110 protein-coding genes (2 of these 110 running past the window's edge) are annotated in these 115343 nt (G+C 62.1%); 60 read left to right on the forward strand and 50 right to left on the reverse strand.

Features of this window, described 5'->3' with window-relative positions; translation table 11 throughout:
- On the forward strand, window positions 1–646 hold the 3' portion of the coding sequence (locus KY459_00470) for a hypothetical protein (protein ID MBW3563181.1). 392 nt of this gene lie to the left of the window's left edge; the window shows 646 of its 1038 coding nt (coding positions 393–1038); its start codon lies off the left edge, out of view; the stop codon is at window positions 644–646.
- Between the two features lie 54 nt (window positions 647–700).
- On the opposite strand, the gene KY459_00475 is transcribed toward KY459_00470, so the two are convergent.
- On the reverse strand, window positions 701–1492 hold the full coding sequence (locus KY459_00475) for an AraC family transcriptional regulator (protein ID MBW3563182.1): 792 nt from the start codon (window positions 1490–1492) through the stop codon (window positions 701–703).
- Between the two features lie 162 nt (window positions 1493–1654).
- Between KY459_00475 and KY459_00480 the strand changes: the two genes are divergently transcribed.
- Complete coding sequence (locus KY459_00480) at window positions 1655–2074, forward strand: hypothetical protein (GenBank protein ID MBW3563183.1); 420 nt, start codon at window positions 1655–1657, stop codon at window positions 2072–2074.
- Window positions 2075–2091: 17 nt separating this feature from the next.
- On the opposite strand, the gene KY459_00485 is transcribed toward KY459_00480, so the two are convergent.
- From KY459_00485 to KY459_00520, 8 genes are all read right to left on the reverse strand, one after another.
- Window positions 2092–4260: a VWA domain-containing protein gene (locus KY459_00485; protein ID MBW3563184.1), complete on the reverse strand. Its 2169-nt coding sequence runs from the start codon at window positions 4258–4260 to the stop codon at window positions 2092–2094.
- A gap of 81 nt (window positions 4261–4341) precedes the next feature.
- Window positions 4342–5019, reverse strand: a complete 678-nt coding sequence (locus KY459_00490) for an arylesterase (protein MBW3563185.1) — start codon at window positions 5017–5019, stop codon at window positions 4342–4344.
- Entirely contained in the window at window positions 5016–6329 is a 1314-nt protein-coding gene (locus KY459_00495) for a glycoside hydrolase (protein MBW3563186.1), read from the reverse strand. Before KY459_00495 ends, KY459_00490 begins: the two co-directional genes overlap by 4 nt.
- A 49-nt stretch (window positions 6330–6378) precedes the next feature.
- Window positions 6379–7686 (reverse strand): guanine deaminase, encoded by a 1308-nt coding sequence (gene guaD / locus KY459_00500; protein MBW3563187.1) that lies wholly within the window; start codon window positions 7684–7686, stop codon window positions 6379–6381.
- Window positions 7683–8633 (reverse strand): ribonuclease H-like domain-containing protein, encoded by a 951-nt coding sequence (locus KY459_00505; protein MBW3563188.1) that lies wholly within the window; start codon window positions 8631–8633, stop codon window positions 7683–7685. The genes guaD and KY459_00505 overlap by 4 nt, the downstream gene beginning before the upstream one ends.
- Window positions 8634–8635: 2 nt before the next feature.
- Complete coding sequence (locus KY459_00510) at window positions 8636–9253, reverse strand: hypothetical protein (protein ID MBW3563189.1); 618 nt, start codon at window positions 9251–9253, stop codon at window positions 8636–8638.
- Window positions 9225–9671, reverse strand: a complete 447-nt coding sequence (gene dut / locus KY459_00515) for a dUTP diphosphatase (protein ID MBW3563190.1) — start codon at window positions 9669–9671, stop codon at window positions 9225–9227. The genes KY459_00510 and dut overlap by 29 nt, the downstream gene beginning before the upstream one ends.
- The gene (locus KY459_00520; protein MBW3563191.1) at window positions 9668–13060 is read right to left on the reverse strand and encodes a M36 family metallopeptidase; all 3393 of its coding nucleotides are present in this window, start codon (window positions 13058–13060) and stop codon (window positions 9668–9670) included. Before KY459_00520 ends, dut begins: the two co-directional genes overlap by 4 nt.
- Window positions 13061–13134: 74 nt before the next feature.
- Between KY459_00520 and KY459_00525 the strand changes: the two genes are divergently transcribed.
- Both KY459_00525 and KY459_00530 read left to right on the forward strand, forming a co-directional pair.
- Window positions 13135–13740, forward strand: a complete 606-nt coding sequence (locus KY459_00525; protein MBW3563192.1) for a YigZ family protein — start codon at window positions 13135–13137, stop codon at window positions 13738–13740.
- A 37-nt stretch (window positions 13741–13777) separates the two neighbouring features.
- Window positions 13778–15409 carry a M20/M25/M40 family metallo-hydrolase gene (locus KY459_00530; protein MBW3563193.1) on the forward strand — a complete coding sequence of 544 codons (1632 nt, stop codon included), beginning with the start codon at window positions 13778–13780 and terminating at the stop codon, window positions 15407–15409.
- 176 nt (window positions 15410–15585) lie between these two features.
- Here the strand turns inward: KY459_00530 and KY459_00535 are convergent, their stop codons facing one another.
- Window positions 15586–16485, reverse strand: a complete 900-nt coding sequence (locus KY459_00535) for a phosphatase PAP2 family protein (protein MBW3563194.1) — start codon at window positions 16483–16485, stop codon at window positions 15586–15588.
- A 33-nt stretch (window positions 16486–16518) separates the two neighbouring features.
- Window positions 16519–17970, reverse strand: a complete 1452-nt coding sequence (locus tag KY459_00540; GenBank protein MBW3563195.1) for a glycosyltransferase — start codon at window positions 17968–17970, stop codon at window positions 16519–16521.
- Between the two features lie 6 nt (window positions 17971–17976).
- Here KY459_00540 and KY459_00545 point away from each other — a divergent pair, with 6 nt between their 5' ends.
- Window positions 17977–19302: a DUF2029 domain-containing protein gene (locus KY459_00545; protein MBW3563196.1), complete on the forward strand. Its 1326-nt coding sequence runs from the start codon at window positions 17977–17979 to the stop codon at window positions 19300–19302.
- 345 nt (window positions 19303–19647) lie between these two features.
- On the forward strand, window positions 19648–20412 hold the full coding sequence (locus KY459_00550; protein MBW3563197.1) for a hypothetical protein: 765 nt from the start codon (window positions 19648–19650) through the stop codon (window positions 20410–20412).
- 44 nt (window positions 20413–20456) lie between these two features.
- Here the strand turns inward: KY459_00550 and KY459_00555 are convergent, their stop codons facing one another.
- Window positions 20457–21779, reverse strand: coding sequence for an NAD(P)/FAD-dependent oxidoreductase (locus KY459_00555; GenBank protein ID MBW3563198.1), 1323 nt, complete (start codon window positions 21777–21779; stop codon window positions 20457–20459).
- Window positions 21780–21935: 156 nt separating this feature from the next.
- Here KY459_00555 and KY459_00560 point away from each other — a divergent pair, with 156 nt between their 5' ends.
- Window positions 21936–22700, forward strand: coding sequence for a phosphatase PAP2 family protein (locus tag KY459_00560; protein MBW3563199.1), 765 nt, complete (start codon window positions 21936–21938; stop codon window positions 22698–22700).
- A gap of 64 nt (window positions 22701–22764) precedes the next feature.
- Entirely contained in the window at window positions 22765–23136 is a 372-nt protein-coding gene (locus KY459_00565) for a sensory rhodopsin transducer (protein MBW3563200.1), read from the forward strand.
- Window positions 23137–23255: 119 nt separating this feature from the next.
- On the opposite strand, the gene KY459_00570 is transcribed toward KY459_00565, so the two are convergent.
- Window positions 23256–23462 carry a dodecin family protein gene (locus KY459_00570; GenBank protein ID MBW3563201.1) on the reverse strand — a complete coding sequence of 69 codons (207 nt, stop codon included), beginning with the start codon at window positions 23460–23462 and terminating at the stop codon, window positions 23256–23258.
- A 152-nt stretch (window positions 23463–23614) separates the two neighbouring features.
- Here KY459_00570 and KY459_00575 point away from each other — a divergent pair, with 152 nt between their 5' ends.
- The 8 genes from KY459_00575 to KY459_00610 all read left to right on the forward strand — a co-directional run bounded on the left by KY459_00575 (window position 23615) and on the right by KY459_00610 (window position 29733).
- Entirely contained in the window at window positions 23615–24244 is a 630-nt protein-coding gene (locus KY459_00575; GenBank protein MBW3563202.1) for an outer membrane beta-barrel protein, read from the forward strand.
- A 44-nt stretch (window positions 24245–24288) separates the two neighbouring features.
- Window positions 24289–24888 carry a hypothetical protein gene (locus KY459_00580; protein ID MBW3563203.1) on the forward strand — a complete coding sequence of 200 codons (600 nt, stop codon included), beginning with the start codon at window positions 24289–24291 and terminating at the stop codon, window positions 24886–24888.
- Window positions 24888–25811 (forward strand): non-homologous end-joining DNA ligase, encoded by a 924-nt coding sequence (gene ligD, locus KY459_00585; GenBank protein MBW3563204.1) that lies wholly within the window; start codon window positions 24888–24890, stop codon window positions 25809–25811. Before KY459_00580 ends, ligD begins: the two co-directional genes overlap by 1 nt.
- Window positions 25812–25875: 64 nt before the next feature.
- Window positions 25876–26217, forward strand: coding sequence for a hypothetical protein (locus tag KY459_00590; protein ID MBW3563205.1), 342 nt, complete (start codon window positions 25876–25878; stop codon window positions 26215–26217).
- A gap of 56 nt (window positions 26218–26273) precedes the next feature.
- Window positions 26274–27239: a hypothetical protein gene (locus tag KY459_00595; GenBank protein MBW3563206.1), complete on the forward strand. Its 966-nt coding sequence runs from the start codon at window positions 26274–26276 to the stop codon at window positions 27237–27239.
- Between the two features lies 1 nt (window position 27240).
- Complete coding sequence (locus KY459_00600) at window positions 27241–28017, forward strand: hypothetical protein (GenBank protein ID MBW3563207.1); 777 nt, start codon at window positions 27241–27243, stop codon at window positions 28015–28017.
- A 49-nt stretch (window positions 28018–28066) separates the two neighbouring features.
- On the forward strand, window positions 28067–29086 hold the full coding sequence (locus tag KY459_00605; protein ID MBW3563208.1) for an ATP-dependent DNA ligase: 1020 nt from the start codon (window positions 28067–28069) through the stop codon (window positions 29084–29086).
- A 95-nt stretch (window positions 29087–29181) separates the two neighbouring features.
- Entirely contained in the window at window positions 29182–29733 is a 552-nt protein-coding gene (locus tag KY459_00610; GenBank protein ID MBW3563209.1) for a DUF4199 family protein, read from the forward strand.
- On the opposite strand, the gene KY459_00615 is transcribed toward KY459_00610, so the two are convergent.
- Window positions 29704–30597, reverse strand: a complete 894-nt coding sequence (locus tag KY459_00615; GenBank protein MBW3563210.1) for a hypothetical protein — start codon at window positions 30595–30597, stop codon at window positions 29704–29706. The genes KY459_00610 and KY459_00615 overlap by 30 nt on opposite strands.
- A 54-nt stretch (window positions 30598–30651) precedes the next feature.
- Between KY459_00615 and KY459_00620 the strand changes: the two genes are divergently transcribed.
- Both KY459_00620 and KY459_00625 read left to right on the forward strand, forming a co-directional pair.
- Window positions 30652–31602: a pirin family protein gene (locus KY459_00620; protein ID MBW3563211.1), complete on the forward strand. Its 951-nt coding sequence runs from the start codon at window positions 30652–30654 to the stop codon at window positions 31600–31602.
- Window positions 31603–31631: 29 nt separating this feature from the next.
- The gene (locus KY459_00625) at window positions 31632–33824 is read left to right on the forward strand and encodes a carboxypeptidase-like regulatory domain-containing protein (GenBank protein ID MBW3563212.1); all 2193 of its coding nucleotides are present in this window, start codon (window positions 31632–31634) and stop codon (window positions 33822–33824) included.
- A gap of 23 nt (window positions 33825–33847) precedes the next feature.
- Here KY459_00625 and KY459_00630 read toward each other — a convergent pair whose 3' ends face one another.
- Window positions 33848–35020: a bifunctional alpha/beta hydrolase/OsmC family protein gene (locus tag KY459_00630; GenBank protein ID MBW3563213.1), complete on the reverse strand. Its 1173-nt coding sequence runs from the start codon at window positions 35018–35020 to the stop codon at window positions 33848–33850.
- Window positions 35021–35290: 270 nt separating this feature from the next.
- Here KY459_00630 and KY459_00635 point away from each other — a divergent pair, with 270 nt between their 5' ends.
- Window positions 35291–36256 carry a phytanoyl-CoA dioxygenase family protein gene (locus tag KY459_00635; GenBank protein MBW3563214.1) on the forward strand — a complete coding sequence of 322 codons (966 nt, stop codon included), beginning with the start codon at window positions 35291–35293 and terminating at the stop codon, window positions 36254–36256.
- Here the strand turns inward: KY459_00635 and KY459_00640 are convergent, their stop codons facing one another.
- Entirely contained in the window at window positions 36257–36922 is a 666-nt protein-coding gene (locus tag KY459_00640) for a 2-dehydro-3-deoxyphosphogluconate aldolase (protein MBW3563215.1), read from the reverse strand.
- A gap of 140 nt (window positions 36923–37062) precedes the next feature.
- Between KY459_00640 and KY459_00645 the strand changes: the two genes are divergently transcribed.
- The 6 genes from KY459_00645 (at window position 37063) to KY459_00670 (ending at window position 43945) form a co-directional block, all read left to right on the forward strand.
- The gene (locus KY459_00645; GenBank protein ID MBW3563216.1) at window positions 37063–40167 is read left to right on the forward strand and encodes a hypothetical protein; all 3105 of its coding nucleotides are present in this window, start codon (window positions 37063–37065) and stop codon (window positions 40165–40167) included.
- Entirely contained in the window at window positions 40164–40805 is a 642-nt protein-coding gene (locus KY459_00650; GenBank protein ID MBW3563217.1) for a hypothetical protein, read from the forward strand. Before KY459_00645 ends, KY459_00650 begins: the two co-directional genes overlap by 4 nt.
- A 565-nt stretch (window positions 40806–41370) precedes the next feature.
- Window positions 41371–42003 carry a 6-carboxytetrahydropterin synthase gene (locus tag KY459_00655; GenBank protein MBW3563218.1) on the forward strand — a complete coding sequence of 211 codons (633 nt, stop codon included), beginning with the start codon at window positions 41371–41373 and terminating at the stop codon, window positions 42001–42003.
- A 340-nt stretch (window positions 42004–42343) separates the two neighbouring features.
- A complete protein-coding gene (locus KY459_00660) occupies window positions 42344–43120 on the forward strand; it encodes a sigma-70 family RNA polymerase sigma factor (GenBank protein MBW3563219.1) in 777 nt (258 codons plus the stop codon).
- Window positions 43121–43166: 46 nt separating this feature from the next.
- Window positions 43167–43403, forward strand: coding sequence for a zf-HC2 domain-containing protein (locus tag KY459_00665; protein MBW3563220.1), 237 nt, complete (start codon window positions 43167–43169; stop codon window positions 43401–43403).
- Window positions 43400–43945, forward strand: a complete 546-nt coding sequence (locus KY459_00670; GenBank protein ID MBW3563221.1) for a non-canonical purine NTP pyrophosphatase — start codon at window positions 43400–43402, stop codon at window positions 43943–43945. Before KY459_00665 ends, KY459_00670 begins: the two co-directional genes overlap by 4 nt.
- Here the strand turns inward: KY459_00670 and KY459_00675 are convergent.
- Window positions 43927–44718, reverse strand: coding sequence for a lysophospholipase (locus KY459_00675; protein MBW3563222.1), 792 nt, complete (start codon window positions 44716–44718; stop codon window positions 43927–43929). The genes KY459_00670 and KY459_00675 overlap by 19 nt on opposite strands.
- Before the next feature lie 325 nt (window positions 44719–45043).
- Between KY459_00675 and KY459_00680 the strand changes: the two genes are divergently transcribed.
- Window positions 45044–45283, forward strand: a complete 240-nt coding sequence (locus KY459_00680) for a hypothetical protein (protein MBW3563223.1) — start codon at window positions 45044–45046, stop codon at window positions 45281–45283.
- Between the two features lie 59 nt (window positions 45284–45342).
- Here KY459_00680 and xerC read toward each other — a convergent pair whose 3' ends face one another.
- Complete coding sequence (gene xerC, locus KY459_00685; protein ID MBW3563224.1) at window positions 45343–46293, reverse strand: tyrosine recombinase XerC; 951 nt, start codon at window positions 46291–46293, stop codon at window positions 45343–45345.
- A gap of 95 nt (window positions 46294–46388) precedes the next feature.
- Here xerC and gcvT point away from each other — a divergent pair, with 95 nt between their 5' ends.
- The 11 genes from gcvT to rfbD all read left to right on the forward strand — a co-directional run bounded on the left by gcvT (window position 46389) and on the right by rfbD (window position 58449).
- Window positions 46389–47495 (forward strand): glycine cleavage system aminomethyltransferase GcvT, encoded by a 1107-nt coding sequence (gcvT, locus tag KY459_00690; protein ID MBW3563225.1) that lies wholly within the window; start codon window positions 46389–46391, stop codon window positions 47493–47495.
- Between the two features lie 10 nt (window positions 47496–47505).
- The gene (gene gcvH, locus KY459_00695; protein ID MBW3563226.1) at window positions 47506–47880 is read left to right on the forward strand and encodes a glycine cleavage system protein GcvH; all 375 of its coding nucleotides are present in this window, start codon (window positions 47506–47508) and stop codon (window positions 47878–47880) included.
- 103 nt (window positions 47881–47983) lie between these two features.
- The gene (gcvPA, locus tag KY459_00700) at window positions 47984–49348 is read left to right on the forward strand and encodes an aminomethyl-transferring glycine dehydrogenase subunit GcvPA (GenBank protein MBW3563227.1); all 1365 of its coding nucleotides are present in this window, start codon (window positions 47984–47986) and stop codon (window positions 49346–49348) included.
- Window positions 49349–49386: 38 nt separating this feature from the next.
- Window positions 49387–50880 (forward strand): aminomethyl-transferring glycine dehydrogenase subunit GcvPB, encoded by a 1494-nt coding sequence (gcvPB, locus tag KY459_00705; GenBank protein ID MBW3563228.1) that lies wholly within the window; start codon window positions 49387–49389, stop codon window positions 50878–50880.
- A 32-nt stretch (window positions 50881–50912) separates the two neighbouring features.
- Window positions 50913–51230, forward strand: coding sequence for a hypothetical protein (locus KY459_00710; GenBank protein ID MBW3563229.1), 318 nt, complete (start codon window positions 50913–50915; stop codon window positions 51228–51230).
- Window positions 51231–51334: 104 nt separating this feature from the next.
- Window positions 51335–52192, forward strand: coding sequence for a 3-hydroxybutyryl-CoA dehydrogenase (locus tag KY459_00715; protein ID MBW3563230.1), 858 nt, complete (start codon window positions 51335–51337; stop codon window positions 52190–52192).
- A gap of 51 nt (window positions 52193–52243) precedes the next feature.
- Entirely contained in the window at window positions 52244–54106 is a 1863-nt protein-coding gene (locus tag KY459_00720; GenBank protein MBW3563231.1) for a tetratricopeptide repeat protein, read from the forward strand.
- Between the two features lie 265 nt (window positions 54107–54371).
- The gene (locus KY459_00725; protein ID MBW3563232.1) at window positions 54372–56603 is read left to right on the forward strand and encodes a UvrD-helicase domain-containing protein; all 2232 of its coding nucleotides are present in this window, start codon (window positions 54372–54374) and stop codon (window positions 56601–56603) included.
- Window positions 56604–56633: 30 nt separating this feature from the next.
- A complete protein-coding gene (locus tag KY459_00730) occupies window positions 56634–56798 on the forward strand; it encodes a twin-arginine translocase TatA/TatE family subunit (GenBank protein ID MBW3563233.1) in 165 nt (54 codons plus the stop codon).
- A 23-nt stretch (window positions 56799–56821) separates the two neighbouring features.
- On the forward strand, window positions 56822–57559 hold the full coding sequence (locus KY459_00735; GenBank protein MBW3563234.1) for a hypothetical protein: 738 nt from the start codon (window positions 56822–56824) through the stop codon (window positions 57557–57559).
- A complete protein-coding gene (gene rfbD, locus KY459_00740) occupies window positions 57556–58449 on the forward strand; it encodes a dTDP-4-dehydrorhamnose reductase (GenBank protein MBW3563235.1) in 894 nt (297 codons plus the stop codon). Before KY459_00735 ends, rfbD begins: the two co-directional genes overlap by 4 nt.
- A 54-nt stretch (window positions 58450–58503) precedes the next feature.
- Here rfbD and KY459_00745 read toward each other — a convergent pair whose 3' ends face one another.
- From KY459_00745 to KY459_00770, 6 genes are all read right to left on the reverse strand, one after another.
- Window positions 58504–58950, reverse strand: a complete 447-nt coding sequence (locus KY459_00745) for an Hsp20/alpha crystallin family protein (protein ID MBW3563236.1) — start codon at window positions 58948–58950, stop codon at window positions 58504–58506.
- A 94-nt stretch (window positions 58951–59044) separates the two neighbouring features.
- Window positions 59045–59713 carry a class I SAM-dependent methyltransferase gene (locus KY459_00750; protein ID MBW3563237.1) on the reverse strand — a complete coding sequence of 223 codons (669 nt, stop codon included), beginning with the start codon at window positions 59711–59713 and terminating at the stop codon, window positions 59045–59047.
- A 64-nt stretch (window positions 59714–59777) separates the two neighbouring features.
- Window positions 59778–60830, reverse strand: a complete 1053-nt coding sequence (locus KY459_00755; protein ID MBW3563238.1) for a glutathione synthase — start codon at window positions 60828–60830, stop codon at window positions 59778–59780.
- Entirely contained in the window at window positions 60827–62689 is a 1863-nt protein-coding gene (locus KY459_00760; protein MBW3563239.1) for a DUF1704 domain-containing protein, read from the reverse strand. The genes KY459_00755 and KY459_00760 overlap by 4 nt, the downstream gene beginning before the upstream one ends.
- Complete coding sequence (locus tag KY459_00765) at window positions 62686–63459, reverse strand: N-formylglutamate amidohydrolase (GenBank protein ID MBW3563240.1); 774 nt, start codon at window positions 63457–63459, stop codon at window positions 62686–62688. The genes KY459_00760 and KY459_00765 overlap by 4 nt, the downstream gene beginning before the upstream one ends.
- Before the next feature lie 57 nt (window positions 63460–63516).
- Window positions 63517–65712, reverse strand: coding sequence for a hypothetical protein (locus KY459_00770; protein MBW3563241.1), 2196 nt, complete (start codon window positions 65710–65712; stop codon window positions 63517–63519).
- Window positions 65713–65869: 157 nt separating this feature from the next.
- Here KY459_00770 and gndA point away from each other — a divergent pair, with 157 nt between their 5' ends.
- Window positions 65870–67306 carry an NADP-dependent phosphogluconate dehydrogenase gene (gndA, locus tag KY459_00775; GenBank protein MBW3563242.1) on the forward strand — a complete coding sequence of 479 codons (1437 nt, stop codon included), beginning with the start codon at window positions 65870–65872 and terminating at the stop codon, window positions 67304–67306.
- A gap of 4 nt (window positions 67307–67310) precedes the next feature.
- Here gndA and KY459_00780 read toward each other — a convergent pair whose 3' ends face one another.
- From KY459_00780 to KY459_00790, 3 genes are read right to left on the reverse strand one after another with little or no spacing between them, the layout of a single operon-like run.
- Complete coding sequence (locus tag KY459_00780) at window positions 67311–68213, reverse strand: hypothetical protein (protein ID MBW3563243.1); 903 nt, start codon at window positions 68211–68213, stop codon at window positions 67311–67313.
- Window positions 68214–68229: 16 nt separating this feature from the next.
- Window positions 68230–68706 (reverse strand): hypothetical protein, encoded by a 477-nt coding sequence (locus tag KY459_00785; protein ID MBW3563244.1) that lies wholly within the window; start codon window positions 68704–68706, stop codon window positions 68230–68232.
- Window positions 68703–69299: a sigma-70 family RNA polymerase sigma factor gene (locus KY459_00790; GenBank protein MBW3563245.1), complete on the reverse strand. Its 597-nt coding sequence runs from the start codon at window positions 69297–69299 to the stop codon at window positions 68703–68705. Before KY459_00790 ends, KY459_00785 begins: the two co-directional genes overlap by 4 nt.
- A gap of 29 nt (window positions 69300–69328) precedes the next feature.
- Here KY459_00790 and KY459_00795 point away from each other — a divergent pair, with 29 nt between their 5' ends.
- Genes KY459_00795 through KY459_00805 form a run of 3 tightly spaced genes read left to right on the forward strand, consistent with a single transcriptional unit; the run spans window position 69329 to window position 71373 of the window.
- Window positions 69329–70072, forward strand: coding sequence for an ABC transporter ATP-binding protein (locus tag KY459_00795; protein MBW3563246.1), 744 nt, complete (start codon window positions 69329–69331; stop codon window positions 70070–70072).
- Complete coding sequence (prmC, locus tag KY459_00800; protein MBW3563247.1) at window positions 70069–70914, forward strand: peptide chain release factor N(5)-glutamine methyltransferase; 846 nt, start codon at window positions 70069–70071, stop codon at window positions 70912–70914. The genes KY459_00795 and prmC overlap by 4 nt, the downstream gene beginning before the upstream one ends.
- Window positions 70915–70959: 45 nt before the next feature.
- Window positions 70960–71373, forward strand: a complete 414-nt coding sequence (locus KY459_00805) for a DedA family protein (protein MBW3563248.1) — start codon at window positions 70960–70962, stop codon at window positions 71371–71373.
- Here KY459_00805 and KY459_00810 read toward each other — a convergent pair.
- Entirely contained in the window at window positions 71337–72827 is a 1491-nt protein-coding gene (locus KY459_00810; GenBank protein ID MBW3563249.1) for a hypothetical protein, read from the reverse strand. The genes KY459_00805 and KY459_00810 overlap by 37 nt on opposite strands.
- 73 nt (window positions 72828–72900) lie before the next feature.
- Entirely contained in the window at window positions 72901–74385 is a 1485-nt protein-coding gene (locus KY459_00815; GenBank protein ID MBW3563250.1) for a hypothetical protein, read from the reverse strand.
- 309 nt (window positions 74386–74694) lie between these two features.
- On the opposite strand from KY459_00815, the gene KY459_00820 reads away from it, so the two are divergent.
- Window positions 74695–75294 (forward strand): HNH endonuclease, encoded by a 600-nt coding sequence (locus KY459_00820; protein ID MBW3563251.1) that lies wholly within the window; start codon window positions 74695–74697, stop codon window positions 75292–75294.
- A 300-nt stretch (window positions 75295–75594) separates the two neighbouring features.
- Here the strand turns inward: KY459_00820 and KY459_00825 are convergent, their stop codons facing one another.
- Window positions 75595–76230, reverse strand: a complete 636-nt coding sequence (locus tag KY459_00825; GenBank protein MBW3563252.1) for an SDR family oxidoreductase — start codon at window positions 76228–76230, stop codon at window positions 75595–75597.
- 122 nt (window positions 76231–76352) lie between these two features.
- Here KY459_00825 and ffh point away from each other — a divergent pair, with 122 nt between their 5' ends.
- From ffh to KY459_00870, 9 genes are all read left to right on the forward strand, one after another.
- Entirely contained in the window at window positions 76353–77696 is a 1344-nt protein-coding gene (gene ffh / locus KY459_00830; protein MBW3563253.1) for a signal recognition particle protein, read from the forward strand.
- Window positions 77697–77788: 92 nt separating this feature from the next.
- Window positions 77789–78034, forward strand: coding sequence for a 30S ribosomal protein S16 (rpsP, locus tag KY459_00835; GenBank protein MBW3563254.1), 246 nt, complete (start codon window positions 77789–77791; stop codon window positions 78032–78034).
- On the forward strand, window positions 78031–78261 hold the full coding sequence (locus KY459_00840) for a KH domain-containing protein (protein ID MBW3563255.1): 231 nt from the start codon (window positions 78031–78033) through the stop codon (window positions 78259–78261). The genes rpsP and KY459_00840 overlap by 4 nt, the downstream gene beginning before the upstream one ends.
- Window positions 78262–78283: 22 nt before the next feature.
- Window positions 78284–79645 (forward strand): tRNA (guanosine(37)-N1)-methyltransferase TrmD, encoded by a 1362-nt coding sequence (gene trmD / locus KY459_00845; protein MBW3563256.1) that lies wholly within the window; start codon window positions 78284–78286, stop codon window positions 79643–79645.
- Window positions 79646–79660: 15 nt separating this feature from the next.
- On the forward strand, window positions 79661–80011 hold the full coding sequence (gene rplS, locus KY459_00850) for a 50S ribosomal protein L19 (protein MBW3563257.1): 351 nt from the start codon (window positions 79661–79663) through the stop codon (window positions 80009–80011).
- Between the two features lie 49 nt (window positions 80012–80060).
- Entirely contained in the window at window positions 80061–80666 is a 606-nt protein-coding gene (locus KY459_00855; GenBank protein MBW3563258.1) for a ribonuclease HII, read from the forward strand.
- A gap of 12 nt (window positions 80667–80678) precedes the next feature.
- Window positions 80679–83567 (forward strand): tetratricopeptide repeat protein, encoded by a 2889-nt coding sequence (locus KY459_00860; GenBank protein MBW3563259.1) that lies wholly within the window; start codon window positions 80679–80681, stop codon window positions 83565–83567.
- Window positions 83568–83579: 12 nt separating this feature from the next.
- Window positions 83580–84386 (forward strand): sulfite exporter TauE/SafE family protein, encoded by an 807-nt coding sequence (locus KY459_00865; protein ID MBW3563260.1) that lies wholly within the window; start codon window positions 83580–83582, stop codon window positions 84384–84386.
- Window positions 84383–84706, forward strand: a complete 324-nt coding sequence (locus KY459_00870) for a hypothetical protein (GenBank protein MBW3563261.1) — start codon at window positions 84383–84385, stop codon at window positions 84704–84706. Before KY459_00865 ends, KY459_00870 begins: the two co-directional genes overlap by 4 nt.
- Here the strand turns inward: KY459_00870 and thiL are convergent.
- The 4 genes from thiL to KY459_00890 are packed head-to-tail and all read right to left on the reverse strand — an operon-like array spanning window position 84680 to window position 89060.
- Complete coding sequence (thiL, locus tag KY459_00875; GenBank protein MBW3563262.1) at window positions 84680–85723, reverse strand: thiamine-phosphate kinase; 1044 nt, start codon at window positions 85721–85723, stop codon at window positions 84680–84682. The two genes, KY459_00870 and thiL, sit on opposite strands and share 27 nt — an antisense overlap.
- Entirely contained in the window at window positions 85720–86709 is a 990-nt protein-coding gene (locus KY459_00880) for a carbamate kinase (protein MBW3563263.1), read from the reverse strand. The genes thiL and KY459_00880 overlap by 4 nt, the downstream gene beginning before the upstream one ends.
- Window positions 86706–87950 (reverse strand): arginine deiminase, encoded by a 1245-nt coding sequence (locus KY459_00885; GenBank protein ID MBW3563264.1) that lies wholly within the window; start codon window positions 87948–87950, stop codon window positions 86706–86708. Before KY459_00885 ends, KY459_00880 begins: the two co-directional genes overlap by 4 nt.
- 18 nt (window positions 87951–87968) lie before the next feature.
- Complete coding sequence (locus KY459_00890; GenBank protein ID MBW3563265.1) at window positions 87969–89060, reverse strand: glycosyltransferase; 1092 nt, start codon at window positions 89058–89060, stop codon at window positions 87969–87971.
- Window positions 89061–89125: 65 nt separating this feature from the next.
- Between KY459_00890 and KY459_00895 the strand changes: the two genes are divergently transcribed.
- Genes KY459_00895 through KY459_00915 form a run of 5 tightly spaced genes read left to right on the forward strand, consistent with a single transcriptional unit; the run spans window position 89126 to window position 93788 of the window.
- Window positions 89126–89389 (forward strand): hypothetical protein, encoded by a 264-nt coding sequence (locus KY459_00895; GenBank protein MBW3563266.1) that lies wholly within the window; start codon window positions 89126–89128, stop codon window positions 89387–89389.
- A 57-nt stretch (window positions 89390–89446) separates the two neighbouring features.
- Complete coding sequence (locus tag KY459_00900) at window positions 89447–90616, forward strand: O-antigen ligase family protein (protein MBW3563267.1); 1170 nt, start codon at window positions 89447–89449, stop codon at window positions 90614–90616.
- 45 nt (window positions 90617–90661) lie between these two features.
- Window positions 90662–91240, forward strand: a complete 579-nt coding sequence (locus KY459_00905; GenBank protein ID MBW3563268.1) for an RNA polymerase sigma factor — start codon at window positions 90662–90664, stop codon at window positions 91238–91240.
- Window positions 91219–92208, forward strand: coding sequence for a HEAT repeat domain-containing protein (locus KY459_00910; GenBank protein MBW3563269.1), 990 nt, complete (start codon window positions 91219–91221; stop codon window positions 92206–92208). Before KY459_00905 ends, KY459_00910 begins: the two co-directional genes overlap by 22 nt.
- Window positions 92208–93788 carry a DUF4097 domain-containing protein gene (locus KY459_00915; protein MBW3563270.1) on the forward strand — a complete coding sequence of 527 codons (1581 nt, stop codon included), beginning with the start codon at window positions 92208–92210 and terminating at the stop codon, window positions 93786–93788. Before KY459_00910 ends, KY459_00915 begins: the two co-directional genes overlap by 1 nt.
- Before the next feature lie 9 nt (window positions 93789–93797).
- On the opposite strand, the gene KY459_00920 is transcribed toward KY459_00915, so the two are convergent.
- Entirely contained in the window at window positions 93798–94403 is a 606-nt protein-coding gene (locus KY459_00920) for a hypothetical protein (GenBank protein ID MBW3563271.1), read from the reverse strand.
- A gap of 283 nt (window positions 94404–94686) precedes the next feature.
- On the opposite strand from KY459_00920, the gene KY459_00925 reads away from it, so the two are divergent.
- Complete coding sequence (locus KY459_00925; protein ID MBW3563272.1) at window positions 94687–95145, forward strand: hypothetical protein; 459 nt, start codon at window positions 94687–94689, stop codon at window positions 95143–95145.
- Here KY459_00925 and KY459_00930 read toward each other — a convergent pair.
- Both KY459_00930 and KY459_00935 read right to left on the reverse strand, forming a co-directional pair.
- Window positions 95121–97025, reverse strand: coding sequence for a hypothetical protein (locus KY459_00930; protein ID MBW3563273.1), 1905 nt, complete (start codon window positions 97023–97025; stop codon window positions 95121–95123). The genes KY459_00925 and KY459_00930 overlap by 25 nt on opposite strands.
- 100 nt (window positions 97026–97125) lie before the next feature.
- Window positions 97126–98532, reverse strand: coding sequence for a hypothetical protein (locus tag KY459_00935; protein MBW3563274.1), 1407 nt, complete (start codon window positions 98530–98532; stop codon window positions 97126–97128).
- Between the two features lie 110 nt (window positions 98533–98642).
- Between KY459_00935 and KY459_00940 the strand changes: the two genes are divergently transcribed.
- Entirely contained in the window at window positions 98643–99227 is a 585-nt protein-coding gene (locus KY459_00940; GenBank protein MBW3563275.1) for a hypothetical protein, read from the forward strand.
- A gap of 7 nt (window positions 99228–99234) precedes the next feature.
- Here the strand turns inward: KY459_00940 and KY459_00945 are convergent, their stop codons facing one another.
- Window positions 99235–99564, reverse strand: coding sequence for a zinc ribbon domain-containing protein (locus KY459_00945; protein MBW3563276.1), 330 nt, complete (start codon window positions 99562–99564; stop codon window positions 99235–99237).
- 132 nt (window positions 99565–99696) lie between these two features.
- Here KY459_00945 and KY459_00950 point away from each other — a divergent pair, with 132 nt between their 5' ends.
- On the forward strand, window positions 99697–101286 hold the full coding sequence (locus KY459_00950) for a hypothetical protein (GenBank protein MBW3563277.1): 1590 nt from the start codon (window positions 99697–99699) through the stop codon (window positions 101284–101286).
- 14 nt (window positions 101287–101300) lie between these two features.
- On the opposite strand, the gene KY459_00955 is transcribed toward KY459_00950, so the two are convergent.
- The 8 genes from KY459_00955 to KY459_00990 all read right to left on the reverse strand — a co-directional run bounded on the left by KY459_00955 (window position 101301) and on the right by KY459_00990 (window position 111081).
- Complete coding sequence (locus KY459_00955; protein MBW3563278.1) at window positions 101301–101771, reverse strand: DUF4442 domain-containing protein; 471 nt, start codon at window positions 101769–101771, stop codon at window positions 101301–101303.
- A complete protein-coding gene (locus KY459_00960; protein MBW3563279.1) occupies window positions 101768–103192 on the reverse strand; it encodes an IgA Peptidase M64 in 1425 nt (474 codons plus the stop codon). Before KY459_00960 ends, KY459_00955 begins: the two co-directional genes overlap by 4 nt.
- A 281-nt stretch (window positions 103193–103473) precedes the next feature.
- On the reverse strand, window positions 103474–104016 hold the full coding sequence (gene sufT / locus KY459_00965) for a putative Fe-S cluster assembly protein SufT (protein ID MBW3563280.1): 543 nt from the start codon (window positions 104014–104016) through the stop codon (window positions 103474–103476).
- A gap of 264 nt (window positions 104017–104280) precedes the next feature.
- Window positions 104281–104760 (reverse strand): GatB/YqeY domain-containing protein, encoded by a 480-nt coding sequence (locus KY459_00970; protein MBW3563281.1) that lies wholly within the window; start codon window positions 104758–104760, stop codon window positions 104281–104283.
- A gap of 32 nt (window positions 104761–104792) precedes the next feature.
- Window positions 104793–107708 carry an FAD-binding oxidoreductase gene (locus KY459_00975; GenBank protein ID MBW3563282.1) on the reverse strand — a complete coding sequence of 972 codons (2916 nt, stop codon included), beginning with the start codon at window positions 107706–107708 and terminating at the stop codon, window positions 104793–104795.
- A 58-nt stretch (window positions 107709–107766) separates the two neighbouring features.
- A complete protein-coding gene (locus KY459_00980; GenBank protein ID MBW3563283.1) occupies window positions 107767–108213 on the reverse strand; it encodes a DNA-binding protein in 447 nt (148 codons plus the stop codon).
- Window positions 108214–108235: 22 nt separating this feature from the next.
- Window positions 108236–109330 carry a mandelate racemase gene (locus tag KY459_00985; protein MBW3563284.1) on the reverse strand — a complete coding sequence of 365 codons (1095 nt, stop codon included), beginning with the start codon at window positions 109328–109330 and terminating at the stop codon, window positions 108236–108238.
- The gene (locus KY459_00990) at window positions 109327–111081 is read right to left on the reverse strand and encodes a pyruvate oxidase (protein ID MBW3563285.1); all 1755 of its coding nucleotides are present in this window, start codon (window positions 111079–111081) and stop codon (window positions 109327–109329) included. The genes KY459_00985 and KY459_00990 overlap by 4 nt, the downstream gene beginning before the upstream one ends.
- Before the next feature lie 226 nt (window positions 111082–111307).
- Between KY459_00990 and KY459_00995 the strand changes: the two genes are divergently transcribed.
- The gene (locus KY459_00995; GenBank protein ID MBW3563286.1) at window positions 111308–112378 is read left to right on the forward strand and encodes a sodium:calcium antiporter; all 1071 of its coding nucleotides are present in this window, start codon (window positions 111308–111310) and stop codon (window positions 112376–112378) included.
- On the opposite strand, the gene KY459_01000 is transcribed toward KY459_00995, so the two are convergent.
- The 4 genes in view from KY459_01000 to ctaD are tightly spaced (each overlapping or abutting the next) and all read right to left on the reverse strand, a layout consistent with a single transcriptional unit that may run on beyond the window.
- Window positions 112325–113620 (reverse strand): c-type cytochrome, encoded by a 1296-nt coding sequence (locus KY459_01000; GenBank protein MBW3563287.1) that lies wholly within the window; start codon window positions 113618–113620, stop codon window positions 112325–112327. The genes KY459_00995 and KY459_01000 overlap by 54 nt on opposite strands.
- On the reverse strand, window positions 113617–114171 hold the full coding sequence (locus tag KY459_01005) for a cytochrome c oxidase assembly protein (GenBank protein ID MBW3563288.1): 555 nt from the start codon (window positions 114169–114171) through the stop codon (window positions 113617–113619). The genes KY459_01000 and KY459_01005 overlap by 4 nt, the downstream gene beginning before the upstream one ends.
- A complete protein-coding gene (locus KY459_01010) occupies window positions 114168–114551 on the reverse strand; it encodes a hypothetical protein (protein ID MBW3563289.1) in 384 nt (127 codons plus the stop codon). The genes KY459_01005 and KY459_01010 overlap by 4 nt, the downstream gene beginning before the upstream one ends.
- Window positions 114548–115343: the 3' end of a cytochrome c oxidase subunit I gene (gene ctaD, locus KY459_01015; protein MBW3563290.1), read on the reverse strand. Its footprint extends 1751 nt past the window's final position; the window shows 796 of its 2547 coding nt (coding positions 1752–2547); the start codon falls outside the window, past its right edge; the stop codon is at window positions 114548–114550. The genes KY459_01010 and ctaD overlap by 4 nt, the downstream gene beginning before the upstream one ends.

Below are 115343 nucleotides of genomic sequence, written 5' to 3' on the forward strand. Positions count from 1 at the left end.
CGGCGTCTCGGGAGCACGCGCGACCCTCATTTCGGCAATCATTCCTTTCTTCGTCGGAGGCGTGGCGCTGATCGCGTTCATCTCCATCGCGTTCGGCGGAACCGCGTTCAGCTCTCCTCCATTGTTCTATCTGCCCGGGGTGTACTTTTTCTTCGAGTCTCTTGTGCGCGCGGGAGTGGCAATCGCGATGTCCCGGCCGATGGGATCGCTCCCGGTCGTGATCGTCTGGGAGATGGTCGCGGCCCTACGGGGAAAGCGGCCCGTCAGAGCGCCCGAGCCGCGATGGAAAATGGAGATCGACGAAGCGACCATCGATCGCGATGCTTACATTCAGAGAGAGCCCTTTCTCGCCTTGCTCTCCCCGAGAGAACAGCTCGCGCTTGCCGATCGTTACGGATTCGACTGGCAGGCGAAGGGAAGATCGAGCGCACTCTTCCTGCTCGTGTTTGCGGTGTTCGTCATCGTGGTGACCCTCGTACGACTCATGTCGAAGGCCATGGTTTTCAGCGACGTGGTGACGCTGATGGTGATGGGATATCTGATCTGGGAGCAGCTCGTTCGATTTCAGCGGCTTGCCGCGGGACATCCCGCAGGAAGCGTGTTCGGATTCCTGGTTCGTCTCTTTTCGCGCCGCTTGGTGCGCTGAAAGCGACGATTCAACGCTGTAATGAGCTCTTCATGCACTCTATGGGACAACTCATCAACACTGAGTGCGGCGGCGAAGTTCGCCCGGAGTGACTTTCGAGGCGGCGCGGAGTGCTCGCGTGAGATGAGCCTGATCGAAGAAGCCGCAGTCGTGTGCGATTTTCGCGATCGGCTCGTTCGTCTCGAGGAGAAGACGCTCGGCTTCGAGCAGACGCCGCCTTCGAATCTCTTCGCCGACCGATCGTCCGACCCACCTCCGGAACCCGGCGCTCAGGGTGGAGCGCCCCACTCCGGCCTGATCGGCGACTGTCTCCAGGCTGATTCGGCGGGCGTACGAGCGATCGATGAAAGCAACCGCCTCGGAAATCCATGGCGGAGGATCGTTCCGATGACCGAACCGGGAGAGCTTGATCGAAAGGAGGATCGCCAGCGATTCCAGTGCCGGGTGGAAACCGGGCTCGCCGTACTTCAGCTCGGCTTCGAGCTCGAAGCGAAGACTTCGAAGCCACAATGCCGGGAAGGGTGAGGGCTCGATCCGGGAGAGCTCGGGAAACCGCCCGGGAGCGAACGAAACGAGCAGTGCCAGCACTTCAACGTCAGACCGAAACTCGTTCTCGTGAGGGAGCGAGGGCGGTCGGAAAAGACTCGATCCGGGTCCAAGGCGGATGTCACGGCCATACCATCGCTCCACATAGTGCCCTTCGAGTATGAAGCACACCTGAGCCGAATCGTGCGCGTGCTCCGAAAGCCGGAGACCGCGAGGCATCGACACTTCGCCGACGCCGAGATCGTTGAGATCGTGCCATCGCAGCGTCGTTCCGAAACTATGATCTCCGGTCTGTTCCATCCTGCTGGAAGCGTCAACTGAATTCGTCGTTCACAACTTTCCCTCCGCCGTGAGAAGGAGGACTTTCCCGGCCGATCGTACAAAGGGCTCCGACGCCCGTCCAATCAACCGTCTGGTGTGGCGCCTATACTGGATGTGATCCTCCGGTCAGGAGAGGCGAAGATGAAAAACCGGATTGTTAATTTTCTCGTCGGAGTGGGTGCGATGCTGGGTGGCTATCACGTGATCGTCGCGCTGACGATTCTCGGGTTCAACGGATGGCTCGAGGGTCGGAACCTCTACGGCGGAGGCGGAGCGCTTCTCCTGAAGGGGACTCTCGTGGCGGTGGTCGCGGGTCTCGCGGGAGGTATGGCGGCGGGGCTGATCGGCTGGCGGTGGCCGGTGGTCGCGGCGTCGCTCGTTCTCCTGCCGCTCGCTCTCGACACGACCTACGTGCTGTTCATCGCGGAACGAAGCAGTCCTCTCTGGTTTGAAGCGATGGGGAGTCTCGCCCTGATGCTCTTCACCGTCGGAGGCGGGGTGATCATCGGACTTCTGAAGTCGCGCCTCGGCAGGGAAGAGAAGGCTCTCAGTCCGGCGTAACCTCGATTTTTCCGCGCTCAGTCGGATTCAGGGGTGACGTAGATACCCGAGGGAGCACGGACGGGACGGCCCTGCTCGGTGATCTCGATCGCCCGCCAGGAAGGAAGAGCCGGATTCGGCGAATAGACGACGAGGGCCTGCTTGCGGAGATCGTCGGCGATCTGTTCGAGAATTTCGGGGAGGTTGTCGAGCGAGTTGAGCCGGAACGATTTCGCGCCCGTGGCCCGGCTGAAATCGAGAAGTTTCTGCTGGGTCATCGAGCCGGACTCGGACGAACGTGCCCGCTCGCCGGAGTCGGAAAATGCGAGCACGTACACCGGGGCGCCGCTGCGGCGCGCGACTTCCTCGACGACGTCGAGGCCGAAGACGCTTCCGTTGTCGATCCCGTCGCTGAGGACGACGAGCGCCCGGCGGGAGCCCGTCGAGCGGACGGCGAGGAGTGCTCCGATCATCGCGTCGTGAAGGACGGTCGCACCACCCGAACTGAGCGAGAGAATCGTCCGCTCGATTCTACCCCGGTCGGAAACGGGCCACAGAACGCGAGAGCTCGACCGGAACGGCACGACCATGACGCGATCGCGCGAATCGAGATTCTTCTCCACGAACTGCAGCGCCGCTTCCTGAACGTCGAGGATGTGTTCGTTCATGCTCGCCGATGCATCGAGAAGCAGTGCGATCAGAAGCGGCGAGTCGTGAGAGGGGACGATCCGGTTGACAGGCCGAGTCTCGCCGTTTTCGCGTAGTGTGATGGCCGATGGGTCGGTCCGCTCGAGGTAGGCGGGTACCTCGACGAGATGCCGACCGGCCTGCAGCGGCCGATCCGCATAGTTGACGATCCGCACGTCCTCGGTGATGGTACCGTCGGTGAGGCGGAGCTCTGCTCGGAGATAGCCTTGTTCTCCTTGTGGAATCGTGAGCGTCGTGCGAAACGGAGGGGAGTCGAAGCGGGCGACCGGCCGGCCGTTCCATTCGACCGTCACCCGTTCGATTTCCTGCCCGGCCCCGGCGCGTACCATGACATCCACGTCGACCGGGCCCGAGAGTGTCGTCTCGACGGGAGAAACGATTCTGATCCACGGCGAATCGTTCCGATCGTTGACGACTACGACATCCCGCTGGATCACATCTCCTTTCCTGTTGGAAGAAACGATCTCGAGCACGTGCCGGTCGGGCACTTCCCCGAAATCGACCGATGCGGTGAAAGGGGGCGACGTAGCGGTACCGACGAGCTTTCCGTCCAGCGAGTACTCGACCCGCGCCGTTTGCGGGTGAGGTTGTTCGGGTGCGATTGCGTGACGTCCGAAAACGATCCCGTCGGGATCTTCGAGGCCGGCGATTGCAGAGGGAAGATTGCGGGATCTCCGTAGTGCTTCTTCCGCTCGGGAAGTTTCGGCCGGCCTACGAGCGAACCGGAGTGCCCGCTCGAACGAGACGGCAGCCCCCGCGGGCTCCTCTCCGAGAAGCATCTCTCCGATCGCCATCAACGTCTCGTACCGGACGGCGTCGGATGCACCCTCGCGAGCGAGATATTCGAGCCGCCTGAGCGATCCGTCGAGACCGGTGGCTTCCGATGCGAGCACGTGAAGATGAACCTCTGCAAGCTGGCTGGTTTCCGCCGGCGCGTCCTCTCGGATCGATTCGAGAAGCTCGATCCCCCGGTCGCGATCTCCGAGTGTGATCAGCGCAAGCGCCATCTCGAGCTCCGATCGCTGGGAGTCCGCCGGCGCGCGAGCATGCATCTCCAGCAGGTGCGGGGTCGCATCGATCACGCGATTCAGAATATCGGCGAGGCGGGCGCCGTCCGGAATCCCGTGCCATCGATGAACGAGCCGGCCCCCCGGGTCATGAACCGTGATGTGCGGAATGTCGCGGTCATCAAAGATCGTCGTCGTGAAAACCATGTGGCGCAGACGTCTCCCGATCGACGGATGCAGGGCTGTCTTCGCAAAACGCTCACAGCGGTCGGCCCCACGTGCGCCCGCGCAATCCGCCGGGCGATGAAAGACGACGATCGGCTTTGCAGTTCTCGTCGCTGCTGCGATGAGCTCTTCACCGATGTGAATGTCCTGCGCTGCCTGAGCCGAGGCCGACGGCGTGACGGCGAGGAGCATGACGATCAGAGGGATTTCGGAAAACCGCCGCAGCGACGAAAAGGTCGCGGGACGCGCGTGATTGAATCGGCTCACGAATACCTGAACAGGAAGAGTGGCCCCAGCGTTTCGTCGTGGCTGAAATGTGACCAGCGCATGCGCGCGACTGCGCGAATCTCAGGAGGAGACTCGTGCGACGAGCTTCCCGAATGGCCCTTCGATACGCTCGGCCATGACCGAGTATCCGGCGGCGTTCGGATGAATCTCGTCGCTCTTGAGCGAAGGGTTGCTGAGTATTCCGTCGAGCAGATCAGGGACGAACAGGCAGCCTTCGTCATCGGCAATCCGTTCGTACATCGCTCCATAGTTCGCGCTGATGCTCGGAAACTGGAAGCCGAGCAGGACGACCGCGGCACCCCGTTCCTGAATTCTGCGGATGATCGTTCGGAGGTTCTCTTCAGTCGTCGCGATCGGTACACTCCGCAGATAGTCGTTGCCGCCGAGGCCGATGATGACGATTCCGGGGTCCTGCGAGAGAACATCCTCTTCGATCCGCGCGAGCGCCGACTCGGTCGTATCGCCGCTGACGCCGGCGTTGATGATGGGGACTCCGGTGATTGCGGACAGCTTCGTCGGATAGTCGCCGCCCGGTCCGGCGCCGTAACCGGCCGTCAGCGAATCTCCGAAAGCGATGATGGACGTCCCCGACGTATCGAGATTTCGCACGCCGGAAAGCGAAGACGGCCAGAGGAGGAACGCGATGACCAGGACCGCAGCAATCGACGCGATCGCAACGGGTCGTCTGTACCACGGCGTCTCCGTCGGACGTACAGGTCGTGATCGAACCGCGCTCATCGGTTCTCGGCGACGATTACGCTCCGGTCGATGCGTTGATTCGCGCGGACGGAGGCTTCTGAATCCTCTGAAAGATCGGTCGCTCCATTCTTCAGGCGGGCCCGAAAGATCTCGACGGCGGGCTCGCCCCCGGGCACGGTGAGTGCGAGCCAGAGAAATCCATCGGCGACAGTCGCCCGGGGGAATCCGGATGTACGGCCTGCGTCGGTCGACCGGATGACGCGAGAGGGCCCCGGCGCGCCGCGGCTCGTCACGGACCGGGCCATGATCGCTGCGCCTTTTCCGTTTTCCTCGAGCCAGGTCACGACGGCCTCGTCGTCGGAGATCATTTCGACGTCGACGCGACCGAGGGGGCTTCTCTCGTCCACGCGGATCGGATCTCCGAACGTGCGGCCTCCGTCGGCCGAGAACGCAACGTTCACGCGCGGATCGCCATCCGCCTCGGTGTACCATGCAACTGCGAGCGCGTTCTCGCTGGCCGAGACCTGCGGACCGTTGACCGGGCACGCGTTGATGGTCCATCCGTCGTCGAAGAAGATCGCTTCGCTGACGGAGCCGCCACGTTCCACTCGGGCCACGGCGATGTCGCGAACCTCCTCGTCGGAGCGGTCTCGCCAGGCGATCACGCTCGTGTCCCCGGTGATCGCCATTCCCGTAGTGCAGCATTCACACGTTCGCTCGTCGATGACTCTGGATTCGCGGACGGTTCCGTCGGGATCGACTCTTGCCCAGCGGATCGTCATGTCCCCTCCACCGTGACCGTGGCCTCCGCTTCCCATCTCGCGACCGTCGAGCCAGGTGACGGCGATGCCACCGTCCGGATGAGGAGACATCGACGCGAAGCCGTGCTCGGTGGGGGTGCCGTCATCATGTAGGACGAATGGTTCGGACCAGGTTTCGCCCCCATCTCCGGAGACTGACATCGTCACATCGTAGGCGTAGGTGGCTGGTGCCGACTTCTGCAGCCAGTGAGCGTAGAGGGTGCCGGAATCGTCGGCGATGAGGGATGGGAAGTCTGCCCAGTTCACGAAGAGGTCGGAGCGTTCGACGATCGTGATGGGATCGCTCCATCCGGTGGCGGAACCGTACCGCGCGAAGCGCACTCTGGCCGAGTCCTCGGAGCGTTCGATCCAGCTGAGAAGAGCCTGTCCGTCTGAAGAGGAGAAGTTCGGCGCCATTGAGCCCGGCCCGGCCGGGGAGGCGACCGGTTCGAATGAGATCTCCGTGGGCGGGAGAGTTGCGGAAAGAGACTGCTCCGAGTTGCAGGCAAGGGAGCCGGCCAGAACGAGAAGGACAGCGAAGATTCTCACGGGAGGAGTTTATCAGGCTCGATGTGTCGCCCGGATGGACAACCCCTTACTACCTCGTGGCGCAATGGACGCGTCGACCTCGAACATAGGCGGCGGCGACGGTTCGATCGTCGCCGGCGAAGATGCATCCGGCGAGGAGGTCCTCGATCGATTCGGCGTTCCGGGTGCGCATTGCGAGAAGGTCGGTGGCTTCGAGATCGAGTGCGATGAAATCGGCTTCCTTCCCTGGCTCGAGGCTTCCGGTGACGTCGTCGAGATCGAGGAGCCGGGCGCCGTCGAGAGTTGCGAAGCGCCAAAGTCGCGCAGGATCGAGCGACCTCCCGCGAACCTGCTGGACCTTGTAGGTGTCGGCCATCGCCGCGAGCATCGACGGAGTCGTTCCGGCTCCGACGTCGGTACCGAGGCCGATCCGGATGCCGGCGGACTCGATTCTGTCGAGAGGGAAGAGGCCGCTACCGAGGTAGAGATTGGAGTTCGGACAGTGAGAGATTCCGGCGCCTCGAGTTGCGATCGTGCGAAGCTCGGAGTCGTTGAGATGGATGCCGTGAGCCAGCACGGTTCTTTTTCGAAGAAGTCCGAAACGGTCGTAGACGTGGGTGTAGTCGATTTCGTCGGGGAAGAGCTCTCGGACGAGATCGAGCTCGGGAAGGCTCTCGGAGATGTGAGTCTGAATCCAGCAGTCGGGAAACTCTCGAGCGAGCGTGCCGGCCGCTTCGAGCAGATCCGGAGTGGAGGTGGGGCCGAAGCGGGGAGTGATGGCGTAACCGATGAGTCCTTCTGCCGCGCCGTGCCATTCTTCGAGCACCGCTCGGCTTCGCGCTATCGATTCTGATGGGGTTTCGAGAAGGGAGTCGGGAGCATTCCGGTCCATCATCGTCTTGCCGATGATTGCCCGGATGCCGGAGTCTGCTGCGGCGCGGAAGAAACGGTGCGTTGCCGCTTCGTGCACGGACGAAAAGAGCATGGCCGTAGTCGTACCGTGGCTCAGGAGAATCGGGAACAGCAGGCGCGCGATCTCCGATGCGTACTCGGGATCGGAGAACTTCGCTTCGGTCGGGAAGGTATGTCGTTCCAGCCATTCGAGGAGGTGGCCTCCGTAGGAACCGATCATCTCGATCTGCGGAGCGTGAAGGTGCGTGTCTATGAAGCCGGGCGAGATGAGGTACCGGGAGGGGAGGTGGTGCACTGGTGCGCCGGTCTCGCTGTCCGGACCATCGCCCCAGGGACCGACCGAGGAGATGCGACCCTGATCGACGGCAATCCGGCCATCCTCGAGCGAGAGGTGAGTGCCGTCGGAAAGGGGGGTGTAGATCCGGCCTCGTATCTGATAGGAGCCGGAGGACGGGAAATGGTTCACGGAGTCTCGACGCTCTCGAGATCGTCCTCTTCGGAGTCGTTCTCCCGGACGAGCTTCTCGAAGGCGTGGGCCTGCTGGCGGCGATCCGCGTCATCAGGCTTTGGAGTGGTATCCGCCTGCGGTTCATCAATCGAGGACGAGAGCTGGGCGGATGACTCCTCGACACCGCGCATGAACTCACTCTCGTCGGGTAGTTCGCTCTGCGTGCGTGAGGCGCGTGCAGTCCGGGCCTCGGCGATTTTCTCCGCGCGGGAGAAATCGTCGTTCCAGCAGAGAATTGTCGGTGCGAGCTTCAGGTAGAGCTCGCCCGTGGCCCGTACGTCCTCGAGGCAGTAGTCTGCGATTTCGCGGTGCATCCCACTGCGGTACATCGTTTCCACCGAGCGTCCGTCCATTCCTTCGGTTTTCGAGCTGTCGACACCGAAAGTCTTGCAGGCGAGGTCGAGATTGAACCGCATCTGCCTCGAGTAGACCGTTCCCATGAAGTTGAGCGCTTCGCGAAGGTCGCAGTTGGGGTGATAGCTGTAGCGTCGGCCGATCAGATCCCGACGTGGAATCACTCCGTTGACGGCGGAGCGAATCATCAGGAAGGGGCCGTCGAACTGGCGGCCGTTGAAGGTGATGAATCGATCCACCGGGGCGAAGAACTCCCAGAACTTTTCGAGGATCTGCTTCTCGGTTCCGGTGATGTAGGTGCGGTCGTCCTCTTTCCACATCTGAATCTCGCGACGTCCGGGCATTTCGATCAGTGCCGCGCGCCGACCGTCGTCGACGTTGAGGACGCCGATGACGGCAATCCGACCCGTGAATGGAGAGAGAGCTCCTCTTCGCTTTTCTTCTTCCGCCTCGGCTTCACCCATTCCCTTGATCAGGTATTCGCGAACGTACGTATCGTGCTCTTCCCAGGGGATACCGACCGTTTCGATGTCGATCACGAGCCGCTTCATGGTCAATTCTCGGCGTCCGTGATGCTGTCGCGTCTGGCTCCGCGGTTTTTCCGGTACTTCTCGAGCCGCTTGTTGAGGTTGTGAAGATCGTAGGTCATTCGCATGACGGTGCGACGCAGCTTGTACTTGATGCGGCGGAAGCTCGAAAAGTCGTCGTTCCGGAGCGTCGGGAGAAAGCCGTGCAGTTCGCGCATTCGCGTGCGGAGCTTCTCGATGTCCTTGTCGCGGATGTTGAGCATCACCTCTTCGCCGTCGATGAACAGAGGCTCTACACCGCTGATCAGATCATCGAACCAGCGCCAGACCTCGACGACATTGACGCGACGACCGCGGTCCACGATTCGTGTCTCCAGCAGATCCTGCTTGAAGTATCCGAAGAGTCTCTCGTCGGAGACCTGCTTGAACTCGTCTTCGGTCAGATTGCGGTTGTTCCACGCGCCGAAGTGAAGCAGGTCGTTGCGTACGGCACGAAAATGCCGGATGACTTCGGCGAGCTCGTCGCGGTCCAGATCCGCCAGCGAAACCGCCTCGGTCGTCTCCTCGACCGTCATTGCGGACGGAGCAGCGCCCTGTTCGATCGTCGCAGTCTCTTCAGTCGGTTCCTGTACTTCCGAATCCACCGTCACCTCTCAGTGTATCGTCCAGCTCGGCGACGAGCCGGATCTCGAGTCGGGCAAGCTCTGCGAAAACGAGCTGGGCGATGCGATCGCCCCGCCGAATCGTGAAATCCGAATCGCCGTGGTTGATGAGTATCACCTTGATCTCTCCGCGGTAATCGGAGTCGATTGTACCGGGAGCGTTGAGAACGGTAACCCCGTGGCTCACAGCGAGACCGCTCCTGGGACGAACCTGACCTTCGAACCCGGCGGGTAGCGCGATCGCTATTCCTGTGGGAACGAGCGCCCGGGCGCCCGATGAAAGTACGAGCGGTTCGTCAATCGCCGCCCGAAGGTCGTAACCTGAGGCGAGCTCGGATCCTTTCGCCGGATGCGGGAGGTCATTCGCGAAACTCCTCACCGAAACGGTCGCTGCGGTCATGGTGTGTCTCTCCCGGTGATCGGCATGAAGACGGGATCGCCGCTCAGGTTGTCGACCACGGATGCCCACCCGACCACCGAACCGTCTCCCGAAACCTTGGTCAGAACCACGTAACCTCCCGGAGTCGTCCTGCAACCCATCGAAGGGAGTGAGACCTGTCTCTGCTCGCGGGGAGCCAGGCCGAACCGGGCGGTGCAGAGCATCGCCCCTCTCTCTCCGAAGACGGTGACGTCGAACACCGCGAATCCGTCACCGATCTCGACGAGCCCCACGTTCGTCCGGAAATGGTCGCTCTGTTCCACGCCGATCGCCACGCCCGACTGGCCGAGCTCGGTGATCCCATCCCCGGTTGCGACGCTTGCGACATTCTGTCCGAAGCTGCCGTTTCCACGGTCATTCCACGTTCTGCTCGAGACGATTGCGCTTCCGGGTGTGATCTCGAGGTGGCCGCCGCCGGACGCCCCGAACCAGCTTTCCACCACGTCCATGACGAACGCCGACGAGTACGGACCGAGAGTCCCCTCCACCCTTCCGGATACGGCCCCCGAGACTCCCCGATACCGAATCGACAGCTCGAGCGGCTCGTCGAGAGGATTCGAAAGATAGAGATCGCTTCGCCACTTGGAGCCGCCGGCCCCGTCGAGATGTGCCACGACCGGAATGATCTTCGAGTCCGTCGCCTCCGCTCGCGCTGCGGGGAGGTAGATCGGATCGCCCGTCCGGTTGTCGATGATCGAAGCGTACGCGGCCAGACTTCCCTCCCCGGACTCGTATCGAAGCCGCGCCATTCCTGCTTCGTATTCGTTTGCCAGCCCGCGGGTCGACACCTGACGATGCTCCCATGGACGAAATGACAGCGACATCGTTCCGAGCAGGTCGCCATCGGCTCCGACGACCTCGAGCGTCATCGTCACTGGCTGCCCCGACGTTTCAGTGAAGCCGACGTTGGACCGGAACTCGAGCGTCTCGCGCAGACCCGGGATGAACAGAACGGGATCGGCGCTGCCGAGGGTCGGTGCCCGATAGGTCGGGATCGATTGGCCGAACGTTCCGAGGGGCGAATCGTTGTAGGTTCGACTGGTCGCCGTGAGCACGTTCTGCGGACCCCGAATGTCGAGAGAACAGGCTCCCTCGAATCCGAAAATCGTCTTTGCCACGTCGCGAAGAGTGAGCGTCTGAGCCGGCTCGATGAACAGGCGTGTGATCATCGCAGATTCATCCCCGTTCGTGCCGGCCGGGGTGAGGATGAGGAAGATGTGCTGAGGAGAGTTGGTGAGATTCCTCAGCGTCAGATCGGTGATCCAATGAGTCGAGTTCGCGCCCGGACTGTGACCCGCGGCGGGAATCAGCGCGATTCGCGGACCGCTTTCCCGCCTCGAGACGGGGGCCTGGCCCTGGTGGGTAGCGAATGCGAGATTCCATCCGTGAAGGATGCCCGTCTGGGAGCTCTCCGAGTGAATCAGCAGGGTCCACTCCCCCTGAAGCTCGTGTCCGTCGAGCGAACCGAGTGGCTCCGAGGAGGGAATGTCGAGTCCGAACGTCCGGACCAGCGATGAACCGGAGAGCGATCCTCTTCTCGCCAGCAGAACCCGGGTGTCGTCGGGCGCAATGATGGAGATTTCCAGATCCCTGAGGTCCGGATGATCCAGCCGGATGGAAACTCTCGTGTCCCGAACGCTTCCCCGAAGCGGCACCCAGTGGGTGGACCGAATCGAGCCAGTCCCCGGCATGAGGGTACCTGCGGCAGGAAAAACCGTGTGAGCACCCTTCCATGGCCGGTGGCAGCGCGAGACCTCGACGCCCCGTGAGAGGAGCGCTCCGCACAGCATGATCCGGGTCGCTCCGTCGTACATCGCATCGTCGGCGTCGATCAATCCGTCTGCGGCATTCTGGAGGGTCGGCATGAAGGGGATGCCGACCATCCCTTCGAGTACCAGCATGTCGGCCCGACGCTTTCCTTCATTCTCTCCATGAAGGCGGGAGAGGCCGAGAAAGAGCTCTCGAAGCGTCGAGGACCACAGCCGCCCGTTCTGATGTTCGGTTCCGGCGTGACCGCTGCGGTCGAGCTCGTCGAGGACGACACTCGCATCCGTTCGGCGCAGGCAGTCGGCGTCTGCCGGATATGAGCAACCCGAGGAGGCTCCGAGTCCGCAGCGTGCGTCCCAGTCGCCGATGCATGCCGGGTCTCGTCCATTCGATACGCTCTCGGCCAATCCCTCGCTGAATGCCCAGTAATCCGAGAAGCCCTCGGAGATTGCCCGCGCATCCGAGGCGGACGTTCCGAAGAGAATCGAAGGGGCGATCCCGTCGTGGATCGCATGCCCCAGCTCGTGATAGATGATGTCGGGATCCTCGGCGTCGTCGACACCCCCGTCGCCGAAGACGAGCACCGGCCCGGTCGTCCGCTTGGTGTAAAACGAATTGTCGCTTCCGTTGCCACCATGAGCGTCGACCGTAATGCTGGTGTTGACGATCTGGTTCGTGCCGGTATACCCGAGAGATTCGAGATATGCGAGCGAGCGGTCGATGTGCCACACCGCCATCACCTCCTCGAATCGGGGATCGCTTCGATCGAAGATCAGATCGGGGGAGGCAGGATCGACGCCCAGGGTCGCCGGGGCATCGAGATCGGCGATCGCGACGCGGGAGGTCGCCAGGGACGAGCTCGCTTCGTCAATCTCCAGCGAATTCTCCTCGTACGCGGCGGCGGGCACGGCCGCCGCGGCATCGTTCTCGTCGCGCAGTTCCGCATTGTTGAGCTTGGTCACCGGATTCGAGCGGAAAATGGAAACCTCACGGCTCGAGTGGAACCAGAGAGGGATTCGGAGAACGAGTGAACCGTCGGCGTCGTAATAGTGAAGCGCCTCTTTGAGCGGCGATTCCTCGATCCGCAGTTCGAGAGCCCGGATCACCCCATCGTCGGTGACCAGGAGCACCTCGCGTGCAGGAGCTACGTTCGCGCCGTGGCCGGAGCGGAGGGCGGAGCGGCGTATCGGCGGCGGCGCGGCGAGAGCCTTCCGGAGCTCGTCGATCCTCGCGATCCGGGCGTCGAACCCGGTGACCTCGTCGCCCGAAAGCCGAAGGACAGCGCCCGTCCCGACGATCTCGAGTCCATCCGCGATCTGAACGAACCGCCGCGCTTCGGTGAGTCGTCCGCGCTGGCGGCTGGTTTCCTCGAGCTCAGCCCCCGTCTCCGCACGCAGCATCGCGAGAACGGATTCGGGTGAAGGTGGATTGACCGCTGGGGAGAACCTGCCGTCGACGCGGAGGACGGCAGCTTCGCTGCGGATGCGAAGCTTCTCCGCAGGATCGCCCATGTCGTCACGGGCGAGCGCGGGGGTCACGGCCAGGGCCAGCGCCGCAAAGAGGAAGTTGAGCCGAACTCTCATAGAGCGCCATTGCTAACGACGGACATGGCGCAATGTTTCCCGGGAAGGGGGCGGTGGCGTGCGAGAATTGGACGGTGAACGACTCTTTCGAGACCCTCGAATCGGAAACCCGTGCTTCGATCAGGGTGAAGCGGTCGGAGTTCATCGGAATCGCGTTTCCCGTGACGAGCGAGGTCGAATTTCGTGGACGGCTCGACGATCTCCGGAAGGAGATGCATTCGGCGCGACATCACTGCTGGGCGTTCGAGGTTTCGGAGGATGGGGTCGAGCTCGCGCGCAGCTCGGATGATGGTGAACCGGCGGGCAGCGCGGGCCGCCCGATCGCGTCTGCCATCGAGGGATCGGGATTGCGCAACGTTGGCTGTGTCGTTGCGCGGTGGTTCGGCGGAGTGAAGCTCGGAACGGGCGGGCTCGGTCGCGCGTACCGCGAAGCCGCGGCGGAAGCGCTCGATCTCGGGCCTCGTAAGACGATCATTGCGTACAGTCGGATCCGGGTCGACGCTCCCTTCGAGATGCTCAATGAGCTGTATCGCATGGTCGATCCGCCCGACGTTGTTCTGGTGCACGAGCAGTTCGGACCGGAAGGGAACCGGTTCGACCTCGATATCCGGAAGGGGAGGGTCGAGCAGATGACTCGAATGCTCGAGGAGAGAATGCTCCGATGGATGCAAACCGGTTGAAATGAAACGCGGGCTGTTTCGAATATAGACTCTCGAAATGAAGCGCTCCCTTCTGATTCTCTCGCTGCTGCTCACGTTCTCGTGCTCGACCACGCCGGCCGTCGTCGCCGCCCCTCCGTCTTCACCGGAGTTCTCGGCGGATCGGATCGAGGCGGATATCCGCTTTCTGGCCGACGATCTGCTCGAAGGGCGGGATACGGGAAGTCGCGGACACGAGATTGCGGCGCGATACGTCGCGGCTGAGTTTGCGAAGATGGGGATCGAGCCGGCGGGTGACGATGGATGGTTCCAGCGCGTTCCCTTCGTTCGCGCGACCGCAACGGATGTCTCGTTCGAGCTGAGAAGTGCCGAAGGTGTGATCACGATGACGCCCGCAGAGGATTTCAGCGTGGTCCCGAGTGCGTCGCGGCCCGAGCTCAACGTCGCGGGTCCCATCGTGTTCGCGGGCTACGGCGTCATCGAGCCGGATCAGGACTGGAACGACTACGAGGGACTCGACGTCGATGGCGCGATCGTTCTGGTGATTCGCAACGCCCCTGAATCGTTTCCTTCGACGCTCCGCGCGGTGAATGCGAGCACACTCCGGAAGCTCGAGCTCGCGAGTGAGCGCGGCGCCGTCGGCATGATCGAGGTCACTGCAAGAACCCGTGACGGAGATTCGTCGACGCGGAGGCCGCGTTCGCTCGGCTGGCCATCGGTCCGGTGGGTCGAGCCCACCGGTAGAGTTCACGATGAGGAAGGCCTTCCCGCCCGGATCCGTCTGAGCGACGACGGCGCGGCCAAACTGTTCGAGGCCGCCGGCCGGGATTTCGACGATCTCGTCGTTGATGTCGAAGAAGGTAAAGTCGCCGGATATCCGCTCGGCATCTCCGGACAGCTTTCGATCACCAGTGAGATCGAGGGATTCGCGAGCCCCAACGTGCTCGGGATGGTGCGCGGAACGAAATGGCCGGGCGAATCGCTGATCTACCTCGCGCATCTCGATCACGTCGGCATCCGCGAGTCCGAAGACGACGAGGACCACATCTACAACGGCGCGTACGACAATGCATCGGGAGTTGCGTCGATGCTCGAGGTCGCAAGGGCATTTGCGGAGAGCGAGGAGCGTCCGGAGCGTTCGATCGTTTTCGCAGCGGTGACGGGCGAAGAGAAGGGCCTGCTCGGTGCCGATTATCTGGCGATCAACCCGACCGATCCGATCGGTGAGCCGATCGCTGCGATCTCGATCGACATGTTCCTGATGCTGTATCCGCTGCACGACGTCGTCGGCTTCGGAGCCGAGCACTCGACGCTGGGGACGGCGTTGGATCGCGCCGCCGAGTCGATGGGGATCGTCACGAGTCCGGACTACGCTCCGGAGCAGACGCTATTCGTCCGAACCGACCACTACCCCTTTGTACGGCAGGGTGTTCCGGGACTCTTTCTCGTGCACGGTGTGCAGGATGGAACTCCGGAGACCGGGCGCGAGGCGATGACCGAATGGCTGCGCACCCATTACCATCGTCCTTCCGATGATCTGAACCAGGAGATCGACTTCGATGCCGGAGCCCGGTTCGCGGAGCTGAACTACAGGCTCGGACTCGAGATCGCCAACGCCCCCGACCGCCCTCGATGGAACGAGGGTGACTGGTTCGGCGAGCATTACGGAACGATGAAGAGTGAAGAGTGAAGAGTGAAGAGTGAAGAAGTGAACTTGGCGACTTAACCTGAGTCCGTCGTTGCTCGGATCGAACACGGCCAGGCGCGCCGGGAGGGCGAAGCTCCTGCTGAGCCGCATCGCCGCATCTCACCAGAAAGCCACCTGAAACCGCCCCGTTCTTGCCCTCCCAATGCACACATTGACGATCAGTGAGTTGAGTTGCCAGGTTCAGAGCCGACCCCGGCGCTCCCGAGGTGAGCCTTCGCCGCGGCTCGCGTGAAATGGAGCCTCCGGGAAGCCTCCCAGATCACGATGGCGAAGACGAGCCAGGTCACGCCCGCTGCGAGACCGGCGGCTACATCCGTCAACCAGTGAACCCCGAGATAGATGCGCGATGACGAGATCGCGAGGATGGAAGAGATTCCTGCGGCGAGGCTGAACGTTTTCGCAGCCCGGGAGTGCGACAGTCTCAGAATGGCCCAGACGATCGAACCGATGACGATCATCGATCCCATCGTGTGGCCGGATGGAAATGAATAACCTGGAGCGTCACTGAGGGCAACCGCGAGATCCGGCCGGTCGCGCTTGAACCATTCTTTGAGAAGCACATTGAGCAGAGCGCCTCCGAGCGAGCTGGCCGCCACGAAGAACGCGAGATCCCGCCGTTTCCGGAAGAGGCAGAACACTGCCATTCCCGCAGCGATGATTCCGAGCCCCCCCGGTTGACTGACCGTCGTCACGAAAAGAACGAAGAGCAGCATCGTGTCGCGCCGATGCTCGACCGCCCAGGCCCTCGCATTTTCGTCGAGCGTGCGGATCGTTTCGCTGTTCGCGGTCACCTCTTCCGCGATGTCGACGAACCAATCCCCGGTGATGAAGACGACAATCGCTCCTGCCAGGAGAAGGAGTCCGAGTTTCAGGTAGGGAGTGCGTGGTTGAAAGCGGGCGGGAAAGAGTTTCGTGAAGAAATCGCGCTCCGATGCTCGCGCCGAAAGCCAGGTGAACAGACGCCGTCCCGAGGCATGAGACACCCGGTAGGCGGCGTAGAAGAGCATCCAGAGAACCAGGATCGAGCCGGCCCAGACGAAAAAGGGGATCGCTTCCATGGTCGCCGGTCCTGCGAAAGCGACGCCGGAGTCTCAGAGCGGGAGCGGGGTTCGCGCGCGGAGCCATCGCTTCCACTCCCCCGCGGCGAAGAAGAGCGAAACGCCAAACCCGAGGACGAAGAGAAGAACGAATGCGACGCATGCCCAGGCTCCGATCGACACGAGCGCGACGAGCGAGAAGAGGAGCCACGCCGACAGCAGCGCCTCTGCCAGTGGAACACGCGGGGCCGTATCGGGGATCACGGTCGAAGAGCCACCGCGCTTCGGTGTCCGGTGGAAAACACCACCCGTCGACGTCAGTCCGGCGATTACCGCGGCGGAGTTGGACGCCGACAGACCGATTCCGAAGAGCATGACCAGGAACAGCTCGCCGACGGAGAGCTGCTTCCCCTGCGATCGCGAGGCTCCCGTCCGGTAGAAGGCGAAGAGCGAGGCCGTCGAGGTGACAAGCAGCGCCGCGTCGAACGCCAGGAAAGTTGTCATCCCGGCCTCCCACCGCAACATGACGGCCGGAACGATGAGAGCGCTGAGAAGAATCGTGAGGGGCCAGGCTGAATTGTTCGTCAGATGCAGCGCCGCTTCCACCCGCGTGCGCACCGGGAGGCGGGATGCGATGATCGACGGGAGAAGCTTGCGGCCGGTCTGAATCGAACCTTTCGCCCATCGGAACTGCTGAACCTGGAATGTCGTGAGTGTCTCGGGGAGCTCGGCGGGAGCGACCATCTCGTTCAGATAGACGAACTTCCAGCCCGCTCTCTGCGAGCGATACGACAAATCGAGATCTTCCGTGACCGTGTCCGCGGACCAGCCCCCCGCAGACTCGATCGCCCGGCGCTTCCACACGCCCGCCGTTCCGTTGAAGTTGAAAAAGCAGCCGGAGAAGCAGCGGGCCGCACTCTCGATGGCGAAATGGGAGTCCAGATAGCGCGACTGGATCCGGGTGAGAAGCGAATGCCCCGCGTTGAGATGGCCCCAGCGAACCTGCACCATCCCGACTTCGTCGCGAGCGCAGAGGTGCGGGATCGTCCTGAGAAGAAAGTCGGGTGGCGGGACGAAGTCGGCGTCGAAAACAGCAATATGGTCGTCGTAGGTCTGCTCGAGTCCTTCGCGCAGCGCGCCCGCCTTGTATCCCGCGCGGTTGTCGCGACGAATGTGCATCAGCCTCATCAAGGCTGGCGGCTCGATGGACGCGAGCGCCTTCCGGATGATCCGAGTCGTATGATCGGTCGAGTCGTCGAGGATCTGTACTGTGACGCGAGCGGGATAACGGATCGCTGCCACCGCTTCGATGAGCCGTGCAGCGACCGCAGGCTCGTTGTAGAGCGGAAGCTGGATCGTCACGGGAGGATACGATGCGGGGTCCGGCACCACCGGATCCCCGGGAGAATGACGCGCCAGGGTCCGCACGAGAACAATCCGATGAACCGCGAAGACCGTCAGGAGGATGAGAGCTCCGTAATAAGTCGTGAGGACGACCAGAGACATCATCGGATGCTTCTCCGTCTCGCCGGCATCACCGTCCTGATCTTCATCGTCGTCACTCCCGAGCTCACGGTGCTGCTCGGTAAGCCCTTCTACGTGGTTTCACTCTTCATTTCTTCCATCCTCTGGCTGATCGTTTTCGCCGGGGGTCAAGCGAAGCCTGTCCGCTGGATGTTCGTAGCCGCGATCCTGGCTCGCTTTGCGGCCTTCGATGCCGCGCCGGTTCTCTCCGATGACGTCTGGAGATATCTGTGGGACGGAAAGGTCGTCGCGGAAGGGCTCGATCCGTACGCCCGGGCGCCGTCCTCGTTGGAATTGCGGGAGTTGCGCGAATCCTGGCACGACCGGATCAACCATCCGGACGTCCGCTCGATCTATCCACCATACGCACAGCTCTCGTTTTTGATTGCGCACCTGTTCGGGGGAGGCCTTCTCTCATGGCGGCTGATGCTCTTCGCGTCCGATCTGGGCATTCTCTTTCTCCTCGCGCGCATCGATCCGCGCGCATCGTATGCATGGGCGCTCTGTCCGATCGTCGTATGGGAGGGGGTCTGGAACCTTCATCTCGATTTGCTTGCCGCGCTGTTCGTCGTCATTGCATGGGCGTCGATGCGCCGGCGTTCCGGAATGGGTGCCGGGGCAGCGCTCGGAGTCGCTGCGGGACTCAAGGTCACACCGCTCGCAATGGCTCCCTCGCTCTTCCTCGCCGCGAAAAACCGGGCTCGGTTCCTCCTCGGTGCGGCGATCGTGCTCGTCGTGGCTGCTGCGCCTTTCGCCGTTTCGGGAAGGTTCATGCCCGGAATGCGCGAGTTCGCGATCAACTGGTCGTTCAACTCTCCCCTCTACGAAATGCTGACCTCGTTTTTCCGCGGCGTTGATGCGACGGCGGGGCTGAAGATGCTCTGGGGACGCGTCGCGCCGGCGCTGATCTCGAGTGCCGCGGTCGAGGCGGGCTACAGCTGGATTCATCCCGGGATGATGGCGAGAGCGACGCTCGCGGTAGTGGGAGTCGTGATCGCGACGCTCCTTCTCAGATGGGTTCCGCCGGCTCGCTCGGCGGCAGCGGTGTTCGCGATTCTCCTCCTCTGCTCGCCGACCATCCATCCGTGGTACTGGCTTCCGGTGCTTCCGATCGCGATTCTGGCGGGTCAAAGGTGGGTCTCCGCACTGGCGCTCTTTTCCGGAGCTTCTTATCTGCTGTATGCGGGTGTTCAGCCGTGGATCGTGATGGTCCTGGCCTATGGAGCCCCGATGTTGATCTTCGCGGGAGCCCGGTTGCGTGACGAGTCGCGCGGCCACGAGCGATCGCCTGACGATCGTCTCTCGTCACGGTGAGCCCTTCTGATTCAAAAGCGGCGCGGGGATGCGCCGCACTCCAAAGGCATGGGGCGATCCGGCCACCCTCGCGGCCGCGAAGCTCGAAGGACCGTTTCGAGCTTGCTGAATCAAGCCTCATCACCGGGAGGGCGAGCCTCTGGCGAGCCGCGAGCTGGCGGGATCAAACATCACCCAGCGTTCCTCCTGGTTACGGGATATGGGCGATCCCGACGATCTTCAGCGTACGTTTCATTCGCGCGGATTCTGTCACGAGGAGATTTCCGGAAGGCGGCATTGCGTCTGGAGATGGCCGGGCGATTGCGCTGTACACCAGAGGTTGTTGCGTTGCGAAAGGAGAACGAGATGCTACAAGTAATTGAGAATCAGATAGTTGCTATTGGTCTGCTCGGAGCTCTTTCACTCGCGCCGGTGTACGCGCAATCGGACGAGCGTCCTGTTCAGGGGACGGAGGGAACGGTCATCGGCGAACGCGTGACGGGTCAGGCAGAGCTTCGTACGAGCCCGGACCGAGGGGATCTGGAAGGTGTGGTCCTCTCGGTCAATCCGAACGGTGATGATTTCGTCCTGCGCACCAACGGAACCGACGTTCTGGTGGATGCCAGAGGCGGAGTCAAAGCGTGGTATCAGGGACGGGCGTACCGGATTCGTGATCTCGAACGGGGCGACGTCGTCGACGTTCATCTCTATTCGACTTCTTCACGCGATTACTTCCGGGCCCGCTCGGTCGACGTTCTGCGCAGCGTCTCTCATGATCGATACGGCAACGACCGATATCGCGACGACCGATATCGCGACGGCCGATATCGCGACCACCGGTATCCGCGCTACAGCGATCGGTACGATCAGGGTTACCGCGACGACTGGAGGAGAAGAGAGCTCGCGCAGCGGGTTTCGTTCGACGGCCGTGTCGTCTTCGTGAGACGTGACCTCGACCTGATCAGAGTCCGGACGCAGCGAGGGCGGAATCTGAACGTCGATCTGTCCCGGTTGTCGAATCGGTCATACCGCAAGCTGAAGGTGGGCGACTACCTGGTCGTGAGCGGATATCTCATGAATGGATCGATGGTGGCGACGGATCTCGATGTCCGGAGGGTGCGAGGCCGGTAAGGTGGAGCCGGGGGAGTGGCGACGCCGCCCCCCCGACCTCCGGGTCACTCCTCTTCGCTTCCCTTCTCGATCTGCTCCTCGGGGGGTTCCGCGACCAGCTCTGCGGAGCGGACGACGTCGGTGATCAGCCGTGACCCACGAGTCCAGCTGATGTAAGCCCAGGCCCAGCCGATCAGAACGAGGATGCGGTTGCGAAAGCCGATCAGCGTCGCGATGTGCACCGCGAGCCACACGATCCAGGCAGGGAAGCCATCGAAGGAGAACTTTCCGATTTTAGCGACCGCCGCGGCTCTCCCGATCGTGGCGAGCATCCCCTTGTCCCGGTAGGTGAACTTTTCCGGCTGTTCTCCTCGCGACGCTCTTTCAATGTTCGCGGCGGCATGCCGGCCCTCCTGAATGGCAGCGGGGGCGACGCCGGGGACGGTCTCTCCGTCGTGCTCGACTCGAGCGAGGTCGCCGACCACGAAGACTCTCGGGTCGCCGGGGATGTTCAGCGTTTCGGTGACGACGACGCGCCCTGCCTTGTCGAGCTCGGTGTCGAGCGAACGGGCGAGCGAGGATGCTCTGACGCCTGCTGCCCAGAGCACCGTCCGCGTGTGGATCACCCCGCCGCCCTCGAGAACGACCCGGTCTTCCCGGATGTCGTTCACTGGAATCCCGGTCATCACTTCCACACCGATCTTCTCGAGCTGACGCTTCGCGCTGGCGGAGAGCTTTTCATCGTATTGAGGAAGGACATGGGGGGTTGCCTCGACGAGAATCACGCGTGTGTCCGCCCGCTCGATTGTTCTGAAGTCGCGAATGATCGTATGGCGGGCGATCTCGGAGAGCGAGCCGGCGAGCTCGACTCCGGTCGGCCCGGCACCGACGATGACGAAGGTAAGAAACTCCGACCGCTTCCACTCGTCGGTCTCCTGCTCTGCGGCTTCGAAAGCCAGAAGGATCCGTCTCCGGATCTCGACGGCATCCTCGACCGTCTTGAGCCCTGGAGAAATTCGCGCCCATTCGTCGTGACCGAAGTAGGAGTGAGTGGCTCCCGTGGCAACGATGAGGTAGTCGTAGTCGACCGAGCCACCGGCGTACACGACCCGTCTGTTGGTGCGATCGATCGAGGTGACGTCCCCCAGAACGACGCGGACGTTCTTCTGATCGCGAAGAATCGATCGAATCGGTGAAGCGATGTCGGCGGGATTGAGTGCCGCGGTGGCTACCTGGTAGAGCAGCGGCTGGAAAGTATGATGATTCTTCCGGTCGATGAGAGTCACCGACAGCCCGGAATCTTCGAGCTGCCTCGCTGCGTAGAGGCCGCCGAAGCCGGCGCCGACGATGACGACGTCAGCTTTCGCTCGCTCCCTTCGATCGGTCATGAGAACCCATCATACCGGTGACTCGGGAGTCGGTCCTGCCGGGGGACTTCCATTCTGCTAACCTCTGCTTCTCCGGGACCGCGGAGTCGCCACCGGGCGGCTGTCGCCTCACGGCAACTCGAAAGTATTGTGAGACAGACGACCAACCTCCCGAAAATGAAACCAGTGGGCTTCACTTTCCGCCTGTTCGTCTGCGGTGCGCTCGCGATCCTGTCCAATGCCTGCCAGACGGTGCAACTCGACCGTCCGGAATCGTTCGGCCTCGAGACGGTGAGGGATGCCCTCAGCGATCCCGACACCTGGGTGCCCGCGGCCGCGGCAGTTGCGATCGCTGTCTCGGACACCGATCGCGACATCTCCGACTGGGCACGACGCGAGACTCCGGTTTTCGGTTCGACCGATTCCGCGTCGAAATCGAGCGACAACCTGAAGACCGCGAGTCACTGGCTGATGCTCGTGACGGCCGGAGTCAGCGCCGAGCCGGGAGACCGGCTCGCGAATATCGCAGGGCGCGAGCTTCTCCTTCAGCCGGTCGAGATCGCGATTCCCTGGCTGAAGGAAGCGGCCAATCGGGAGCGGCCCAACGGCCGGAACCGGCAGGCGTTTCCGTCGGGTCACGCCGGGCAGGCGTATGCGCACGCGACGCTGACGAGAATCGATCTGGAACGTTCGCGGCTGTCGCCCGGCTGGAAACGGACGGTCTCGGTCACCTCGAGGGCTCTGGCGGCGGGGACTGCGTGGGCGAGGATCGAGGCGGGCGAGCACTATCCGACCGATGTTCTGGTGAGCGCGGCGCTGTCGAACCTGGTGACGACGCTCCTTTCGGAACTGGTCAGCGTCGAATCGGGACGACTCCAGGTCTATGTCGGGAGAGGAATCGGACTCTCGTTCAATCTTCGAATCGCCGATCTCCGCCGCTGACCCGGGCGGCGAGAAATTTGGAGGCTTTCGCGCGCGGGAACGGATTTTTCAAACGAGCTGCTGCATGGAACCACTTGGAAGAAAGCGCTGGGTCATCGCCGAGGGGTACATTCCGCCGGAAAGCACGGGAGACGGCCGCGCCATGGTCTCGCACGAGACCGCGTGCATTCTCAACACATCGGACGAGACGGCGCACGTGAGGATCACGATCTTCTTCGCCGACCGCGAGCCTGCGGGACCGTACGAGATCGAGATTCCGCCTCGCAGAACCAGACATCAGCGGTTCAACGATCTCGACAATCCTGAACGGATTCCTCGCGACACCGACTACGCGAGCGTCATCGAATCCGACGTGCCGGTCGTGGTGCAGCACACGCGGCTCGATTCGAGACAGTCGGAGCTTGCGCTGATCACGACGGTGGCCTATCCCGCCTGAGAGAGAGCTGACGCACCGCTCCGCGATGCAGGATGCTGCGCGGGCGACGATCCGAGAAAGATGGCGTCCATTCCGAGGACTGTCACGAGAGCCGCAACGTACAGGGAGGGCTTTCGCCGCTACTCTTCGAGTATGAAGGTGACGAGAAGATTCACCTGGTAAGCCGTGATCTTTCCGCCGCTGCACTCGCAGCGTTGCTCTTTGACCCAGGCCGAAGTGACGTTGCGGAGCGTCTTGTTCGCGCGTTCGACGCCGATCCTCACGGCATCCTCGAAACTCTTTTTCGATCGCGCACTGATTTCGGTGACTCTGCCTACACTTTCCATTCGCTTCTCCTTTCAAAGGGATGGAAGGGGGTGCGACGAGCGTGCCGTCTCTCCGGAATTCTGATGAGAGCACTCGGGGCCGGGCGGGCGGACTCGGGGATGCGCGACGTCTCTGGAGAGGGTTCGCTTCGGACTGGAGTAAGATACCAATTATGGTTACTCATCGACTTCTCCCTTCTCTCCTTTTCCTTCTCGCGCTTCCGCTCATGGCCGAGCCATCGCTCGACCTGAGCGCGGCGTGGACGGGTGTCGACATCAGCGGAAACGCGGTTGCTCCGGAGCTGGAGAACGAGCTCGATGTCGAATTCGACGACGCCGACGGGTTTTCGGTCAGCGCGGCGATTCCGCTGAGCGAGCGCTTTTCGACCGAGCTGTGGGTTGCGATCGTCGATCCGGAGGCTACCTTCGGGTTTCAGCAGACGAGCCGAAGTCTCGGGCCGATCCGGATGACCCCGGCGCATCTGACGGCTCGTTTTCATCCGTGGAGCGGTGGACGGTTCGATCCATACATCGGAGCGGGAGTGGCATGGGTGGGGTTCGAGGTCGAGGACCAGGCGGCGAACGAAGCTGCGGGAGTGTTCGATCTGGCGCTCTCCTCCGACTGGACCTGGACGGCGCAGGCGGGCGTGCGGATCGGTGCGGGCGAGAGACTCTTCGCGAACGTCGACGTACGTACGATGCCGATCGAAACTGAGTTCACGGCCGTCGACCGTGTACCCGCGCCGCTCGAGACGGATCCGCTGTTCGTGTCGGTCGGGATCGGCTGGCGGTTCGGCGACTGAGAGCCGACGCGTTCGTCGAGTCGTTTCGCTGTTACGATTTCAGGGTGTCACGGCGAACGATCTTTCTTCTCTCACCGGCGAGCCTGTCGGGGAGGCGTGCGGCGATGCTGCAGTCGCGACGCGCGACCTTTCCGGCCGCGGTCCGATTTCGCGAAGGTGGTGTCGCGATTGCCGATGCTTTCGCATTCATGAGCGCGCTCTATTTCAGAGGAAAGATCACGTACGCCCGGCATTTTGCCCCGAATGGAGAAGGGATCTTCGTGATCACGTCGGGCGCGGGGCTGGTCGCTCCCGACTGGACCCTCGATGCGACACGACTGAAAAAGCTCGCGCGCACGCCGATCGATCCGCGAAGCCGGGCGTATCGCCGCCCGCTGGAAGAGGATGCGAAGCGACTCTCTGCGGACGGTGAAGACGTGACATTCGTCCTTCTCGGCAGTGTGGCGAGCGGCAAGTATGTCGACGTGCTCGAACCGATCCTCGGAGACCGGCTTCGGTTTCCCGCGAGATTCACCGGGATGGGCGACATGCAACGCGGGGCGCTGCTGCTGAACGCGGTGCGGAATGACGAGGAGCTCGATTACGTCGGGCTCGATGCTCCACGATCCTTCGCCTCGGATTCGCGCAAACGGAGGAGCGGCTGATGGCATCCATCGAGATTCCGGGGAAGGGAGGCGCCGATCTCTCTGTCGGATCGCGTTCGGTGCGGCTCACCAATCTGCAGAAGCCGTTCTGGAAAAAGCCGAAGATCACCAAGGGCGATCTCATCCAGTACTACGCGGACGTCGCCGACGTGCTGCTGCCGCACATCAAGGACCGTCCGATGGTGATGAAGCGCTATCCGAACGGCTGGGACGAGGACTACTTCTTCATGAAGCGTGCGCCAGAACCGCGTCCCGACTGGATTCTCACCTGCCCGATCCGCCATTCGCGTGCGGGGATCGTCGACTATCCGCTGATCAACAATCTCTCGAGCCTCCTTTGGGTCATCAACCTCGGATGCATCGATCTCAACCCGTGGTACGGCCGATGTCCCGATACCGACCAGCCCGACTACCTCCACTTCGATCTCGATCCCGTTCCGGGCGCGACCTTCGAGAACGTTCGCGAGACCGCTCTCGTTGTTCGCGACACGCTCGTCGCGCTCGGGATGAAGCCGTTCGCGAAGACGACCGGCTCGCGGGGGATTCACGTCTACGTCGCGATCCGGAAAGGACCGATGCAGAAGGAAGTCTGGACGGTCGCGAAGGCGATTGCCTTCGAGCTGCAGCACCGTCATCCCGATCTCGTCACGGCGCAGTACATGAAGGCGAAGCGGCCGCGCGGACGCGTGCTCGTCGACTACAACCAGAACGCCTGGGGGCGGACGCTCGCGTCGATCTACTCGGTTCGCCCGACCGCGGACGCGACCGTTTCGATGCCGGTGACCTGGAAGGAGATCGAGAACGGGATTCGGATCGAGGACTTCACGATTTTCAATGCACGCGAGCGGATCGGCAAAACCGGGGATCTCTGGAAGCCGCTGCTCGGGCGAAGCCGGTTCAACCTCGACTCGTTGCGGAACTGAGGCGTTATTCGCCGCGAAAATTGGAACATTTCGTGCTCTCCACGGGAGCGGACACGAAAAGCCAATGAGACGAGCGTTCCCGCTGCTGGTCCTGTTCCTCGCTTCCGCCGCTTCGGCCGCGGAGCCCGATCTCGAGATCGTCGCCAGAGTCCGCGCCGAGCGGCTGATCTTCCACCAGCGACCGATGGTGGAAGTGAAGTTCACCGGCGATTCGCGAAATGAGAATGTCTCTGACGACGAACGGTTCAATCTCCCCGAGGAAGTCGAGCCGGGAGTGATCTACCGGGATATCGAGATCCGGGCGGTGATCACGACCACATTCCCTGACGCTGCCGCACTGCTCGCTCGAGAGCTGGCGGACCTCGGAGTGACGGTGATCGGAGCAGAGTCAGATGACCGGAGATGAGCGGGTCACTCAGGACGAGAAGGAGGCGACCGGCGACCGGTCGTCAGGAGGAGACGATGAGAAGTTCGCTGCTGCTGATGGTGCTGCTGCTTCTGACGGTACCGGCGTGGAGCGCTGACGCCCAGTCCCGGCAAGAGCGCCCCGACGAACCTCAGGACACCGAGATCACGACATCGGTTCAATCGGAAACACGGAGCGAGCAGGCGCGCACACCGCGGGAGCCGAGGCGTCCCGGGTCGGAGGCGCCTTCTCCGAGTGCGACCCGACGAACGAGGCCCGACTGGGAGCCGCGTTCATCCGCATCGGACGCTCGCGCCCGGGCACAAGCGGCCGGAAATCCGGACGTCTACCTCGAGGTCCCGCATCTCTACGTCGAGTCGATCGTCCTCGAGGTCGACGATCTCGATGTCCACCTTGCGCTCGATGCCCGTATCGCAAATCTCGTTTCGCTCAACGCCGGCGTGGATGCGAGGATTGGACGGGTGAGGCTGGAGATTCGGGGAGTTCAGGCCGAGGCGTATCTGACGGTTCGGCTGGACAACGTGGCGAGGATCGTCGACAGGACGCTGACGACCATCGACAACAATCCGGAGCTCCTCGAGCGTCTTCTCACGACCGTCGACCGGACCGTGGACACGGTCGGAGGAGTCGCAGACACCGCGCTTCAGCCGGGTGGGGTCGTCAGTCAGGCGGTGGGAACCGTCGGCCGCACTCTGGACCAGGCTACCCGGCCCGGCGGGTTGCTCTCGCGAACCGTCGACAGTCTCGGCCGAACAGTCGAGCGGACCGTCGATTCGACGGGAAGAATCGTGGAGCGGACGGTCGATTCCACCGGCAGCCTCGTCAATGAAACCGTTCGGGGAACGCTCACGGACCTACCGGTGATCAGCGAAACCGCTGGCGAAGCGGGAACCCTGGTCCGCACGGTACGCGATGAAGCTGGCCGGTTGATCGAGTACACCATCGATCGTGCGGGAAAAATCACTGACGTTCGCGTCGGTGACGGCAGAGGAGAAAATTGAGATGAAGAAACTCACGATCGTTTTCCTGATCCTGATGGGTCCGGCTTCTTTCGGGCAACAGAACCGGGCAGCGCAGACTCCGCAGGCTGGCGAGCCCGACGTCGTCGTCGACATTCCGGGCGTGGTCGTCGATGAAATTCTTCTCGAAGTCGAAAACGTCGAGGCGCACGTATCGCTCGACGCCCGGGTGGGTAACCTCGTCCGTCTCGATGCCGGAGCAGATGTGAGCATCAACCAGGTCCGCCTGGAGATCACCGGTGTGGAGGCCGAGGTCTATCTGGTCGTTCGCCTCGACCGGGTCGCCGAGATCATCGAACGAACACTCGACACGATCGACTCGAACCCCGAAGTCCTCGGACGAGTTCTCGACACCGTCGACGATACGGTGGGCATGGTCGGAGAGACCGCCAATACCGCCCTGCAGCCGGGCGGGGCCGTAAGCCAGACGCTACAGGCGGTCGAGACCACGGTGCAGAACCTCACGGCTGAAAATGGCCTCCTCGATCGAACCGTGAATCAGCTCGGCCAGACGATGGTGCGCACCATCGATTCCGCCGGATCGATCGTCGAAACGACTGTCGATCGGACTGGCGCGATCGTCGGCCAGACCGCCGGGACGTCTGTCTCGCAATTGCAGGGCGCCCGCGACGTGGGACGGCAGGGGCGGTCTACGGTCCGGCGGGTGACCGACGCCAGTGGAACGGTGATCGAATATGTGGTCGATTGGCGCGGCCGCGTTCGCGACGCGAGAGTCGTCGAGGCACCCCGCCGGCGATAAACTCGTCGGCGCGATGCCTCTCTTTCCCAAGCTCGACCTCCCCGTGCCGATCCCGCTTCCGCCGATGGAAGCGAGCCGGTCGGAATCGATTCCCGAAGGCAGCGAGTGGGCGTTCGAGCCGAAGTGGGACGGGTTCCGTGCGATCGTCTTCCGCAGCGGCGACGACGTCGTGATTCAGTCGAAGTCGTCGCGGCCTCTCGGGCGTTACTTTCCCGAGCTGGTCGAGATCTTCCGATCGGTCCGGCGCGACGCTTTCGTCCTCGACGGCGAGATCATCATCGAGTCGGATGGTGCGATCTCGTTCGATGATCTGCTGCTCCGGCTTCATCCTGCCGAAAGCCGGGTGAAGAAGCTCGCGAGGGAGATCCCCGCAAGATTCATCGCCTTCGATCTGCTCTGCAACGGACGCGGAGAAAAGAACGACTTTCGGACGAGGTCGTACGATCTGCGACGAGCAGCCCTCGAAAAGGAATCGGGGAAATGGCCATCGGGGATCGATCTCACGCCATCGACGACCGACCGTGAGACCGCGAAGAAATGGTTCGAGGATCTCTCTTCCGAAGGCCTGGACGGCGTGATGGCGAAGCTGAGGTCGATGCCGTATCGCTCGGGGGAGCGCGACGGGATGGTCAAGGTGAAGAACTTCCGCAGCGTCGACTGCGTCGTCGGCGGATACCGGCTCCGCGGAGACGGAACGCTCGGTTCTCTCCTCCTCGGGCTCTACGACGACGAGGACCGGCTCCAGTACGTCGGACACACCTCGGCGCTTCCTGAGAAGAGTCGGAAGGAAACGCAGAAGCTGCTCGACGGTCTGCGCGATGAGCCCGCATTCGAAGGCCGGGTGCCGGAAGCGGAGAATCGCTGGACGCAGAAGAAGTCGAACGAGTGGGTTCCGCTGCGGCCCGATCTCGTCTGCGAAGTCCGCTACGACCACTACAGCCAGGGGCGGTTCCGCCACGGCTCGAAGTTCATGCGATGGCGGCCCGACAAGGCGCCCGAGCAGTGCCGTCTCGAACAGGTGACCGCCCCCCTCGAAGGGAAGCTGCTGAAGAAGCTTATCCGCGGTTGATCCGCGACCAGGAGCCGGAGTTTCACCGTTCCGAGAGATTAGCCGGAAGGCAACAGGGGAGTGAGGACAGGGGAGACGTCGGATAGGATGAGCCGTTGACTGAAAACGAGATTCGAGACGAGCCTGCAGGGTCCGGAAGCATTCTCCTCCCCGCCGTTCTTCTCGCGCTCGTCGTGAGCGCGTGGAACCTCATTCTGGCGGCAACCGGACTCTATACGCGCGCGATGTTGGGAGCGATCGTACTGGTGATCGAGCTCGCCGGTCTCGCGCTGATCCTGGTGCGGACGGCCCGCCGAGGCTATGACTACAGACGGCAGGTCCTGGTCGGGCTGGCGGTTTTCTTCGTGGTCGGCGTCGGCGCCTTTTTCTCAGGGCTGATCAGCTGGACCGTGCTCGCTCCCGATTATCTCGACGTGATGACGCCTTCGTACCGCAGCTCTCTCGAACGGGCGGGCGGGATGGAAGCAGCCGAGATCGAACAGCGGGTCGAAGAGTTCCGGGAGTACTCGACGCCGATGCGGCAGTCTTTCGTGGCGTTTTCCGGAACGCTGGTGCGAGGACTCCTCTTCTCGCTGGTGCTCGCGATCATGATCCGATCGCGAAGCGAGCCCGAGAGCTCACTGCTGCGCAACGAAGGCGAGTCGTGACCCGTCGGAGCTGAACGCCATCCTCGTGATGTCGCCGATGCCGTCGCCGGAAAAATCGGCGATGACGTCCCACGAATTAGTCGAAGGATTCAATCGCAGAATCTTCGAATCGTCGCCAGTCCAGATCCTGCCGCCGCGATCGACCGTGAAGTCCTCGATCTGCCCGGGCATCCGGGCGATCGACCGGACGGCGCCAGAGGAGGCATCGAATGCCTGCAACTCCCACCGGAGATTGTCCGACTTCCGCACGAAGGCGACCTCGTTTGCTCCGAGAGGGACGAGCGCCCGTCCCGGATTCTCGGTTACGACACGCGGCGGCGTCGCGTCTTCGGGATCGGCGAAGACGAGAGTCGGAGGCTCCCCCAGTACGAAGGCGACGATTCCGCCGCCGACCCACGCGTGATACCCCACCGGCTCGAGATCCGGAAGTACCAGGGCCGCGGTTCCGTCCGGCGAGAACTTCCAGAGCCGCTGCCGCTGATCCGATTCGACGCGGACGACGCTGAACGACCCATCAGGAAGTGGAGTGGGTGAATATTCGCTCTCGGATGTGCGCGTGATCTGCCGGGCCTCGCCCCCACTCCCGTCGGAGATCTTCCAGACGTCGGTATTTCCTTCTTCGTCCATCCGCGTGTAGAGGATGTCTTCCTCCGGGGTGAACGCCGGCTGGTTGTCGTAACCCGGCCGGCGGGTCACGTTGCGCGGCTCTCCGACACGCGTGCGGCCGTTCTCGTCCTCGAAGATCGAGGCGACGAAGATTTCGCTGTCGGGAGCCGGAGTCGTCTGCTGAGCGGGAGGGGAGTCCTGGCTCGCGCAGCCGCCGATCGCGAGAGCGAGCGTCATGAAAGGGGCGAGATGTTTCATCCGCTGATCTTACTGCGAGCAGTGATCCGTAGGTTCGGCGGTATCCTTCTATTGATGAGTACGCTCCTCTCCAACGGCGAGCCGGAAGCCGGCGCGATCAACGAGGGGGCCGTCCGTGAAACCTGCTCCTGGGAGCTCCGTGCCGCGAAGGTGGGCTCGCTCGACATTCGACGCGCGCTTCCCGTCCGCGACCGGCGCCTCATCGGTCCGTGGTGCTTTCTCGATCGATACGGTCCGCTGACGTTCACGGAGGGGAAGCCGATGGATGTCGCGCCGCACCCCCATACGGGACTCCAGACGGTGTCGTGGCTTTTCGAGGGGGAGGTTCTCCATCGCGACAGCCTCGGTTTCGAACAGCTCATCCGGGCCGGCGAGCTGAATCTGATGACTTCGGGGCGGGCGATCGCGCACTCTGAAGAATCGCCGCGTGGTGCGAGCGGGGGCCTCAGCGGCGTTCAGTTGTGGATCGCCCTTCCGGACGCAGCTCGCAACGCTGAGGCCACGTTCGAACATCATCCGCAGCTTCCGGTCGTGTCCGCGAGTGGCGCAGCGATGAGCGTCTTCTATGGAGCGGCGGCCGGCGAGCGCTCTCCGGCGACGTCCTTCTCTCCCGCGCTCGGCGCCGAGATCCGGCTTCCTGCGGGATCGCAATTGGAGTTGCCGCTCGACGAGCTCTTCGAGCATGGGCTGCTCCTGATCGAAGGCGACCTGAAGTCGAATGGCGAACGCATTCTCGGAGATCGCTTCTACTACCTGCAGCCGGGAAACGCGTCGATCGATCTCCGTTCGGATCGAGGTTGCGTGATGATGCTGATCGGCGGTGCGCCGTTCGGCGAGAAGATCGTCATGTGGTGGAACTTCGTCGGCCGTTCATTCGAGGAGATCGAGCGGTTCCGCGAAGAGTGGGAGCGTGGCGAGATGTTTGGTGAGGTGAAGGGATACCAAGGTTCACGGCTCGAAGCGCCTCCTCTCAAACGACGGATCCCGCCGACTCCGGCGTCGTGAAGGCTTCAACACGGCATTTGCCGAAACCGATGACCTCCGATGATCTTCTAAACAGCATGCGGTTTCTGATTGCGGTCTCGTTCGTCGCTGCTGCGATCGGTGCGCAAGTGGCCGACGACCCGGTCCGCGGCCGGCTCTGTCTCAGGGATACGGGAGAGCTCGCCGTCGTCGAAATGTGCCGGCAGGTCGAAGGATACGAGATCGAGGTCGAGGCCGCGGAGTCGGATCGAGTCTGGATCTGGTACAGCCGCGATGGCAACGTGCTGTCGCTCGGAGCTCTCGAAGCCGGCGCGAGTCGTGTGCGGTTGCCCGAAGAGCCTTTACCGATGACGCTCGAGCTCGACGGGTCTTCGGATCGGGACTGGCCGCAGCGGACGACCATCCAGATCGGACCTCGTGGCCGACCGGCAAACTGGACGATCGAGCTCTCGTCGATCAGCGTGCCCATGCTGCGAGAGATTCGACCACCCCCGGGAACCTGGAGCGTACGATTCAAAGCCGACAGGCATGTGCCGGCGGCGTTTCCTGCCGAACGCCTCGTCGATGAACCGGTCGATCTCGGACTCATCGAGCTGAAGCCGCTCCCGCAGATACGAGGCACGATCATCGATCGCGAGGGCGAGCTGCTCTCCGAGGTCATGCTGATCGCCGAGGACGGATCTCCTCTCGCGACGTCCGATTTCAACGGCGAGGTTCTCTTCGAAGCTCCGTGCGGCGAAGAGCCCGAGAGCTGCCGGCTCCCGGCGTTGTTTCGCCTCGAGTATCCGGGAACCGCGGCGCTGTGGTTTCGAACGCACTACCGCGACCGGGACCTCGATCTCGACGTCGTCAGGATGGCGCCGGGAGGAGCTCTCGATCTTCGGGTGAAACGGGAAGGAGTCAGGGGACCGATTTTCGTCGATGTGATCGATGATCCGAAGCCGGTTCCACCTCTCCCGTACTACCCCACGATCATGACGGCGCGTCTCCACGACCGGGAGGATTCCGTCCTGATCGAGAATCTTCCGGAGGGATTACTCCGCCTGGCGATTCGCGGTCTCGATGCGGGCCAGTACTACTCGGAGTACTTCGTCGCCGAAGCGGAAAAAACGATCGAGCTCGAAGTGACGCTGAAACCCTACGTCGTTGCTTTCGATGTCGTTCATGGGGAGAAGCCGGCCGAGGGGGTACGCATCCAGGTCCAACAGAAGGAGACGCCGCAGCACGTCTCGCAGACGGAGCCGACCAACGCACACGGTCGTGCATCGCTCGCGCTGTGGCAGCCTGGAAAGCACAGCGCGATCCTGGTCGATCCGAGCCGTCGCGGGGGCCTCCAGTTCGATTCGGCGACGGTCGGCGATTCGCTGAGAATCGAAGTTGGCGAAGGAAAGGTGACGGGCCGTGTCGTGGACAGCGGTACAGAGGAGCCGATTGCCGGGGCGGCGGTCCTTGCCGAGAGCGACTTCTACAAAGGCAACACTGCTTCAGGGGCAATCACCGACGAGACCGGTACGTACGAGATCGAAGGATTAATGCCGACCTTTCACCGGGTAGGAGCGATCGCCGAGGGCTATCTTCCCGGCGGCCGGCGCGCGAGAGTCGGAACCGGCGAGACCCCCGTGGAAACGATCGAGCTCGGAAAAGGGGTCACATACACGATCACCGCGACGTGGGAAGACGGTACCCCCATCGTCGGTGCGGCATTTTTCTGGCTGCGCCAGCGGACCTTGCCCCAGCCGGAGGGCTACACGGATGAGAATGGGCAGTTCAGGCTTGTCACGTTCGTACCCCCGCGTCCGGCTCAATTCTGGATCGTCCCGGTCGAAGGTTCCTTTGCTCCGGGGGAGCTCTATCTCGAGCGGGAGATCGACGTCGAGGTCCCGCCGCCGTCAGAGAGGGTGGTTCTCGATTTCGAAGATGCGAACGGCGATCCGGCCAACTATGCGCACGTGTTTTTCACGATCAATGGCAGGCACCTCCATCCGCAGCTCCCGGAAGCGCTCGAGCTCGTCCAGCGGACGAAGTTCCATTCGGGTCCGGCGCCGCGGCTGGTGCTCGAAGGACTTGCGCCGGGGAGCTATGGGTTCATGGCGGTTCGCGCAATGTCGGAGAGTGAGATGTCTGGCTACAGACGTTTCGGAAAGCCGACGACGGTCCACGTCGGGCCTGGAGAACAGACCGGAACCGTCGAGGTCCGCGTGCCGGTTCTTCGCTGTCGCGGCGAGATCTGCGTTGACTACTGAATCGCGACGGCTTTGTTCGGCCTTTACTCGCCGGCGAGCGTCGTCCGGACCCTGATCTCGCTGTGCAGCGTCCGATGGACCGGGCACTTGTCCGCGATCTCGAGAACTTTCTGCAGCTGCTCATCGGTGAGATCGCCGTCGACCTCGATCTCTCGGGTCAGACGGTCGATGTGTCCAGCCTTCGTTTCACAGTCCTCGCAATCCTTCGCGTGCATCCGATCGTGGGCGACGCGAGCCGTGACGGATCGCATCGGCCATTTCTTCCGCGCGACGTACATCTGAATGGTCATGGTCGTGCACGCTCCGAGTGCAGCCGCGAGAAGGTCGTATGGCGTCGGGCCCTCCTCGGTGCCGCCGACCTTCGCCGGTTCGTCGGCTATCAGGTGATGCCCTCGCGTCGCGATCTCGGTCCGGAACTGTCCCGCGTTGGTCGTGACCGTCACGGTCTGATCATCGTAGAGGGAAGGCATTTCATCGTCCGCCGGCTCCGAAGCAGCAGGAGCGAGATAGCGTCCTGCCCAGGCGGCGAGGACGTCCGCGACGTATCGAGCGTCCGCCGGATCGCTGACGAGATGATCCGCTCCATCCAGCGAGACGAAGCTTTTCGGATGCTTCGCTGCCTCGTAGATGTGCCGGGCCTGATCGATCCCGACAATCTGGTCCTGGGGCGAATGGAAGATGAGCAGCGCCTTCTTCAGACGCGAAATCCGCTCCTTCATCGATTCCTGACTTTCCAGATCGTCGAGAAACTGGCGTCTGATCGAGAATGGACGCCCGCCGATGCTCACCTCCGCTTCACCTTCGGCCTCGATCGTCTTCTCGGCTTTGGTGAGGAGGCGTCTCACATGCTCGGGATCGCACGGCGCTCCGATCGTCGCAACTGCCCTGACGGCCGCCAAATGCTCGGCGGCCGCGAGAACCGCCGCGCCACCGAGCGAGTGTCCGATCAGCAGCTGAGGCGCTTCGAAGCCGTCCTCGAGATGCGCGGATGCGCGAACCAGATCGTCCACCGTCGTCGAGAAGCTCGTCTCACTGAAGTTCCCCTCGCTCTGCCCCAGACCGGTGAAATCGAATGAAAGGATCGCGAAGCCTTTTGACGTCAGTGCTCTGCTGATTCTCCGCACGACCTGAAGGTCCTTCGAGCAGGTGAAGCAGTGAGCGAAAAGCGCGCATGCAACCGGATCGTCGTCCGGCATCTCCAGCCTCGCCGCAAGCGTCTGGCCCGCGGCGTTCTGAAACGTCACCTTTTTCGACCGTCCCACGGTGCACCTCCTGAGGATCAGCTTAACCCGGATGGTTCAGGGGGTCGTCACTGGGGTGGACAGAAGAGTGGACAAAAGAGTGGCCAGGTTATTGGACGAAAGGAGTTGGTAGAGCGCGATGTTTGGCGGTCCACTCATCTGTCCACTCTTTTGTCCACTCTTTCGTCCACTGAGTCCACCACGTCCATCGTAAGATGTCTCGGCGTGGAACCGAATTCGAGCGAACAGGAAGGGATCGAGCTCGCCTCCGATCTCTGGATCGATCAGCCCAATGCCGCGGCCGAGATTGACCGGAAGCGGAGCGAGGGGGAGATCGACGACTCCGAGGCCTCGCTTCTCCGTTCCTTCCACGAGGATGGCTTTGCGCTGACCGCACCTGCCGCCCGCGACGCGATCGATCCGCTTTCCAATGCCTTCGACGAGCTGTGGCGGATCCGCCCCTCCGACCTGCTGTACGCCTCGGATGGTCCTCCTCGCTGGATGAGCGTCGCCGACGAGAGCCGCGACCGACGGGCCGGTTATCGGATTCATGACGTTCACTCGCACCTCGAGAGCACCCGCGCCCTCTATCTCGACGAACACCTCCATTCGATCGCGCGGCTCATCGCCGGGGAGGACGTCGTCGCGATCCAGTCGCTGCTGTTCGAGTTTGGCTCGCGGCAGGTTCTCCATCGGGATCCGGTCGTGGTGCCGACCGGTGCGCCCGGGCATCTCTTTGCCGCCTGGATCGCGCTCGAGGACATCGTCGCGGGCTCGGGCGAGCTCGTCTACGTTCCGGGATCGCACCGTCTTCCTTATTACGAGTTCGAGCCGGGCCAGTACATGTTCGATGCGTCCCGCATGGGAGCCGCCGAGATTGAGGCCGCGACGCGATGGTTCAACTCGCGGATGGAAGAGAAGGGACTTCACCCCGTCAGTCACACCCCGAAGAAGGGAGACGTGCTCTTCTGGCATGCCTCGCTTCACCATGGCGGCGGGCCGATCACCGATCCGAATCTGACGAGGCGTTCCCTCGTCGTTCACTTCTCTCCGAAGCGAAGCTATCGCGCGCGGAGCATTACGGTCGCCGAACGGAACGATGATGGCGAAGAGACGATGAGGATTCTGGAGACGACGCGGCTCATCCGCGACGGCGAGCGCGAAGGCTTCGCCAATCCAGCCGCGGACTGATCACGCCTCGCCGGGCCGGTTCGACTTCCAGGCCGAGACCACGGCGCAGGCTTCCTCGATCCGATCGGTCACCGCTTCCCAGTTGTTCGTTGCGATGAGCTCCATTGGCGCGAATGCGGTTCCCATGTTCAGTGCGACGGCGCCGGCGTCGAGATAGTCGATGATCTCGTCAATATTGACGGGCCCTCCGGCGAGGATCGGGATGTCTCGTATGGGCTGGCGGATGGTTCTGAAGTACGTCGGTCCGCCGAGCAAGCGAGCGGGATACACCTTGACGATCGAAGCACCGAGCTCATGAGCGCGGACAATCTCCGTTGGAGACGAGGCGCCGGCCACCGAGACGAGACCCCGTTCGAGGGTTGCTTCGATCACGCCCTCCGAGGTGTGGGGGGAGACGATGATCTTCGCGCCGGCCTGACTGACGGCTTCGACCTCATCAGCGGTCCGGACACTTCCGGCAGCCAGGACGATCTCGTCGTTCTGCCAGGCGAGCTCGGTGATGAGCTCGATCGCGCCGGGTGTCGTCATCGTGATCTCGACGACCTTCAGGCCTGCCTCGACGAATGTGCGCGCGGTCAGTGCCGCGTCGGCGGCATCGTCGTACCGGACGACACCGATGATGACCTCCTCGAGAACTTTCGCGAGCGTCGCGTCACGATCCGCCACGTTGAGAGATTAGCAGAAGGCCCGATGCGGAGATCGGCCGCCGTGAAAAATGGAAATCATCGAGTCGTCGTCTGCCACGAGCGGACCGTGATCCCGACTCCGGATTGCGTGTGTCTTGCTTCGTCGCGTCCGAGTCTGACATGCTCGGTTTCGTGGGCAACGGGCCAGCTCGACCGGGCGAGAAACCCCTCCTGCGGCTGCTCGATGGACTGGCCGGAGCGGGCTACGCCCTCGGTTGGTTCATCACTTTCAAGAAGTTCGTCGACATCCCGTTCCAGGGATCGTCCGCCGTGGGCCGGATCACGGTCGATGAAGTCTCGAAGCTCCAGGACTACGCCCGCGCGGGTCTGTTCTACCTGACGGTTCCTCTTCTCGCCGTCGCCTTCATGTTTCTCTTCAGCCGGGTGCGGAAGCTGGGAGCAGCGGATGGGGGCGGAGTTCTCCGGACTCTCGCGCTGGCGGCACCGTTCATCTTTTCGGCGCCGCTCTATCTCGTCACGAGGAAGGAGTTGTGGTCGATTCTTTTGCCCCTGCTGATCGCGGCTGCGGTCGGGTGGGTGGCGCGGGAGGATGGGTGGGGCGGTCGAGCTCGGAGAGTCATTTCCCGCCAGGAAGCGTGGATCGGATTGATCATTGCCGAGTGCGCAGCTCTGCTGATCGCAAGATATCTCGTGGTCGGGCGGAGGATCGCTCACATGGATTCGCTGTTGCTCGAGACGATTCTCGTCGGATTGCTGATCGCGGTGGGTCTCGCGATCGTCATCCTGGCAGGCGATCTGATCGCAGCGCGCAGGGAGTCGGAGGCGGGGGCGGTTCGTCAGGCGATCGCGGCCGGCGCGGCTCCACTACTGCTCCTGGCGCCGGCCGCGCTCTGGCCGGACCATTTTCCGATGCTCGCATTCGCGATCGGCGTCGTGGCGATCGCGTTGACGGCGGCGCTGATCATCCGACGAGTCGAGGTGAGTGAGCGGTTCGGGGTGGCGGTGCTGGTCTGGTTCGCCGTGCCGCTCCTCCTCGCCGTCGTGACCTACGGGTCGGTGGCCGATCCGAACGGGTGGATCGATCTGTTTCACCGGGGCGAGTCGCTCGGGCCGGCTTCGGACTATCTCGCGGGGGATCGGCCATACGCGGATGTTTTTCCTCTGCATGGCCTGCTCGAGGACGGTCTTCTCGATGCGTTCCTGATGAGCATTTTCGGCCGTTCGATCGATGTCGCGATCTACCGGATGTTTCTGTTGAGCGCGATGATGATTCCGGCCGTCTGGCTCCTGAGCTGGTGGGCCTTTCGTTCGGTACCGCTCGCTCTGGCTGCTGCGGCGCTGACGATGCTCGTGGCCGCGGACAACCAGCGCGCCGTTCTCGAGATTTTCGCGGCGGCGTTTCTGCTGAAGGGACTGGCGGAGGACCGATGGCGGCTCGTAGCGATGGGCGGGATCGTCGGTGGGATCGATCTGTTTTTCAGCCTCGAAACGGGACTCTACGTTCTGGGTGGTGGCCTTCTGGCCATCGCCATCGGATCGCTGATTACCCGCGAGGCAAAAGTCGGGGTACGGCGGGCCGGCATCTTCATCGTCGGTTATCTCGCAGGGATGAGTCCGTTTATTTTTTACCTCGCCATGCGCGGTGTCGTCGGCGATTTTTTCGAGGTTTCCTTCATCCGGATTCCGTCGATCATCGATGCGGCATGGTCGCTCCCCGTCCCCGACGTCGGCCCGTGGCTGGTCTCCGCGGCGGGCGACAAGACTCTCTTCCAGTACGCGTGGCACCTGCGATACATCCTCAACCCGTTCGTGATTGCCGCGGGACTGTTCGCGATCATTCTGATGGTGATCCGGAGGACGCCTCAGACTCGGATCGGCCTGGCGATCGTCGTACTCACGGCGTTTTCGCTCATTTCGCAACGGAGCGCGCTCGGCCGGGCGGATTTTCAACATCAATGGTTCTCGGCTTTCCTGATCGGACCTCTGCTCATCGCGCTGCTGATTTACTGGACGCGAGCCTGGGAGGGGCGGGATCCGAGCGACCGGTTCGTCGCGAGGTTGATCGCGATCATGTTCGCGCTGCTCTTCGTCGGGGTCCTGTGGGCGCCGGGTCTTATCCGGAACCGGCTCGATGGTCTCATCGCCTATGGAGCGAGACTGGTCGGAGAGCTCCCGACCGCGCAGCTGATCGAAAATCGTGAGCGGACCCGCGCGGTGACCGCCGCGATCAGGAGCCACACTGCGGAAGACGACGCGATCTTCGACTTCTCGAATCAGCCGGTCTTCTACTTTCTGGCGGACCGTCGCAACCCGACCCGCTATTTTCAGGTTCCGCTCATGTCCCCTCCGGACGCGCAGCGGGAGGTCATAGACGATCTCCACAGCGAGCCGCCGGCGCTGGTTCTCATGACGTCGCCCGAGCGCTACGACCGGTTCGACGAAGTTTCGAACGCGAGGCGGGCCCCCGAGGTGGCGCGGTGGATCCGATCGAGATATCGATGGAAGGAGACGGTGCATGGGATCGAGCTCTGGACCAAACGAGCGATTCCGATCCGAGTGGCTTCGAACGAGCGTGCTGCCGATCCGGATCGAGGAAGCAGTTCGGTCTTTCCGAACGCGGGAGCGGGACCCGGGGTCGGTGAGCTCCGATGGGAAACCGACCTTCTCCTCGTGAATCGCCACAAGAAACTCGCCTCGGTCGAGCTCCGTTATCTTTCCGGCAAGGAAGTGTATTCGCGGATCGTCGACGTCGATCCGGAGAGCCATCGCGAGTTCCGGGATGTCACGACTGGTCTTCTCGGAGCGCCGCCCTCGACCGGACCGCTCACGGTTCGCTACCTCACGGAGGCCAGGCCGGAAGTCCGCCTGCGGAGTCGAAGCTCGCGCGGCGGGCGTTCTCAATGGTTCCAGGGACTCGATCAGGCGGACGCGGCGAACGAGCGGCTGGAGTTCGTCGGGCTGATCGCGCAGCCGGGTGATCGAGTCAATCTCGCACTCGTCAACATGGGCTACGGCACCGCGGTGGCCGACGTCATCATGCGAGACGCCGATGGAGACCGGATCGGGATCGGCTGGAGAGCGACGATTCCGGAGGAGCGGAGCGCGCTCGCCACCGGAATCGACAGGCTCCTCGAAGCGAATCTGGAGGACGGGACGACGATCGAGGCGAACATCGTGCGAGGGAAGGTGGGGGGGGTGATCTCGATCGTTCGTCCGGATACCGGCGACAGCATCCAGATACACGGGAGATCGCGATCCCGATGAGAGAGGTCGAGCTCGGAACTGAATGGCCCGGCGTCCGGATCGAGCTCGATTCGGAGCTCAATCGGGAGTGGCTCACTCAGGCGGAAGTCGAGGTTCTCGACACGATCGAAAATCCCAGACGCCGCGACGAGTGGGTCAAGGCGAGACTCGTCGCCAAACGTCTGGCTCTCGATGAAGGACTCTGCGCGAGCCCCCGATCCTGTGCGATCGCGTCGAAAGGAAAGGCGCCGATCGTCCGTATCGAGGGTGACCCTCGCGTTCTCCATGCCTCTCTCTCGCACTCCGAGAGAGCGTACGGCGCCGCGATCTCGGAGCGACCGGTGGGTCTCGATGTACAGGTCGTGAGGCGGCTGGATGATCGAGCGCTCAGGTTTTTTCTCAACGAGATCGAGGTCATCCGGCTCAGGGAGCTCGCGGCCTCCGATGTGGGGCTGGCTTTCTGGGTGGCCAAGGAGGCTTCGTTCAAATGCGACCCGCTGGCGAACGTCTATAAAGACATCACGATGAAACCGACCGCGTTCGAGTCCGGGCGAGCACGATTCGAGTTCGAGAGTCCATCGGGAGACGGAACGATCGACCTCGTGATCGTCGAAGGCGAATCATTACTCGTTGCACGAGCGGTCGGATCCTGGAGCTGAGGGTCAGGAGCTCGACGGCTTGCCCGGCTTCCTTCTGCGCCTCCGGGAGCGCTTTCGCTTCCTCGTAGGCTTGTCCGAGCTCCCGGCCTCGCCGGAGCTTCCGCGGGGAGAATCGGTTCGCTGCGGCGCCTGAAGGCTCGCGTCGCCGGTGCCGGACGAAGGTCGGCGCTGTCCGGACGCCGCACCGCCGCCACCCTTACCGCCACCGCCTCGTCGACGGCGCGAGCGCTTCGGCGTGGGCGATGCGGCCGAACGCGATCCCTCTGCGGTCGCGGGCGATCCGGAGCCCGTTTTCCGGCGGCGTCTGCGCCTGGGGGCGTCGCCGGAGGGAGTCTTTCCGGCGGGGGCCTTCCGCCGTTTCGAGAGAGCCTTGTTCCTTCTCTCCTGAATCGGATCGAAACCACAGTAAGGGCATCGCTGCCATCCGTCCGGATAGCTCTTCTCGCAGGAGATGCATTTGACGCTTTTCGGAAGAGGCATCGTGAACGGGCCGATTCTATCTCCGACGGAACGGACTCGCCAGCCGCCTTGACACCCGGGTCTTCGCAGACGAGACTGATTTCCGATGGGAGCGACCGAAACCGAAGTCGAAGATCTGCGACGCAGAGTCGAGACGCTGACGATGCTGATCGAGCTGAGTGAGGGAGACACCGCCGGGAGCTGCTGGGGCCCTGACCGCGCCGAGCGGCTCCTTCGACGGCAATCGAGCGCGAGTGAGCTCCGCGAGCTCGGACTCGGGGAGCAGCGAATCGAAGCGATCTTCGGAAAATCGGAGGAGGAGCCGAAGCGGACGGTGCGCCCGGAGAGACGTGGCGGATCGTTTGCGGTTCGGGTGGAGGCGAGATTCGAGTCGGCGCATTTCCTCCGAAGTTACCGAGGCACCACCGAGCCTCTTCACGGCCACTCCTATCGGGTCGAGGTGGAGTTGCGGAAGTCGGACCGGGGCCTCGACGGAGACGAGCTCGCGGTCGATTTCATCGCTGCCCGGGATGCGGTCAGGGAGCTTGCGGGGCGGCTCGATTACGGCTGCATCAACGAGATCGCTCCCTTCACCGAGCTCAACCCGACGGCGGAGAACGTGGCGAAGTGGTTTGCCGACGAGCTGGCCACCCGCGCGGATGCCCTCGGGGGGGAGGTCGTCGAGGTGCGCCTCTGGGAGGGGCCGGAGAATTCGGTGGTCTACCGCCCGGCAGGTTGACACCCGAAAGGCCAGCCGCCTATAATTCCCCGCCCGGCAGAAATTTGGCTCGTTAACAGATTGTTTACGGATCTTTCCCCGAACCATCGCCTGCCCTGAAACGTTTACCTCTAGAATGGAACCCGTAGGGGACACATGTCCGCACTCGTGGACGGTGGCCCGGAGCGGGCTGAAGCCACGGAAGTTTTTGAAGTGAGGGTGTGGAAACAGAGAACAGCTGAATATTCAGGAGTTTGGCCCGCTTTCCGCGCGACCCTTTGCGGTATCTGATCAGATCAGAGCCCCGATATTACGGCGGCACGTGTTGTGAAGCCGTTCCGACTCGAATCGGAGAGAAGTCATGAAGGCAGAAGCGTACGAACATCAGCAGGGTTGGGACTTCGAGAAGGCGGCAATGCCGTACGTCGACTCGCTCTACAACACTGCGTACCGAATGACGCGAAACTCGGAAGACGCCGAGGATCTCGTTCAGGAAACCTATCTCAAGGCGTACAAGTACTACGACAAGTTCGAAGAAGGTACGAACTTCAAGGCGTGGCTCTTCAAGATCATGAAGAACACGTTCATCAACAACTACCGGAAGAAGAAGCTGACCCCCCACAAGATCGACTTCTCGGAGATCGAGGAGTCGTACGAGCGGGTGATTCAGAAGAACGCCCCCGACCTTCTCAAGGATCCGGAGAGCGAGATCTTCCAGGAGATGATGGACGAGGACGTCAAGCGCGCGCTCGACACGCTCCCTCACGACTACAAGATGGTCGTGCTTCTCGCCGACATCGAAGGCTTCTCCTACAAGGAGATCGCCGAAATTCTCGACTGCCCGGTCGGTACGGTCATGTCGCGTCTCTATCGAGGTCGAAAGATGCTCGAAAAGACGCTGCTCGAGTACGCCCGGAAGTACGGTTACATCCGTGGAGACGCCGAGCCCGCGAAGATGCGCTCGCGCAAGGACGCCCAGAAGGAAGAGAAAAAGAGCCGGAAGGAAAGCGACGACGAGTCGGGTGACGAGGACTCCCTTTCCGACGACGACGAGTTCGATCTCCTCTCCACCGATGATGACGATGATGTCGAGTACGAGGTCGACGACGACGAAGAAGAGGAATTCGATACCGAGTGACAAAGTTGATCGATCCGGAAGCCGTCACGCACTGTGAGGAGGCCGGATGGTTTGTGACGATGTCAAAAGGATCGCGTACTTCTTTCTCGACGAGACACTCGGACCGGACAAGCGGCGTCAGTTCATCGATCACGTGAAGCGATGTCCCCCGTGTGAGAGCTGGGTCGCCGTCATGAAGCGCCTCAGGATCTTCGTCCGCAACCGGCTGCCCCGTGTCGTCGCTCCCGGCGATCTCCGCGCCCGAATATCCCGCACGGTCGCCCAGGCCGGCGGGCGTCATTGATCATCCGCTTCGTCACATCCAGCTCGCACAAGCTGACCGAAGCCCGCCGTCTCGTCGGCCGGCAACTGGAGCATCTCGATCTCGACCTTCCTGAAATTCAGGCGCGAACGATTGATCAGATCGTCCTGGACAAGCTCGAGCTCGCTTCCTCACGAGTTTCGGGAGGAGCCGTCGTGGTGGAGGATGTCGGGCTCGGGCTCGATGCTGCCGGCGGTTTTCCCGGACCCTACGTCAAATGGCTTCTCGATCTGGCCGGAGGAGAGGCGCTCGGTGCTTTCGCCCGCGGACTCGGAGCGAATGAAGCGACCGCCACCTGTGTCGTTGGCATCGCCATCGATGGGCAGCGTGAGATTTTCGAGGGGAAAATCCGAGGAACGATCGCGGTCGAGCCGAGAGGTAGCAACGGATTCGGTTGGGATCCGTGGTTCGTGCCGGAGGGATCCGACCGGACGTTCGGCGAGATGAGCTCCGGGGAAAAGGATCGCGTATCTCACCGAGCGCAGGCCTGGAAAAAGCTGGCGGATTATCTTCGAAGCCGCTGATTCAGAAACTCGACCATGAGTTTCTCGATCCTTCCCGGAATGATCGAGAAGACCCTGTCTGCATGATATCCACCCGGGATGTCGATCAGATGCAGCTGATGCTCACCCCGGTGAGCTTCCGCGAGCCTTTCGGAATGGCTGTGATGAACCAGCCAGTCATCGACCACGTGAGCAAACGCGGCGGGGGCGAGTACGCCGGGGATGTCGTCGATTGCCTCGATCCTCGGGCTGGAGAACACGCGCATCTCGAATTTCGGCTTGTGAAACGCCTGTGAGGCGACCACATGGCGGTGGATCGTGAAAGGATTGATCCTCGGTGCGATCGAAGCGAAGCTCGCCACCGGAGAGAGGAGGAACAGAGCGTCGGGTGCGACCTGGGCTCTCGCGGCTGCGGAGATTGCGACCGCACCCCCGTACGAGAGGCCCAGCAGAGCGAGCGACGGCGGGGAGACGGCGGCCCGGAGATCATCCAGGACGGCGAGAACGTCCCGATACTCCTGGAAATTGAATCCGAACGTCCCTTCGCTCTCCCCATGGCCACGAAGATCGACCGCGGCGACCTGATAGCCGTTTCCGGCGATCTCCTCTGCCAGTTTGAGGATCGATGCATGTCGTCGGGTCCTCCAGAATCCGGGGAGGATCACGACCGCCGGGGCGCCCGGCGAGGGGTAGAGATCCCAGTGAATCAGGGCGCCGTCGAAGGAGGTCGTGACCCGACTCACTCGATGAAACCGATCGGGAGGATCGGTGTCGTTCGGGCGGATTCTTGACATTGGTTGGGACCTTTCTAAACTATACGACGGTCTGGCTGCGATCGTTCTTCCGGTCGCCCTGATCCGTCGCTTTGAGAGAGGCTCATCATCACTCTGGCAGGCTCGCTGCTAGTGGAATGAATCCCCCGCCCGGAGTCAGGTGCTCCGTGGGAGATCGGCGGGGCGTGGCCTCCTCCGATGGGAGGGCTGAACTGAAGACTTGACACGAGCGGCACCGAGCGTGAAGAGTACCGATATCGAGCCACCCCCGAAACAGTCGGAAATGGCGGTTCGGAAAACCCGAACCGGAAAATCAAATGATGTGCATGACAAGGAGATGCAAAAAATGAAAAAACTTTCAGTGTTGATGTTGATGTTGCTCGCAATGGTCGCGATTGGTGCCTGTACCGAGGAACCGGTCGATGACCCGGATGTCGTCATCGAGGAACCGATCGTGACCGACGACCCGATGACCACCGATACGATGATGACCGATACGATGATGACCGACACCACGATGACCGACACGGCATGGACCGACACGACGATGACGGACACGACGATGACGGACAACGACGGAATGTAAGTTCGGTATCCTCGAACCTTCAGTCCGAAAAGCCCCGCGATCGCGGGGCTTTTCCTTTTTCAGGATTTACTCGTCGAGGATAGAGCTCGAGGGTGCGCGCCCCGATAGACCTCGATCAGCTTCGAATCGGTCAGGTGCGTGTACTTCTGGGTAGTGGACAGAGAAGCGTGGCCCAGCAGTTCCTGAATCGCTCGAAGATCTGCGCCTGCGTTGAGCAGATGCGTCGCGAACGAATGCCGGAGCGTGTGCGGAGTCGCTCCACATCGAACCGCGGCTTTTCGAATCATCCGATCGAAAATCCGGCGAACGCTGCGTGCCGTGATTCTCGATCCACGATAGTTGACGAAGAGTGCCAGCTCGGCGGCATCCGAGACCAGCTGCCGCCGCTGATCGAGCCACGTGCCGATGGCCGCCTGCGCGGCGGTCCCGAAAGGAACGATCCGCTCCTTCATCCCCTTGCCTCGTACCTTGACCAGCCTGGCATTCAGCTCGATGTCGTCGATGTCGATCGAAACCAGCTCCGAGATCCGAAGACCGGCGCCGTACATCAGTTCGAACCAGGCCAGATCGCGCGCGCCGAGAGGCGAAGAAGGATCGGGAAGCTCGAGCAGACTCGCAATCTCGTCCGTCTGAAGAACGCTGGGAAGCGTCTTTTCGCCTTTCGGCGTCCGGACCGAACGGGCAGGGTTGCTCGCGAGGATCCCTTCCCGCTCAAGAAACCGGAAGAATGTCCGGAGTGCCGACAGCTTCCTTGCGATCGATGAGCGCGCAAGCCGGCGGCGCGACAGCCAGGCGAGCCAGGATCGGACCGCAAGCCTGTCGATTTCGGAAAGATCGATCATCTCGCGGGGCATGACGAGGTAGTCGTCGCAGAGAAATTCGAGGAACGATTCGACATCCCCCCGATATGCATCGACCGTGTTGGTCGAAACGTTTCTCTCGATCGTCAGGTAATCGAGAAAGTCACCCAGCTCACCCTTCACGTGGCCATTATGACGCCCCATCGGCATCGGAGGAAGCCGTAACGGCGTGACGGGGCAGGAAACTGGCGGCGAAAGCCTTCAAAAGCCCCCTCGGCTATGCTACGTTGCGCGAGCCCTCAGCCATGACCGGACAGGATCTGAAGAAGACGCCCCTCAACCAGACCCATCGTGACCTCGGTGCCCGGATGGTCGAGTTTGGCGGCTGGGACATGCCGGTCCAGTTCTCGGGCATCGTCGCCGAACATCACGCTGTCCGCAACGACGCGGGCCTCTTCGACGTTTCGCATATGGGCGAGATCGAGATCAGGGGTCCCGAATCGCTCGCTCTTCTGCAGAAACTGACCTGCAACGACGTCTCGAAGATGCAGGACGGACGGTGCCAGTACAACGCGCTGCTCTATCCGAACGCCGGGTTCGTCGACGACATCCTCATCTATCGCCGCTCTGCGGATGACTACTTCGTCGTCGTGAATGCGTCCAATGCCGACAAGGACTGGGAGTGGGTTCGGCAGGAAGCCGCGAACTTCGACGTCGATGCTGCGAATACCAGCGATCAGTGGGCGCAGATTGCGATCCAGGGCCCGAAGGCGGAACGAATTCTCGCGAAGACAACCGAGACCAGTCTTGTCGATCTCGGCTACTACCGCTTCACTTCGGGCGCAGTCGCCGGCGCCGAGGCGATCATCTCCCGGACCGGTTACACCGGCGAGGACGGCTTCGAGGTCTACGTGAAGCCGGAAGAAGCCCCGGCGGTTTTTCGGGAGCTCCTCGAGGCCGGGCGCGAAGATGGAATCGTCCCCGCCGGTCTCGGAGCACGCGACACTCTCAGGCTGGAAGCGAAGATGGCGTTGTACGGAAACGACATCGACGAGACCACCACGCCGCTGAACGCCGACCTCGGATGGATGGTCAAGCTCGGCAAAGGGGAGTTCCACGGCCGGGACGTGCTGGAACGGCAGACGGCGAACGGGGTCGAGCGCATTCTCGTGGGATTCGAAATGGTCGATCGCGGAATTGCACGACATGGCCATCCGATCGTCGAGAATGGTCGTGAGATCGGCATCGTGACGAGCGGATCGCATTCGCCGACTCTCGAGAAATCGATTGGTCTGGCCTACGTACCCATCGCATTGCGCCAGCCCGGAACCGAGCTCACCATCTCGATTCGTGGGAAGGACGCGAAAGCCAGGGTCGTCTCCACGCCGTTCTACAAGAGAAAGAAAGACTGAGGATCACCGAATGAGTAAGCGATTCACCAAGAGTCACGAATACATACGAATGGACGGAGACGTCGGAGTGGTCGGAATCAGTGATCACGCGCAGAAGGAGCTCGGTGACGTGATCTTCGTCGAGCTTCCCGAAGTCGGCTCGGCCGTGACCGCCGGCGAGCAGTTCGGCAGCATCGAGTCCGTCAAGGCCTTCTCCGATCTCTACTCCCCTGTTTCAGGAGAGGTCGTCGAGATCAATGGCTCGCTGGCCGACAAACCGGAGTCGGTGAATACGTCACCCTACGAAGACGGTTGGATGATCAAGGTCAGGTTGCGGGACACCGCCGAGCTCGATGCTCTGATGGATTCCGCGGCATACGACGCCTGGGTTGCTGAAGAATCCTGATCGTTTACGCGGATCGTAACGGGCGGCAATCGATCCGCTGGGGAAGCTCGGTCGCTCCCGATCTCTCAAACCGCACTGGAGAAAATCCTTGGACACGACTGCAATGAGATTCATTCCGAATTCGTCGGAGGACATTCGGGAGATGCTGAAGACGATCGGAAAGAGCTCGATCAATGAACTGTTCGAGTCGATCCCGGCCGAGCTCCGGCTCGATGCCCCGCTCGACCTGCCGCCTCCGATGTCGGAGATCGAGCTGCGGCGATGGTTTCGCGGCGTCGCGGACCGTAATCTTTCGGGCGACAAGGCGGTCTCGTTTCTGGGAGCCGGCGTCTATCACCATTACCAGCCCGCCTGCGTCGATCAGCTTCTTCTGCGGGGAGAGTTTCTGACGGCGTATACGCCCTATCAGCCCGAGATCTCTCAGGGAACTCTGCAGACGATCTTCGAATATCAGACGCATCAGTCCCTCCTGACGGGGCTCGAGGTCGCCAATGCTTCGCTTTACGACGGCTCGACTGCCTTCGTGGAGGCAGTTCTGATGACCTCGCGCGTTCGGAGAAACACGTCAAAGGTGATCGTGAGCCGCGGCGTGCATCCGGAGTACGTCGAGACCCTGCGAACGTACGTGCAGAATCTCGACATCGAGGTCGTGATGGCCGATCTGGACGATGAAGGGAGAACGAGCCTCGAATCAATCGCCGCCCATCTCGACGAAGCTGTCTTCGCGGTCGCAGTGCAGAGTCCGAACTTCTTCGGGGTGGTGGAGGATTACGATGCTGTCCGGCAGGCGACCGAGCAACAGGAGGGTCTGATCCGAATCGCCGTGATCGCCGAGGCTTCCTCCCTCGGGATTCTGTCGCCGCCGGGCGCGCATGGATTTCAGATCGCCTGTGGCGAAGGACAGGCCTGGGGGATCGCCCCGCAGTTCGGCGGCCCGTTCGTCGGCTTCCTCGTGGCCGCGGACGAGCTCAAACGTCACATGCCCGGACGCCTCGTCGGAGAGACCGTCGACGTCGATGGAAGGCGTGCCTGGGTGCTCACCCTCGCCAGCCGTGAACAACACATCCGAAGAGGCAAAGCCACATCCAACATATGTACGAATCAGGCGCTGATCGCGCTCGCAGCGAACATCTATCTTTCGCTGATGGGGAAGGACGGGCTCCGGGAAGTGGCCATGCAGTGTCTTGGCAAAGCGGCATACCTCCGGAGACGGCTCGAGCGAATCGAAGGCGTCGAGATGCCCTATTCGTCCCCGATCTACAACGAGATCTTCGTCCGAACCTCGAAGAACGCTGACTCACTGATGGAAGCGATGGAGAAGCGGGGCATTCTTGGTGGCGTTCCACTCGCTCGCTACTTCGACGAAGAGAAGAACGGTTTTCTCGTCGCGGTCACCGAACTGCACACCAGAGCGGATCTCGATCGTTACGCGGACGAGCTCGAGGCTCTGGTCGGAGGTGCGGAGTGAGTGAAAATCGGATCGAAGAGACCGTGCGGGGAGCAGGGATGGCGCGGGCCGAGAAGTCGAGCGTGACGCAGGGACTGACGCGAGAGTCGCTGATCTTCCAGCATTCCCGGACAGGACGGAGGGGCTACCGGCTGCCGGAGATGGACGTCGAAGAGGCGAATCTCGACGAGATTCTTCCCGCGGGTCTGCGACGTGAGTCGATCGAGGGGGAGTGCGAGGTGTCGGAGGTCGATGTGATCCGGCATTTCACGCGTCTCTCGAAATTGAACGTTTCGATCGACGGCGGTCTCTACCCTCTGGGAAGCTGCACGATGAAACACAACCCGCGGATCAATGAAGAGATGGCTCGGATTCCCGGGCTGGCCCTGACGCATCCACTCCAGGCGGAGCGGCAGGTGCAGGGCTCGCTCGAGATTCTCTGGACGCTCGAGCAATCGCTTCGTGAGATCTTCGGGCTGCCGAAGGTCACTCTGCAGCCGGTTGCCGGTGCGCATGGCGAGCTGACCGGAATTCTGATGATTCACAAGGCTCTCGAGAAGAGCGGCAACCCGCGCAAGTACATTCTGATCCCCGATTCGGCGCACGGAACCAACCCCGCTTCGGCTGCATTTGCCGGCTACGACGTCCGGGAGCTGAAGTCGAACTCGCGCGGAACTCTCGATCTCGATCTTCTCGAAAAAGAGGTTGACGAGGACGTCGCCGCCCTGATGATCACCGTTCCGAACACGCTCGGCGTATTCGAGTCCGGCATCCGGGAGATCGCCGACATCCTCCACCGCAAGGGTGCGTATCTCTACTGCGACGGAGCGAACCTCAACTCGTTCGTCGGGATCGCCCGGCCCGGCGAGATGGGGATCGACGTCATCCACTCGAATCTGCACAAGACCTTTTCGACGCCGCACGGTGGAGGAGGACCCGGAGCCGGGCCGGTCGGCGTGGCGGAAAGTCTCATTCCGTATCTTCCGACGCCTACCGTGGAACGTCGCGACGACGGAACTTTCTGGCTCGACGCGGACCGGCCGGAGTCGATCGGCCGGATGCGAGCCTTCTATGGAAATTTCGGAGTGCTCGTCCGCGCGCTCGCCTACATCCGGACCATGGGGGATTCCGGGCTCCGGAGGGTTGCCGAGATCGCGGTACTGAACGCGAACTATATCCGGGCACGACTGAGGGATAGCTATCACCTTCCGTACGACGCCCCCTCTCTGCACGAGGTCGTCTTCAGCGACAAGTGGCAGTCGAAGCATGACGTTCACACGCTCGACATCGCCAAGCGTCTGATGGACTTCGGCTTTCATCCGCCGACGATCTACTTTCCTCTGATCGTTTCCGGTGCGCTCATGATCGAGCCCACCGAGACCGAGCCGAAAGAAGAGCTCGATGCGTTCTGCGATGCGATGATCGCCATCGCGAAGGAATGTGAGGAGAATCCGGAGCTCGTGAAGACGGCGCCGCACACGACGCCCGTGCGGAGGCTCGACGAAGCCCGGGCCGCACGACAGCCGATTCTCAGCTGGCAGAATCCGGTGTGAACTTCTCAGTCGCACCGAGGTATGATTCTCGTGTGGCTGAAGATCTGTATGGCACACTCATCCGTTTTCATGGGGAGGTGATGCTCCCCGACCTCACTGAAGCGGTGAGCGAATCGGAAAAGCGGATCCGGGATCAGATGCCCGATCTGTTCGACGGCGTGTTCCAGAGAATGGACCGGCTGGAGATGGAGTATCACGCGCTGAGCAGTGCCGTTGGTCGTATCGAACGCCGGATGGGCTCGCCCGACGCCGAGCTGGAGGAGTCGTCCATCCAGGAGCAGATTCGCGTTCTCAGACAAAGATTCGAAGTTTTGCAGCGTCGGCTCGATGAGCTCGAGTCCACTCGTTGATGGGTCGCCGTCGATTCATGCTTCCGAAGATGGGATCGTCCTGATCTCCTGCCTGGCTTCTCGTGCGATAGAGTTGCGCGACGACGAACCGAGGAGAGGACCGGATGAAAAAAGTAGCGGTGATCGGCGGCGGAACGATGGGGAACGGCATCGCCCACGTCTCGGCGCAGAGCGGTTTCGAGACAGTGCTGATCGACGTGTCCGACGAGAGAATCGATCTCGCCCGGAACACGATTGCGAAGAACCTCCAGCGCGGAGTCGACAAGGGAAAGATCACCGGGGAGGAAAAGGGAGAGATCCTGGGACGGATCGCCATGTCGACCGAGACGGAAGCCGCGCGCGACGCCGAGATCGTGATCGAAGCGGTCGTCGAAAATCTCGAGACGAAGCAGCAGCTCTTTCGAACCCTGGACGAGATCACGGACCCTTCGACGATTCTCGCCTCGAACACGTCGTCGATCTCGATCACGAAGCTCGCGGCCGCGACATCCCGGCCCGACAAGGTCATCGGAATGCACTTCATGAATCCCGTGCCGGTCATGAAGCTCGTCGAGGTCATTCGCGGAATCGCGACCTCCGACGAGACATACGGCCGTGTCGTTCGGATGTCCGAGACGATGGGAAAGACCGCGCTCGAGGTGAACGACTCCCCCGGGTTCGTCTCCAACCGCGTGCTGATGCCGATGATCAACGAGGCGATCTTCGCTCTGTACGAGGGGGTTGCATCGGAGGAAGCGATCGACGGCGTGATGAAGCTCGGGATGAATCATCCGATGGGTCCGCTCGTTCTGGCCGACTTCATCGGTCTCGACGTTTGTCTTGCCATCATGCGCGTTCTCGAGGAGGGATTCGGTGATCCGAAATACCGACCGTGCCCCTTGCTCGTCAAAATGGTGGATGCAGGATGGCTCGGCCGAAAGAGCGGCCGAGGCTTTTACGACTACCGAAACGATGCTGGTTGACATAAACTCGGGGCAGGTCGAGTTGACGTGCCCGAGAGGAACGATTAACGAATGCTTTGTCAGACCTGTGGTGCGCTGAACCACGAAGAGCGGGAGTACTGCTTCCGCTGCCAGAACAAACTGCTCGTTCTGTCTGGTATCGGCGCGTTCGATGCGGATTTCGACGCCGAGTACGACGACCCGGAGGAAGTCTCGTTCGATGAGCATCTTCTCGAGCGTGTCTCGGCTCTCGAAGAGGTCGTGCGGAGATCCGCCGAGACCCTCAAGGCCCTCCTCGGTGAAGTGCGGCAGCAGGAACGATCGATATTCGTCAACCAGACCGGACTCCTCTCGCTCAAGGAGATCCTGGAACGCCGGAGCGTCGTACCTCCAGAAGAGCTCATCGACATCTGGGAATCGAAGATGGGCGAGCAGATGCTGGCGCTCGAAAAGAAGGAGCGCTTCGTCGAGCGACGCGACCGGATCGTCTCTCTGTTTCGTGGTACGCGGAGCGACCGCTTCGGCGAGCTGATCAACGAGGTGGAACAGGCGATCGAATCGTTCGATCAGAAGCGCGCGATGAAGCTGCTGGAAGACGCCTTCAAGCTCGACCGTCAGAACCATGAATTGAGCTTTTTCATCGGTGAAACGTACTTTAATGACAACGATCTGGATCGCTCGCGGATCTTTCTGGAGCGAACCCTCGAGGTGCAGCCGCACCATTTCGATGCGGCCGTCCTCTACGGAGTCCTCCTACGCGAGCAGAACGACCTGACGGGAGCCGAGCAATGGCTCCGGCACTCGCTTCAGATCTCCCAGGACTCCTTCCTGCCGTACTTTTCGCTCGGAGCGATCTACGCGCTGCAGGGCAAATACATCCGTGCGCAGAAGTTTCTGGAGCACGCGATCGAGCTCGAGCCGATCCCGCAGGCGCACTACCTTCTCGGGACGATCCTGTACGAGAAGGGACAGCTCGAGAAGGCGATCAAGGCGCTTCAGACCGCGCTGAGGATCGACCCGGAGTACGAAGAGGCGATCTATTCGCTCGGGCTCTGCTATCTCGATCGCAACTGGCACCGGAAGGCGATGCGATGTTTCGAGAGTGCCCTCGAGCTCAATCCCAACAAGATGGAGTACCAGCACGCGGTTCGTCTCTATCAGGATCACGTCGAGGGACGCCACGACGCGCATCGGTCTCCGGAGTCCGATTCGTTCGGCAAGGCGGAGCAGCTGGCCAACGACCGGAACTACGAGGATGCTCTCGAGGAGTACCGGCGTGCCGCGAAGGCGGATCCGGACAACCCTCGTGTACTTCTTCCGTACGCACTTCTCTGTTCGCATCTCGACGAGAATGCGGAAGCGATCGCGGTTGCGACCCGCATCCTCGCGCAGAAGCCCTCGGAGATGGTCGCGGCGGCGGCTTACACGACCATGGTCGAGGCTCTTCGTTCCGAAGGAAAGTACAAGGAGGGCAACCGGCTCCTCGAGGAGATGTTGTCGAGTGCGAGCTCCAACTACGCCCGTTCGATCGCCTACTACGAAAAGGCTTACAACCTGGCCGAGATGGGCGAGAACCTCGATGATGCTTTGGAAAGCGCGCAACTGTCGCTCAAGTTCTCGCCGCGTGAGCTCAGGCAGTTTCCGCTCGCGGCGCTCGGGTGGGTCTACTTCAAGCGGCACGAATACGACTCGGCGATCGACTATCTGTCGAAGTCGAATGAGATCGGCGCGACGCCGACGCATCTGATGCATCTCGGGATGGCGCTGCTCGAGGCGGGAAAGAAGGAACAGGCCCGGGCCGTGTTCCGACGTGCGAAGAAGTTCGAGGGGGAAGGTGCCGGACTCGAGGAGAAGATTCTCGATCAGATGAGGACCACGACCCGGTTGATCGATCGGATGATCTCGAGGCGACCCCGCGCACGAGCGGTGAAGTGACGACAGTCGTCACGGTAGTTCCGGCCCGCTGACAGCTCCGTACTGAAGGCCGCTTAAAGAGAAGGGCGAAGGCCGCCATGAGAGCCGCACCACGCAACTCACCCCTGCGCGAGAGGGCGCAGACGCTGCTCGATCAGCTGTAGCAGGCGCGTCCGGGCAGGCTTCCGGAGCCGTTCAGGAATCATGTCGGTGCGAACCGCGGTTCGTCTGAAGGACCCCGCCGGTCCTGCGTCGAACGCCGCCACCGTTCGGCCGGCCCCTTCCGATGATCGACACCTCGAGCCTGAACGAACGCCAGAAAGAGGCCGTGCTGCACGGTGACGGCCCCCTCCTCGTCCTGGCCGGGGCCGGATCCGGCAAGACCCGCGTCATCACCTACCGGATCGCCCATCTGATCGACTCGGAACGAGCCCGGCCCGGTGAGATCGCCGCGGTGACCTTCACGAACAAGGCGGCTGCCGAGATGTATCGGCGAATCAGTTCGCTCCTCGGCTCCTCGGTCCACGGCCGGCCCACGATCGCAACGTTTCATTCGCTGTCGCTGCGTGTGCTTCGGGAGTTCGCCGACCGGATCGGTTACACGAAGTCGTTCGCGGTTTACGACAGCCCGGATCAGCTCGCGCTCATCAAACGCGTCCAGCGAAAGCTGGAGATGGACGAGACCGCGTTCCCCCCACGAAGGCTCCGGAATGCGATCTCGGATGCGAAGGGAAAACTGATCTCGGTGGATGAATTCACCGCAAGTAATACCGACTTCTACGGATCGAGGCTCGCTCGCGTATACGGCGAGTATCAGAAGACGCTTCGCGAGCTGGACGGGATGGACTTCGATGACCTCATCGTCAATCACGTCCGACTCCTGCGGGAGAACGAAGATGTCCGGGCGCACCTCCATGAGCGGTGGAAGTACCTTCTCATCGACGAGTATCAGGACACCAACCACATGCAGTACGTACTTGTGCGGGAGCTCGCCGGCCAACGACAGAATGTCACGGCGGTCGGGGACGAGGACCAGTCGATTTACAAGTTCCGGGGAGCTGACATCGACAATATCCTCAACTTCGAGCGTGACTTCGAAGGTGCGGAGGTCATCAAGCTCGAACAGAATTACCGCTCGACCGGAAACATCCTGGCCGCGGCGAGCGCAGTCGTATCGCACAACGTCCGTCGAAAGGGAAAAACGCTCTTCACCGACGCCGCTGCAGGAGATCCTGTGCGAGTGGTCGCGCATCCGCGAGATCGGGACGAAGCGGAGTTCGTGATCTCGAACGTACGCGAGCTCCGGGAAACGGTCCCTCTGAACGAGATTGCGATCCTTTTTCGCACCAACGCCCAGTCGCGCTCGTTCGAGGAGGAGCTCCGGTCTGCCAACATTCCTTATGTCGTCGTGGGGGGCACGAAGTTCTACGAGCGCGCCGAGATCAAGGATGCGCTGGCGTTCGCTCGGGCAGCGATCCGTCATCAGGACGCTCATTCGATCGAGCGGGTGATCAATGTTCCCGCTCGAGGGATCGGAGCGGCGACGATCGAGCGGCTGCGAGCGGCTGCGGAACAGACGGGAGGAACGCTTTGGGATTCGATCGTGGCGCCACCGGAGGATCTCGGGACGCGCGCACGGAAGGCCGTGGCGGAGTTTCGCGCCATCCTCGTCGATCTGGCGAAAGCCGCCGAGGAATCGAACGTGCCGGAGTTCTTCGAGACTCTGCTCCAGCGCACCGGATACAGGCAGCTCTACGTCAACTCGCGCGATCCTCAGGACGATGCCCGAATCGAGAATCTCGACGAGCTCGTCAGTTCCACCAAGGAGTTTCAGGAGGAAAATCCCGATGCGACGGTCAGGGATTACCTCGATGCAATCTCACTGATCGCCGATGTCGACGAGTGGGACGACAAGTCCGGATCGCTGACTCTGATGACGCTTCATTCCGCCAAGGGGCTCGAGTTTCGGGTCGTGTTTCTGACGGGTCTGGAGGATGGTCTTCTTCCGCACGTCCAGTCGAGCGACGACGTCGAGGAAGAGCGGAGGCTCTGCTATGTCGGAATGACCCGGGCGAGGGAGCAGCTCTACCTCACCCACGCCGGGGAGCGGAGAGTGCATGGAACCTTCCGCCAGCAGGAGGAGTCGCCCTTCCTCCTGGAAATCCCCGACGACTGTCTCGAGCGCTCCGGTACGCTGAGCCACGGCCATGGAGGAGCGCGCTCGCGATTCGAACCGGTCAGAGAACGGAGAGAGGCGTCGGGAACGGCCTCGTCGATCGGAAGTTTTTTCAACGCGCCGGTCCGGTTCGATTCCTCGGCGCTGCGCACGAAAACCGCGCGCGACGGCGGAGCGGATGATAAGCTGGAGCGCGGGGCACGAGTCCGTCACGAGCAATTCGGTGACGGCGTCATTCTCCAGAAGGAAGGGTCGGGCGACGCGACCCGACTCACGGTTTACTTCGACCGGGTGGGCCGAAAGAAATTTGTTGCCCGCTTTGCCAACTTGACGAAGATATAGATTCCCGTTGCGGGAATCGTGGAGGAGACTATGGGACCGTTGGGATTCCCGGAGTTGATCATCATCTTTCTCATCATTGTCGTCATCTTCGGCGCATCGAAGCTCCCTCAGCTGGGTCGTGGGATGGGTGAGGGGATCTCGAATTTTCGTGAGGGACTCAAAGGAAAGCAGGACGAGGAGGACAAGCGGTCCTGAGCGCCAGAGATCGACGCTGATCGATGACCGTTTCACCCCCCGCGTATCAGACCCGGCTCTCGAAGGAGCCGCTGGCTGAAATCCTTGCCCGGCTCGCCTTTCACAAAGTGGCGGCATCGGTCCGCTGCCGCGAGCAATCCCGCACACGCAACCTGTTCGTGAGCGACGCCCGGCTCGACTTCGCCTGCACCTCGGATGACCCGATCGGCGCGTTCGGACAGTTGATCGTCGAGCGGGGCCTCGCGACCTTCGGTGATTTCGATCTGGCTCGTTCGCGAACCCTGCAGACCCGCAACATGATCGCCTCCGATCTGGTCTCCACCGGGAAGGTCGATGAATCGAAGCTCAACGGCCTGGTGGGAGATCATGCGAAAACGCTGATCTCCGAGATCTTCGGATGGACCGACGGAGTCGTCGAGGTCCGCCCCGGCAGAACACTTCTCCCCATTCGCCTCGGAATCCCGATCGTCCGCGTGGTCCTCGACGGAGTGAGGCGGTACGGCGATCCCAAACTCCTGACCTCCCGTATCGGACCACGAACGACGATCCTGAAACGGAGCGAAGGTTCTTCGGACGACCTCACCGCAGGAGAAAAGGAACTTCTGGCCTTCATCGACGGGCGACGATCGCTGGAGGAGGTCGTCCGTCATCCCTCCCATCCGCCTCAGGAGAATGTCCGGATCATTTACGGGTTTCATGAGCTCGACCTGGTTGCGCCGAAGGAATCGGGCGTGCGGGTGAAAGTGAAGCTGAAAGAGTGACGGCCGGCCGGCGTTATCTCGTGACTGGCGCTGGTGGAATGGTCGGGAGCGCGCTCTGTGAGGCGCTTCGCGGTAACGGAGTCGATCTGATCGCCGTCGGACACTCCGAGCTCGACGTGGCAAACAGAGAGGATGTCGTCGATCTGCTCGGAATGGTGCGCCCAGACGTTGTGATCAACTGTGCCGCATACACCAACGTCGATGGATGCGAGGACAACCGGGAGCTCGCCATGAGTGTCAATGCGGATGCGGTCCGAACTCTGGCCGAGGAGACGAGCCGGTGGAACGGTCTGCTCGTCCAGCTCTCGACAGACTTCGTTTTCGACGGCCGCTCCGGGGCACCTTACGAGTTCACCGATACGCCGTCTCCGCTGTCGGTCTACGGGGAGTCGAAGCTGAAGGGGGAGCGAGCTGCGGCCGAGGCGGACCGGCATCTCATCCTACGGACCTCCTGGGTCTTCGGCAGAGGAGGACGAAATTTCGTCGAAGCGATCATCGGGCAGCTCGAGTCGGGAAAAGACGAGCTTCGCGTCGTCGATGATCAGCGAGGGCGGCCGACCTGGGTGCCTCATCTGGTCGAAGCGACCACAGCACTGATCGAGGCGACGCTCGGGGATCCGTCAATTTCCGGCACCTTTCACTACGCGGATGCTCCGGCGTGCTCGTGGTACGAGTTTGCCGAGGCGATCGTGAGCGAGCTCGAAGCAAGAGGCGAGCTGGAGAGAGAGATCGATCTCTTACCCGTGAGCAGTCAGGCCTTCCCGAGGCCCGCCCGGCGCCCGAAGTCCTCGGTTTTGTCGACCGCGAGATGGGAAGAGATCACTGGTCGAGCTCCCGAGTCGTGGCGCGTCGGGCTCGCGAATTATCTCGAACAGAGAAAGACGCCCTGAAACAAAAGGAGAGGCGAAAAAGCCTCTCCCCAGTTCAAAACCGCCGATCTCGAATCAGTTCTCGACGGTCTTGCCGATTTCGATCTTCCGAGGTTTCGCTTCTTCCTTCTTCGGAAGAGCGACCTCGAGAACGCCGTCCTCGTAGGACGCCGAGATCCTCTCGGAGTCGACGGACCGCGGAAGAGTGAACGAGCGGACGAAGCGTCCATACGAGCGCTCGACCCGGTGATAGTTGCGCTCTTTGGTCTCGTCCTCGAACTCGCGCGTCCCCTCGAGAGTGAGAACGCCGTTCTCGAACGAGATGTTGATGTCCTCTTTCCGGATCCCGGGCAGCTCGGCCCGGACGACGATGGTGTCGTTCTCCTCCATGATATCTACGGCCGGGGCCCAGCCGTTCTGGGGGACCGAGTCGTCGTCGAAGCGGCCTGCGGTCTCGAACAGCCGGCTGAGATCGCGCTGGATCTGGTTGAAAGGAAATGATCTTCGTACCTGAATCGCCATCATAGCCTCCTTTTTGGTCGATAGATTTTAGTGCTACTCATATATATTTATCGCTCTCGGGAGGAGAATTATTCCAGAATATGATGGTAAGACGCTAAGGTTTTGTACCCGAGGGGGTTCGATTGGCCGGCCGGCGATGGTACTCGAGGAGGAAGCCGTTGAAGGGCGTACGACCCCAGAGCGGCTCCAGGTACCGGTCGAACCGCTCGGCGGGGAAGCAGGCATCGATCGTCTCGAGCGTCGGGACGTTGATCGTGCTCATAAGGTTCCATCCGGTGGTCCGGGCGAAGACCTCTCCGAGCCAGGTCACGCGGGAGCGCCAGCCGCGGTCGGCGAGGGTCTGTCTGAGAATGACTCGGGACCCTTCGGTCAGCCGCTCGCCGATCGAGCTCAGCAGGCTCTGCTGGAGATCATCGTCGAGGTAGTGGATGACGTCGATCAGCGCGACATGGCCGGGGATCTGGTCGAGCTCGGTGAGAAAGCGCGATTCGAAGGTCAGACCGGTGTAATTGGCCTCGGCCACCCGACGAGCAGCATCGATCTTGTCGCCGTCTCGATCGAGACCTGTGATCGGCGAATCGATGCCCGACTCCCGCAGGTAGAACTCGAGTACTCCGAGGCCACAACCGAGATCGAGCAGGGGCCGGTCCATCTGCTCGAGTCTTTGTGCGACTGCGGCATAGACGGGGTCGATGCGGATCTTCCAGTACACGTAGTTCGAGAGCCAGCGACCCTCGTAAAGGGCGGAGATTTTCGAGGCCATCGAGCGGGCGTGCGTCAAATCTCTCAGATCATCCTCTGACCGGGGCTGAAAAATCCATCATCAATCAGACCGTTGCCAGGGCTTTGTTATTGATGTTGCGCCCATACCGGCGCTTGTGCTCCAGCTTCCGCTCGAGCGAAGTGATGACCGGCTCGCAGAAGTCCACTCCGAAAAGAACCTCGGCGCTGCCGAGTCCCCCGGGGCTGAAGACGTTCACCTCCATCAGCTTGTCGCCCACCATGTCGAGACCGACGAACCAGAGTCCGTCGTGAATCAGCTTCGGTCGGACTGCATCGACCAGCGCGAGCATTTCATCGGTGACCTCGACTTTGGCCACGCTTCCCCCCGCCGTAATGTTGCTTCTAATGTCTCCGCTCTTGTTGACTCGCCTGAAAGCAGCGTACTCACCGCTCTTTGACAGCAGCGGCTGGCCGTTCATGACGAAGAGTCTGACGTCTCCCTTTCTCGCCTCGGCGAGGTACTCCTGGACCACGACGTAGCCATCACGGCTGATCGCCTCGATCATCTGGTTCAGATTCGACGGATCATCGTCGCGAACCAGGAACACGCCAGTTCCGCCGGAACCCTGAAGCGGCTTAATCACCGCATCCCCGTCGAGCGCGCGGATGAAACTCTTGATTCCCTTCGGATCTCTCGAGATCAATGTTCGCGGCCGCACCTCCTCCGGGAAGTGCTGGAAGTAGGTTTTGTTGAGCGCGTTCGCGAGTGAGAAGGGGTCGTTGAGAACGATGACGCCGCGGCGGACCGCGAGTTGTGCGAAGAGAAGGGGGCTCAGCTGGGCCCACGGCCGTTCGACGCTGTCGGCGGCGGGGTCGTTTCTGAGGAGGACCACATCGAAGTCGTCGAGGCTCACGTCCTCTTCGATGGCCGAGTCTCCTCTGAGAATCTCGAGGTACTTTTCCCCCGAGGTTGCTTTACTTCTCTTGGGGAGACTGCGTGCTGAAGCGTGAACGATGCCGTCTTCGGACTGAAAGAATGAATCGACTTCGATCGTCCAGACTTCGTGGCCCATCTTACGGGCGACGACCGAAAGTCTGGTCGTCGTGTAGACGGCGAGCTCGCTCTCGATCGAGTTGACGACGAGTGCCAGTCTCATGCGGCATTACTCCTGAGATCGAGCACGGTACGACCGTGTCGCAACGCTTCGATCTTGGTTTTCGATTCGGGAAAGTCGAGATAGCGGGGACGAAGAGGTGGCGGTACGAGAATCTCCCGGCGCAGCAGCTCGCGGACGACCGGGATGTGCGATTCGGTGATCTTTCCCATGTAGAGGATCTCCATGTCACCGCCGTCGGCGAGGTAGTCGAGCAGATTGCGCAGTCCCCGGAGATAGATGGCATCCTTGGTCAGGCCGCCACCGCGCCAGACTCGAACGACGATTCCGAAAGCCTGACGGGGGGTGAAGCGGTGCTGATCGACGAGCTCATGGAAGGCATCATCGAAGGCGACTTCCTCGGTCCGCCTGCTGACTGCGATCACCCGGCCGGCCAGGAGCCGCAGCCGGGCGTCGCTGAGCTGGCCGACGAGATACTCCGCGAGAACGGCGAGGCCCTCCTGAAGCTCGTCGTACCCCGCCAGCCCCGTGTAAAGCTGCTCGAGCCGCTGGCTCTTTCCGTTCAGCCACGTGACGATGTGGGTTCCGACCTCGTGATGAAGCAGGGCATCGAGCCGGCTCCGCGGAATGGAGAGCGTCGAGGGGATGCAGAGGGTGCCGTTGGTGACCATCAGGCTCGTGATCTCGGGAAGCACTTCGACTCCCGCCTCGACCCCGGGCAACTGATCCCTGTAATGATCGAGCTCCTCGCGGGCCAGTCGCTCGAAAGCACCCGCGTCGATTCGATCCTCAGTCGGGGTTTTCGACGTCGGAGGATCGACCGTGGAAAGAATCTCGCCGGCCAGCTCCGCGAGCTCCTGCTCGACCGGACCGTAGAGCTGCAGACTGTTGTAGATGAATCGGTCGGTGTTCCTCTCCTCGAGCATCGTCAGCATGCGGGCGAGCTCGGCGCGCTTTTCACGAAAAAGATGGCAGAGTGTCGGATCCTCCACCTCGTCGATCGGAATCCGATAGAGGTCCCCCTTGGCAATTTCGGGATCGATGGTGAGCCGGCGGTATTCGAAGCGCGGCTCTCCTCGAAACCCGCTCTCCTGAAACTCTCTCCATGCCTGCTGCTGGTTGACGGGAGTCACGTCGAGAAGAAACCCGAAGCTGTCGGCGATGCGCGTGAGCTCACGATCGACGACCCAGTCGGAATCGATGACCTCATGCCTTCCGAGCGATTCGAAGTGCGCAGGCTGACAGTGGGTATTGCTGCGACAGAATGAAAATGCGGTTCTCTGAAGCGCGCGTGAAAGTTGCCGGCGGAGCTCCTGGAGTACGATCGGAAATGGCTGTCCCGTGGCGGGATTCACGTGGACCGGAGTGATCTCGAGTGCGATATGGATCGAGCTCGGCATCGTTTCGAGCGGTGGCGGCTCGGTGTCGATGATCTCGATGACCGCGTTTTCGTCGAAAAGCCGGATCGGTTCCAGGCTCTCGGCGAGAACCCTCGCGATCGGTTGTGGGGCTTCGCCGGCACATATCCGAAACGATGGCCGTGGGACTGACCGCCCCTCGGTCTTCGGAACGTCGCGGAGCACGCCGTTCACAATTTCGATGATCAGTAGTGGGTCGGGCAGGATTGCCGACTCGATGGTCCCGATGAGAGATTCGGCGACCGAGCCCTCTGCCGGCGCCACCAGGCACGAAGACTCGGTGAGTACGAAAAGCTCGCTCTCCCAGCTCCTCTGGTCCTCGGGAGGTCGGTAGAAAAAGAGAAACGGCAGCTGCCGCTCGAAATAGAGCCAGCCCCATTCGGGAAGACCGAGTCTGACCGTCCGGCCGTCCCGAATCGAATTCGTGACTTCGTTGAGCTCTTCGGCCGAGACCGATTCGAGCTGGCGTTCGGCAACGATCATCGAAGCACCGCTTCCAGAAGTTCGACCAGGCCGCGCGTCATCTCCTCATATGCCTGAATGATTCCCTGGTCGGGCTCGCCGGTCCACTCGTTCATGAATGTCTTCTTGAGCTCGACGGCGATGGAGCAACCCGAATTCGGAAAAGAGCGATGAATCCAGCGAGGGAGCTCACCACCCCGGAACCGCACATTCTCCCGGACGTCGAGCTTCCGTCCGGCCCGGTCGAAACGTCGCATTTCCCTCATCACACCGTCGACGATACTGGTCCAGCGATCCCGTTCCATCGACCCGGTCCCGATGTTGATGTCGGGATTGTCGTTCTGGGCTTCAGGCTGCGCGTCGGGTCCCAGGCGGCGGTAGTTGTAAGAGTGAATGTCGAGCAAAGCGAACTTTCCGTGCGTCTCGACCTTCGCTTCGAGAATTTCCTCGAGCTCGCGATAGAACTCGTCGTACATCCAAAGGGATCGGGCGATGACTTCTGTCGATGGTTCGGTCCTCCAGAGATCGAGTCCCCATGCATCATCCGGCTCGCGGTAGACCGCCTTCGCGCGTGGACGGTTCAGGTCGACTTCGAATCTGGAGGTTTCCACGATCAGGTGGGTCGGAGCCCGCGCCGCCCAGCGGCCTGTAAAAGGATCCTCTTCACGCAGCCTCGCTCCGTCGTCGAGCTTTGTCAGTGCGAGAAGCTCATCGCGGATATGGTGGCCGTGATGGATTGCGGTCGCGATGACGGGCCCGTTGCCGATGGTCGTGGTCCAGCCTTCTGACACAGGGGTGCCTGTCGCGAGAACTGTGCCGGGCGACGTTTCTGATCCATCGATTCTCGGCTAGGGGTGGCGAACGCCGCGACGTCTGGGAGGCGACTGGGGAGAATCGTCTTCCGCGGGGGCGAATCCGATCAGCGCCCGATGGACGTTCCCCCACGGCTGCTCGGGGCGGCGCGTCGATTGCCAGACTACCCAGGGAGCGAGTGGATCGATGAACGAGATCCGATCGCAATCGATGTCGAGTCTCTCGAATTCAGCGGGCCCGAGCGGCTGGCCCTCGAGGCCAAGCTCGACGCGGCCAGCCTCGCACGGAGCTCCGCGGCTCAGCCAGCCGAGGTGCCAGCCGCTGCCGGACGGTTCCACGCTGACCGGCTCCTCGGCCATGAAGGCTGCCGTCACCACGCTGCCGCCCACGACCGAGGCGTTCGGGTCGACGACGAGCGAGCGAACGCGAGCACTCGAATCGACCCATGCGATCAATCCCAGATCACCGCGTCGCGAAAGGACGGGGTTCTCGAGGCCCATCGATGCGTCTGCCAGAAGGCGGCGCCTCGTGATCACCTGAAGAGAGGCGTCGTAGACATCGGCCGTCCTGGCTCCCTCAGGGTCTCCGGAGATCACGATCAGGCGATCGTCGAAGACCAGGAGGCCCTCGGAATCGCTCGCGCGCTCGGGAGTATTTGCCTGGAATTTGATCGCGAGCGAGTCATGATCGAGAAGCAGGAGTCTGCCGGTCGGCGAGCCCGCCGTGAACTGGAGCCTCAGCAACAGGCCGGCAGGGCCGGACGCCATCTGGGTCAGCGAGAGTGGACCGGGAATCTCGAGCGTGGCCTGGCTGACCGGAACGGGAAAGAGGGCGAGCGTGTCCAGACGCCAGATCCGGATCTCGAGCGTACAGCCGGTCGCGATGCAGCGCTGATTGGCTCCTGCGATGTAGATGTCGGTTCCGTGGCGCGCGAGACGTATCTCGCTGAACGGATTCATGGAGATCACGACGGGAGCGGGGAGAATGAGACCCTCGTGAGTTGCGAGGTTTGCCCTGATCCGTCCGTCTTCGGTCCAGAGAAGCAGCTTCGTTTCGGCGTCCCATTCCTCGATCCAGGGAAGCGCAAACGTGTTCGCTGCCCGATTCGAGAGCGTTGCTTCAATTTCGAAGTTTCGGCCGTCGAGCCTGAGAATCTGGATGCCTGTTCTCTCGGTAGTCGTCAGGGTCCAGACCTTCGAATCGCGGACGAAGATCGCGCCTGACCCGAGACCGAAGAGCGAATGTTCTACTCCCATGACGGTTCCGTCCAACGACAGTCGATGGGTCTCCGTAGCGTACGGCGAGGAATCGAATTGCCCGCAGGAGAGAATGGTGGTGCTCGCCATGAGGTCAGCCGAGATGGCGGAGCAACGCTGCTCGAGTGAGAGCGGGGGGCCGATCAGGTCGGAAGATCCGTCGAATCTGACGACCGCCTGACGGACGCTCTGAGTGTGATCGAACCGGTCCTCCAACAGCACTGCGAGCACGAGTTTTTCGTCCTTCCACACCATCGAGGTGTCGCGGACTTCCGCGCCTGCGGGAATCGGCATGAGCGTCCGGGAGTCCACGATCTGGTTTCCGACGATGCGGCTGAGACGGACCTCGGAGTCTGTCTGCATGGCGAGCGCCACGGTGTCTCCGCTCAGTGACGCGGCAGCGAGCAGGCGCGCATTGGAGGCGACCACGGAGGGGGATCCGATCGGCTGGCCGTCGGGCGTGAGAAAAACTCCTTCGATCCGATTTTGAATCTCCGAGCCGATCTGCTGTCGTCTGGTCCAGAAAACGCGCCACTGATGGCCCAGTCCGACCGCGTCGATCGAGGTAAGGACCGAATCACCGATCGTCACCTCGCCTGCAGCGATGACCGGGTCCGAAAAGGGGAGCCCTTCCGAGTCGTAAATCTGTACGCGAACATCCTCGCCACTCCACGCGATCAGAAACGAAGTGCCATTGGATGCGGCCGCTTCGAGCGATCCGGTTCCGACGTATTCGCGCGCCTGACGCAGCGGGATGCCATTGAACGCGACCGCGCGGCGATAGATGTCGTGGAGATCACCCTCCGGTCCGTCAGCCCAGACCGCCAGCATACCGTCGGAACCGCCGACGAGGGCCACCGGCCTTCCACCGTCGACGCCGGCACCCATCGGTGAAGGATCGATCAGCGGACCGTAGAGAGTGAATCCGGCTGCGGTGGTGGCGACCAGGATGAAGATCGTCAGGACACGTTTCACTGACCTCCACGATACGGCATGCGAACGCGTGCGTCCACAGGTTTCGGAACCCCAGCCGGAAAGAGAGACGCGCAGTCGGGATGATTGCGGGACCGGGAAGAACCCGACGGCCAGACGGTTTGATAAGGGTCGCGAAGCAACCACGAAAGGAGTCGTAATGGCGGAAGCAGGTGCGCGCATCGGATCGATCGGCCTCATTGGCCTCGGCGCGATGGGCAGGGGATTCGCTCAACAGCTCGGAGAGAACGACGTTCGTGTCGTTGTCTGGGATCTCGATCCCCGGAAACTCGAGGCCGCCGCGGACGAGCTGGGTGTCGAGAAGGCGGCGTCCCTCAGGGAGCTGGTGAGCGCTCTTCCTGCTCCCCGCGCTTTTCTGATCATGATCCCCCCCGGTTCGCGCATCGATGATCTGGTCGAGCTGATGCTTCCTCATCTGGGTGAGGGCGACATCATCATCGATGGCGGAAACTCGTTTTACGAAGATACGGCGAGGCGCGGCCGGAAATTGAAAAAGCGCGGCATCCGCTTCGTCGGCATGGGCGTATCGGGCGGACCGGACGGAGCGCTTCGAGGCGCTGCTCTGATGCCTTCGTGCGATGAGGAAACGTGGGAAGTGATCGAGCCGCTTCTCAGAGCCGTCGCGGCGAAGGGTGCCGATGGTCCGTCGCTCGGGCGCATCGGGATCGATGGGGCGGGCCACTTCGTGAAGATGGTCCACAACGGGATCGAGCTCGGTATCACACAGGCTCTCGCCGAGACCTATGCGATGACACGCGACCTCATGGGCTACGACGCTGAAGCATCCGCCGACTTTTTCGATGCGGCGGGGGAGGAGCCGTTCGGCTCGTATTTTCTCGATCTCGCGTCGCGTGTGCTTCGCACGGGTGATGGAAACGGCGGCAGCGGAAAGATGGTCGACAGGATCGGTGACCAGGCCGACATGAACGGGCACGGGCTCGATATCGTCCGGGCGGCTCTCGAGCTGGGAATGCCGATACCGTCGATCTCAGCAGCGGTCAACGCCCGCAGGATCTCCTTCATGAAGGATCATCGGGAGCTTCTCTCGGAGATCATCAGCCCTGCCCCCAGGGCGATGGAACCGAACCGGCGGGAAGAGCTTTCGAGCGTTCTGACGGAGGCGCTGCATGCTTCGATCGCATGCATCTACGTGCAGGGCTTCGATCTGATCCGGACGGCATCGACGAGGTTCGGATGGCATCTCGACCTTTCGGAGATCGCTCGTGTCTGGAAGAACGGGTGCGTCGTCCGGACCCAGCTTCTCGAAGTGTTCTGCACGACGTGTCGTGACAAGCCACAGGCGACCTCGTTGTTGATCTGCCGGCACATCTCGCAATTGATCTCGGAGAGACGTGAAGCGTGGCGTCGCTGTGTCGGGATCGCGCAGGAGCACGAGGTTTCGGTGCCGCTGATGGCGGCGAGTCTCGCCTGGTTCGACGGGATGCGTACACAGCGTTTGCCGCAGAATCTGGCTCAGGCTCTTCGCGATGCATGCGGCCGCCACGGGATCGAGATTCTCGACGATCCGGGCGTGCTCCGCCATGGTGACTGGGTCGAAGAGACGGTGGCGAGCTGATCGGTCAGTAGTTCCGATCGGTCGTTGCAACGAGCGGGACCGTTCGAACCTCGAGAAAGGCCGGCTCGCGCCGCCCGAAAAGAGTCCCGAACGCGGCGCCGATTCCGACGACCGACAACGTGATCCAGACGATGTTGCCGACGATCGGAATGAACCGGATTGCGGTCAGAATCGCCAGGCCGGTCACGGTTCGGCTCAGATCCCCTCTGAAGATGCTCGATCGTGCCGCCTCGTGTGAGCGAGGGCCGGCCACGGCGGTTCCGAGGGCGTGGAAAACCACGACCATCCCGAAGATTTTTGCGGCCACGGCGGCTGCAGCGGTTGCCACCAGGATGATCTCTCCCAACCCCGTACCGAGTGCCCAGCTTGCGACCAGAGCGGTGACGGCAAGACTCGATACCGCCACCAATCCGAGAAAGAAGAGCCAGGCGCCCGAAATGCGCGTCTCCACCGAGGCAATGCGGATCGGACGAGGTGCGATGATCGTCAGGACGACCGACAGCAAGAGCCAGAGCAGTGCGAGTCCGATCTGCAGCTCGATCACTCCGAGGCCGGGTGAATGAGCATCGGACGACGCATCGCTCTGCACCCGGGTTCCGAGACCCGCGACGATCTTGCCGGAGACGGTCTCGGAATTCGCCCCGTCGATGGCTCCGCCGAGCACATAGAGGTTTCCGTCGACGCGCCCTTCGGCGTCGAATCGAACACGGGTTCCGAGAACCACCACGTCCCCGTCGATCGGAGCATTGATCCGAAGACTTCCTCCGATCATCTCGAGGTTGGCAACGGTCGGAGAATCGATCACCACGACTTTTCCGACGTGCAGCCGGGTCTGCGCGGGACGAGCGGCGAAAAGAGGGACTGACAGCAGCACGAGCAGGATCAGTCCGCCGGCAACGGCTCGCACGGGTCGATATCGTGATTCAGCCACGGATCCCCCTGGGGCGACGACGAAGCATGACGGCGAAGAGCCCGTTGATCACAATGAATGCCGCAACAACGGCTGCCCGGAACTCGAGTGGAGCCGTCGAGACGAGAGTGCCGAGCGACCTCGCGACATCAGGGATCTCGGTGGCGGAGGACGCCGCGCCCCGGAACATTGCGGCGATCATGTCGAGAGGGTTCGTTCCCGTTGCTGCCGCGACCAGCGCCGCGAGTGCCATCAGCATGGCACCCACCGCGACCGGTGCAAGCCATGCACGGTGGGATGCTCCTTCCCACGGCGCGACCGGCAGTCGTTCCTTCAGTACGGGACTCAGCGGCTCGACATCCGTCGACCCGAGGCTCCTTTCGACCTGTTCCAGCGTCTGAATTTCGGCGGCGCATTCGCGGCACGAGGAGAGGTGGGTCGTCTCTGCCTCCAGGGAATCGGGGCGAAAAGTGCATGTACGATGGCTCATGGCTCGAGAAAGTGCTCCAGCTCCCCTTTCAGTACGTTCCGGGCTCTGAAAAGTTTATTTTTGACTGTTCCGAGAGGCATCCCCTTGACCGCGGCAATCTCCTCGTAGCTGAGCTCGCCGAAGTGTCTGAGGTCGATCAGGTCCCGATAGTCGTCGGGGAGACGCTCGATGGCCAGCTCCATCGCCGCCGCCATCTGTTTGTTCGAGAGCGATCGGTAAGGGGAGACCTCCTCTCCTTCGACGTCCATCTCCTGCTCTCCCTCTCCATCCCTGCCAGGGCGGACGAGACTTTCCTCGATGATTCCTTTCTTCCGGACCACGTCGATCGCCGCGTTTTGCGCGATGCGAAACAGCCAGGTCGAGAACTCGTACTTCGGGTCGTAGCGATCGAGCGCCATGTAGACCTTGATGAAGATGTCCTGGGCGAGGTCGTGAGCGTCCTCGTGCCTCCGGATGATCCTTCGAACGTAGTTGACGATCCGTCGCTCGTACCGCTGCACGAGCAGCGTGAAAGCGTCCTGGTCCCCGTCGAGAGTGGCTGCGACGAGCTCCCTGTCTTCGGTTTCCTCTTGTCTGCTGATCAGCTCCGGCATCGACGTTTTTCCGTGCGATGATAAACGGAATGATCGAGATCCGGGCCCTCGGCAAGCGATATGGCGACTTCGTCGCAGTCGATGACGTCACGCTTTCGACCGAGCCGGGGGAAGTCTTCGGGTTTCTCGGGCCGAACGGAGCGGGCAAGACCACGACCATCCGGATACTCGCCGGGCTTTCGACCCCATCGTCCGGCGAGGTCCGCATCGGCGGGCTCGACGTCGTCCGTGAGGCGCGAAAGGTCAAAGCGATGACGGGATTCATCCCGGACCGCCCCCATCTGTACGAAAAGCTCACGGGGAACGAGCATCTCAGATTCGTCGCCGATCTCTACGGAGTTGCGTGGAAGTCGAGGGAGGATGAGATCGGGGAGCTGGCGTACCGCTTCGATCTCACGGACTGGCTCGACTCCCGGATCGAAAACTACTCGCACGGAATGAAGCAGAAGCTCGTGCTCATATCCTCCCTCGTTCACGAGCCGAAACTCCTGATCATCGATGAACCGATGGTCGGGCTCGACGTCCTGGCGCAGAAGCTCGTCAAGCAGCTGTTCCGGGAGGAAGCGTCGCGTGGCCGAACGATTTTTCTGACGACGCACACGATGTCTGTCGCCGAGACGGTGTGCGACCGGATGGCGATCATCCATCGCGGAAGAGTGATCGCGCGAGGCACCCCCGCCGAGATCAAGGAGCGGGGAGGGACTCCTGGCAATCCTCTCGAAGACGTCTTTCTTTCGCTGACTCATGATCCCGTCGGAGATCCGGTCCGGTGAGCCCGACCATCAGGGAAACGCGGGAGCTCTACCGCGCCGAAGCGTCTTCTCGGAGGGTCGATCCCCGGCACATGGACCTGCTTCTGGCGGATGCGATGGATCGGGAGCTCGTATGGCTCGTCGCGCACGACGAAGAAACGATACCGAGCGAAGTCGAGGACGCCTTTCACGAGATGGTGCTGAGAAGATTTCGCGGCGAGCCCCTCCAGTACATTCGTGGCTTTTGCGAGTTCTACGGCCGGAGATTCGAGACCGACGTGCGCGCTCTCGTACCGCGACCGGAGACCGAGCACGTGGTCGAAGCGGTCATCGACCGTGCGCCCCGGAACGGAAGGGTTCTCGACGTCGGAACCGGGTGCGGGGCGATCGGCGCGTCGATCGCGCTCGAGCGCCCCGACCTGCGCGTCTTTGCGAGCGACATCGCTACGGATGCCCTCTTTCTGGCGAAGCGAAATGTCTCGACCCTCGGAGCGCGCGTCCCGCTCGTCGCTTCCGACTCGGTCGATGCCTTGACCGGATCCTTCGACGTCATCGCCTCGAATCCGCCGTATGTGCCGGAGGGGATCATTCCGAGTCTCCAGACCGAGGTGCGGGACTGGGAGCCTCGTGTAGCGCTGACGGCGGGTCCGGATGAATATCGGATCGTGCGGCGGCTCATCGAAGACGGGCCGCGAATCCTCGGTTCCGAAGGCTTCATCGTCATGGAGATCGGCTTCAGCCAGCGGGACGCGGTGATGGAGCTGGCGAGGTCGGCCGGCTGGTCCGACGTGGAGTTCGTCGACGACCTCGCCGCGATTCCGCGCGTCGCGATGCTCTCGGGCTGGGCCGGAGCGCGAGAATAAGGCGTTTCTCCCGCCAGTTTCCGTTTCCGCATCTTCCAAAAACCAATGACCTGGACAGCCCTCTTTCTCTGGAGTTTTCTCGCTGCGACGATCCTGCCGGTCGGCTCGGAACCGCTGCTGATCGGATTGGTCCGCGACTCCCACACCGTCGCGTTCCCGGTCGCAATCGCAACAGTCGGAAACACGCTCGGAGCCTGTACGCTGTACTGGATGGGCACGAGGGTCGGAAAAGCATTCGCCACGAAGATCGTCGCCATGAGGGGCGGTCCGGAGGCGGTGAGGATCCTGACACGCTACGGAAAGCCGGCGCTCGTGCTTTCCTGGGTTCCGGTGTTGGGCGACCTCCTGGTCGGGCTGGCCGGAGCTGCACGAATCAGTCTCGGATCGATCATTCCGTGGATCGTCGGAGGCAAGGTTGCTCGTTATGGTGTGGTTGCCTGGCTGGCGCTGTCGATCTGACCGAGCCGGCGCACGGACCGATCGAGGGTGAGCAACAGGATCGCGAGGACGACGAGCAGCGGGAGAAGCGAAACGCGCGAGCCGACGCCGAAGAAGGGCTCTCCGAGATTGAATGCCGCCCAGTCGGTCTCCGGACTCCCGGGTTCGTGCTTCCGATAGATCTGTCTCTCCGCAACGGTCAGCCTGTTGACTCCGACCGATCCGATGAAGAAGTCGTGAAGCCATGGAGCATCGGAGATCAAAGGCGGCACGCCGGTGAGGAACGTCGGGACAATGTAATCGAACACGGGATCCTCGAGCACCTCCGGCACCTGCGGGTCGACGGCGGTCGCCAGCATGTTGATCGGGAAGCTCCACGCGAGCAGAGCGAGGACGACCAGCCTCGGGATCCGTTTCCGGATGGCGAAAAGGCCGGCCGCGATCAACGGAACGACTGGAAGGATGTAACGGGGACCGTAGGTGTAGCCTCCGTGCCAGCCATTGAAGGCGCTGAAAAACGCCAGAAAGAGCGCGATAGTCGCAGCGGATCCAACGACGAAGGGCCGGGTGCGCATTTTCCACAGTCCCGCGACCGCGACGACGAGGAAGGGCGCGAGAAAGAAGAGCCCCCTGTATTTCGACCCGAGTAGCCCCCAGAGCGCCGCGATGCTCGGAGTGTGAAGAACGCCGAGCGGTGCCCCCGGGGTGATGAACTCGACACTGGTCGACGAGATCGCCGTCGTGAAGGGCGAGCCGAACGCGTACCAGTGATACGCCATCATCAACAGCGCGAAAGGGAGCGTTGCGGCGAGAAAGCGAACCGTTCGCCGGGCCCGATCGTCGCCTCGCAGGAGAAAATACAGCGGGACGAGAGCGGCGGGAATCGACAGATAGTTGAGGCAGGCACCCATCCCCGCGCAGACTCCCGAGAGAATCGGGGAGGGACGGGACCGCGTGGCGTAGTAGAGAGCACCGAGTGTCGTGAGCGCGTTGGGAACATGCGCGAAGAGCATCGTGCCATAAGGGAGAAGTGGAGTGGCGAGCATGGTGCTCACCGCTACGAGGGCGGCCCATCGCGGCTCGACACCCCACTCGAGCCCGGTCAGGAACAGGACAACGCCGATCAGTCCGAGCGAAATCGCGCAAACGAGCGCGGTGGCCACGTACTGGTCGAGCGTCAGACGGAGCGTGGGTGACAGATCGAGGCGCCGCGTCACGAGACGCGACAGGAGGTACGAGGGTGCTGCCAGCAGTGAGATCCCGGGAGGCTTGTTGGAGTAGTAGTGGCCGTTCGAGTACGAGAGGTCGACGGTATTGTCACGGAAGTCATCGACACGAACGGATCGATGCTCGACGACGGCACGCGCCAGATCGAAGTTGACGTTCTGGTTCTGGCCGCCCCCGTTGAAAAACCAGGCGCCCGAGAGGAAGCCCATCGCGAAAATCAGGAGGGCGCTTCGTGTGCGGTGGCTCACGTCGAGAGTTTAGCCGCAACGAAAAAGAGCGGGCTTTTCAGGCCCGCTCTCGATCATGGACGAGCTCGCCGGTTCAGCGCCGGGTGCCCTTGCGGCGGTTGACGCAGTTATCGCCGGGACCCGGGAAGTTGAACATCTCGCTGGCGATCTGCCGGCGATTGTTCTCTCTGTCGGTCGCAATGGCCCGAAGGATGTGCTCTCCGGCAGATGTGTTGTCGAGCTCGACATTGACCGACCAGTTAAAGACGGGCCGGCTCGACGTGATGTCGGTTCTCTGTGTTCCGATGGTCGCGAAGCCGAGAGACGTGTTGTCGAGGAACAGCTCGAGCTCGGTAACGCCGTGCTGGCCGCTGACCCATCCGCGGACCTGGGCGCCGCCACAGGGAAGTGCGGTGACGCGATCGAGCTCGATCTCACCCGCCAGCTGCCCACAGGCGCCCCAGATCTGCGCTCCGGTCCTCTCTCCGCTGACGTAGACCATCGGCCCGACGGCGATGGGCGAGTGGAGCACTTCGTCGGACCGGGTGTAGGAGATGTTCTCGAACAGTCGAGGGTACGAACCGTTGACGAATGGCACCGAGAAATCGAACACGTCGAACGCGATCGTCCTGGCCGATTCGCGGGTCATCGGATCGACCTCGTCGATCAGAGTAATCAGTCGGGAGCTGTCGATCCATGCGTCGTGGTTGAACCGGATGCTGTTGCTGTGGTCGAAGACCGTCGGGAGCGTATGAACGGCGAAAAATCCGAGGTCCGGGCCGGGTCCGACCAGAAAGACGCCGACGAGGGTCTCCTGTCCGATGCCGAGGAGATTGTTTCCATTGGTGACCAGGAAGGCTCCCTGCGTCGGAAAGTTCCTCATTCCAACCGGTGCCGTCGGGTTCGAAACATTCCACGCGTGAGTTCCGCCGAATCCGGTCGCATAGAGAAAACCGTTCACGAACGCGATGTCGTTGAATCCGCGAAAAGTGGCGTTTGCCGATGAGATGCTGCTCACCAGAGTCGGTGCGCCGAGGTTTGCGATGCTCCAGAGGTCGATGGCATTCGCACAGGCCGCCGTGCCGTTCGGAATGCAGGGAAGCTCGTCGGCCGGAAAAATGCCCGCGAGCACGTTGCCCTGGACGGCGATCTCGCGATAGTGAGGCATCAGCGTGCGCGAGACCCGGACCGGTGCTTCGCCGCCCGAGCCGCCGTGAGTGTTGCGGAGGTCGTAGATCTCGAGACCGTTGCCGCTGGTGATGAAGAGGAAGCCGTTGGAGTAGGCGACCCCGCCGTCGACGTCGTTTGCAGCGAGGTTGCCGAGGAGATCCTCTCGTGCGACCGAAAGCTCACCGGTGGCCGTCGCGTTGAACGTCGTCAGCGTCCGCCCCTGAAGCGAATAGACGACCGATCCATTCTTGAAGATGCCGTGCGGTGACGAATCGAAATCGCCTGACGCGCTTGCCTGTCCGACCAGGGTCAGCGGGCAGTCCGCCACAAGATGATCCGCGATCGCCACGGGCGCGAGCACCAGGGCGAGAACGGCAACGGTCGAGACAACTCGAGAAGTTGAGCGCATAAATCCTCCAGAAAAGCACACCCGAGACCGGATATCGATCCGGTCCACTCTTATCCACACACAATGACGAGGTGCTACACACCCCGAAAACCCGTTCAGGCTCTGTCGAGCGCCTGCGTACTATCACACGAACCGTGGGGAATTTTCAACCACCGGGATTCGGCTAAAACGTTGCAGCTGGGGCGGGATGGCGGACTCCGTTGGAGTCTTCTACCCGTGTGATTAAATTTCAGCATGACTTGTTGTATAGCTTAAGCATCACTCATTAACGTGACAGTCAGCTTCGGTATAATCGAGTGGGGAGGTAATGTGTCGGTCAGCGTTCTCGATCATCAGGTCCTCGTTCTGAATCGCGTTTTTCAGGCGATCCAGGTGACCTCCGTCAAAAGAGCCGTTTCGCTTCTTTACAGCGGGCGGGTCCGGGCAGTCGCCGCGGATTACACGACTTACGATTTCGAGAACTGGCGAGACATTCCGGCCCAGCCCGTCGACGACGTGATCCTCACGCCTACGCGGGCGATCCCGGTTCCGCATGTGGTGCAATTGCTCCGCTTCGATCGCGTACCGGTGCAGGAGGTGAAGTTCTCCCGAGCGAATATCTACCTCCGCGATCGCAACCGCTGCCAGTATTGCGGCAGGAAATTCTCCTCCTCGGAGCTTTCGCTCGATCACGTCGTGCCGATCTCGCGCGGCGGACGATCGACCTGGCTGAACGTGGTCTGCGCGTGCCTGAAATGCAACGTTAAAAAGGGAAACCGGCTCCCCGAGGAGTGCGGAATGCATCTGATCAACGAGCCGGTGCGACCGAGATGGCATCCGCTGCGCCGTTTCGAGGGACGCTGTTATCCGGAAGTGTGGAAGAACTTTCTGGATGCGGCGTACTGGAACGTCGAGCTGGATCAGGACTAGATTCGAGGCGAGGGCCGAGAGGTTGCAGTTTCCAGTTCGCAGTTGCCGGTGCGCATGATGCTTGAAATCGGGATCGATTCTGTCGCCCGCTGGTGCGGGCTGCCCGGAGAGACGAGCCAGTCCTCGCGCCCGCTTTTACACATTCCCACAGCTCCTGCCGCCGTCACAGGGTGGTAACCATCAACCTGGACCAGAGTGGCAACCATCAACCTAGTTGCACACTGGCAACTGGCAACTGGCAACTGGAAACTGCATCCCTCGCCGCTCGCCGCTCGCCGCTCGCCTCTCGAGCCGACACTCTCAGTAAGCGAGAGTGACCGCGGTTCCGAGATGGCGTCGGCGACGTGCCTGATCGAGCATGAAGTGTGCGACGTCGGCGCGCGAGATCTTTGCGGTGAATCTCGGTGAGAGCTCCGGCGATGCCCGGTAGACTCCGGTGAGGGGGCCCTTGCCGAGCCGGACGGGTCGAACGATGACCCACTCGAGCCCGCTCTGCCGCACGAGCTCTTCCTGATCGTGTTTGTCGTGCATGATCGGGCCGAGCATCTTGTCCATCAGAGCCAGGGCGGTCGGATTCATCCGAGTCTGACTGTCACCGATGCCGAATGCCGACATGACGACGAGACGGGGGACACCGAGATCCTTCATTGCCGTGATGATGTTGCGTGTCCCCTCCGAAGCCACCGGATCATCGCGGTGGAGCAGATCGGTGCCGAGGGCGCAGAGAACGGCGTCCTGTCCTTCGATTGCGTAGCGGACCCGATCGGGATCGAAGGCGTCGCCCTTGATGACGCGGACGAAATCGAGCATGAAACGGAGATCCATCGGGTCACGCGCGAAGGCGGTGACGTCCCAGCCGCGCTCGACGGCCTGGCCGACGATCTCGCGTCCCGTGCCGCCGGTTGCTCCAAAAACTGCGATCTTCAGATTTTCCAGGCTCTTCCCCTCATCGGGGCGTGTTTCTGCAAGTGCAGTTCCTCCCGCTCCGCGGCGAGATCCCGTAACCGATCCGGGGTGATCGGATTATACGCAGCGACGCCTGCGTTGCCCTGCGCGCAATGTTCGACAATCTTCAGGACAGGCTCGAGCGGACGTTCAAGGTCCTGCGGGGCGAAGCGAAGATCAACGAGTGGCACGTCGAGCAGGCCCTCAAGGACATCCGGGTGGCACTGCTCGAAGCGGACGTCAACTTCCGGGTGGTCAAGTCGTTTACCTCGCGGATTCGGGAGAGGGCGCTCGACGAGTCGGTATTGACGGCCTTCTCTCCGACTCAGCAGATCACCAGGATCGTACGCGACGAACTGCAGGAGCTTCTCGGAGGGGCGCATGTCGGGCTCGCTCTCGTGGGTGAGCCCGCGACGGTGATGATGACCGGTCTCCAGGGCTCGGGTAAGACGACGACCTCAGGAAAGCTGGGGATTCATCTGAAGAACCGCGGAAGGAAGCCGTTGCTGGTCCCATGTGACGTCTACCGGCCGGCTGCGATCGAACAGCTTCGCGTCGTCGCCGGAAGGGCGGGGGTCGAGTTCTTCGAGATCGGTGAGGACCGCGACCCGATCAGCATCGCGAAACGCGCGTTGAAGGAAGCGCGCACGCTTCTGTTCGATACCGTCATCCTCGACACGGCGGGACGGACCCACGTCGACGAAGAGTTGATGAAGGAGCTCGGCGGCATGAAGGAAGCGGTCAATCCTTCGGAGATCCTCTTCGTCGCCGATGCGATGACCGGCCAGGATGCGGTCAAGTCCGCTCAGCAGTTCGACGAACAGGTCGGTCTCACGGGAGTGATCCTCACGAAGCTGGACGGCGACGCGAGGGGAGGAGCCGCGCTCTCCATCAAGGCCGTCGTCGACCGGCCGATCAAGTTCGTCGGAACGGGCGAGAAGCTCGAGGATCTCGACCAGTTTCATCCCGACCGGATGGCGCAGCGCATTCTCGGCATGGGCGACGTGCTGTCGCTGATCGAGAAGGTCGAGACCGAGGTCGACCAGAAAGAAGCCGAGAAGCTCGCGAAGAAGGTCGCGAAGAACAAGTTCACCCTCGAGGATCTCCGCAACCAGCTTCAGCAGCTCCGCAAGATGGGGCCGATGTCGCAGATTCTCGGGATGCTTCCGAACGTCCCCCGGGTGAACGAGGAAGACGTCGACGAGAGTGTCATCGTCCGGATGCAGGCGGTGCTCGACTCGATGACGGTCAGGGAGCGGGAGCATCCCCAGCTCATCAATGGATCGCGCAAAAAGCGGATCGCGAAAGGCTCGGGGACGACGGTGCAGGAGGTCAACCGCGTGATGAAGCAATACCAGACGATGCGGAAGATGATGAAGCGCTTCTCGAAAGGCTTCGGCCCGAGGAAGTTCGGCAAGGGGATGCGGGGCGGTCTGCCTCCGGAATTGTTCGGATAGGGCGGGCGTTACCGGGAAGTCGCCGACTGGCCGTCGTGGCCGGGGGGCGTAAATCCAGCCGATTCAGGCTTAACAGGAAGTTCAGGAGTCATTTGATGCTGAAAATTCGCCTGCGCCGTCAGGGTGCAACCCACACTCCCTTCTACCGGGTGGTGGTGTCGGATTCGCGCCGCACGCCGCGCGCTGCGACCGTCGAACAGATCGGAACCTACGATCCGGCCGCCAACCCCGCAAAGATCGAGATCGACCGTGAGCGCGTCGATTACTGGGTCGGGCAGGGCGCGCAGCTCTCCGACACGGTCCGTACCATCCTCAGGAAAACACCGGCTGCCGAATGAGAAGTCTCGTCGAGTTCATTGCCCGATCGCTGGTCGACAAACCGGACGAAGTTCGGGTCGACGAGCTCGATGATCGCGGTGTGACGGTCTACGAACTGACCGTCGGCCAGGACGACCTGGGAAAGGTGATCGGGCGCCAGGGTCGTACCGCTCGCGCCATCCGGACGATCCTCTCGGCCGCCGGCGCGAAGACCAGCCGCCGGTACGAGCTCGACATTCTCGACTGAGCCGGCGCTTCGGGCCGAACCCATGAGCCTCGACCTCGACGATCTCGTCGCCATCGGCGTGATCCGGAAGCCCCACGGCGTCCGGGGGGAAGCAAGCGTCGAGAGCTGGACCGACGATCCCGAACGCTACACGAATCTCCGCAGGGTCATCCTCCTCTCCCCGGATCGTACCGAGCGACTTGATCTCGAGGTGATCTCGGCCCGATCGCACGCGGGGCGCGAGCTGGTTCTTTTTTCGGGAATCGAGACCCCCGAGCGAATTGACGAGCTGCGAGGCTGGACTCTCGAGATCCCGCAGGATGAACGGCGCGAGCTCGACGAGGGGGAGTACTGGATCGACGAGCTCGTCGGTCTGGAGATGGTCGACACCGGGAACGAGACCCTGGGCCGGGTCGTCGCGGTCGGGGAGGGAGGCGGGGGCCTGCTCCTCACGGTGCGACGTCCCGAAGGGGAAACGTTCGACGTTCCGTTCGTGGGGGCTCTCCTCCCCGTCATCGACCCGGCGGAAGGAAGAATTGTGGCGGATCTGCCAGAAGGGCTGATCGACGAGCGCAATGCGGAAGCTGTCCCTGTGGAGCGGACCGGTGCGGCGTCGAGGCCGGCAGTCGAACCGCTGTCCGAACCGCGGCTTCTCGTCGACGTGATCACGATTTTCCCGGGTATGTTCGACGCGATTCGGGCCGAGGGAGTGATCGGGCGCGCCATCGGTGCGAACATCCTCGAGCTGCGGGTCCATGATCTTCGCGACTACGCCACCGACCGCCATCGCTCGACCGACGACGCCCCTTACGGTGGCGGCGAGGGGATGGTCATGCTGGCCGAGCCGATTTTCCGCTGCGTCGATGCGATCCGCGAGGGCGGTGAGGGAGGGACGGTTCTCCTCCCCTCGCCTCAGGGAAGGCACCTCGACCAGCCGCTGGCCGGCGAGCTCGCCGGGAGGAGTCATCTGATCATCATCTGCGGCCGCTACGAGGGGGTCGACGAACGGGTTCTCGAAGGATTGAGAGCGATGGAGATCTCGATCGGAGACTTCGTCGTCTCGGGTGGAGAGCTGCCGACGATGGTGCTGATCGACGCAATCGGAAGAATGGTCGAAGGAGTGGTCGGGGAGCGGAATTCGGTGGAGAGGGATTCGTTTTACTACGGTTTGCTCGATCATCCTCACTACACGAGACCAGCGAGTTTTCGAGGTATGGATGTTCCGGAGGTGCTGCTTTCGGGACACGCCGAGCGAATCAGGATCTGGAAAAAAAGAGAGGCTTTGCGCGCGACGGCGGTGAAGCGCCCCGATCTCCTCGAGAAAGTGGAGCTCGATGACGAAGCCCGTAAGCTTCTCGAGGAAATCCGGAACGAGACGACAAAATCCGCTGATGCGGCAGATTGAAAGAGAGTCACCGAGATGAGCGACATGATCCGCAAACTCGAGCAGAGTCAGATGGAGAGGGAAATTCCGCCTTTTGGGCCGGGTGACACCGTCAAGGTTCACGTGAAGGTCAAGGAAGGCGACAAACAGCGCATTCAGATCTTCGAGGGACTCGTCATCTCGCGCCGGGGCGGAGGTCTCGGGGAGAGTTTCACGGTCCGCAAGATCTCCGGTGGAGTCGGAGTGGAGAGGATTTTCCCCCTTTATTCGCCATCGATCGATCGGATCGAGGTGGGACGTCAGGGCCGGGTTCGGCGGGCAAAGTTGTATTATCTGCGGGATCTCCGTGGCAAGGCGGCTCGCATCGAAGAAAAACGCTCGCGCTGACCAGGGGTTTCTCCCCGGGTTGATCGAAGAGCTCGCCCGTCTTGCCGAGATGGGGGAGCTGGAGCGCGAGTTGCGCCGCTTCGGATTCCGCTCCATCGCGGGGACGGACGAGGTTGGCCGGGGATGTCTGGCCGGCCCCGTGGTGGCAGCGGCGGTCATTCTCGAGCCGGATTGTCCGTTATTCGGACTCGACGACTCCAAATTGCTCGACCCGGCCTGGCGGCTCCGGATGCTCCCTCTGCTCGTCGAGAAGGCGCGTTGCGTGACGATTTCCGTGATCGAGCCTGTGGTGATCGATCGAATCAACATTCTCGAGGCGAGCAAGCTGGCGATGCTTCGCAGCGTGTTCGATCTGGACATCCGACCGGAGATCGTCGTCACCGACGCGGTATGCATCGATCGACTTCACGTTCCTCAGATTGCGGTCCTCCATGGAGACAGTCGCGTCTGTGCCGTCGCTGCAGCTTCGATTGTTGCGAAGGTGTATCGGGATGCTCTGATGGACTCCTACGATCGGCTCTACCCGGAGTATGATTTTTCGCGGAACAAAGGGTACGCGACCGAAACTCACAGACAGGCGCTCGAGGTTCTCGGTCCAACTCCGATTCATCGCCGGACGTTCGGCTCGGTGAAATCGGTGGGCCTTTTCGACTAAACTCCTGAACCGATGGCATCCCGCGACAAAATCATCGCGAAGGCGGAGAAGCTCGTTTCGAAAGGGAAGATCGAGGAGGCGATCGGCCAGTACGAGATGATCCTCAAAGACAGCCCCAGCGACGTCAATACCCTCAACCGGGTGGGGGATCTGTGGGTTCGCGCCAACAAAACGCAGGAGGCGGTAAACGTTTTCAGCCGGATTGCCGAGCACTACTCGCGCGACGGGTTTTTCCTCAAGGCCATCGCGATCTTCAAGAAGATCAACAAGCTCGATCCTTCGCGTCTCGACGTTTACGAGAAGCTCGCCGAGCTCTACTCGCGTCAGGGGCTGGCGATGGAGGCGAAGAGCCAGTACATAGTGCTTGCGGATGCGGCGACGAAGCAGGGAAACACCAAGTCCGCTCTCGAAACCTACCGGAAGATCGCCGAGCTCGATCCAAACTCGATCAATGTCCACGTCAAGCTGGCCGATCTTCACCATGCGTCCGGCGAAAAGGACAAAGCGCTCGAACAATACGAAAAGGTCGGCCGGATGCTGCTCCGGAAAGGGATGGTCGACGAAAGCGTCCAGGTGTTCAAGAAGGCCCTGAAGATCGATCCCGACAATGTCGACCTGATCGGGTCGCTGGCCGGCGCCATGACCGAAGCCGGTCAGGCAGCGCAGGCCCTGGTCCTGCTCGAGTCCGCGAGAGCGGAAAATCCGTCAAACGGGAAGCTCACCTCACTGTATGGACGAACCCTGCTCGAATCCGGCCAGCGAGGCAAGGCGAAGACTGTTCTGGAAGAGGCCGTTGCGGTTCTGCCCCAGGACCATGATTCACGGATCGCGCTCTCGGAGCTGTATCTTGCTGAAGCCTCGGCGGACCTCGCTCAGGAGATTCTCGAGCCGGTGGTCAACGCGCGCGCCGACGCCGGGGATGTTTCGGGAGCGATCGGCCTGCTCAACGGCGTCCTCGAGACTGACGCCAGCCACATCCCGACTCTTCGGCAGGTGGTCGAGGTTTATCGTCGGGCGAATCAGGAAACAAAGATCATCACCTCTCTCAATGCGCTCGCCGAGGCACACCGGGCAATGGGGGAGAACGAGGCGGCGGCTTCGGCGCTCGAACAGATCCTCGAGCGCGAACCGGAGAACGAACAGATTCGAAAGAAGCTGGCGATGCTTCGCGGATCCACCGGAACTGCACCCGCCGTCGAGCCGGAGCCGGAGCTCGAGCTGGAGCCGGAACCGGAAGCCGAGGTCGCCATCGAGCCGGAGATCGAGATCGGCGCCTCGGCAGAGCTCGATCTCGAGGAAGTCACGGATTCATCGACGGGCATCGAGGATGACGACGACGAGGCGATGACCAACTTCATCGTCGAGCACATGACGGAGGCCGAAGTTTTTTCGAAGTACGGCCTGATCGATCGAGCAATCGAGCACCTGCAGAAGGTGATCAGCCAGGTGCCCGACCATCTCCCCGCGTATCAGCAGCTGTTTCGCGCGTACCTCGACGAGGGACAGAACGACAACGCGAGCAACATCGCGAGTCCGCTGATCGGCCTCCTGCGCAGCAGAGGAGATGAGGACGAGCTGCGAAAGGTCGAAGACGAACTGGCCGCTCGTGGAATGACGGTCTCGCCCGCCGACTCGGGCCGTGTTTCCGCTCCGAGTGTCGAGCTGGACGAGATCGATGATCTGACAATCGACGACTCCGGAGATGCCGTACTCGCCGTCGACGTGGACGACTCGGTATCGATCGACATCGAAGAGTCCCCGATCGAAGAGATCAGCTTCGACACCGGAGAGGAACCGGAAGAGTTGGAGCTGGACGTCGCGGAGGATGCAATCGAGATTGAAGCGGCGGATGAGGCCATGGAGATCGAGATGGAGGCTCCGATCGAGATTGATCTCGAGGAAGAAGTCGTCGAGCTCGAAACGGAAGAGCCCCACCTCGAGTTTGAAACCGAGGAGCCGGTTTCGGAGATCGAGATTGAAGAGGAGGAAGCCGTCGAGCTCGACCTCGGGGACGAGGCCACGGTCGAAGAGAAACCTCCCGTGGCCGCCGGACCGATGGACCATGCCGTGCTGTCCGAGGTCGACTTCTACATCGACGAGCAGTTGTATGACGAGGCGCGCGAAAGGCTTCAGGAGCTCCAGGCGAAGCACCCGGGCTCGGACGAGATCGCGAGTCGGATGGAACGAGTTGCCAGGGAGGAGGCGGAACGCACGACGGCGGCGGAGGAGGAAGCGGCTGCACCTCCGTCGCTCGATATCGAGTCCGAGCTGTCCAGCCTGCTCCCCGACGAGGAACCGGTCGAGGCAGGGATGGCCGTTGAGCCTCCCGCATCCGAGGCTCCATCCGTCACGATCTCCGAAGAGGATGAAGAGTCACTGTTCGCCGACGAGGACGATTTCTTCGATCTCGCCGCGGAACTGGAAGAAGAGCTCGGCGGAGACCTCGACGGGGACGTCACCGTAGAAGACGAAGAGCAGTCTCTCGAGGACGTGTTCCGCGAGTTCAAGAAGGGCGTCGAGGAACAGCTCGACAGTGAAGATTACGACACTCACTACAATCTCGGAATCGCCTACAAGGAGATGGGGCTCACCGACGAAGCCATCGGCGAGTTCCAGATCGCTTCGAAGGACCCGCAGCGCGCGGTGGAGTGCTGCTCGATGCTCGGGCTCTGTTTTCTCGAAAAGGGGATGCCTCAGCTGGCGATCAAGTGGTACACGAAAGGGATCGAGCTGCCCGAAACGACCGAGGATGAGCATCTCGGCCTGATGTACGAGCTCGGAAATGCCTACCAGCAGATCGGCGATACGGCGCAGGCTCACAAGGCGTTCGTCGAGATTTACGGAGTCAATTCGAATTATCGCGACGTCGCGGAGCGAATTCGCGAGCTTCAGAACGCCTGAGCCGGACTTCCATTGACCCTCGCGCTCCTGGCTCTCACCGGACTCTTCGCCGGATTCGTTGGCGGCGTGCTGGGGCTGGGTGGGGGACTGATCATCGTACCGGCGCTCACGCTTCTCGCGGGTCTGCCGATTCACAGCGCCATCGCAGCTTCGCTCGTTTGCGCCATCGCGACATCGAGTGGTGCGGCTCCATCCAATCTGAAACGCGGCTACGTGAATCTGTCGCTGTCGATGCGACTCGAATTCTGGACGATCGCCGGCGCCATTCTGGGCGGACTTCTCGGTGGCACCCTTTCCGGGGACGCGCTCGGCCGAGTGTTCGGCGCCGTCATGGGCATCATGGCGATCGTCATGTTGCGGCGCTCCGAGCCTGCCAGCGCACAGCAGATAGCCTCGGGGGCGTTTACGAGCAGCTACTTCGACGGAGCGTCGGGCGAGACCATCGGCTACTCGGTGAGGAACCTTCGCGGCGCGTATGGTGTCTCGTCGTTCGCTGGTGTGCTCTCGGGACTTCTCGGCATCGGTGGCGGGATCATCCAGGTCCCGATGCTCTCACTGATGGCCGGACTCCCGATGAAAGCGGCGACGGCCACATCGGGATACATGCTCGGTACGACCGCGGCCGCGGGCGCGATCGTCTACTACGGGATCGGCCATCTCGATGCCGCGGTGACGGCGCCGGTCGCGATCGGTGTGCTCGCCGGCTCGAGACTCGCCGCAATGACCTACTCGAGGCTGCGATCGGAGTCGCTCCAGCGAATCTTTGCGCTCGTGATGATGATCATCGCCGTTCGAATGCTCGTCGGGGGGGATCGGTGAAAGTGCACTCGGTCGCCGCCCTGACCATCACGATCGCGCTTCTGATTGCGCTCGCGCTTTTCGTTGCGGGTCTCGGGCTCGAGGCGGGTGTCGATCTCCCCGTAGGACCCGAGTCGGTCGCAGCCGACCTGATGCTCGAAAGAGGGCTCGGTGCGGCTGCTCTCCACCTCGGTGTTCTGATGCTGATGGCCATTGCGGCTGTGCGCACGATTGCGGCAAGCGTGGTATTCGGCCGAGAGGGAGATCGGCGCACGGCGCTGGCGGGCGCTCTCGTGATCCTGATGATCCTGGTTTCACTGACGATCGGAATTCTCGCCTGACTGACGCTCTCCGAAGTGGTCCCAGCCCTCCGGCTCGAGGATCGTTTCGCTCGGGCCATCTTTGAGGATGACCCCGGTCCCTTCGACGATCGAGCCGATCCAATAAACCGGGCGTCCGCAGAGCTCGCTCAGCCGCGACTCCGTCAGGCTCGAGGTAAAAAGCAGGGCGTACTCCTCGCCGCCGTGAAGAACAGCCCGCCTGGGATCGAGATCGAGACCGGCTGCGTAACGGAAAAGGTCGGGAAAAGGGGGGATGCGATCCCAGTCGAGTTGCGCTCCGGATCCGGATGCCTTGCACAGTCGGTCGAGATCCGTCGAGAGCCCATCCGAGAGGTCGATCGCCGACGATGCTACGCGCTCGGAGCTCAGCCGGATGCCGAGCGCCGTCTCGGGTGACGGATAGAGGTGTGCGCGAAGAAGTGACCCGGCCATCTCGATCAGTTCCCACGGTGGCTTTGTTCCCGCGGGGGGGATGGCCCGGTGACCAGGCTGCCATCCCCGGGAACGAAGCGCGAGCCCCGACGCCGCGCCTCCCACCGGCCGGCTGAGAAAGATTCTCTCACCCAGCCGGGCACCTTGCCGGAGAAGTGGGTCGCGGCCCTCGAGAACACCGTTCGCCACGATCGAGATCATCCGAATCGGCGCGGAACTGAGGTCTCCTCCCACGAGAAATACCCGATGCATGTTGCACTGCTCGCGTACGACGCGGAGAAGCGGTTCGAGCTCACTCGTGTGCTCGGTCGGCCAGCAGAGTGTCAGCAGAACATGGTGAGGGGTCGCACCCATCGCGGCGAGATCCGAAAGATTTGCAGTGAACGCGCGGTGGATGATCGAGTCGACTGGATCATCGGCGTGCCAGTCGATTCCCTCGATGAGCGTGTCGGTCGTCGTCACGAGTGATTCTGAGATCTCGATGACGGCCGCGTCGTCGCCGATTCCGACCGGGGTGTGGTGGTCCGGGAAAAGCTCGTGAAGCAGGCGAAGAAAATCCGTTTCGTCCGAAAGGGGGGTACTCACGATGCGCTCGCGGCGAAGCGGCTGGGCTCGCCTCCGATTCTCGTCCCGGATTCACCGTTCAGCGCTTCCTGAAGCTCGTCGATATTCGTGATCAGCACCTCGCCACCCGTCTCCGCAACGAAGTTGATCGAGGCAGTGATCTTCGGTCCCATCGAGCCACGAGGGAACTGTCCTTCGCGCATGTATTTCCGCGCATCTTCGAGCGAAAGGTAATCGAGATCCTTCTGAGACGGTCGGCCGAAATCGATCGAGACCTTTGCGACGGGGGTGATGATCACGAACAGCTTCGCCTCGAGTCTCGATGCGAGCAGGGCAGAGGTCAGGTCCTTGTCGATCACCGCTTCCACACCTCTCCACTGCCGGTCGCGTCCCCGAACGACCGGCACTCCGCCTCCCCCGCCTGCGATGACGACCGTGCAGACTTTCAGAAGCGCCTCGATGGCCTCGATGTTGAGAACCTCGACCGGCGCCGGCGAAGCAACGACTTTACGCCATCCCCTCCCGGAGTCTTCGCGCATCGTCCATCCGAAATCCCGGGTGAGCGCCTCGGCGCGATACTGGGTGAAGAACGGTCCGATCGGCTTGGCCGGGTCGGAGAATGCGGGATCGCGGGGATCGACGGCTACCTCCGTCAGAAGAGTCGCGACCGACGGAGGGAGTCCCGCGAACTCGAGGCGATTCCGGAGGGCCTGCTGGAGGATGAAACCGATCGATCCCTCGGTCTGGGCTACGGCGAGGTCGAGTGTCTGAGGAGGAATCTTCGTCGACGCTTCCTCTGCCTGGATCAGGATGTTGCCGACCTGCGGGCCGTTTCCGTGCACGATGACGAGACGATACCCCTGCTCGACGATCGGAACGAGCCAGCGCGCAGCCTGGCGTGCGCGTGCTACCTGCTCCTCCTGCGTTCCGTGATCCTCGGCAGGTAGCAGGGCATTTCCGCCGAAGGCGACCACCGCCAGCGGCTTTGGGGGTTCACTCCACGTCATATCGATTTGCGGGAAAGCGGCATCGTCATGCAGCGCGGGCCACCGCGGGCCCTCGAGAGCTCGTGACCCTGAACCAGAATCGCATACTTGTTGTTGCCGGTCACGTCGAGCTCGACCCGGCCGAGCAGAAGATCGTCTTCCTCGACGATCTCGTAGCCCCTGAGGTCGAGCTCGTCGGCAGTTCGCCGATTGCGCTCGTAGAGGAGGATCACGCCCGGGGCCAGGGCGAAAGCATTCGCACCGTCGGTCCACTGCTCCCGATCCTGATCGATCCGCCGCTTTCCTCCGCACGGGATCGGCTCGAGATCGAGTCCCTCCTTCGCGAGCGATCCGAGAAGGTTGTCACGAATCGAATATCCGAGCTCCGATGCTCCGAGGTCCATCTCATAGACGCTGAGGCGGGTATCGCCACCCTCCAGAATGACCGGAGGGAAAACGATGCACTCGTTGCGGTTGGTGATCGTGAAGACGGTATCGAGGTGCATGTAGGAGCGTGTGCTCGGCAACTCGACGACGAAGATCTTCTTGACCGCCGAGCTGGAGTTCCGGAGCGACTCGGCGAGCCATTCGATCCCGGGACGATTCGTACGCTCGGAGAGGCCGACGACCAGGATGTCTTCGCGGGCGACGAGGACATCTCCACCCTCGATCGTGGCCCCTCGCTGGGCATAGGACCCGCCTACCAGATCGGGTGTCCAGAGAATGTCCCGCTCGCGGAATCCCGGATGGTGCCGGAAGACGTACCACGAAATGAGCGACTCCCTCGCCCTCGCGGCGGTCGCCATTGCCGAGATCGCGACCCCGTCGCCGACGATGACCTGCGGGTCCCGGGTGAAGAAGAGATTCGGCGTGGGAGTCAGGGTGTAGGTCGAGCTGTCGTCATTGAGCATTCCTCCGACCAGATGTTCGGCGAGCTGCCGTGGAGGAAGCTCGACGAGGATCTGCCGCGCCTGAGCGGGTATCGTCGCGCGCGTCCTCAGATCTTCGAGAACGGCGGCTCGGCCGTCCTCGTCCTCGAGGGTTTCCTCGAGAAGCTTCTGAAGGTCGTGAATCTCTTCCGCGACGAACCAGACGATCTGCTGGAACCGGCGGTGCTCTTCGCGCGCGAGCTGGCCGAAGAGGATGTCGTCGAAGAGCAGCTCCTCCATCATCGCGGGCATCATGTCGTCGATTTCACGCCCTGGAAGGTGGATCAGGACGGATTCGAGCCGACCGATCTCGCTTGTGACATTCAGTTTCATCGATACCGATTCTATCCGTTACGGACGGGCACCGATCGCGGTGAAGGCGTCATCATAGAGCTCGAGAAGTCGATCCGCTGCCGGGCCGTATGCGAAATCCGCAACGCGTTCGAGGGACCGGCGCTTCAATTCGGAAAGGTCTCCCTTCGCGAAAAGGTCATGGACGAGCGCTGCGAGCGCCTCGGGCGTCGCCACGGGGGAACGCATGGACGAGGCGAGGGAACCGAGGACGAAATCTGTGCCCGGTATCGGATAGGACGCCGCAGGAGTTCCGCACGCCATCGCCTCGATGATGGCTCGGTGCCCCTCGTCGGAACCGCGGGCGGTGAAGAGCAGGAGATCGATCGCGCGGAAATGTTCCGGGAGGTCATCCTCGTGATATCCGGCCCAGATGATGGAGTCATCGACTCGGAGCTCCCGTGCGAGCTCCTCGAGCTTCGGACGGTGATCTCCGCGGCCGATGATCAGGAGTCGATAGGCTTCGTCGCGGAGCCGGAGGAGCGCCAGGGTGCGAATGGCGTCCTCGAATCCCCGTCCTGGGCTGATCTTGCCGATGAAGCCGAGCAGGAACGTCTCAGGCGAGACGCCGATCTCCGACCTCACGTCCGGACCGTCGGGCCGGTAGCGCGGTTCGGCTGGAGGAGGGGTCAGTCTCGCAGAACGCCCGGCAATGAGCGGATGATCCGCCAGAGCGGGGCTCACGATGGCGACTGCATCCGTTCCCGCGACCAGGCGGCGGGACAGCAGATCGCCGCGAAAGGCTCGACGTGCGTGAAACGTCCGGACGAGCGCGACCCTTTTCAATGGGCGCCGCGCGATGTAGCCGAGCCAGTGATCGTGGCTGAGATGGCAGTGGATCAGCTCGAAGTTCTTCTCCCGCACCAGGGCGCGCAGCGCGTTGACGCTTCGGATGACGGCTCTGGGAGTGTGCGCGCGGTGGAAGATCGAGTGGGTGAAGGGGAGGTGCCCCAGCTTGCTTTCGAGGCTTGCTCCGGTTGCGAATGCGTAATGGGCGTCGACTCCTTTTTCTCTGAGCGCCTCGACCTCCGCGAACGCCGGTGCCGAAGCCCCTGTCCAGCGGTCGAACGAGGTCAGATGGAGGACCCTCACGGCGGGCGATTTTACAGGAAGGGCGAAGAGGGCAACCCTGACCGTCGTTCTGATAAACTTCGACAATGGCCGTGGATCAGACTCTTCTCGACATTCTCGCCTGTCCGCTCGACCGGGTTCCGGTGAAGCTCGTCCCCTTTCCGGATCAGGAGCGGGCTGCGGTGATCGACCGTTACCGCGACAAGATGCGGGACGAGGAACCGGTCGTCGAGGAGGGGCTGCATTGCCCTCAATGCGGTCGTATCTACCCGATCGTGAGCGACATCCCGGTCATGCTTCCGGATGAGAGTCTGGCGCCTGGTTCCGGAACCGAAACTGCCGGGAGCTGATCCGAGTTCCGGAGTGGAGCCTTGAACGCCCCGGGGGAGAGATCGGTCAGCGCGGGGTTGGCAGCTGCGCTTTTTCTCTGTCACATCATCTGCGAGGCGTGGACGAGCAGTTCCGAGGGCTTTCTCGTTCTTGCGCTCATCGCGGCAGCGATCGCCGTTCGAAGGCATCACCTTTCAGTCCCCTTTTCTCCGGTATATGGACCGCTCGCGCTCTTTGTCGTCGGATCGATTCTTTCGGCCGCGTTCGCACACAACCCTCTCAGCAGCCTGACCGAAGTCAGCGAGATCATGACCTTTCTGACGTTTCCTCTGGGTCTTGCTCTGTACCGTCGAGACGAGGCGATGATCGGTCGGGTGTTCGCCGCCTTCGTTTTTCTGGCGGTGATGATCTCGGTGTGGGGAGTTTTCGAGTATTTCGTTCTCGGCTACGACGATCTCGAACACAGAATCAGCGGGCCCGCGGCGCACGTGCAGACGCTCTCGGGCATCCTGGTCGGGGTTTCCCTTCTACTCTTCGCGCATGCGTGGAGAAGGAAGTCGTGGCTGCTCGGACTGGCGCTCGGTCTGACGATGGTGACGCTCGTGCTCACGCTGACGCGAGGAGCGTGGATCGGCTGGCTGGCGGGTGCGCTGGTATTCGTTGCCGTACGTCGCTTCCGTTTCGTCCTGTACGCTCTGCCGCTGCTGATTCTGGGGGTGGTTTTGAGCCCGAGCACGGTTTTCGATCGCGCGGTTTCCTCGGTCAGCGTGACCCAGGCCTCGAATCTCGATCGGCTTCGAATGATCGAGGGAGGAATCGAGATGATCCGGGATCATCCGGTGGTCGGGGTCGGTCCGGGCAATGTCAAAGGCCTTTATCCGCTCTACCGTGCTGAAGACGCCCCCCGCTTCCGTTTGCCCCATCTTCACAACAATGTCATCCAGATCTGGGCGGAGCGGGGCATTACAGCTCTGCTCGGCTACCTCGGCCTGCTCGCGGTTCTCGTCGCCCTCTTCCTCCCGGCGGCGATCCGGCAGAGCGTCTGGGCTCAGGGAGGGCTCGCAGTGACGGCCGGCCTGACGGTTGCCGGCCTGTTCGAGTTCAACTTCGGAGACAGCGAAGTGATGATGACATTTCTGGATCTGGTGGGTCTTTCCCTGGCCGGAATGGCAGGGGAGCGAATTCGCACCGGCGAGGCTCTGTTGGGGGGCCAAACGGAACGAGCCGAGGGTGTGGCCGACCCGTAACCTTTCCAAAATGCCCGCGTCGAACGAGAGAGCAGCGCCGGGACGATGACGAGCCTGACTGATCAGGAGCTGATGCGCCGCATTCAGGCAGGCGACTTCGACCCGGCGGCAGAGATCTTTGATCGGTACAGCCGACGTATCTACAACTTCGCATTTCGTTACATGAAGAATGCGGAGGCGGCGGAGGATGCCACTCAGGAAGTTTTCGTGAAGATGATGCGGAACGCCCATCAGTTCCAGGGCGACGCGAAGTTGTCGACCTGGCTTTTCTCGATCACCGCGAACCATTGCCGTGATCAGTTGAGGAAAGCCGACAACAAGCCGAAGGAACCGGAGGCAGTACTCGACAATATCTCGGGCGACGACATCGCGGCGGACGAGGAAATCGCCAGGGAGCAGGAACGTCTCAAGGTTCGGGAGGCTCTGCAGCATCTCACTCCGGAACAGAGAGAAGTGATCCTGCTGTCCCGGTACGAGGGTCTCTCGTACGCCGAGATCGCACGGATCGCTGGATGTTCGGAGGGCGCCGTAAAGACGCGGGTCTTCCGGGCGATGGAAACGCTGAAGAAGGTTCTGACGAATGAGAGCAACGGAGAATACAAATGGATGAATGCCGCACGCTGAGCGAACTGCTGCCCGATCTGCTGACCGATACCGTTCCGGCAGAAAAGCGCGAAGGGGCGTTCGCCCACGCGGAGAGTTGTGATGTCTGCCGGGACGACTGGAGAGCCTACCGCCTGATCTGGGAAGGACTCGGCACTCTCGAGGATCGTGAGGTTCCTGCCGCGGTCGTCAGCGGATTCAACGCCGAGCTCGACCGGTTGCGACAGGAGGGGAGCAAGGTCGTGAGGTTCCCGGCGCTTCGCCGGCCTCTGGTATGGGCACAGGCTGCGGCTCTGATCCTCATGGTCTCAGCCGCATATCTGATCGGGCGTGACGCGTCCGGCTCGCCCCCGATTCCGGCGACCCCTGCAACGATCGATCAGATACAGATGATCGGCGACGACGGCACGACGTTTCTTCCCGTATCCCGGGTGTCCGAAGTACTCGACCAGGGGTCGAACATTCGAAACGTACGGCTGGAGTCGGGCGAGGCTGGAATGAAGGTTTCATTCGAGCTGAGCTCGGAGGTCGTCGTCGAGGGGAACATGCAGGATCCCGGATTTTCCAGGGTCCTGTCGCATGTGATTCAGCGAACGGAGAGTCCCACCTACGAGCGGTCACGAATGATCGATCTCGTGCGCGATGCCTACTCGTCGACCGAGGCGGATCCCGAGATCGCGTTGGCGCTTGCCCGGGTTCTGACCAGCGATGCTCACGAAGGCGTCCGGCTCAAAGCGGTCGACGCGCTCCGGACAGTGCGAGCCGACGATGTGCCCGAAGTCAGGGCCGCGCTGGTGAGTGTTCTCAGGAATGATCCGAACCCGGCAATCCGGATGAAGGCGATCGATGCGCTCGGCAACCTGGTCTCCTCCCGAACTGAAATGGATGCTGTAATGCTCGAAACTCTTCGGGAGAAGGCTGCCCAGGACGACGAGAACATGTACGTGAGGGTAAAGGCGGCCGACGCGCTGCGCCAGATGAATCTCTGATGCTGAAACGCTCTCTCCTCATTCTGATGGGACTGATGGCCGTCTCGCTGGCCGCATCCGGTCAGCAGCAGCGCGGTTACACCTGGACCGAGGAAACCCGTCGCGAGTACCCGATGAACCGCGGAGCGATCGTCCTGGTCGACAACCGGGTCGGATCGGTCACGGTCGAAGGAACTGACGAGAACGTCTGCCACATGCACGCGAAGGTGACGATGTGGGCTCCGACGGAAGCAGTTCTGAAGGAAGCCAGGAGCTCGGTCAAAGTACTGATCCGGGCCAACGAGCGGAGACGCGAGTTCCATTCGCTCAACCTCGAATCGGGACGTCCGGATGGCTGGAGCGCACAGGTGGAGCTCCGCCTGACCGTACCCCGTTCCGTGTCGGAGCTGACGGTCATCTCGGCACACGGCCGGGGTGTGGACATCAGAAACATTGACGGCCAGGTTCGTGTCTCCACCTTCAGCAACCGTGTGGGGGTGGAGTCGACCGGAGCGCCGCTCGCAATCGACACCGTCAACGGAAACGTTCGCGTGAGCTTCAGAGGCGCGCTCGTCGGAACCACGCGGATCGCCTCGGTTAACGGGTCGATCGAGATCGAAGCCCCTCCCCGGTCCGCTTTTCAATGGGCGGCCGAGAGTCTCAGAGGACAGCTCCGGGCACCGAGCTCCGTTCGCGGAGCTTTCGATGAGCGGACCCCGACTCTGTTTCGCGCTGCGATCAATGGAGGCTCTCCCTCCCGTCTGATCACGACGACAGCAACCGGCGACGTCACGCTCAAGGGGATTGGGCAGTCGGATGATCTCGGCCCGGTTGCCGCGGGCCGGCCCGAAAATCAGGAAGATCTCGGCGAGGTTCTCGAAGCGGTCTCGCGCGTTCTCATCGCGAAACCAACCGCACGCGAGTTCGCTTTTCAGAAAAAACGAGGCGCCGGGAACCTCACGTTCGAGGTGAAGGTCGGCAACGTCTTTCTCGGCGAGCATCGAGGCAACGTCCGACTCACGACGGGTGCAGGAGAGATCGTCGTTGGCTCGGTCATCGGAAACATGACGGCTGTTTCGATGGGCGGACCCATCCATGTCGGCGCCGTTGTCGGGACCGTTGATCTCGATAGCGCCGCGGGTGACGTCATGGTCGTTTCGGCCGTTCGGGGCGGAAGCCTCAGGACGGGTGGCGGGAACATCATCATTCGGAGCGCCGGCGGCCCGATCACCCTCGCTTCGGGGGGTGGAGACGTGCGGGTCGAGCGGGCGATGTCCGACGTGAGAGCCGAAACGAGGTCCGGAGACGTCGTCGTCACCGTGGCTCCCGGAGCTCGTTTCGACGAAGTCGATCTGAGAAGCCGCGAAGGCAACGTCATCATTACGATGCCCGCCGGCGCCGGCATCACGATCGATGCAACGGTGCTCACGCGCGAGGGGGAAGATGCGAATGCGATCATGTCGCAGTTTCCTGGACTCAGCATGATGCGCGACGTTTATCAGGGGCGGGTGCGGGTACGGGCCCGGGGCGAGATCAATGGGGGTGGCCCGAGCGTCCGACTCTTCTCGGACGGCGGCCACGTTCACGTCCGAACCGACTGAGCACCCCTCTCATCCGCGATTCGGCCCGGAAGCCTCGGACCTTCGCAGCCCGGCAATCAGAATGCGCTCTTCCGCCTGCTTCTGACCCACTTCCGATTCCTGACTCATCCGGATCGCTTCCAGAAAGCGAGCGTTGGTCAGTGCGGCGAGTCTCCTGACTTCGTGCCGACAGCCGGCGATCGTGGCATAGCTCGGATTGATCTCCTCGGCGATCAGTGCTGCAACCGCTCCGAGGGAAGGGTTCACGTGCCATTCGAACACGTGGGTTCGAGCCGTGGCCGAATCCCTGACCGTCCCATCGACCTTTGAAAAATGGCTGAAATGACCGACGGCGAGATAGACCTGGCCATAGGTCACGATTTTCGGCTCGAGGATCCATTCGCCGAAAGGCGACGAACGTGTACAGACGCTCCTCATCACCGCCGTCACACGGCCGCATTCGATCGGACCGCCACAGTAGCGCTCTGGCTGGACAGCGGAGAAGAACCGGATCCGGTGCTCGACCGGTATGCCGTGAACCGTGACCCTGGCAGAGTAGCCGCCGGCGGCTTCGGCGAACGCCGCCATCACAATCGCCGACTGGGAGATCAGCAGAAGCAGCGCGAGATGTCTCATGTGGATGAATACCCGCGGAACCGCCGGGTGGTTGGTCCGAGGACGGTGACTCTTGTCGGTTTGGGTTGACGGTCTGTTCACGAGCTCGAACCGCCGTCGGCAGCCTGTGCGGCATTTTTTCATCTCCCTCGGGTCGGAAAGAGCTTCTTCCGGCGCTGTCACGAAGCGGTGGAGTCGGACAGTCAGCCCGGTTTTCCGCGAAAAAAAATTCGATGTCGATGCTCGAAAACGGTCTCCGCCTCGCGTGGAGTATCGGCGGTGCCATGAGTGTTCGACAGTGGAAATGACCGTGCTTCTGCTCATTGCCGGAACCGTTTTTCCCTCCGGAACACTGACCTCCTGGATGGAGCCGGCGGCGTTTCGACTGTCGCTGAACGACGATCGCGCCGAGGTTGAAGAGCTCTTCGAGGCACGGGGCTGGGAGCTCGTTCCGGGGAAGGGCCGTGGTCAGCTCGTCCATCAGTACGATGATGCTCGAACGGTCACGCTGGGATTCTCGGATGAACGGCTGACTTCGATCCGGTTCGAGCTGAGCGCGTTTGCGCCTGATGCACTGAAAGCCTACGAAGAGCGCCGGAAGCGGCTCGAGAAACTTTACGGTCGGGCGTCGTCGCTCGGCTCGGTGGGAGAAGAGTTCTCGACCTCAGACATGAGAGTGCACCTCATCATCGTCGATGGAGGAGCGGAATCCGGCGGAGCGAGTACCGTCGTCGTCCGCTACTTTGTTCCCGAGGCAGTCTGAATGAGCTCCGGAGCCTGATCGGCTCGTTCATCGAGAATGATGATGCCGGATCCCGATGTGGCGAGGTACAGCCTCGATCTGTCGGCCGGATCGAAAGAGATGGCAGTGATCTCGCGCGCTTCGATCGGAGCTCCGGTTTTTTTCAGTGCTTCACCGGCGCGAGCCATCGCGAGATGACGCTGCGGGTCGCTCGTGAAAAAGCGAAGCTCACCGGGCGCGGCGGAATGAACGGTCGAGCCCTCCGGAATCTTCAGGGTCATGCTTCGCCAACGGTCGAGCTCGTATGTTCCGACGGCGATCGATCGGGATTCCGAAATCAACGCCACCCGCTTTCCCGACAGCGACGTGAGCTCGAGATTTCTGCCGCCGGGTGCCCCTTCGATGTCGTGCCATCCATCGTCGGCGAATCGGCGCAATCCTTCCGATGAAAGCGCCAGAAGAGATATCTCGTTCCCGCGTTTATCGATGGCGATCGATTGAACGTCCTCGAACGAATCGCCGAGGCGCCTCCACTGGTTTCCACCGTCACTGGTGGTGAGAACCCCGATCGAGGTAGCGGCGAAGAGCCGCGAGGAGTTCCATCGAAGGATCTGGTTGGCTCGAAATGGGAAGTCGGTCGGAACTGCGCGCGACCATTCGACACCATCGGTGCTCAAATAAATCCCCTGCTCGGTACCCGCAACGAAGGCAGGCTCTTCTCCTCGACGAATCGAGAGCGAAAGGACCTCCGGGAGACGGGTGCGGCTCCTCCGCTGCCACGTCTTTCCCTGATCGGACGAAACATAGATCCCCGACGAGTTGCCGCTGAAATTGACGACTGAAAAAATGTGGTCGGGATCCCGATCGTCGCTGACGATATCGCCCACCCGTACGTTGTGAAGGCCGTTGGAGCGTCTCGTCCAGGTCCTGCCCCGATCCTCCGAGACGTAAACCCCATCCCCCTCCGTCCCGAGGACGATTCGATCGGGGCGTTTCGGATGAATGACGATCGAGTTGATCACGAGCGTGTCATCAGTGATCCGCTCCCATGATTCCCCCCGGTCGAGCGTTCTGTAGAGCCCGGCCACGGATGCAGCGTAGAGACAGGATTCGTTTTCCGCATCGCGTTCGATGACGTGAATACGCCGGTTCTCGAAACCCTCGCGATAGCGTGTCCAGAGATCGCCTCGATTTCGGGAGTTGTAGACCCAGCCGCACGTCGAGATCCACAAATCCTCAGGGTTGGCAGGATCGATGTTGATTCCGAAGATATCCGTGTCGAGGACCATTCCGTTCGCGATCAGTTTCCAGTTCTTCCCCCCGTCATCGGTGCGCCAGCCCTGACGCCAGGTTCCGGCGTAAACGGTTGCGGGACGGCTCGGATCGATCGCGAGGGATTCGACGTTGACGAGGTCGACCGTCCGGGACCACGTTCTTCCGTCGTCGGTCGACTTCCATACTCCATCGAGACCTCCCGCGTAGAGAATGGAAGCGTTCGTGGGATCGATCGCCAGCGCGCGAATCGACGATTCGGAGACTCCTGCATCGCGGCGCGTCCAGCTCCGGCCCTGATCGGGGGAGTAGGCGATGATGCTCTGCCCCCACAGTCCCCACGCGGCCATCCAGAGCCTTCCCTTCGAATCGATCGTGAGGTTGTCGACCACATAGCCGGGGAATGGCGTCGAGCCCCTCGGATTCGTCCAGCTCCGCGCGGCATCGGTCGATATGTAGATGTCCCCGTTACTCGTACCGAGAAAAAGAGTGTCGGGATCCGAAGGAAGAGCGATCAGGGAACGAACGTCGGCGCTGTAGAGGCCCGCTCGCGACCACCCGGCCTCGGCCGAAGCAGCGACAGTTGCGGTCAGAATGAGGAACAGGGAAGTAAGGCGCGTTCGATTCATCGATCAGGGTAACCCGTATCGGGTGCTGAGCAATTCTGCTGCCCCCCCCTTCTCCGGGCTCCTCGAGAACAAAACTCTTACGTTTGTCCCGGCGGCGGCGCTAGAGGCCGAGTGCGTCGGGGTTTCCGTCCGCGAGGATTCTCACGAGCTCATCGTAGAAGTAGTTGGAGACGGCACGGACCTCGTCGGGGACCCGCTCCTCGAACATCTGACGGCTCCGGTCAATGTCCTCCTTGAGGCGCTCATAGAGGTCGTGGTTCTTGCGGCCCTGATCGACTTTTCCTTCGTTGTAGAGCTTGATCTCCGAGACGAGAAGACGGGCAAAGCGTTTCGCGTCGTCGTGCTTTTTCGTGTCGCCCGAGACCGGAGCGCCAATCCCCGGCTGGCCCTTTTGAAGAGACGGCGGCGGCACGAACTGGGTGCTCGCTCCGCTCGTTGCGGCGGGCTGGCCCGGTTTCGGTGGAGCGGCCGGTTGTGGCGCCGGCTCGGGTGGAGACGGCTGTCGGGGCGGGGGAGGCGTAGGTGCGGAAGGTTGCCCGAAGGAAGAGGACGTGTCCAGGGTCGGCGAATCGAACTCGATCGGAGTCGGTCCCTGGCTGGGGGGCGTTTGCCTGGTCTGCGGAGCAGAGGATCTCTCAATCTCGGGTGCGACGCGGGTGACGACTTCGCTCGGAGGCGCAGGCTGCTCCCGTGGCGGAGCGGGCTCCGCCTCGGGAATCTCGGTCATGCCGCTGTAGGTATCGTCGAACGGATCCTGATCGAGACGCCGCTTGCTGAGAGTGGGCGACGGGTTCAGCTTTCGAATCGAAAGCGTGTCGACGAGAAGACCGGTTGCGAAAGTGATCAGCTCGATGTTGGTCCGGCTCAAAGGCTCCGGACCGAGCTGGTCGACGTACAGCGCAGCGGCCACCTTGTCCTTGATGACCATCGGAACGAGAACGGCTCGCTGCGGGGCGGGCACTCCCGCCACGCGCGCAAACGAAGCACCGTTCCACTCGGCGCCTTCGTCTTTTTCGCGAAGCTTGTCGAACTCGGCGACGCTACCCGGCTCGAGGGTGAGACGCTTGATGATGTCGTCATTGCTGCCGGTCTCGGTGAACCCCCGACCCTTCCAGCCCGCAAAGGCGTCGCCTTTCAGGATCATCAGTGCCGCCCGGGATCCGAATGTCAGACCCTGCTCCAGCAGGTTGTTGAGAATGTCGACCTGCGTCGCACCGCGCTCGATCGCCTGGATCGCCGACTTGACCGGTTCGGCGTCGCCACCGCCGCTCCCCTGCGGAACCGCTGCGGCAACTTCGGGCTCGGGCGCCTCTTCGAGCAGGGCCTCGACCTGATCGCGAACGGTGACGGCCTTCGCGTCGGCGAGCACGCTCTGGAGGGCCGCGTCGAACTGCTGGTTGACGGCTTCCTGGACGTCGTGGATCGAGCCGTTGATGTCCTCGACGATCGTCTCGATCGCCTTTTTGACGACCTGTTCGATTTTGTTGGCAATCTCCGCGACCTGCACTGGCGATTTCCCCCTCCCCCGGGCGCGTTGTCACGACGCTGGGAATGCGTATCGGGCAATGATACCAAAGACGGCTGACAACTGCTTCAGGTATGGTAATTTGAGGGCCTGTGACCCGCGATTTTCTCTTTTTGGCGCTCGCCCTGCTCGCGTGTACTCCCCCGGCCGATCCGGCCAGCGAAGAATGGGCCAGAATCGCCGAAATGGAGCGGGACTGGCGCTCCCTCCCCGGAGAATCCCGCCTCGACGCGAGGCAGCAGTGGCTCGACGAGCTTCGTTCGTTCGTCGAAAACCATCCCGAGCACGCCGCGGCGGCTTTACGATACGACGACGAAGAAGCCGACTTCGCGATCCAGCTCGCGGCGAACGGCCGATATGCCGAAGCCGTCGAGCATTTCGAGAGCGTCCTGTCCCGGAATCCCGAGCATGGTACCGCGCGACGCGGCCTCGAAACGGCGCGGAGATTCGCCGGTCGGGACGAGGCCTTCTTCTCTTCACTGGTGCGGGGTGACAGCCCGGAGGCCGTATCGCAGAAGGTCGGCCTCCCCCGATCCGGCTGGACCCGGAAAATCGCAAACAACGAGCTCTGGTATTACGAGCTTACCGATGGGCGAACTCTCGCGGTCCGGTTCGTCGATGGGAGCTTCCGGAGTCTCGAATTCCCGGCCCCGGCACAAGGGTCCGCCACCGACTGACCCGCGATCAGTCGGAAGATCCGCTGGGAGCAGCCTTCGAACCGGTCGACTTCGAATCGGTGGACTTCGAATCGGCCGCCTTCGAGCCAGACGCGCTCTCCGCCTTTCCGGCTTCCTTCCCTGACGACGCGCCCTCACCTTTCGAATCGCCCGAGGAAGGCTTCGCATAGTCGGTGATGTAAAAACCGGAACCCTTGAACTGGATCGCCGGGGAGGAGATCAGTTTCTTCAGAGTCCCCCCACAACTGCTGCAGACGCTCAGCGGTTCGTCTGAGAATTTCCGCACCACCTCGGTTTGCTCCCCGCAGGACTCGCAACGATATTCGTAGAGTGGCATTTTCGTCTTTTCCTCGAAGCGCCAGAATCAACGCCGGAGGTGCTCGGTGGATTCCGGGATTCCGACGCGGTCGGAAGCGGGTCCGAGCGGCTTCGCTCATCCTTCCCTCTTCCCGCTATGATCACCCTCGACATGGATCGCGGACGAGCCATTACCGCGGGTCTGGCCGGCCTGACAGTGGCGCTGCTTTCATTCCGTCCGACGCGAAACTACGATTATTTCTGGCATCTCGCGACGGGAAGCTGGATTGTCGACAGGGGAGCACTTCCCGCGATCGACCCCTTCACCCTCGCGTCGTTGAAAGAGGAGTGGATCAATCTGGAGTGGCTCTTCGACGTCATCGCGTACGCGGTGTGGTCGGTCGCCGGACATGAGGGTCTGACGATCGTCATGGCAATCGGAACCGGGGCGACCGCCGGGATCGTGGCGTGGTTGGCGAGCCGCCGTCTCGCTCCGGAAGCGGTCCTCGCCACCATCGGCATTTCCTGGGCGGGCCTTCTCTTCAGACTGGATGTCCGGCCGGAGACGGCTTCGGTGCCTCTGTTTCTGCTCGCACTCTGGCTGGCGCTGCAGGCGCCCCTGGGGAGGCGGACCTTTCTTCTGGTCGGGACCGTGATTGTGTGGATCAACGTCCACCCCTCGGCGCTGCTTGCTCCGGTGCTCGTCGCGGCCGTCTGGGGAGGCGAGCTTGCGGGACGCGGCACCGGATCGAGCCATCGGATGCGCGCGATCCAGCTCGGCGCCAGCTTCCTGGCTCTTCTGGCGAACCCATGGGGATGGCGCGGCATCCTCGCTCCGATCGAGCTCGCCGGTGGCCTCGAAAAAGCCGCGGGCTTCGTGAACCTCGAGTGGCGCGCGTCCCATCCGGCGACGTTTCCGCTCTTCTGGATCGTGGTGCTGGTCCTGGTCGCGGGCTGGGTCCTCTCGAGTGACCGCGACCTGAGGAAACTCGCGGTGACCGTGTTGCTGACCGTGCTTGCCGCCCGGTACGCTCGCAATCAGATCTACTTCTTCGCGGCGCTTCCATTGCTCATCACGATCCCCGACCGAGTGGAGAGGAGAGCGGGAAGGTGGCTTGTCGCGGCAGCGGGCATCGCGGCGGTCGTGGCAGTCATCGCGGCTTCTTTTTCACGAGCCTGGGGTACAGGCTTCGAGCATGAAGCCTTCCCGGTTCACACGGCATCGATTGTTTCCTCGAACCGGCTCGAGGGGGCGATTTACAACCCCGACCAGCTCGGCGGTTACCTGATCTGGACGTTCTATCCCGAGCGGCGCGTACTCACGGACGGGCGCAACGAGCTTCACATGGACTACATCGTTGCACTTCGCGATGCGCTTCGAGACTCGCGACGATGGAACGCTTTGATGGAGCAGTGGAGCCCCGCGATCGCGTTCGAGGAATACCGCGAGCCGGTCGAGGTGCTCGATGCCGCGAGTGGAATGAGCCGGAAGTTGCCCGCATCGCTCGCCTTCTTTCCGCGGAGCGAGTGGGCATTGGTCGGCTTCGACGACGCGGCGATGCTGTTTCTGCGGCGCGGCCAGCACGATCACCAGCTGATCGAGCGGCTCGAGTATGAGGTGCTGGTGCCCGACTCTCCGACCGGGCTTCCGCCGGGCGGTGCAGATGTCCGTGTCGTTAGGGATGAGCTCGAGCGTGCCTGGGATCGGGGTGACACGAGCCGGGTGACGAGGGAAATGGCTCGAAAGCCGGAGAGTCGCTGAAGGGGCCTTCCGGGTTACGCGTCCCTCTTGAGCGACAGCCCGAGGGTGAACCTCGCAACGGGCTCATCGGAGATCGACGGAACAGTCGCGACGACCTCGACCGGAATGGTTTCCCGTTCTCCCGAGGCGACCACGCGGTCGACCAGATTCAGAATCGCACGGCCGTCCCTGCAGGTGAAGTGGACGTCGCCTTCGGCACGCCGCAGAAACTCCGCCTTGAAATCCCTGAATATCAGCGAGACCGGGAGCTTCCGCGTGCGGATGGTCTCGAAGGCGATGATTCCACCCGCGGTGTCCGCACCGATTGCGAGCGCCCCGAAGTACATCGAGCCGAGATGATTGCGCGTGCGTCGTCGCAACCGGAGCTCGACGATGCAATGCTCATCATCGATCTCGAGAATTCGCGGTCGGGCGAAGAAGAGTAGCGGGATTCTGATCGCCGACCATACCCATGCCTTGTACGTCAGTGATCTGCCCGCGTTCATCGGGAGTAGAGGTCGATGATTCGCGTCAGAGCGCGGTTGCAGACGGCACAGAATCCGACTTCGTCGCGCGTGAACATGATGCAATCGATCTCGGGCCGGTAGAGCCCGGTGGGCTCGTAAGACGCCCCCTCGAAAGCCCCGACGACCCCGCTGTACTTCTGTTCACCGAGGAACTTCGTGAAGATCTGCTGCTGCTCGAGGAAGAGGGCATTGAGCTTCGCCTCCGGGGCTCCGGCTTCACGAAGCGCGGCACGGCGTTCCTGAAACTCGACTGCCATCCGATCGAACTCCTCCTTCGGCCAGGGCGTCGGAACCGGTGTCGCCGGGTCGACCAGATCCTTCCACTTGAGGTTGTCGGGATCATGCAGCGCCGTAACGTTCGGCTCCCACGGCTCGGGATGATCGTCGCCGCCGGTCTCGTAAGAAACGGGGGAGGTGTAGTACTCGTCGGCGAGCGCAGCGAAGTGATGACCGAATTCGTGCACGAAGACGTACTCGGCGAAAGCCGTGTCGACCGAGGTCGTCGCCTGAAAGTTGAAGATACCGCCGCCTCCGTACTGCTCTTCGTTGGCGAGAATCTCGATGAATTCGTAGGGAGCGGCCGAGGCGGCATCGCGCAGGGAGCGGTTGTCGTAAGTGAGCATGTAACGCTCCGAGTCGAAGATGTTGTACTCGGCCGAGACCGGTGTCCGGCGAAACTGGCCGGCGCGCGGGCGGCTGATGCCGGACTGGGCTGATGGGATGTGAAGCGCGCGGACGTTGAAGTCCTTTTTCCTGCTGCTGAAAGGTTCTTCGCGGAAGAGTGCATCGAGCAGCCGGCGCGAATCGGCGAGGAACTTCGATTCCTCCGCGGCAGTATATCCCTCGGCGATGAGCAGCAGATCCACTTTGGTCGCCGGAGGACCGCTGTCGAGAAGCGTGTGCACGCGCCCGGAGGCGGCGGCACGAGTCGGGTTCACGAATCGCGAATCCGGATCGACGCGCGTGGACCAGACCTCGCGAAATCCGGTCTCTCCGCGCCGGCGCTTCAGCGTCACCTGAACCGGGTGGCGTGGCCAGGGAAAGCGGAGGGATTCGTGAAATGTCCGGTGCAACCTGCGCGATTCGGAAGTCGTCGTCCATTCGTCGAAGATCGAGCCGAATCCTCGCGAGTAGATCACCTGGTTGCTTTCCGGGTCGACGACCTCGAAGAAGTAGTTGCCGAGGTTCGTCGTGTCGATCAGCTGGGTCCGGCTCCCGGGCCACGGGCCGTCGTTGACGATTCGATCGAGGGCGACGATCTCTTCACCCATGCCGCCGGTGTGGAAGTAGTCGAGCCGCATCGTCTTATCGGTGAAATGCTTGGCGAACGACGGTTCGTGAGCGAGGGCGGTGGGCACCGCGAGGAGAATGAGAGCAACGAGAATCGGTCGATAGGTCATGACCGGCCGAGTGTATCGTGAGAGGCAGGGATCAGGGGTCAGGGATCAGGGATCAGGGATCAGGGCGAGAAGCAGGGGTCAGGGATCAGGGATCAGGGCGAGAAGCAGGGATTAGGGGTTGGGGAAAGGATCCAGGGCGGGCTTACAGAATGAAGACTTCGTCATCCAGCCCGCGGCAAGGGAGTTAGTGGAGTCGAGGAGTCTCCAGCTGGGCTACGTGATTGCTGAAACGATCACGATCCCGTTGCCCCGCCTGATCCCTGATCCCTGATCCCTGCTTTTCAATACATCCCGAGCTGCAGCTTGGCGGCGTCCGACATCATGCTTCGGTCCCATGCGGGATCGAAAACGATGTCGACCTCCGCCTTTTTGATCGGCCCCAGTGACTCGACCTTCTTTCTGACGTCCTCGGCGAGAACTGGTCCCATTCCGCAGCCCGGTGCCGTGAGGGTCATCTTGATGTCGACGTCGTAGCCCTCGTCGTCTCGTTCTTTCAGCTCGCACAGATAGACGAGGCCCAGCTCGACGATGCTGACCGGAATCTCCGGGTCGTAACAGGTGGCCAGCTGATCCCAGACCATCGATTCGAGCTCCTCTTTGGTGACGTCGGCCTCGATCTCCACGTGGACCGGAGGTTCCTTGCCGATGCCCTCGACCTCCTGGCCGGAGACGCGGACCATCCAGCCCATATCGGTCATCAGGGTGTAGGACCCGCCGAGCGACTGGGTGATGGTCGCCTTGGTTCCTGCCGGGAGGATCATCGACTCGCCGTTCGGAATTGTGGTGACTTCGATCTCTCTGGTGGTTTCGATTTGTTCGTACATGTCAGTGTCTTCAACCGATGCGCGTGGCGAGAAATGTCAGTGAGGCAGGGGTCAGGGATCAGGGGTCAGGGATCAGTGCGGACTAGCGGTATGAGGCGCTTTCGTCGTCGATCACGGCGTCCAAAACCAAAGCATGTCTTTACTCTCCTGCCCCCTGATCCCTGCTTTTTACCTGATCCCTGCCCCCTGATCCCTGATCCCTGATCCCTGATCCCTGCTTTTTTACCTAATCCCTAGTCCCTAATCCCTAATCCCTGCTTTTTCTTACCTGATCCCTGACCCCTGATCCCTGATCCCTGCTTTTTCCAGTCTGGCTGCCACGATCTCCTTTGCCACCCGTCCGTCGATCTCGCTCTTGTGCCGGCTCATCAGGGCTCCCATGACCTTTCCGGTGTCTGCCTTCGAGGCCGCGCCGGTTTCGGCAATGATCCGGTCGACGATCGCAGCGGTTTCCTCCGCGGAGAGCATTTCAGGGAGGTACTCCTCGATGACGGCGAGCTCGGCCCGCTCCTTTTCGGCGAGGTCGTTCCGTCCGGCCGCTTCGTACGCTTCGATCGACTCCCGGCGCTGTTTCGCGGCCCGGCGCACGACCTCCATCTCGTCCTCCGGGGTCAGATCGCGAACTTTGGCGATCCGTTCATTGACCAGCGCCGTCTTCAGCAGGCGGAGAGTCGAGAGGCGCACCTGGTCCTTCGACCTCATTGCGTCCTTCAACTCTTCCTGGATCCGATCATTGAAGCTCATCCGAGTTCTCCCTCGCAAAAAGTGAGTCGCCGTTAGGTGTCAGCATAACGCTGGTAGCTATTGATCACTTCCGCGAGGTGCAACGCCCGCCGTCCGCTCTTCTGGGCGATCTGCTCTCGGCAACTGAATCCATCAGCGATCACCAGCGTCCGTTCCGGCGCCTGACGCACGGCCGGCAGGAGTGATCGCTCCCCAATCCGCATCGATACCTCGTATTTCTCCTTCTCGAGTCCGAACGCCCCGGCCATCCCGCAACATCCCTCCTCCGGCACCGTGACATCGATTCCCATGCGCCGCAACAGCTCGAGCTCCGCGCCGCCATCGAGAACCGAACGTTGATGACAGTGAATCTGGAGGAGAGCCGCGGCATCGATCCGCGGCAGCGGGATTTCCTCCCGCAACGCGAATTCGCTCAGCGTCATCACGCGCTCGCTGAGCGGCACGGCACGTTCGTCGTCGGCCAGAAGATTCGGCAGCTCGTCGCGGAACACCGAGACGCAGCTCGGCTCCAGGCCGACGACCGGCACCTCGGGCGGCAGCGCATCGAGATTGCGCAGAAGAAGCTTGCGGGCCAGATCGAGGAACCCGTATTCGTACAACGGCCGCCCGCAGCACAAACCTGGTTCCGACAGTTGCGCCGAGTAGCCCGCTCGCGCCAGCAGTTCTTTCGCCGCAACGATCGTCTGCGGATGAAACGCCTCGTTAAAGGTATCAACCCAAAGCACGACCGGCCGTGGAGCACGGTTCCGAGGAGCGGGATCACCCGCGCTTCTTACGCGCGCTCTCTCCCTCCGCGATGCGAACCTCGGCAGTTCCCGCGCCGGATGAACGCCGGCAGCAAACTTCGTGAGCGGTGCGAAGAAGTTCGCGACACCTGGAGCAATCGCAGCTGCCCTCGCCCACCAGTGAATCAGCCCCATCGTCCACGCCGTTCGCGGCCGGAGATGGCGGCGGTAGTAATGAGCAAGGAACTCTGCTTTATAGGTCGCGATGTCGACCTCGACGGGACAGTCGCTCTTGCATCCCTTGCAGGAAAGGCAGAGGTCGAGCGTGTCGTGGACGGCGTCGCTGTTCCACCCGTCGAGGATCGATTCGCCGCGAATCATCTCGAATAGCGCCCGGGCCCGGCCGCGCGTCGTGTGCTGCTCCTCGCGCGTCGCCATGTAACTCGGGCACATCACGCCGCCCTCCGCGCGCCGGCACTTCCCGACTCCGACACAGCGGAGAAGCGCTTTTCCGAAACGGCCGTCGTCCTTCGGGTAGTGGAACCATGCGTCGCGCTCCAGGGCATCCTGGACACCGTCGATACGCAGGTTTTCGTCGATGAAATACGCATCGACGAGTTTCCCCGGATTCATTTTTCCGTCTGGGTCCCAGATCCGTTTGAATTCGCGGAATGCGGCGATGAGATCCTCGCCGAACATGATCTTCAGTAGCTCTCCGCGTGCCTGGCCGTCACCATGTTCACCGGAGAGCGAGCCGCCATGACGGACCACGAGATGCGCGGCTTCCGTCACGAACTCCCGGTAGCGCGCCACTCCTTCGTCGTTAGTGAAATCGAAATTGATCCGGCAGTGGACGCATCCGTCGCCGAAATGACCGTAGAGATCACAGTCGTAGCCGAAGCGGTCGAGAAGATGGCGGAAATCCCGGAGGTAGGCTCCGATCTTGTCCGGCGGAACCGCTGCGTCCTCCCACCCCGGCCATGTCTCCGGCCGCCCGGGAACGTGGGCCGTGGCACCGAGACCCGATTCCCGGACTTCCCAGACCGTTTCCTGGTCGTGTCGGTCGGTGAGAATCCGGAACTGAGGTGCGTTCTTCTCCGATCGAAGCTCCTTCACCGCACGGCTGGCGCTCTCCTTTGCTTCTTCTTCTGTTTCACCGCCGAACTCGACGAGCAGCCAGCCTTTTCCTTCGGGAAGAAGATCAAGATTGTCGACGTGCAAGCCCTGGTCGCGCATGTCGTGGGTCAGCGCTTCATCGATTCCCTCCAGTCCGATCGGCTGCAGCTCTCGAACGCGAGCCACGTGATCGCCGGCCTGAAAGATATCGGGATACCCGAGGACGACCATCGCGCGTTTCGGCGGTGAGTGGATGAGCCGGACCTTCGCTTCCAGAATCAGAACACACGTCGACTCGGTGCCGACGAGAGCCCGGGCGATGTTACATTCCCTCCCCGCTAGAAGGTACTCGAGCGGATACCCGGACCCTCGGCGTGGAATCGAAGGGAAACGCTCCACGATCTCTTCGGCGTACCGGTCGCGCAGATCGCGCAGCCGCGAAAAGATCTCTCCTTCCCTCCCCCTGACCCGGCATCGCCGTTCGAGCTCTTCCTCAGTCGCAGGACCGACACGGAGCCGTACACCGTCATAGGTGAGGACCTCGAGCTCGTGGACGTTTTCCGAAGTTCGTCCGGCGACGATTGCGTGAATGCCGCAGGAGTTGTTGCCGATCATTCCCCCGAGCGTGCAGTGGCTGTGCGTGGCAGGATCAGGCCCGAAGGTGAGGTGGTGTTCCTCCGCCGCGTTGCGGAGATCGTCGAGGACCACTCCGGGCTCGACGCGCGCCCATCGTTCGTCGGGATTCAGCTCCAGGATTCGATTCATGTACTTCGAGAAGTCGATGATGATTCCGGTGTTGCAGCACTGCCCGGCGAGGCTCGTGCCTCCCCCGCGGCCGAGAATCGGCGCGCCGTGCGACCGGGCAATGCGGACGGCGGCGATGACGTCGTCGACATGTCTGGGAAGGACGACGCCAATGGGAATCTGACGGTAGTTCGACGCATCCGCCGAATACATCGCTCGCGCGGTCTGATCGAGCCGCACTTCTCCGTCGATCGAACCTTTCAAGTCGCGGTAGAGGTGCTCGAGATCGATGTCGAGCTGCTGAAGGCGGTCGTTGTACTGCAACCTCGGCTGCACGGGCCGCCCGCTCGTTTCCACGGACATCGGCGCGGGCTCGATCCGCGCTTTGAACCGCCGCTGAGAGGTGGCGATGCTGCGATGATCACGAGCCACCAGAGGCGCCCTTGATCGCGATCAGAGACAGCTTCGTGCTCTCGTCCTTCTCCCGCCGGAGCTCGCTTCGATAGTCGAGCAGGTGCATCTCCAGTGTCGGGAAGACGTGGCCTTCGATGAGATGGCCGCCGATCGTGCTCCCATCCCGCCGGCCGAGGACGACATGGGCGTGGATCTTCGTATCGTCGCCTTCCAACGCGATGTCTCCCATCAGCGACAGAACTTCAACCTGCTCGCCGACCGAGATGTGATCGTAGTCGCGCTTGTCCGGATTCCAGAACGCAACGACGGCACGCTGAAAAGCGCCGATGGCCGCAAAACGGCCGCCGCGAATCGAATGCTCCTGCGCGAAGTTCCGCAGCGTATGGACCACCTCGTCGCCTTTGTCGAAGACTAGAAAATGCGGACGAGTATCGGTAAAGCTTTTCAATTTCATACAGCCTCCTTCGGTCTGGAGATCATGCGATCCTCCACTGGTCTGCATCTGCTGACTTCAACGCCACGCCGTGTCCGGGACGATCGAGCGGCGGGTGCAGCAGACCGTCTTGGGCGGCGACAAAGCCGTCCAGCAGCATCGATTCGATGCGGACGTGGTCGTGGAAATATTCGACGTGGACCAGCGGCGACGATGCCGCGGCGGCGTGAAGATGAATTGACGGCGCACAGTGGGCGGACAGCGGGACGTGTCTCGCTTCACAGAGCGCCGACGCTTTCATGAAACCGCTGATGCCGAGACACCGCGTGGCGTCGGCCTGCAGGATATCGACGCTGGAAGCGTCCAGCATCGCCGCGAAGTACCACGGATCGTAGCCGTATTCGCCCGCGGCGATCGCCATGCCCATCGGAGCGTGACTCCGGACCCATCGAAGTCCTTCCCGGTCATCGGAGCTCACGGGCTCCTCGAACCAGACCACGTTCGATTCCGCAAAACGGTTCGCAGCGGCAACGGCCTGGTGTCGGGAGAGCGCCCCGTTCGCATCGACCATCAGCGCACAGGAGGTGCCGATCGCCTTTTTCGCTCCCGTCACGCGTTTCGGATCGTCGTGCGGTGCGCGGCCGACCTTCATCTTCACCATCGTGAACCCGTCGGCCACCCAGTCGCTGAGTTGCCGCTGCAGCGCCTTCTCATCGAGTGAGGTGAATCCCCCGCTGCCGTATGCCGGGACGGCGTCGCGAACCTGGCCGAGAAGTGTGACGAGCGGCTGGTCGAGTAGTTTCGCTTTCAGGTCCCACAGTGCCGTGTCCACGGCGCTGACGGCGTGGGCACCGATGCCAGGCCGCCCGATGTTTCGAAGATCGGCGGACATCGACCGCCAGGCCGCTTCGATATCCATCGCCAGATGGCCGCGGAGCAGATCCGCAAAACGCCTGTTGACGATGGAGGCCGCCGTCACGTCGGCATAGCTGTATCCGAAACCGTTGCGACCACCGGCATCGACCTCGACGCAAACCATCGTCGTCGAGTCCCATTCGTACGTCCCGTCACTTTCGGGAGCTTCGGTGGGAATCCGATAAGCTGTCGCGCGCACCGAGTCGATGCGCGCGTCGGTCACACCATCTCCTTCACTTTGTTCTTGAAGACGGTGGCCATGATCTTCTTCCGATCGGGCTCTCCCTTTGCCAGCGACTCTGCGAAATGCAGCGCCTGCTCCGGCGTGATGTTTGCCGGCATCGGCGGCTCGAACGGATCGACGACAGCCTCGATGACGACCGGCCCGGGAGCGTTCAGCGCCTGCTGGAGCTGATCCCCGCAACGCTCGGGGTCGTCGATGCGGATTCCGGTCGCCCCGCAAGCTTCGGCGATCTTCACGAAATCGATCGGATGCAGCGCGCAGGCGTACTCGGGATTGCCCAGGAACACCATCTGCTCCCATTTGATCTGGCCGAGCGTATCGTTCTTGATCACGATGACTTTGATGGGCAGGTTGTATTTGACGGCGGTCGCCATCTCACCCATGAGCATCGTCATGGCCCCGTCGCCGACGAAGGCAATGGATTGCCGATTCGGATGAGCGATCTGCGCGGCGATGGCGTAGGGCAGCCCGCAGGCCATCGTGGCCAGATTTCCGGACAGCGAATACATCTGGCCGCGACGCACCTTGATGTGCCGCGCGAACCATGTCGCCACCGTCCCGGAATCGCAGGAGACGATCGCGTCGGAGCTGAGCCGCTTCGATAACTCGGCCGCGACGACCTGAGGCTTCAGCGGCTTGTCCATCCGCGTGGCCCGCGTATCCATCAGTTCCTCCCACTCCTTCATCCCCTTCTGCGCTTTTTCGAGGAAGCTCCGGTCGTCCTTCTTCTGCAGGAGCGGCAGAAGTTTGCGGATCGTCTGTTTCGTGTCGCCGACGAGGCCCACTTCCACCGGATATCGAAGTCCGATCCGCACGGGGTCGCAGTCGATCTGCACGCCGCGCTTTTCACCCGGCTTCGGAAAAAATTCGATGTAGGGAAACGACGTCCCCACCATCAGAAGCGTGTCGCAGTTTTCGATCGCCTCCTCGGACGGCTTTGTGCCGAGGAGACCGATGCTCCCGGTCGTGTAAGGGCTGTCGTCGGGAAGGACTGCTTTTCCGAGAAGCGGTTTGATGACCGGACTGGCCAGGGTTTCGGCGAGTTTTTCGATTTCCTCGGTGGCGCCGAGCGCGCCGCGGCCTGCCATCATTGCGATTTTCTTTCCGGAGTTGAGCACGGCTGCCGCTGCTTGCAGGTGTTCGTCGGCAGGAACGCCGCCGCCGCGCGCGAGGACGTCCGTGTCCGCATGCCGTTTGACGTTCCGTTTTGAGCGCGGCCCGCCCTCCTGCTCCTGCAGATCTACAGGGAAGTTGATGTGCGTGACGCAGCCGTAGGCCAGCGACGTCCTGCACGCCAGATGGGCGACGTTCTCCACGTGCGCGGCGCTCATCACACGAACGCTGTAAGGCGCTACGTCATCGAAGAGCTTGTCGAGATCGACGTCCTGCTGCGCGTAGGTGCCGATGAGATCGTGGAAGTGGTGGCCGGTGATCGCCAGCACCGGCTGACCGTCGAGCTTGGCGTCGTAAAGGCCGTTGAGTAGATGAATCCCGCCCGGGCCCGACGTTGCGAGGCAGACGCCGAGTTTGCCGGTGTATTTGGCGTAGCCACAGGCCATGAACGCTGCCGATTCTTCGTGCCGGGCCTGGATGAACTGGATCTCGTCCTGACGCTGGCGAAGCGCTTCCATGATCCCGTTGATGCCGTCTCCGGGGAGGCCGAAGATTACCTTCACGTCCCAGTCGATGAGCACGTCCACCAGAATTTCTGCTGCGTTCCTCGAAGCCATCGGTCCTCCTTTGCGACGAAATGCAGGGATTCGAAGCAGGACGCGTGCCTCAGTGCTGAAGCAAGGAGGAAGGGATTCGGTCGATGTCGGTCTCGCGACCTGCCGTTCCGGCGGGTGCTGACGAAGTAGCAGACACATCGCGACAACCGCAAAAAAAGATCTCAGTCGCGGCATCGGGAAACGGGTCATCTCATTTCCGGCGCCGACTTTGCTGCATCGCGTCATCGTGCAGTGGTTCAAAGATCTGCCGCTCTGGGGAAACATCGCCGCGTTTGCCGTGGGTTGCATATTCGTATGGTTCGCAGGCACCCGCCTCTCGCGCGGCGCCGATGCGATCTCCGGTCGTACGAAACTCGGTGAAGCGTTCGTGGGCGCGCTGCTTCTCGGCGGCGCGACATCGCTCCCCGAGATCGCGACGACGGTCAGCGCGTCGGTGCTCGGCCGCGCCGACATCGCCGTAAACAACATCTTCGGCGGCATCGCCATGCAGGTAAGCATCCTGGCGCTCGCCGATGCCGTCATAGGCCGCGGCCCCATCTCGGCGAGTTACCGCCATCCCGGAGTTCTGTTGCAGGGCACCCTGCTCGTATTTGTACTGACGACCGCTACGGCCGCGATCGCCGTCGGCGACACTCTTCTCGCGGGTTTCGGAATCTGGACGCTCGCAATCTTCGTCTTTGTGATCCTGGGTCTGGTCCTCATCAAACGATATGAGCAGAACCCGACGTGGAAACCGATAGAGCTCGAGGAGAAACGGCGTCGGGACGAGGCGGAAGAAGCGGAAGACGAGAAGACGGTTCCCGGCAAACGATTCCGCAGGATGTCGATGCCACGGCTCGTGACGGACATGACGATCTCCGGTCTGGTAGTGCTCGGCGCCGGATTCGCCGTGACCCAGTCGGGGGAACAGATTGCCGAACAGACCGGGATCGGAGGCAGCTTCGCCGGCGCCGTCCTGCTCGCAATCGCGACGTCACTGCCGGAAGTGAGCACGACAGTCGAAGCGGCGCGGCTCGGTGCTCGGATGATGGCGATTTCGAACATCTTCGGGACTAACCTGTTCGATGCGGCTCTACTGTTCGTCGCCGACCTCGGTTACGCCAAAGATGCGGCTGTTCTCAACGAGGTCGGCAGCTTCGCCCAGGTCGGCGCACTCCTCGGGATCGCGTGCACGACGATCTACATGGCTGGCATACTCGAGCGCAAGGATCGATCGTGGCTGCGCCTCGGCCCCGACTCGATCCTAGTGCTGATGGTCTACGGTGGGGGCCTGGTGCTGCTCTACACCCTGCGTTGAAGGAGTGCGGGCGTCCTCACCCGCGCCCGATAACGATTCGTAGTACGCCGCCACAGCCTGCATCTGCTCTTTTGTGAGCCGCGGCGCGACTTCCTGCATCAGATGTGCGTAATGCGTTCCGCCGCGGTGCCCCTTTTCGAAGAGCTCCAGCTGCAGCACGATGTATTCGGCGTATTGGCCGGCCAGCATCGGGTATTCGCGTTTCGGATGCGGATGCGTCGGGCCGTGGCAGTCGGCACATGCCGGAACCTTCTGCGCCGGCACGCCGCGATGAGCGATTTCATAGCCGGGGCTCGACCCCTCGTCCGGGAGTGCGAGGTCGGCTCCGTGTGTCCCCACCGCCGGCTCCAGACTCGAGTAGTACTCCGCCATCTCGTTCATCTCTTCGTCCGACAAACCCGCCGCCACCGGTTCCATCAGTCCGCTGTGACGATCGCCGCGTTCATACGCTTTCAGCGAATTCACCAGATAAGCGGCATGCTGCCCGGCGAGCTTCGGGAACGCCCCGGAGCCACGGCCGCGGCCATCGGCGCCGTGACAACGGGCGCACCGTTCGCGCACGACGCGCGGAAGATTTTCGGGTCCGGTGAGATCCTCGATCGGCGCGGCAGCAGCGCTGGGCGGCGAAGGGCCGAACGCGAGCTGGTGATATTCGGCGGCGTCGAGCTCAGGCATGGCCAGGAGAAACGCCACCATCGCCCAAACTTCATCGTCGCGGTTCTTCGCCGGCCAGGCCGGCATGCCGGTGAACTTGATGCCGTGTTTGATGATCGAGAACAACTCCTCCTTCGAATACTTCGAGATCGCTTCCGGCAGGTAGGGCGGATGCGGCGTCATCGCCGCGGCTACGCGCGGATGGTGCAGCTCCGGACTGCCGTGGCAGGGACGGCAGGTGGTCTCGTATTGCCCCGCACCCTTGAGAACGTTCGCAGACCGGTTGAGATCTGGAGGAGCCTCGACGCCGAGGCTCTGCGTCGAAAAGCCGCGAATCTTCGAGAACTGAAAGAACCACCGCACGGGCGGCAGATGTTCGGAGCTCGCCTTCACCGGAATCAGACCCAGCAGAACCAGCAGCACACCGGTCACTCCGGCCGCAGCGATGAGCAGCGCTGCGCCGATGAAGCGCTGCCGCCACTTTCGTTGCACCTTCGGCTCGCGATCGCGCCGTTCCGGCAGAAGCGAGAAGACAACGATCAATGTCCCCCATACGATCGTGTCGATGAACTGGCGGAGCAGCTTCATGCGTTCTGCTCCCGGAGAAGCCGCAGCGTCAGCCACAGGCCACCGAAAAGATAAGAGACCCCGCCGATCAGGAGCATGATCGCGCCACCGAGGTGCTGGTCGGGGAGTGATGTGGCGTGAGCGTAGAGGGAGCGCGGCGTCAGCGCGAGAAGAGCACCGAGCAGCGTCATGTGCATCGACGTGAGGAGAAGCGCAACGATGCCCGTTCCAATCCGATGGAGCGACGAGATCCAGACGAGCAGACCAGCTGCGAAGAACATCGACTGTTCGACGACCATCACTCCCGGCCCATGTCTCGCCGACATGTGCAGCGCCGGCGCGTGCCAGGCCCAGACGACGATCAACTCGACCAGCGAGAGAGGAATCGGCGCGAACATCGCTGGAAGTCTCCGCGGCCCGATTCCGATGGCGATCAGCGGTGCGGCGACTGCCACTACTCCCATGTGCAGTGTCATGTGTGCGGAGAACGAATGCGCGGCGAGCTCCGGCAGAGGACCGAGCCACAGAAACGCCAGCAGCGCAATTCCGCCGATCAGGGCTGCGGCTTTCACCGGCAACTCCTGAATACGATGGCCACGAAGGCCGCGTAGATCACCGCCACACCACTCAGACCGGCCAGCAGCATCGTTGCGAAGCCGAGGAATCGACGGCGATCGGCGGGCGTGTCGTCGTCGTGAGGGAGATGAGCATCGCCGAACCGGTGGCGGCGATAACCATCCCATCCGTTCCACGCGATCCCGACCAACGCGACGGCGGTGAAAACCAGGATCGCCCATCGAATCGGCTCGAGCGTACCAGTGCGCGCCACATACTTCGCACACCAGATCGCCGCCGTCACGTAACAGAGCATGAAATGCGCGGCCCAGATCGTCGGCGAAGCGATCAGCCGCCAGAGACTTTCTTTCCGTTCTGCGAGTGATTGCTGAGTCATTTCACCAGCGGGAAGCCCGCGATCGTCAGCACGGTGACGAGTGCCGTGATTGCAACGAAGTGCCAGAACAGCACGACGTTGTGGATTTCGATGTCGTAGTGCGCGGTCATCTTTCCAGCCAGACGCCGAGCGAAACAATACAGATGCATGATCACGCCGACCACCGCATGCCCCGCAGTCCAGATGCACAGAAGCCAGACAGTCGCCGGATAGACGTGTGTTTTCGGATCGAGGCCCGTCAACCACGGCCCCGCCAGCATCGACGCCCCGCCCGCGAGCGCGAGCGTGATCGCGCCGAGCGTCGAACCGTAGTAGCCGCCCGCTTTGCCGGCGCTATTGAACCGGCGGGCGAGCAGGCCGAGGCCCCACGATCCGAGGATCAGCGCGAGCGCGATCGATGGCCACAACACTCCGGGGCCTGTCGCGTTCTCCGGCGGGAAATCGGGATGGATCGTCCAGTAGAAGAAGTAGGCGAAGATGAGGCAGGCGAATGCGGTGGAGATGGCCAGCATCGTGATCAGCACCGCCCACCATCCGACCGAGCTCGGTCCCGATTCATAAAGCGGCAGCTTCAGCCCAAGGCCGACGTCTTTCTCCTCCTTCTCCGGAATCTTCGCCGTACCGATCCAGAGCCAGTAGCAGATCACCAGCGTCCCCGCGACCAGACTCATGATCGCCGGCATCCACAGATAGAAGGTCCCGAGAATGAAGAAGCCCCCGATAGTGACCGCAGCGAGCAGCGGAATGAAGCTCGGTCCGGGCAGCCGAAGGCACTGCTGCGGTGTCGCATCA

Source organism: Acidobacteriota bacterium (assembly GCA_019347945.1).
Taxonomy (GTDB): domain Bacteria; phylum Acidobacteriota; class Thermoanaerobaculia; order Gp7-AA8; family JAHWKK01; genus JAHWKK01.

What these genes read in the sequence shown, in the direction of transcription:
- KY459_00505 (MBW3563188.1), bottom strand. Translation starts at nt 8,633, where the DNA reads ATGAAGCGGCTCGTGATCGACATCGAAACGGTCGGTATCCCCTGGGAA.
- KY459_00905 (MBW3563268.1), top strand. Translation starts at nt 90,662, where the DNA reads ATGACGAGCCTGACTGATCAGGAGCTGATGCGCCGCATTCAGGCAGGC.
- KY459_00815 (MBW3563250.1), bottom strand. Translation starts at nt 74,385, where the DNA reads ATGCGCTCAACTTCTCGAGTTGTCTCGACCGTTGCCGTTCTCGCCCTG.
- KY459_00955 (MBW3563278.1), bottom strand. Translation starts at nt 101,771, where the DNA reads ATGAACGCGGGCAGATCACTGACGTACAAGGCATGGGTATGGTCGGCG.
- KY459_00680 (MBW3563223.1), top strand. Translation starts at nt 45,044, where the DNA reads ATGAAAAAACTTTCAGTGTTGATGTTGATGTTGCTCGCAATGGTCGCG.
- KY459_00735 (MBW3563234.1), top strand. Translation starts at nt 56,822, where the DNA reads ATGACCGTTTCACCCCCCGCGTATCAGACCCGGCTCTCGAAGGAGCCG.
- KY459_00615 (MBW3563210.1), bottom strand. Translation starts at nt 30,597, where the DNA reads ATGAAACATCTCGCCCCTTTCATGACGCTCGCTCTCGCGATCGGCGGC.
- KY459_00600 (MBW3563207.1), top strand. Translation starts at nt 27,241, where the DNA reads ATGAAGAAACTCACGATCGTTTTCCTGATCCTGATGGGTCCGGCTTCT.
- KY459_00915 (MBW3563270.1), top strand. Translation starts at nt 92,208, where the DNA reads ATGCTGAAACGCTCTCTCCTCATTCTGATGGGACTGATGGCCGTCTCG.
- KY459_00950 (MBW3563277.1), top strand. Translation starts at nt 99,697, where the DNA reads ATGGATCGCGGACGAGCCATTACCGCGGGTCTGGCCGGCCTGACAGTG.
- KY459_00570 (MBW3563201.1), bottom strand. Translation starts at nt 23,462, where the DNA reads ATGGAAAGTGTAGGCAGAGTCACCGAAATCAGTGCGCGATCGAAAAAG.
- KY459_00750 (MBW3563237.1), bottom strand. Translation starts at nt 59,713, where the DNA reads ATGGCCTCGAAAATCTCCGCCCTTTACGAGGGTCGCTGGCTCTCGAAC.
- KY459_00855 (MBW3563258.1), top strand. Translation starts at nt 80,061, where the DNA reads ATGGGGGAGCTGGAGCGCGAGTTGCGCCGCTTCGGATTCCGCTCCATC.
- KY459_01000 (MBW3563287.1), bottom strand. Translation starts at nt 113,620, where the DNA reads ATGAAGCTGCTCCGCCAGTTCATCGACACGATCGTATGGGGGACATTG.
- KY459_00880 (MBW3563263.1), bottom strand. Translation starts at nt 86,709, where the DNA reads ATGACGTGGAGTGAACCCCCAAAGCCGCTGGCGGTGGTCGCCTTCGGC.
- KY459_00760 (MBW3563239.1), bottom strand. Translation starts at nt 62,689, where the DNA reads ATGATCGTTGCCGAACGCCAGCTCGAATCGGTCTCGGCCGAAGAGCTC.
- KY459_00530 (MBW3563193.1), top strand. Translation starts at nt 13,778, where the DNA reads ATGAAGCGCTCCCTTCTGATTCTCTCGCTGCTGCTCACGTTCTCGTGC.
- KY459_00860 (MBW3563259.1), top strand. Translation starts at nt 80,679, where the DNA reads ATGGCATCCCGCGACAAAATCATCGCGAAGGCGGAGAAGCTCGTTTCG.
- KY459_00535 (MBW3563194.1), bottom strand. Translation starts at nt 16,485, where the DNA reads ATGGAAGCGATCCCCTTTTTCGTCTGGGCCGGCTCGATCCTGGTTCTC.
- KY459_00520 (MBW3563191.1), bottom strand. Translation starts at nt 13,060, where the DNA reads ATGAGAGTTCGGCTCAACTTCCTCTTTGCGGCGCTGGCCCTGGCCGTG.
- ligD (MBW3563204.1), top strand. Translation starts at nt 24,888, where the DNA reads ATGGCATCCATCGAGATTCCGGGGAAGGGAGGCGCCGATCTCTCTGTC.
- KY459_00555 (MBW3563198.1), bottom strand. Translation starts at nt 21,779, where the DNA reads ATGACCGATCGAAGGGAGCGAGCGAAAGCTGACGTCGTCATCGTCGGC.
- KY459_00630 (MBW3563213.1), bottom strand. Translation starts at nt 35,020, where the DNA reads ATGCCGGACGACGATCCGGTTGCATGCGCGCTTTTCGCTCACTGCTTC.
- KY459_00675 (MBW3563222.1), bottom strand. Translation starts at nt 44,718, where the DNA reads ATGTCAAGAATCCGCCCGAACGACACCGATCCTCCCGATCGGTTTCAT.
- KY459_00910 (MBW3563269.1), top strand. Translation starts at nt 91,219, where the DNA reads ATGGATGAATGCCGCACGCTGAGCGAACTGCTGCCCGATCTGCTGACC.
- dut (MBW3563190.1), bottom strand. Translation starts at nt 9,671, where the DNA reads ATGACCGCAGCGACCGTTTCGGTGAGGAGTTTCGCGAATGACCTCCCG.
- xerC (MBW3563224.1), bottom strand. Translation starts at nt 46,293, where the DNA reads ATGCCGATGGGGCGTCATAATGGCCACGTGAAGGGTGAGCTGGGTGAC.
- KY459_00655 (MBW3563218.1), top strand. Translation starts at nt 41,371, where the DNA reads ATGGGAGCGACCGAAACCGAAGTCGAAGATCTGCGACGCAGAGTCGAG.
- rplS (MBW3563257.1), top strand. Translation starts at nt 79,661, where the DNA reads ATGAGCGACATGATCCGCAAACTCGAGCAGAGTCAGATGGAGAGGGAA.
- KY459_00975 (MBW3563282.1), bottom strand. Translation starts at nt 107,708, where the DNA reads ATGTCCGTGGAAACGAGCGGGCGGCCCGTGCAGCCGAGGTTGCAGTAC.
- KY459_00620 (MBW3563211.1), top strand. Translation starts at nt 30,652, where the DNA reads ATGAGTACGCTCCTCTCCAACGGCGAGCCGGAAGCCGGCGCGATCAAC.
- KY459_00490 (MBW3563185.1), bottom strand. Translation starts at nt 5,019, where the DNA reads ATGAGCGCGGTTCGATCACGACCTGTACGTCCGACGGAGACGCCGTGG.
- KY459_00980 (MBW3563283.1), bottom strand. Translation starts at nt 108,213, where the DNA reads ATGAAATTGAAAAGCTTTACCGATACTCGTCCGCATTTTCTAGTCTTC.
- KY459_00885 (MBW3563264.1), bottom strand. Translation starts at nt 87,950, where the DNA reads ATGAAACTGAATGTCACAAGCGAGATCGGTCGGCTCGAATCCGTCCTG.
- KY459_00475 (MBW3563182.1), bottom strand. Translation starts at nt 1,492, where the DNA reads ATGGAACAGACCGGAGATCATAGTTTCGGAACGACGCTGCGATGGCAC.
- KY459_00945 (MBW3563276.1), bottom strand. Translation starts at nt 99,564, where the DNA reads ATGCCACTCTACGAATATCGTTGCGAGTCCTGCGGGGAGCAAACCGAG.
- KY459_00785 (MBW3563244.1), bottom strand. Translation starts at nt 68,706, where the DNA reads ATGAGCCATCGTACATGCACTTTTCGCCCCGATTCCCTGGAGGCAGAG.
- ffh (MBW3563253.1), top strand. Translation starts at nt 76,353, where the DNA reads ATGTTCGACAATCTTCAGGACAGGCTCGAGCGGACGTTCAAGGTCCTG.
- KY459_00715 (MBW3563230.1), top strand. Translation starts at nt 51,335, where the DNA reads ATGAAAAAAGTAGCGGTGATCGGCGGCGGAACGATGGGGAACGGCATC.
- gndA (MBW3563242.1), top strand. Translation starts at nt 65,870, where the DNA reads ATGGCGGAAGCAGGTGCGCGCATCGGATCGATCGGCCTCATTGGCCTC.
- KY459_00970 (MBW3563281.1), bottom strand. Translation starts at nt 104,760, where the DNA reads ATGAGCTTCAATGATCGGATCCAGGAAGAGTTGAAGGACGCAATGAGG.
- KY459_00665 (MBW3563220.1), top strand. Translation starts at nt 43,167, where the DNA reads ATGGTTTGTGACGATGTCAAAAGGATCGCGTACTTCTTTCTCGACGAG.
- KY459_00920 (MBW3563271.1), bottom strand. Translation starts at nt 94,403, where the DNA reads ATGAGACATCTCGCGCTGCTTCTGCTGATCTCCCAGTCGGCGATTGTG.
- gcvH (MBW3563226.1), top strand. Translation starts at nt 47,506, where the DNA reads ATGAGTAAGCGATTCACCAAGAGTCACGAATACATACGAATGGACGGA.
- KY459_00575 (MBW3563202.1), top strand. Translation starts at nt 23,615, where the DNA reads ATGGTTACTCATCGACTTCTCCCTTCTCTCCTTTTCCTTCTCGCGCTT.
- KY459_00595 (MBW3563206.1), top strand. Translation starts at nt 26,274, where the DNA reads ATGAGAAGTTCGCTGCTGCTGATGGTGCTGCTGCTTCTGACGGTACCG.
- KY459_00590 (MBW3563205.1), top strand. Translation starts at nt 25,876, where the DNA reads ATGAGACGAGCGTTCCCGCTGCTGGTCCTGTTCCTCGCTTCCGCCGCT.
- KY459_00930 (MBW3563273.1), bottom strand. Translation starts at nt 97,025, where the DNA reads ATGAATCGAACGCGCCTTACTTCCCTGTTCCTCATTCTGACCGCAACT.
- gcvPB (MBW3563228.1), top strand. Translation starts at nt 49,387, where the DNA reads ATGGCGCGGGCCGAGAAGTCGAGCGTGACGCAGGGACTGACGCGAGAG.
- KY459_00755 (MBW3563238.1), bottom strand. Translation starts at nt 60,830, where the DNA reads ATGAGACTGGCACTCGTCGTCAACTCGATCGAGAGCGAGCTCGCCGTC.
- KY459_00805 (MBW3563248.1), top strand. Translation starts at nt 70,960, where the DNA reads ATGACCTGGACAGCCCTCTTTCTCTGGAGTTTTCTCGCTGCGACGATC.
- KY459_00990 (MBW3563285.1), bottom strand. Translation starts at nt 111,081, where the DNA reads ATGGCTTCGAGGAACGCAGCAGAAATTCTGGTGGACGTGCTCATCGAC.
- KY459_00560 (MBW3563199.1), top strand. Translation starts at nt 21,936, where the DNA reads ATGAAACCAGTGGGCTTCACTTTCCGCCTGTTCGTCTGCGGTGCGCTC.
- KY459_01010 (MBW3563289.1), bottom strand. Translation starts at nt 114,551, where the DNA reads ATGACTCAGCAATCACTCGCAGAACGGAAAGAAAGTCTCTGGCGGCTG.
- KY459_00895 (MBW3563266.1), top strand. Translation starts at nt 89,126, where the DNA reads ATGGCCGTGGATCAGACTCTTCTCGACATTCTCGCCTGTCCGCTCGAC.
- KY459_00480 (MBW3563183.1), top strand. Translation starts at nt 1,655, where the DNA reads ATGAAAAACCGGATTGTTAATTTTCTCGTCGGAGTGGGTGCGATGCTG.
- sufT (MBW3563280.1), bottom strand. Translation starts at nt 104,016, where the DNA reads ATGTACGAACAAATCGAAACCACCAGAGAGATCGAAGTCACCACAATT.
- KY459_00840 (MBW3563255.1), top strand. Translation starts at nt 78,031, where the DNA reads ATGAGAAGTCTCGTCGAGTTCATTGCCCGATCGCTGGTCGACAAACCG.
- KY459_00795 (MBW3563246.1), top strand. Translation starts at nt 69,329, where the DNA reads ATGATCGAGATCCGGGCCCTCGGCAAGCGATATGGCGACTTCGTCGCA.
- KY459_00960 (MBW3563279.1), bottom strand. Translation starts at nt 103,192, where the DNA reads ATGACCTATCGACCGATTCTCGTTGCTCTCATTCTCCTCGCGGTGCCC.
- KY459_00790 (MBW3563245.1), bottom strand. Translation starts at nt 69,299, where the DNA reads ATGCCGGAGCTGATCAGCAGACAAGAGGAAACCGAAGACAGGGAGCTC.
- KY459_00540 (MBW3563195.1), bottom strand. Translation starts at nt 17,970, where the DNA reads ATGTCTCTGGTCGTCCTCACGACTTATTACGGAGCTCTCATCCTCCTG.
- KY459_00545 (MBW3563196.1), top strand. Translation starts at nt 17,977, where the DNA reads ATGCTTCTCCGTCTCGCCGGCATCACCGTCCTGATCTTCATCGTCGTC.
- KY459_00550 (MBW3563197.1), top strand. Translation starts at nt 19,648, where the DNA reads ATGCTACAAGTAATTGAGAATCAGATAGTTGCTATTGGTCTGCTCGGA.
- KY459_00660 (MBW3563219.1), top strand. Translation starts at nt 42,344, where the DNA reads ATGAAGGCAGAAGCGTACGAACATCAGCAGGGTTGGGACTTCGAGAAG.
- trmD (MBW3563256.1), top strand. Translation starts at nt 78,284, where the DNA reads ATGAGCCTCGACCTCGACGATCTCGTCGCCATCGGCGTGATCCGGAAG.
- KY459_00645 (MBW3563216.1), top strand. Translation starts at nt 37,063, where the DNA reads ATGCTCGGTTTCGTGGGCAACGGGCCAGCTCGACCGGGCGAGAAACCC.
- gcvT (MBW3563225.1), top strand. Translation starts at nt 46,389, where the DNA reads ATGACCGGACAGGATCTGAAGAAGACGCCCCTCAACCAGACCCATCGT.
- KY459_00650 (MBW3563217.1), top strand. Translation starts at nt 40,164, where the DNA reads ATGAGAGAGGTCGAGCTCGGAACTGAATGGCCCGGCGTCCGGATCGAG.
- KY459_00565 (MBW3563200.1), top strand. Translation starts at nt 22,765, where the DNA reads ATGGAACCACTTGGAAGAAAGCGCTGGGTCATCGCCGAGGGGTACATT.
- gcvPA (MBW3563227.1), top strand. Translation starts at nt 47,984, where the DNA reads ATGAGATTCATTCCGAATTCGTCGGAGGACATTCGGGAGATGCTGAAG.
- KY459_00730 (MBW3563233.1), top strand. Translation starts at nt 56,634, where the DNA reads ATGGGACCGTTGGGATTCCCGGAGTTGATCATCATCTTTCTCATCATT.
- KY459_00625 (MBW3563212.1), top strand. Translation starts at nt 31,632, where the DNA reads ATGACCTCCGATGATCTTCTAAACAGCATGCGGTTTCTGATTGCGGTC.
- KY459_00720 (MBW3563231.1), top strand. Translation starts at nt 52,244, where the DNA reads ATGCTTTGTCAGACCTGTGGTGCGCTGAACCACGAAGAGCGGGAGTAC.
- KY459_00925 (MBW3563272.1), top strand. Translation starts at nt 94,687, where the DNA reads ATGACCGTGCTTCTGCTCATTGCCGGAACCGTTTTTCCCTCCGGAACA.
- KY459_00745 (MBW3563236.1), bottom strand. Translation starts at nt 58,950, where the DNA reads ATGGCGATTCAGGTACGAAGATCATTTCCTTTCAACCAGATCCAGCGC.
- KY459_00725 (MBW3563232.1), top strand. Translation starts at nt 54,372, where the DNA reads ATGATCGACACCTCGAGCCTGAACGAACGCCAGAAAGAGGCCGTGCTG.